General features: G+C 72.2%; 102 protein-coding genes and 2 riboswitches (1 of these 104 only partly in view). Of the genes, 41 read left to right on the plus strand and 61 right to left on the minus strand.

All coding sequences use genetic code 11. From position 1 onward, the window contains the following. On the plus strand, positions 1 to 183 hold the 3' portion of the coding sequence (locus IE274_RS18005; protein ID WP_190116799.1) for an LON peptidase substrate-binding domain-containing protein. Its footprint begins 558 nt before the window's first position; 183 of the gene's 741 nt are visible here — the last part of the coding sequence; the start codon falls outside the window, past its left edge; its stop codon occupies positions 181 to 183. A gap of 79 nt (positions 184 to 262) precedes the next feature. Continuing rightward, positions 263 to 763, plus strand: coding sequence for a Cys-tRNA(Pro) deacylase (gene ybaK / locus IE274_RS18010; RefSeq protein WP_190116800.1), 501 nt, complete (start codon positions 263 to 265; stop codon positions 761 to 763). Positions 764 to 1080: 317 nt separating this feature from the next. On the opposite strand, the gene IE274_RS18015 is transcribed toward ybaK, so the two are convergent. The 4 genes from IE274_RS18015 to IE274_RS18030 form a co-directional block, all read right to left on the minus strand. Then, on the minus strand, positions 1081 to 1785 hold the full coding sequence (locus IE274_RS18015; protein WP_190116801.1) for a DUF2567 domain-containing protein: 705 nt from the start codon (positions 1783 to 1785) through the stop codon (positions 1081 to 1083). Between the two features lie 55 nt (positions 1786 to 1840). After that, complete coding sequence (locus IE274_RS18020; protein WP_233102915.1) at positions 1841 to 2647, minus strand: ABC transporter permease; 807 nt, start codon at positions 2645 to 2647, stop codon at positions 1841 to 1843. 115 nt (positions 2648 to 2762) lie between these two features. Then, positions 2763 to 3800, minus strand: a complete 1038-nt coding sequence (locus IE274_RS18025) for an ABC transporter ATP-binding protein (RefSeq protein ID WP_372447015.1) — start codon at positions 3798 to 3800, stop codon at positions 2763 to 2765. Positions 3801 to 3918: 118 nt separating this feature from the next. Further along, entirely contained in the window at positions 3919 to 5133 is a 1215-nt protein-coding gene (locus IE274_RS18030; protein WP_190116804.1) for an NYN domain-containing protein, read from the minus strand. Between the two features lie 333 nt (positions 5134 to 5466). On the opposite strand from IE274_RS18030, the gene IE274_RS18035 reads away from it, so the two are divergent. Next, positions 5467 to 5637 carry a hypothetical protein gene (locus IE274_RS18035; RefSeq protein ID WP_190116805.1) on the plus strand — a complete coding sequence of 57 codons (171 nt, stop codon included), beginning with the start codon at positions 5467 to 5469 and terminating at the stop codon, positions 5635 to 5637. 99 nt (positions 5638 to 5736) lie between these two features. On the opposite strand, the gene dnaE is transcribed toward IE274_RS18035, so the two are convergent. Further along, positions 5737 to 9276 carry a DNA polymerase III subunit alpha gene (gene dnaE / locus IE274_RS18040; protein WP_190116806.1) on the minus strand — a complete coding sequence of 1180 codons (3540 nt, stop codon included), beginning with the start codon at positions 9274 to 9276 and terminating at the stop codon, positions 5737 to 5739. A 159-nt stretch (positions 9277 to 9435) separates the two neighbouring features. Between dnaE and IE274_RS18045 the strand changes: the two genes are divergently transcribed. From IE274_RS18045 to IE274_RS18065, 5 genes are all read left to right on the plus strand, one after another. Next, positions 9436 to 10764, plus strand: a complete 1329-nt coding sequence (locus IE274_RS18045) for a DUF2252 domain-containing protein (RefSeq protein ID WP_190116807.1) — start codon at positions 9436 to 9438, stop codon at positions 10762 to 10764. A gap of 116 nt (positions 10765 to 10880) precedes the next feature. Next, the gene (locus tag IE274_RS18050) at positions 10881 to 11567 is read left to right on the plus strand and encodes a hypothetical protein (RefSeq protein WP_190116808.1); all 687 of its coding nucleotides are present in this window, start codon (positions 10881 to 10883) and stop codon (positions 11565 to 11567) included. A gap of 42 nt (positions 11568 to 11609) precedes the next feature. Beyond that, complete coding sequence (locus IE274_RS18055; RefSeq protein ID WP_190116809.1) at positions 11610 to 12428, plus strand: thioredoxin domain-containing protein; 819 nt, start codon at positions 11610 to 11612, stop codon at positions 12426 to 12428. Between the two features lie 105 nt (positions 12429 to 12533). Then, a complete protein-coding gene (locus IE274_RS18060; RefSeq protein WP_190116810.1) occupies positions 12534 to 14228 on the plus strand; it encodes an alkaline phosphatase D family protein in 1695 nt (564 codons plus the stop codon). 150 nt (positions 14229 to 14378) lie between these two features. Next, positions 14379 to 16025: a serine/threonine-protein kinase gene (locus IE274_RS18065; protein ID WP_190116811.1), complete on the plus strand. Its 1647-nt coding sequence runs from the start codon at positions 14379 to 14381 to the stop codon at positions 16023 to 16025. Positions 16026 to 16121: 96 nt separating this feature from the next. Here IE274_RS18065 and IE274_RS18070 read toward each other — a convergent pair whose 3' ends face one another. Beyond that, positions 16122 to 16691 (minus strand): dienelactone hydrolase family protein, encoded by a 570-nt coding sequence (locus IE274_RS18070; RefSeq protein WP_190116812.1) that lies wholly within the window; start codon positions 16689 to 16691, stop codon positions 16122 to 16124. A gap of 30 nt (positions 16692 to 16721) precedes the next feature. Here IE274_RS18070 and IE274_RS18075 point away from each other — a divergent pair, with 30 nt between their 5' ends. Further along, positions 16722 to 17813, plus strand: a complete 1092-nt coding sequence (locus IE274_RS18075) for a mechanosensitive ion channel family protein (RefSeq protein WP_190116813.1) — start codon at positions 16722 to 16724, stop codon at positions 17811 to 17813. A gap of 48 nt (positions 17814 to 17861) precedes the next feature. On the opposite strand, the gene IE274_RS18080 is transcribed toward IE274_RS18075, so the two are convergent. The 5 genes from IE274_RS18080 to IE274_RS18100 all read right to left on the minus strand — a co-directional run bounded on the left by IE274_RS18080 (position 17862) and on the right by IE274_RS18100 (position 23008). Further along, positions 17862 to 19448: a Na+/H+ antiporter gene (locus IE274_RS18080; protein ID WP_190116814.1), complete on the minus strand. Its 1587-nt coding sequence runs from the start codon at positions 19446 to 19448 to the stop codon at positions 17862 to 17864. Positions 19449 to 19717: 269 nt separating this feature from the next. Then, positions 19718 to 20191 carry a GNAT family N-acetyltransferase gene (locus IE274_RS18085; RefSeq protein ID WP_190116815.1) on the minus strand — a complete coding sequence of 158 codons (474 nt, stop codon included), beginning with the start codon at positions 20189 to 20191 and terminating at the stop codon, positions 19718 to 19720. Continuing rightward, positions 20188 to 21129: an RluA family pseudouridine synthase gene (locus IE274_RS18090; RefSeq protein WP_190116816.1), complete on the minus strand. Its 942-nt coding sequence runs from the start codon at positions 21127 to 21129 to the stop codon at positions 20188 to 20190. Before IE274_RS18090 ends, IE274_RS18085 begins: the two co-directional genes overlap by 4 nt. A gap of 61 nt (positions 21130 to 21190) precedes the next feature. Further along, a complete protein-coding gene (lspA, locus tag IE274_RS18095; protein WP_190116817.1) occupies positions 21191 to 21925 on the minus strand; it encodes a signal peptidase II in 735 nt (244 codons plus the stop codon). Positions 21926 to 22003: 78 nt separating this feature from the next. Further along, the gene (locus tag IE274_RS18100; protein ID WP_190116818.1) at positions 22004 to 23008 is read right to left on the minus strand and encodes a TraR/DksA family transcriptional regulator; all 1005 of its coding nucleotides are present in this window, start codon (positions 23006 to 23008) and stop codon (positions 22004 to 22006) included. A 315-nt stretch (positions 23009 to 23323) separates the two neighbouring features. Here IE274_RS18100 and IE274_RS18105 point away from each other — a divergent pair, with 315 nt between their 5' ends. After that, a complete protein-coding gene (locus tag IE274_RS18105; protein WP_190116819.1) occupies positions 23324 to 23515 on the plus strand; it encodes a DUF1059 domain-containing protein in 192 nt (63 codons plus the stop codon). Between the two features lie 395 nt (positions 23516 to 23910). Continuing rightward, on the plus strand, positions 23911 to 27054 hold the full coding sequence (gene ileS / locus IE274_RS18110) for an isoleucine--tRNA ligase (RefSeq protein ID WP_190116820.1): 3144 nt from the start codon (positions 23911 to 23913) through the stop codon (positions 27052 to 27054). Between the two features lie 368 nt (positions 27055 to 27422). Here ileS and IE274_RS18115 read toward each other — a convergent pair whose 3' ends face one another. The 16 genes from IE274_RS18115 to rsmH all read right to left on the minus strand — a co-directional run bounded on the left by IE274_RS18115 (position 27423) and on the right by rsmH (position 45461). Next, positions 27423 to 28583 carry a DivIVA domain-containing protein gene (locus IE274_RS18115; protein WP_190116821.1) on the minus strand — a complete coding sequence of 387 codons (1161 nt, stop codon included), beginning with the start codon at positions 28581 to 28583 and terminating at the stop codon, positions 27423 to 27425. A 55-nt stretch (positions 28584 to 28638) separates the two neighbouring features. Next, the gene (locus tag IE274_RS18120; protein WP_030361669.1) at positions 28639 to 28923 is read right to left on the minus strand and encodes a YggT family protein; all 285 of its coding nucleotides are present in this window, start codon (positions 28921 to 28923) and stop codon (positions 28639 to 28641) included. 80 nt (positions 28924 to 29003) lie between these two features. Next, entirely contained in the window at positions 29004 to 29651 is a 648-nt protein-coding gene (locus IE274_RS18125) for a cell division protein SepF (RefSeq protein ID WP_030361670.1), read from the minus strand. A gap of 128 nt (positions 29652 to 29779) precedes the next feature. Continuing rightward, the gene (locus IE274_RS18130; RefSeq protein ID WP_190116822.1) at positions 29780 to 30499 is read right to left on the minus strand and encodes a YggS family pyridoxal phosphate-dependent enzyme; all 720 of its coding nucleotides are present in this window, start codon (positions 30497 to 30499) and stop codon (positions 29780 to 29782) included. A gap of 6 nt (positions 30500 to 30505) precedes the next feature. After that, positions 30506 to 31216: a peptidoglycan editing factor PgeF gene (gene pgeF, locus IE274_RS18135; protein ID WP_190116823.1), complete on the minus strand. Its 711-nt coding sequence runs from the start codon at positions 31214 to 31216 to the stop codon at positions 30506 to 30508. A gap of 26 nt (positions 31217 to 31242) precedes the next feature. After that, positions 31243 to 32466 carry a cell division protein FtsZ gene (gene ftsZ, locus IE274_RS18140; RefSeq protein ID WP_190116824.1) on the minus strand — a complete coding sequence of 408 codons (1224 nt, stop codon included), beginning with the start codon at positions 32464 to 32466 and terminating at the stop codon, positions 31243 to 31245. Positions 32467 to 32741: 275 nt separating this feature from the next. Further along, the gene (locus IE274_RS18145; protein WP_190116825.1) at positions 32742 to 33560 is read right to left on the minus strand and encodes a cell division protein FtsQ/DivIB; all 819 of its coding nucleotides are present in this window, start codon (positions 33558 to 33560) and stop codon (positions 32742 to 32744) included. A 16-nt stretch (positions 33561 to 33576) separates the two neighbouring features. Continuing rightward, positions 33577 to 34671, minus strand: a complete 1095-nt coding sequence (gene murG, locus IE274_RS18150; protein WP_190116826.1) for an undecaprenyldiphospho-muramoylpentapeptide beta-N-acetylglucosaminyltransferase — start codon at positions 34669 to 34671, stop codon at positions 33577 to 33579. Positions 34672 to 34677: 6 nt separating this feature from the next. After that, on the minus strand, positions 34678 to 35991 hold the full coding sequence (gene ftsW / locus IE274_RS18155; protein WP_190116827.1) for a putative lipid II flippase FtsW: 1314 nt from the start codon (positions 35989 to 35991) through the stop codon (positions 34678 to 34680). Between the two features lie 141 nt (positions 35992 to 36132). Beyond that, complete coding sequence (gene murD, locus IE274_RS18160; protein ID WP_190116828.1) at positions 36133 to 37545, minus strand: UDP-N-acetylmuramoyl-L-alanine--D-glutamate ligase; 1413 nt, start codon at positions 37543 to 37545, stop codon at positions 36133 to 36135. Beyond that, the gene (mraY, locus tag IE274_RS18165) at positions 37542 to 38612 is read right to left on the minus strand and encodes a phospho-N-acetylmuramoyl-pentapeptide-transferase (RefSeq protein ID WP_190116829.1); all 1071 of its coding nucleotides are present in this window, start codon (positions 38610 to 38612) and stop codon (positions 37542 to 37544) included. Before mraY ends, murD begins: the two co-directional genes overlap by 4 nt. Next, a complete protein-coding gene (locus IE274_RS18170) occupies positions 38609 to 40030 on the minus strand; it encodes a UDP-N-acetylmuramoyl-tripeptide--D-alanyl-D-alanine ligase (protein ID WP_190116830.1) in 1422 nt (473 codons plus the stop codon). Before IE274_RS18170 ends, mraY begins: the two co-directional genes overlap by 4 nt. Positions 40031 to 40034: 4 nt before the next feature. Beyond that, positions 40035 to 41747 carry a UDP-N-acetylmuramoyl-L-alanyl-D-glutamate--2,6-diaminopimelate ligase gene (locus IE274_RS18175; protein WP_372447013.1) on the minus strand — a complete coding sequence of 571 codons (1713 nt, stop codon included), beginning with the start codon at positions 41745 to 41747 and terminating at the stop codon, positions 40035 to 40037. 26 nt (positions 41748 to 41773) lie between these two features. Continuing rightward, positions 41774 to 43792 (minus strand): peptidoglycan D,D-transpeptidase FtsI family protein, encoded by a 2019-nt coding sequence (locus tag IE274_RS18180; RefSeq protein WP_190116832.1) that lies wholly within the window; start codon positions 43790 to 43792, stop codon positions 41774 to 41776. A gap of 5 nt (positions 43793 to 43797) precedes the next feature. Next, positions 43798 to 44430 (minus strand): cell division protein FtsL, encoded by a 633-nt coding sequence (ftsL, locus tag IE274_RS18185; RefSeq protein ID WP_190116833.1) that lies wholly within the window; start codon positions 44428 to 44430, stop codon positions 43798 to 43800. A 74-nt stretch (positions 44431 to 44504) separates the two neighbouring features. Continuing rightward, positions 44505 to 45461, minus strand: a complete 957-nt coding sequence (rsmH, locus tag IE274_RS18190; RefSeq protein ID WP_190116834.1) for a 16S rRNA (cytosine(1402)-N(4))-methyltransferase RsmH — start codon at positions 45459 to 45461, stop codon at positions 44505 to 44507. Between the two features lie 425 nt (positions 45462 to 45886). On the opposite strand from rsmH, the gene IE274_RS18195 reads away from it, so the two are divergent. The 4 genes from IE274_RS18195 (at position 45887) to IE274_RS18210 (ending at position 51659) form a co-directional block, all read left to right on the plus strand. Then, on the plus strand, positions 45887 to 46513 hold the full coding sequence (locus IE274_RS18195) for a beta-class carbonic anhydrase (RefSeq protein WP_190116835.1): 627 nt from the start codon (positions 45887 to 45889) through the stop codon (positions 46511 to 46513). Between the two features lie 253 nt (positions 46514 to 46766). Further along, positions 46767 to 47783: an AAA family ATPase gene (locus tag IE274_RS18200; protein WP_190116836.1), complete on the plus strand. Its 1017-nt coding sequence runs from the start codon at positions 46767 to 46769 to the stop codon at positions 47781 to 47783. After that, positions 47783 to 49141: a DUF58 domain-containing protein gene (locus IE274_RS18205; RefSeq protein WP_190116837.1), complete on the plus strand. Its 1359-nt coding sequence runs from the start codon at positions 47783 to 47785 to the stop codon at positions 49139 to 49141. Before IE274_RS18200 ends, IE274_RS18205 begins: the two co-directional genes overlap by 1 nt. A 103-nt stretch (positions 49142 to 49244) precedes the next feature. Then, positions 49245 to 51659: a transglutaminase TgpA family protein gene (locus tag IE274_RS18210; RefSeq protein ID WP_190116838.1), complete on the plus strand. Its 2415-nt coding sequence runs from the start codon at positions 49245 to 49247 to the stop codon at positions 51657 to 51659. A 308-nt stretch (positions 51660 to 51967) separates the two neighbouring features. Here the strand turns inward: IE274_RS18210 and IE274_RS18215 are convergent, their stop codons facing one another. The 3 genes from IE274_RS18215 to IE274_RS18225 form a co-directional block, all read right to left on the minus strand. Continuing rightward, positions 51968 to 52393, minus strand: coding sequence for an SCO2097 family morphological protein (locus tag IE274_RS18215; protein WP_190116839.1), 426 nt, complete (start codon positions 52391 to 52393; stop codon positions 51968 to 51970). A gap of 301 nt (positions 52394 to 52694) precedes the next feature. Beyond that, the gene (locus IE274_RS18220) at positions 52695 to 53555 is read right to left on the minus strand and encodes a methyltransferase (protein ID WP_190116840.1); all 861 of its coding nucleotides are present in this window, start codon (positions 53553 to 53555) and stop codon (positions 52695 to 52697) included. Positions 53556 to 53736: 181 nt separating this feature from the next. Then, complete coding sequence (locus IE274_RS18225) at positions 53737 to 54264, minus strand: SAV_6107 family HEPN domain-containing protein (protein WP_190116841.1); 528 nt, start codon at positions 54262 to 54264, stop codon at positions 53737 to 53739. Between the two features lie 186 nt (positions 54265 to 54450). Between IE274_RS18225 and IE274_RS18230 the strand changes: the two genes are divergently transcribed. The 5 genes from IE274_RS18230 (at position 54451) to IE274_RS18250 (ending at position 60791) form a co-directional block, all read left to right on the plus strand. Beyond that, positions 54451 to 55302, plus strand: coding sequence for an ATP-binding cassette domain-containing protein (locus IE274_RS18230; RefSeq protein ID WP_190116842.1), 852 nt, complete (start codon positions 54451 to 54453; stop codon positions 55300 to 55302). Continuing rightward, positions 55274 to 57358: a YhgE/Pip family protein gene (locus tag IE274_RS18235; RefSeq protein WP_190116843.1), complete on the plus strand. Its 2085-nt coding sequence runs from the start codon at positions 55274 to 55276 to the stop codon at positions 57356 to 57358. The genes IE274_RS18230 and IE274_RS18235 overlap by 29 nt, the downstream gene beginning before the upstream one ends. 29 nt (positions 57359 to 57387) lie before the next feature. After that, entirely contained in the window at positions 57388 to 58005 is a 618-nt protein-coding gene (locus IE274_RS18240; protein WP_190116844.1) for a TetR/AcrR family transcriptional regulator, read from the plus strand. A 422-nt stretch (positions 58006 to 58427) separates the two neighbouring features. Further along, positions 58428 to 59036, plus strand: a complete 609-nt coding sequence (locus tag IE274_RS18245; RefSeq protein ID WP_190116845.1) for a DUF4126 domain-containing protein — start codon at positions 58428 to 58430, stop codon at positions 59034 to 59036. A gap of 201 nt (positions 59037 to 59237) precedes the next feature. Next, positions 59238 to 60791, plus strand: coding sequence for a phytoene desaturase family protein (locus IE274_RS18250; RefSeq protein WP_190116846.1), 1554 nt, complete (start codon positions 59238 to 59240; stop codon positions 60789 to 60791). Positions 60792 to 61038: 247 nt separating this feature from the next. Here IE274_RS18250 and IE274_RS18255 read toward each other — a convergent pair whose 3' ends face one another. The 5 genes from IE274_RS18255 to IE274_RS18275 all read right to left on the minus strand — a co-directional run bounded on the left by IE274_RS18255 (position 61039) and on the right by IE274_RS18275 (position 65483). Then, on the minus strand, positions 61039 to 61950 hold the full coding sequence (locus IE274_RS18255) for a hypothetical protein (protein ID WP_190116847.1): 912 nt from the start codon (positions 61948 to 61950) through the stop codon (positions 61039 to 61041). 45 nt (positions 61951 to 61995) lie between these two features. Next, positions 61996 to 62916: a methylenetetrahydrofolate reductase [NAD(P)H] gene (gene metF / locus IE274_RS18260; RefSeq protein ID WP_190116848.1), complete on the minus strand. Its 921-nt coding sequence runs from the start codon at positions 62914 to 62916 to the stop codon at positions 61996 to 61998. 159 nt (positions 62917 to 63075) lie between these two features. Then, the gene (gene thiE, locus IE274_RS18265) at positions 63076 to 63747 is read right to left on the minus strand and encodes a thiamine phosphate synthase (protein WP_190116849.1); all 672 of its coding nucleotides are present in this window, start codon (positions 63745 to 63747) and stop codon (positions 63076 to 63078) included. Positions 63748 to 63829: 82 nt separating this feature from the next. After that, positions 63830 to 64195 (minus strand): Rv2175c family DNA-binding protein, encoded by a 366-nt coding sequence (locus tag IE274_RS18270; protein ID WP_030363015.1) that lies wholly within the window; start codon positions 64193 to 64195, stop codon positions 63830 to 63832. A gap of 121 nt (positions 64196 to 64316) precedes the next feature. Beyond that, entirely contained in the window at positions 64317 to 65483 is a 1167-nt protein-coding gene (locus tag IE274_RS18275; protein ID WP_229909648.1) for an NAD(P)/FAD-dependent oxidoreductase, read from the minus strand. A gap of 142 nt (positions 65484 to 65625) precedes the next feature. Continuing rightward, positions 65626 to 65739, plus strand: a riboswitch (TPP riboswitch). Here IE274_RS18275 and thiO point away from each other — a divergent pair. The 6 genes from thiO to IE274_RS18305 all read left to right on the plus strand — a co-directional run bounded on the left by thiO (position 65737) and on the right by IE274_RS18305 (position 71874). Continuing rightward, positions 65737 to 67011: a glycine oxidase ThiO gene (thiO, locus tag IE274_RS18280; RefSeq protein ID WP_190116851.1), complete on the plus strand. Its 1275-nt coding sequence runs from the start codon at positions 65737 to 65739 to the stop codon at positions 67009 to 67011. Its footprint overlaps the riboswitch before it by 3 nt. Next, positions 67008 to 67229, plus strand: coding sequence for a sulfur carrier protein ThiS (gene thiS / locus IE274_RS18285; protein ID WP_190116852.1), 222 nt, complete (start codon positions 67008 to 67010; stop codon positions 67227 to 67229). Before thiO ends, thiS begins: the two co-directional genes overlap by 4 nt. A 5-nt stretch (positions 67230 to 67234) precedes the next feature. Further along, a complete protein-coding gene (locus tag IE274_RS18290; RefSeq protein WP_190116853.1) occupies positions 67235 to 68029 on the plus strand; it encodes a thiazole synthase in 795 nt (264 codons plus the stop codon). A gap of 112 nt (positions 68030 to 68141) precedes the next feature. Then, complete coding sequence (pknB, locus tag IE274_RS18295) at positions 68142 to 70172, plus strand: Stk1 family PASTA domain-containing Ser/Thr kinase (RefSeq protein ID WP_190116854.1); 2031 nt, start codon at positions 68142 to 68144, stop codon at positions 70170 to 70172. A gap of 191 nt (positions 70173 to 70363) precedes the next feature. Continuing rightward, positions 70364 to 71272 (plus strand): deoxyribonuclease IV, encoded by a 909-nt coding sequence (locus IE274_RS18300; protein ID WP_229909625.1) that lies wholly within the window; start codon positions 70364 to 70366, stop codon positions 71270 to 71272. Between the two features lie 83 nt (positions 71273 to 71355). After that, positions 71356 to 71874, plus strand: coding sequence for a DUF4396 domain-containing protein (locus IE274_RS18305; protein WP_190116855.1), 519 nt, complete (start codon positions 71356 to 71358; stop codon positions 71872 to 71874). 27 nt (positions 71875 to 71901) lie between these two features. On the opposite strand, the gene IE274_RS18310 is transcribed toward IE274_RS18305, so the two are convergent. Continuing rightward, positions 71902 to 72534, minus strand: a complete 633-nt coding sequence (locus IE274_RS18310; protein ID WP_190116856.1) for a sulfite oxidase-like oxidoreductase — start codon at positions 72532 to 72534, stop codon at positions 71902 to 71904. A gap of 153 nt (positions 72535 to 72687) precedes the next feature. Here IE274_RS18310 and bfr point away from each other — a divergent pair, with 153 nt between their 5' ends. After that, on the plus strand, positions 72688 to 73167 hold the full coding sequence (gene bfr, locus IE274_RS18315; protein WP_190116857.1) for a bacterioferritin: 480 nt from the start codon (positions 72688 to 72690) through the stop codon (positions 73165 to 73167). On the opposite strand, the gene IE274_RS18320 is transcribed toward bfr, so the two are convergent. The 3 genes from IE274_RS18320 to IE274_RS18330 form a co-directional block, all read right to left on the minus strand. Then, complete coding sequence (locus IE274_RS18320) at positions 73164 to 73478, minus strand: (2Fe-2S)-binding protein (protein WP_229909626.1); 315 nt, start codon at positions 73476 to 73478, stop codon at positions 73164 to 73166. The two genes, bfr and IE274_RS18320, sit on opposite strands and share 4 nt — an antisense overlap. Positions 73479 to 73649: 171 nt before the next feature. Further along, positions 73650 to 75005, minus strand: a complete 1356-nt coding sequence (locus IE274_RS18325) for a class II 3-deoxy-7-phosphoheptulonate synthase (protein WP_190116858.1) — start codon at positions 75003 to 75005, stop codon at positions 73650 to 73652. Between the two features lie 205 nt (positions 75006 to 75210). Then, positions 75211 to 76107 (minus strand): SRPBCC family protein, encoded by an 897-nt coding sequence (locus IE274_RS18330; RefSeq protein ID WP_190116859.1) that lies wholly within the window; start codon positions 76105 to 76107, stop codon positions 75211 to 75213. A gap of 45 nt (positions 76108 to 76152) precedes the next feature. Here IE274_RS18330 and IE274_RS18335 point away from each other — a divergent pair, with 45 nt between their 5' ends. The 3 genes from IE274_RS18335 to IE274_RS18345 all read left to right on the plus strand — a co-directional run bounded on the left by IE274_RS18335 (position 76153) and on the right by IE274_RS18345 (position 79017). After that, positions 76153 to 76779, plus strand: coding sequence for a TetR/AcrR family transcriptional regulator (locus IE274_RS18335; protein WP_372447012.1), 627 nt, complete (start codon positions 76153 to 76155; stop codon positions 76777 to 76779). Positions 76780 to 76837: 58 nt separating this feature from the next. Further along, the gene (locus tag IE274_RS40390; RefSeq protein ID WP_190117052.1) at positions 76838 to 76894 is read left to right on the plus strand and encodes a trp operon leader peptide; all 57 of its coding nucleotides are present in this window, start codon (positions 76838 to 76840) and stop codon (positions 76892 to 76894) included. A 113-nt stretch (positions 76895 to 77007) separates the two neighbouring features. Beyond that, entirely contained in the window at positions 77008 to 79017 is a 2010-nt protein-coding gene (locus IE274_RS18345) for an anthranilate synthase family protein (protein ID WP_229909627.1), read from the plus strand. Here IE274_RS18345 and IE274_RS18350 read toward each other — a convergent pair. The 5 genes from IE274_RS18350 to IE274_RS18370 all read right to left on the minus strand — a co-directional run bounded on the left by IE274_RS18350 (position 78963) and on the right by IE274_RS18370 (position 84174). Then, positions 78963 to 79967 (minus strand): 2-hydroxyacid dehydrogenase, encoded by a 1005-nt coding sequence (locus IE274_RS18350; RefSeq protein WP_190116861.1) that lies wholly within the window; start codon positions 79965 to 79967, stop codon positions 78963 to 78965. The two genes, IE274_RS18345 and IE274_RS18350, sit on opposite strands and share 55 nt — an antisense overlap. A gap of 94 nt (positions 79968 to 80061) precedes the next feature. After that, positions 80062 to 81090 carry a 6-phosphofructokinase gene (locus tag IE274_RS18355; protein WP_190116862.1) on the minus strand — a complete coding sequence of 343 codons (1029 nt, stop codon included), beginning with the start codon at positions 81088 to 81090 and terminating at the stop codon, positions 80062 to 80064. 156 nt (positions 81091 to 81246) lie between these two features. Then, positions 81247 to 81966: a response regulator gene (locus IE274_RS18360; protein WP_190116863.1), complete on the minus strand. Its 720-nt coding sequence runs from the start codon at positions 81964 to 81966 to the stop codon at positions 81247 to 81249. Next, the gene (gene macS / locus IE274_RS18365; protein ID WP_190116864.1) at positions 81963 to 83228 is read right to left on the minus strand and encodes a MacS family sensor histidine kinase; all 1266 of its coding nucleotides are present in this window, start codon (positions 83226 to 83228) and stop codon (positions 81963 to 81965) included. Before macS ends, IE274_RS18360 begins: the two co-directional genes overlap by 4 nt. Before the next feature lie 148 nt (positions 83229 to 83376). After that, positions 83377 to 84174 (minus strand): lysophospholipid acyltransferase family protein, encoded by a 798-nt coding sequence (locus IE274_RS18370; RefSeq protein WP_190117054.1) that lies wholly within the window; start codon positions 84172 to 84174, stop codon positions 83377 to 83379. Positions 84175 to 84378: 204 nt separating this feature from the next. Between IE274_RS18370 and IE274_RS18375 the strand changes: the two genes are divergently transcribed. Further along, a complete protein-coding gene (locus IE274_RS18375) occupies positions 84379 to 85158 on the plus strand; it encodes an alpha/beta hydrolase (protein WP_190116865.1) in 780 nt (259 codons plus the stop codon). Continuing rightward, positions 85151 to 85792 carry a hypothetical protein gene (locus IE274_RS18380; protein WP_190116866.1) on the plus strand — a complete coding sequence of 214 codons (642 nt, stop codon included), beginning with the start codon at positions 85151 to 85153 and terminating at the stop codon, positions 85790 to 85792. The genes IE274_RS18375 and IE274_RS18380 overlap by 8 nt, the downstream gene beginning before the upstream one ends. 182 nt (positions 85793 to 85974) lie before the next feature. Here IE274_RS18380 and IE274_RS18385 read toward each other — a convergent pair whose 3' ends face one another. From IE274_RS18385 to IE274_RS18410, 6 genes are all read right to left on the minus strand, one after another. Beyond that, positions 85975 to 86745 (minus strand): endonuclease/exonuclease/phosphatase family protein, encoded by a 771-nt coding sequence (locus IE274_RS18385; protein ID WP_190116867.1) that lies wholly within the window; start codon positions 86743 to 86745, stop codon positions 85975 to 85977. Positions 86746 to 86897: 152 nt separating this feature from the next. Further along, on the minus strand, positions 86898 to 87851 hold the full coding sequence (locus IE274_RS18390) for an ROK family glucokinase (protein WP_190116868.1): 954 nt from the start codon (positions 87849 to 87851) through the stop codon (positions 86898 to 86900). 52 nt (positions 87852 to 87903) lie between these two features. Further along, entirely contained in the window at positions 87904 to 88392 is a 489-nt protein-coding gene (locus IE274_RS18395; RefSeq protein ID WP_229909628.1) for a DUF5304 domain-containing protein, read from the minus strand. Positions 88393 to 88461: 69 nt separating this feature from the next. Beyond that, on the minus strand, positions 88462 to 89634 hold the full coding sequence (locus IE274_RS18400) for an ArsA family ATPase (RefSeq protein ID WP_190116869.1): 1173 nt from the start codon (positions 89632 to 89634) through the stop codon (positions 88462 to 88464). Positions 89635 to 89758: 124 nt separating this feature from the next. Further along, positions 89759 to 90202, minus strand: a complete 444-nt coding sequence (locus tag IE274_RS18405; protein ID WP_190116870.1) for an SRPBCC family protein — start codon at positions 90200 to 90202, stop codon at positions 89759 to 89761. 82 nt (positions 90203 to 90284) lie between these two features. Next, positions 90285 to 91061: a metallophosphoesterase family protein gene (locus IE274_RS18410; protein WP_190116871.1), complete on the minus strand. Its 777-nt coding sequence runs from the start codon at positions 91059 to 91061 to the stop codon at positions 90285 to 90287. Positions 91062 to 91388: 327 nt separating this feature from the next. Here IE274_RS18410 and IE274_RS18415 point away from each other — a divergent pair, with 327 nt between their 5' ends. Next, entirely contained in the window at positions 91389 to 93185 is a 1797-nt protein-coding gene (locus tag IE274_RS18415; protein ID WP_190116872.1) for an AMP-dependent synthetase/ligase, read from the plus strand. 200 nt (positions 93186 to 93385) lie between these two features. Here the strand turns inward: IE274_RS18415 and IE274_RS18420 are convergent, their stop codons facing one another. Then, positions 93386 to 94528 (minus strand): glycosyltransferase family 4 protein, encoded by a 1143-nt coding sequence (locus tag IE274_RS18420; protein WP_190116873.1) that lies wholly within the window; start codon positions 94526 to 94528, stop codon positions 93386 to 93388. A 129-nt stretch (positions 94529 to 94657) separates the two neighbouring features. Here IE274_RS18420 and IE274_RS18425 point away from each other — a divergent pair, with 129 nt between their 5' ends. Beyond that, positions 94658 to 96076, plus strand: coding sequence for a glycosyltransferase 87 family protein (locus IE274_RS18425; RefSeq protein ID WP_229909629.1), 1419 nt, complete (start codon positions 94658 to 94660; stop codon positions 96074 to 96076). Between the two features lie 163 nt (positions 96077 to 96239). Here the strand turns inward: IE274_RS18425 and IE274_RS18430 are convergent, their stop codons facing one another. The 5 genes from IE274_RS18430 to IE274_RS18450 form a co-directional block, all read right to left on the minus strand. Then, on the minus strand, positions 96240 to 97397 hold the full coding sequence (locus tag IE274_RS18430; RefSeq protein ID WP_190117057.1) for a hypothetical protein: 1158 nt from the start codon (positions 97395 to 97397) through the stop codon (positions 96240 to 96242). A gap of 178 nt (positions 97398 to 97575) precedes the next feature. After that, complete coding sequence (locus IE274_RS18435) at positions 97576 to 98613, minus strand: C40 family peptidase (RefSeq protein ID WP_190116874.1); 1038 nt, start codon at positions 98611 to 98613, stop codon at positions 97576 to 97578. Positions 98614 to 98863: 250 nt separating this feature from the next. Continuing rightward, positions 98864 to 99916 carry a C40 family peptidase gene (locus tag IE274_RS18440; RefSeq protein WP_190116875.1) on the minus strand — a complete coding sequence of 351 codons (1053 nt, stop codon included), beginning with the start codon at positions 99914 to 99916 and terminating at the stop codon, positions 98864 to 98866. A 314-nt stretch (positions 99917 to 100230) separates the two neighbouring features. Continuing rightward, a complete protein-coding gene (locus tag IE274_RS18445) occupies positions 100231 to 101580 on the minus strand; it encodes an NYN domain-containing protein (RefSeq protein WP_190116876.1) in 1350 nt (449 codons plus the stop codon). 37 nt (positions 101581 to 101617) lie between these two features. Next, positions 101618 to 101857: a hypothetical protein gene (locus IE274_RS18450; protein ID WP_190116877.1), complete on the minus strand. Its 240-nt coding sequence runs from the start codon at positions 101855 to 101857 to the stop codon at positions 101618 to 101620. A 134-nt stretch (positions 101858 to 101991) separates the two neighbouring features. Between IE274_RS18450 and IE274_RS18455 the strand changes: the two genes are divergently transcribed. The 7 genes from IE274_RS18455 to IE274_RS18485 all read left to right on the plus strand — a co-directional run bounded on the left by IE274_RS18455 (position 101992) and on the right by IE274_RS18485 (position 108388). Further along, positions 101992 to 102723 carry a rhomboid family intramembrane serine protease gene (locus tag IE274_RS18455; RefSeq protein WP_190116878.1) on the plus strand — a complete coding sequence of 244 codons (732 nt, stop codon included), beginning with the start codon at positions 101992 to 101994 and terminating at the stop codon, positions 102721 to 102723. Next, positions 102720 to 103001, plus strand: coding sequence for an Lrp/AsnC family transcriptional regulator (locus IE274_RS18460; RefSeq protein ID WP_190116879.1), 282 nt, complete (start codon positions 102720 to 102722; stop codon positions 102999 to 103001). Before IE274_RS18455 ends, IE274_RS18460 begins: the two co-directional genes overlap by 4 nt. 109 nt (positions 103002 to 103110) lie before the next feature. Then, positions 103111 to 103461: a small secreted hydrophilic protein gene (locus IE274_RS18465; protein WP_190116880.1), complete on the plus strand. Its 351-nt coding sequence runs from the start codon at positions 103111 to 103113 to the stop codon at positions 103459 to 103461. An 82-nt stretch (positions 103462 to 103543) separates the two neighbouring features. Then, positions 103544 to 104914: a sensor histidine kinase gene (locus IE274_RS18470; RefSeq protein ID WP_190117058.1), complete on the plus strand. Its 1371-nt coding sequence runs from the start codon at positions 103544 to 103546 to the stop codon at positions 104912 to 104914. Between the two features lie 28 nt (positions 104915 to 104942). Beyond that, positions 104943 to 105605: a response regulator transcription factor gene (locus IE274_RS18475; protein WP_190116881.1), complete on the plus strand. Its 663-nt coding sequence runs from the start codon at positions 104943 to 104945 to the stop codon at positions 105603 to 105605. An 89-nt stretch (positions 105606 to 105694) separates the two neighbouring features. Further along, the gene (locus tag IE274_RS18480; protein WP_190116882.1) at positions 105695 to 107110 is read left to right on the plus strand and encodes an SLC13 family permease; all 1416 of its coding nucleotides are present in this window, start codon (positions 105695 to 105697) and stop codon (positions 107108 to 107110) included. A gap of 45 nt (positions 107111 to 107155) precedes the next feature. After that, positions 107156 to 108388: a glycerate kinase family protein gene (locus IE274_RS18485; RefSeq protein WP_190116883.1), complete on the plus strand. Its 1233-nt coding sequence runs from the start codon at positions 107156 to 107158 to the stop codon at positions 108386 to 108388. Here IE274_RS18485 and IE274_RS18490 read toward each other — a convergent pair. From IE274_RS18490 to qcrC, 5 genes are all read right to left on the minus strand, one after another. Further along, positions 108307 to 109749: an aminotransferase class V-fold PLP-dependent enzyme gene (locus tag IE274_RS18490; RefSeq protein WP_190116884.1), complete on the minus strand. Its 1443-nt coding sequence runs from the start codon at positions 109747 to 109749 to the stop codon at positions 108307 to 108309. The two genes, IE274_RS18485 and IE274_RS18490, sit on opposite strands and share 82 nt — an antisense overlap. Before the next feature lie 162 nt (positions 109750 to 109911). Continuing rightward, positions 109912 to 110029: riboswitch (SAM riboswitch) on the minus strand. A 207-nt stretch (positions 110030 to 110236) separates the two neighbouring features. Continuing rightward, positions 110237 to 111301 (minus strand): anthranilate phosphoribosyltransferase, encoded by a 1065-nt coding sequence (gene trpD, locus IE274_RS18495; RefSeq protein WP_190116885.1) that lies wholly within the window; start codon positions 111299 to 111301, stop codon positions 110237 to 110239. Positions 111302 to 111454: 153 nt separating this feature from the next. Further along, on the minus strand, positions 111455 to 113113 hold the full coding sequence (gene qcrB, locus IE274_RS18500; protein ID WP_190116886.1) for a cytochrome bc1 complex cytochrome b subunit: 1659 nt from the start codon (positions 113111 to 113113) through the stop codon (positions 111455 to 111457). Beyond that, positions 113110 to 114171: a cytochrome bc1 complex Rieske iron-sulfur subunit gene (gene qcrA / locus IE274_RS18505; RefSeq protein WP_190116887.1), complete on the minus strand. Its 1062-nt coding sequence runs from the start codon at positions 114169 to 114171 to the stop codon at positions 113110 to 113112. The genes qcrB and qcrA overlap by 4 nt, the downstream gene beginning before the upstream one ends. Then, positions 114168 to 114977, minus strand: a complete 810-nt coding sequence (qcrC, locus tag IE274_RS18510; RefSeq protein WP_190116888.1) for a cytochrome bc1 complex diheme cytochrome c subunit — start codon at positions 114975 to 114977, stop codon at positions 114168 to 114170. The genes qcrA and qcrC overlap by 4 nt, the downstream gene beginning before the upstream one ends. Positions 114978 to 115067: the final 90 nt, after the last annotated feature.

Consider the following 115067-nt stretch of genomic DNA (forward strand, 5'->3'; position numbering starts at 1 on the left):
TACCTGGTCGCGGCGGCCGCCGTCCTCGACACCCCCACCAAGCAGGAGCTCCTCGAAGCCCCCGACACGGCCTCCCGGCTGCGCGACGAGCTGAAATTGCTGCGCGCCGAGACCGCGATCATCCGTAACCTGCCGTCGTTGCCCGCGACGGAACTGACGCGCGGCACGACCAGCCTCAACTGAGGCACGGCCGGGCGTGCGGCGCGGCCGGACCCCCCTCCCGTACGAAACGTACGCACCGCGGAAGTTGGCGAGCAGCAGCGTGGCGAAGAAGCAGAAGAAGACGCAGGCGGGCGGCACCCCGGCGACGGTCGCCCTCACCTCGGCGGGCACCGCCTTCACCGTCCACTCCTACGACCACGACCCCGCCCATCCCTCGTACGGCCAGGAGGCCGCCGAGGCCATGGGCGTCTCCCCCGACCGCGTCTTCAAGACCCTCGTCGCCGACGTCGACGGCGAGCTGACCGTCGCGGTCGTGCCGGTCGCGGGCACCCTCGACCTCAAGGCCCTGGCCACCGCCGTCGGCGGCAAGCGCGCCACCATGGCGGACCCGGCGGCCGCCGAGCGCACCACCGGCTACGTCCGCGGCGGCATCTCCCCCCTCGGCCAGCGCAAACGCCTCCGCACCGTCCTGGACTCCTCGGCCTCCGGCCACCCCACCATCTGCGTCTCGGCGGGCCGCCGCGGGCTCGAGGTCGAGCTGCCCCCCGCCGATCTCGCCGATCTCACCGCCGCCGTCCTCGCCCCGATCGGACGTGAATGACCCCTCGACGGGTCGCCGGTCCTCGACTAGGACCACACCCATGTCGAAGAAAACACGCAAGCGGAAGTGGCGCATAAGAAAAGGCAAGTCCAACCATGGCCGCCGCCCGGCGTAGGGGTGACCGGCGGTGACCTTCCCCCGGACCCCCGCTCCTCAAGCGCCGGACGGGCTGTCCATAGCCCGTCGTGGAGGTCCCCCCTGCTCCTTGAGAGCTTGGGGGAGATTGAGGACGAGGCGCGGAGCGCCGACAGCGGGGGTCCGGGGGCGCAGCCCCCGGGTTCGGGAAGGGGCGGGACTGGGGAGCCCCCCGGCAGGGCCTACCGCTCAGGCGCCCCGTACCCGTCCCGGTACGGACTCCCGTACGAGGCGAACGGCTCCGGATCCCGGGGCCCGAACAGCCCCGTGAGCACCAGCTGAAAGACCATCGCAGCAACGGGCCACGCGAGCAGCACGCCCTTCGCCTTCAACTCCATGGGCGCGTCGAACACCACCCCCGCCCCCACGGACCTGGCGTGCGCCGCCACATCCGTCTCGGGCCCGACCCACACCCCCACCTTCCAGGCGAGCACGGCCCCGAGGAGTCCGCCCGCGGCGAGCCCGACGACGAGCGGGATGCCGCCCCGCCGCCGTACGAGGAACACGACGACCGCGCTGAGGAGCCCGAACGCGAGCCCCAGCAGAGCGAACGTTCCGTCGACGCCGATGGCCTGCTCGCCCTCGGTGTCCTTGAGGTAGACCGTCGTCTTGTCGGCGATGAGCGGCACGGTGGGCGCGAGCCACAGCCACAGCAGCCCGAGCAGCACCCCGCTGGCCGCGACCGCGACCATGATCACCACGGCGTCCCGCACGTCGGCCTTCAGGTCGGTCGTCACGGGGGCTCCGCCCTCCTCGTACGCCGTCTCGGGCGCGGGGCCGGAGGGCCGCGCGGGTTCCCGCCAGGGGTCGTCGGAACCGTCGGGGCCGGCGGTTCCGTCCTCGGGCTGGTCGTGCGGCGGTTGGGAGGGTGTAAGCGGTGCGGTCACGCACACATGGTGCCAGCTCCGCCTGAGAACCGCGCCACCGGACGGCGGATCGGGGTCAGCGGACGGCGGCCCGCCGGTAGGCCCAGGTGGCGACGGCGAGGGAGGCGACGCCGACGCCCGCGCAGACCGCGAGATCGAGGGCGACGGCACCCCAGTCGGGGTCGGCGCCGAAGGTGCGGGCGAGGGCCTCCACGCCGTACGTGGAGGGCAGCAGGTCGCGGGCGTACTGCAGGAATCCGGGCATGCGCTCGGCGGGCAGGACGCCGAGGAGGAGGGCGGCGGACATGCCCATCTGGCCGAGCAGGGTGGCGAGTTCGGGGCGCGGCGCGAGCAGCCCGAGGGCGGCGCCGAGCCCGGCGAGGGCGGCGCCGGAGAGCGGGATCACGGCGGCGAGCACCCACAGGTGGGTCAGCGGGAGTCCGAAGAGCCCGCAGCCGACGACGGCGGTGACGATGGTGCCGGGGACGGTGAAGGAGGCGTACGCGGCGGCGGCGCCGAGGACGACGGCGGCGGGCGGCACGGGCAGGGTGGCGTAGTGGTCGAGGCCGCCGTCGCCGCGGAGCTGGCCGAAGTACTGGGCGAGCAGGTTGAGCGCGACGAACGCGACCACGAGGACGGAGGACCCGGCGACGACGGCGTGCGCCTCACCGCCCCCGTCCACGACGCCCCGCATCAGGATCATGATCCCGACGGACTGGAAGGTGGCGACGAAGAGCAGCGGGATCCGCGCGACGCGGGCCCGCGAGAGCTGTGCCCGGTAGACGGCGCCCAGGGCCGGCAGGAGCCGCGCCCGGGCCCCGAGCGGCGCCACGGGCTCCGGCACCTGGGCGGCGCGGTCCTCGGCACGCACGACGGCTTCCAGCGGAACGGCACTCAACGGACAACCTTCCTACCGACTGGCCTGACTACTCCGCGCCGCGCGGGCGCCCCTGCACTGTGCCGGGCGACCAGCCGCGCCCCTCCCTCGGCGGCGGGCTTCACGCCTTCACCAGCCCGTCCCCGCCGCGCCCGCCCAGGGCGAGGTACACGTCCTCCAGGCTGGGCGTGGCCAACGTGAAGTCGTCCAGCGCGGCGAAGGCGCCCCCGCCGGTGACCGCGGCGACGGCCGCCCGCGCCTCGTCCGGCGCGAGCCGCAGCGTCCACTTGCGGCCGGACTCGACGGCCGAGGACCGCAGCGCGGCGACCTCCGGTACGTCGATGGGTGCCCGCTCGCGCCAGACGAGCTCCACCCGGACCTCCCCGGCGACCTGCTCCTTGAGCCCGGCGGGGGTGTCGCAGGCGATGACCCGGCCGTGGTCGAGGACGGCGACGCGGTCGAGGACGGTCTCGGCCTCGATGACGTTGTGGGTGACGAGCAGGACCGTGGTGCCGCGCTCGGCCCGGCGCCGGTCGACGGCGCCCCAGACGGCGCGCCGCGCCACCGGGTCCATGCCGGTCGTGGGCTCGTCGAGGACGAGCAGGCGCCGCTCCCCCACCAGGGCGGTGGCGAAGCAGGCGAGCCGGCGCTGGCCGCCGGAGAGCTTCTTCAGGGGCCGGGTGGCGAGCGCGGTCAGCCCCAGCTCCGCCAGGACGGCGTCGCGCTCGGCGCGCGCGGGCCCGGCGTCGAGGCCGCGCAGCCGCGCGGTGGTCTCGACGGCGAGGGAGACGGTCAGCTCGTCCAGAGCCGTCGTCTCCTGGCCCAGATAGGCGAGGAGCCGGGCGGCCCGCTCCGGGTGGCGCACGATGTCGTGGCCGAGGACGTGGACGCTGCCGCTGTCGGGGCGCATCAGCCCGGTGAGCTGGCGTACGAGGGTGGACTTGCCGGCGCCGTTGGGTCCGAGGAGGCCGAAGATCTCGCCGCGGCCGACCTCGATGCCGAGGCCGTCGCTGGCCCGGACCTCGGGCGTCGCGGGCCTGCCGCGCCTGCCGCGGGCCGCGGGATAGACCTTGACCAGGTCACGCACGACGCAGACGGCATCGCTGCCGTGCCCCTGCCGGAGCCCCTGTCGGACTGCCTGTGCCGCGCGCGTACTCACGAAGGACGAGGGTACGGGGTCCGGTGTCCGGTATGGCGCGCGGGGCGGCTCTCGCGCCCCCTCGTCGTACCGGAATGCGTACCGCCGCGCGCCGGCGAACTCACCCGCACCAGGGACCTCACTCCCCCGCGGGCGCGTGCTCGGCGGCGGTCCGGACGTCGATCTCGCGCCAGAAGCCCGCCCGGATCGCGTACCGGTCGTGCTCGTCGATCTGGTCGTCCTTGTGGGCGAGCAGCCCGAACCGGGCGGCGTAGCGCAGCAGCTCGCCGTCGACGCGGTGCGGGATGCGCGGGTACATCGCCCCGAGCTTCTGCAGGTTGTGCTGCTCGGGCAGGCGCGCCATCCAGCGGCGGGCGAAGACCTGGCCGACCTCGTAGGGGTCGCCGCCGACGGTGGTGATGTCCTCCTCGCGGTCGGCCCAGCGCTGCTCGGCCGTGGTGAGCTGGGCGAGGGTGGGCAGCGCGGCGGCCTCCGGGGGCTCGGCGGGGGTGCCGGGGCGGTCCACCCAGCCCTTGTCGGACGACCAGCGCAGGGTCGCGTTGGCCGGTTCCTTGGGGTGCTGCACGCCGGGGGCGCGCAGGGCCGCGAGGTCCTTGGGGGTGGGCACGCCCTTTGTGGCCGGATTCCGGTCCCCGTTCTCCTGGGCGCGGGGGGCCGCGGCGGGGTGCGGGGCGGTGGGGGCCTGCTCGGCGCTCGTGGCGAGCGCGGATTCGGGCAGCGGCGCGGAGAGGATCGCGGCGATCTCGGGGCGGGGGGCGGGCGGCGGGGCGCAGACGCCGGTCAGCTCCTTGGCGCGGACGGCCTTGGTGATCCAGGCGCGATCCAGGACGCGGCGCTCGTCGGCCTCGGCGACCAGGTCCTCGGACTGGTTGTAGTCGCCGTCGGCGGCCTGCACGGCCCACAGGTGGACGGCGACGCCGTGTTCCTTGGCGGCCATCATGCCGGGCAGCAGATCGCCGTCGCCGGTGACGAGGACGACGTCGGAGCAGGCGCGGTTGCGGGCCAGCTCGGTCAGCTCGGCGTGCATGGCGGCGTCCACGCCCTTCTGCGCCCAGCGGCCGTCGCTGCGGGTCAGCGCGCCCAGGCGGACGGTGACGCGGGGCATCACGCGGAGCCTTCTGTGCTCCGGCTGGGGTACGCGGTCGGGGGCGCCGTCGAACCAGTAGATCCGCAGCAGCGGGCGCTCCGTGTCGGACTCGGCGCGCTCGCGCAGACCCTGGATGAGGGCGGTGTGATCGACGGTGATCCTGGACCGGGACGGCTCTCCCGCGAGGAGGCTCGCGGCGGCTCCCAGCAGATACCCGGCGTCCACCAGGACGATGCAGCGGTCCACGCCATCCACCCTCTTCCCTGGAAGATTCCTGAAGGTGCCCGAAGATCCCACAGATCCCGGGCGGGGGTCCGGCGATTTCGCGGATCGGAAGATCCCGCGGATCCAGGAGGTCACTTCGGGTTTCCTTCGAGTCTGCCCGACCTCGCGGAGGTTAACGGCCCGAACTCGATCTTCGGCGTGGCGTATCCGCTCGAACGCGTTGCGTGGCTCCTTTTGAGTGCCCCCGCGAGTCCCCCTATAACGCACGGTAATTATCCAAAATGCGCCTTTTGTGGACCTGTGTGAGTCTGGTCGCGTCCTGGCCCCTCGATCACCCGCAGGAGGAAGATCACCATGGCCAAGAACAAGAACCGCGATCGCAACCAGAAGGCCGCCGCCCAGGCCGAGCGCGGTCAGCAGCAGGCCCAGCAGTCCGCCATGGAGGCACAGGCCAAGTCCGCGGCCGCGGCGAACCCCGGCGACGTCGCCCGTAAGCACCGCGAGCGCCGCTTCGGCCACAACTGACGCCCGCACAGGCACACATGAGGGGCGCACCCGGTCCGGGTGCGCCCCTTGGCCATGCGGTTCCTGCCGTGCGCGCTGTGCGCGCCGCTCGCAGTGGGGTCAGCCCGCCAGGCAGGACGGGCCGAGCAGCACCTTGAGGTCGCCGAAGAGCGCCGGGTCAGGCTTCACGCGGTGCCGGTCGAGGCGGAGCACGGTGGTCTTCTGCGCGCCCTGGAGCTTGATCCGCACCTCGCTGTTGCCCCGGTGGTGGCTGAGGATCTCGCCGAGGCGGGTGACCATCGGCGGGCTCACCTTCACGGTCGGGATGGTGATGAGCACGGGCGCGTTGGTCCCGGCGTTGGACAGGTCGGGGACCTGCATCTCCATGGCGACGAGGCGGGGGACGTCCTCGCGCTTGTCGAGGCGCCCCTTGACGAACACCACCGCGTCCTCGACGAGTTGCGTGGACACCAGCTGATACGTCGCTGGGAAGAACATGCACTCGATGGAGCCCGCCAGGTCCTCCACCGTCGCGATCGCCCACGCGTTGCCCTGCTTGGTCATCTTCCGCTGCAGCCCGGAGATGATCCCGCCGATGGTGACGACCGCGCCGTCGGAGAAGTCCCCGCCGGTCAGCTGCCCGATCCCCGCGTCCGCCTTGTCCGACAGCACATGCTCCAACCCGAACAACGGGTGGTCGGAGACATACAGACCGAGCATCTCCCGCTCCTGCGCGAGCAGATACGTCTTGTCCCACTCATCGTCGGAGAACTCCACGTCCAGGCCGAACCCCGGCTCGTCGGAGTCGTCCTCCCCCATCCCCCCGAACAGGTCGAACTGCCCCTCGGCCTCCTTGCGCTTGACCGCCACCACATTGTCGATCATCGGCTCGTACTGCGCCGTCAGCCCCTTGCGGGTGTGCCCCATCGTGTCGAACGCACCCGCCTTGATCAGCGACTCCGTCGTGCGCTTGTTGCACGCCGCCGCCTCCACCTTGTCCAGGTAGTCCGGGAACGAGGCGAACTTCCCCTTCGCCTTCCGCGACCGGATGATCGACTCCACCACGTTCGTCCCGACGTTGCGCACCGCCTCCAGACCGAACAGGATCACGTCGTCACCCTGCGCCGCGAAGTTGTGCACCGACTCGTTCACGTTCGGCGGCAGCACCTTGATGCCCATACGACGGCACTCGTTCAGATACACCGCCGACTTGTCCTTGTCGTCCTTCACCGACGTCAGCAGCGCCGCCATGTACTCGGCCGGGTAATTCGCCTTCAGATACGCGGTCCAGTAGGTGACCAGGCCGTACGCGGACGAGTGCGCCTTGTTGAACGCGTAACCGGCGAAGGGCACCAGGACGTCCCACAGGGCCTGGATCGCGGCGTCCGAGTAGCCCTTCTCCTTGGCGCCCGCCTGGAAGAGGACGAAGTTCTTCTCCAGCTCCTCGGGCTTCTTCTTGCCCATCACACGGCGCAGGATGTCGGCCTCGCCGAGGGAGTACCCGGCGATGATCTGGGCGGCTTTCTGCACCTGCTCCTGGTACACGATCAGGCCGTAGGTGAGGCCCAGGGTCTCCTTCAGGGGCTCTTCGAGCTCCTTGTGGATGGGGGTGATCTCCTGGCGGCCGTTCTTGCGCTCGGCGTAGTTCGTGTGCGAGTTCATGCCCATCGGGCCCGGCCGGTACAGGGCCGAGACGGCGGAAATGTCCTCGAAGTTGTCGGGCTGCATCTGGCGGAGCAGCGAGCGCATCGGGCCGCCGTCGAACTGGAAGACGCCGAGCGTGTCACCGCGGCAGAGCAGTTCGAAGGTCTTGGGGTCATCGAGCGGGAGGCTGAGCATCTCCAGGTCGACGCCCTTGTTGGCCTTCACCATCTTGACGGCGTCGTCCATGATCGTGAGGTTGCGCAGGCCCAGGAAGTCCATCTTCAGCAGGCCGAGCGACTCGCACTGCGGATAGTCCCACTGCGTGATCGTGACGCCGTCGGTGTGCCGCACCCAGATCGGGGCGTGGTCCACGATCGGCTCGCTGGACATGATCACGCCGGCCGCGTGCACACCCATCTGCCGGACCAGGCCCTCCACACCCTTCGCGGTGTCGATGACCTTCTTCACATCCGGCTCGTTCTCGTACATCCCCCGGATCTCGCCCGCCTCGCTGTAGCGCGGGTGGGTGGGGTTGGTGATGCCGTCGAGGTCGATGCCCTTGCCGAGGACGTCGGCGGGCATGGCCTTGGTGAGCCGGTCGCCCATGGCGTAGGGGTAGCCGAGGACGCGCGCGGAGTCCTTGATGGCGTTCTTCGCCTTGATCTTGCCGTACGTACCGATCATGGCGACCTTGTCCTCGCCGTACTTCTCGGTGACGTACCTGATCACCTCCACGCGCCTGCGCTCGTCGAAGTCGATGTCGACGTCGGGCATGGAGACGCGTTCGGGGTTGAGGAACCGCTCGAAGATCAGTCCGTGCGTGATCGGGTCGAGGTCGGTGATGCCCATGGCGTACGCGACGATCGAACCGGCGGCGGAGCCTCGGCCGGGGCCGACCGCGATGCCGTTGTTCTTGGCCCACATGATGAAGTCGGCGACCACGAGGAAGTACCCCGGGAACCCCATCTGGATGATGATGTCCATCTCGTACTCGGCCTGCTTCTGGCGGTCCTCGGGGACGCCGCCCGGGTAGCGGCGGTTCATGCCGACCCGGACCTCCTCCTGGAACCAGGTGACCTCCGTGAAGCCTTCGGGGATGTCGAACTTCGGCATGAGGTCGCGCTTCTCGAACATGCCGGTCGTGTCGATCTGCTCCGCCACCAGGAGCGTGTTCGCACACCCCTCCTGCCAGGCATCCGAGGAGTCGACCGCGTACATCTCGTCCGTCGACTTCAGGTAATAACCCGTCCCGTCGAAACGGAAACGGTCCGGATCCGACAGGTTCTTGCCCGTCTGAATACACAGCAGCGCGTCATGCGCCGTCGCCTCGTGCGCATACGTGTAATGCGAGTCATTCGTCACCAGCGGCGGAATACCGAGCTTCTTGCCCACCCGCAGCAGATCCTCACGGACCCGGCGCTCGATATCGATGCCGTGGTCCATCAGCTCCAGGAAATACCGGTCCTTGCCGAAAATGTCCTGGTACTCCGAAGCCGCCTTCACCGCCTCGTCGAACTGCCCCAGACGCAACCGCGTCTGCAGCTCGCCCGAAGGACAACCCGTCGAAGCGATCAGCCCCTCCGACCACTGGGAGATCGTCTCCTTGTCCATCCGGGGCCACTTCTGCAGCCAGCCCTCGGCATACGCGTCCGAGGACAGTTTGAAGAGATTGTGCAGACCCGTCTGATTTGCCGCCCAGATCGTCTTGTGCGTATAACCACCCGAACCCGACACATCGTCGCGCTTCTGGTGCGGCTGCCCCCACTGGATCTTCCGCTTGTTGCGCCGCGACTCCGGCGCCACATACGCCTCGATCCCGATGATCGGCGTCACCCCCGCCTTCTTCGCCGTGTGGAAGAAGTCGTACGCCCCGTGCAGATTCCCGTGGTCGGACATCGCGATATGCGACATGCCCATCTCATTGCACGCGTTGAACATGTCCTTCAGCCGCGCGGCACCGTCCAGCAGCGAGTACTGGGTGTGAACGTGCAGGTGCGTGAAGGGCGGCTTCGACACGACGTTGGCCTCCGGGGGAACTCTGCGGGTGGCGTGGGTGGACAGCGTGGAAGTCTAGTCCGGCTCACTGACAGCGGGCGGGCACTCGGGAGTACGGTCGGGCGTTGAGAAGAGGGCGGACGACCGTCCCCCATGTCATGCACCAGGAGGCACCCCGCGATGTCGGTCCCGCAGCCCACCGCCGACCAGCGCGGCGAGGAGATCCTCGCCGTCTTCGACACCGCGTTCGGCGAGCTGCTCGCCGCCGACCCCGCCGCGTTCCGGGTGAAGTTCCGGAAGATGGCGGCCTCGGCCTTCGCGTTCTACCGCGGCACGGCGTGCCTCTTCTACCAGGACCTGGGCCGCGAGCAGCACGCCGGTCCGTACGTGGACGACCGCACCGGCCGGGTCTGGATCCACGGCGACCTGCACGCCGAGAACTTCGGCACGTACATGGACTCCCAGGGCCGCCTGATCTTCAACGTCAACGACTTCGACGAGGCGTACGTGGGTCCCTTCACCTGGGACCTGAAGCGCCTCGCGGCCTCGCTGGCCCTGATCGGGTACACGAAGGCGCTCAGCGACGAGCAGATCACGTCCCTGGTCCGCACGTACGCCGCGGCGTACCGCGAGCGCGTGCACGACCTGGCGACGGGCGCCAAGAGCGACGAGGTGCCGCCCTTCACCCTCGACACGGCCCAGGGCCCGCTCCTGGACGCCCTGCGCGCGGCCCGCTCCCTGACCCGCTTCGAGCTCCTGGACTCGATGACGGAGATCCGTGACTTCGAGCGCCGCTTCGCGCCGGGCGGCGGCTCCATCGAGCTGGACGCCGCCACCCGGTACAAGGTCCTGGCGGCCTTCGACGGCTATCTGGAGACGCTGCCGGAGTCCTCCCTGACCCGCCCGGACTCGTACCGGGTGAAGGACGTGGTGGGCCGCCGCGGCATCGGCATCGGCTCGGCCGGGCTGCCGTCGTACAACATCCTCCTGGAGGGCAACAGCGACGCCCTGGAGAACGACGTCGTCATCTACCTGAAGCAGGCCCAGACCCCGGCCGTCTCCCGGCACGTCACGGACACCGCGATCCGCGACTACTTCCAGCACGAGGGCCACCGCACGGTCATCTCGCAGCGGGCCCTGCAGGCGCACGCCGACCCCTGGCTCGGCTGGACCGAGCTGGACGGCGCGGGCCAGCTCGTCGCCGAGGTCTCGCCGTACGCGGTCGACCTGGACTGGTCGGACATCGACGACCTGGACGAGATCTCCGCCGTGGTGGCCGACCTGGGCCGGGCCACGGCGACGATGCACGCGGCGGCGGACGACGAGAGCGGGCACTCGGACCTGGTGCCGTTCTCCACGGAGCGCGCCATCGACGCCGCCATCGCGGCCGACGAGGGCGGCTTCGGCGACCTCCTGGTGGACTTCGCGCACAGTTACGGCGCCCGGGCGCGCGCGGACCACCAGATCTTCGTCGACCTCTTCCGCAACGGCCGGATCCCGGGCCTCTAGGAGCGGCGCCGGGCCGTGGCGGCCGTTGCGTGCGGCGGTCGCCGCTGCCGTCAGGTGGATTCATAGCGACCCTTTAGGGGTCTCTTATGACGGCTCATGGCACACTCGCTTGCGCGATGGACATATCCGGGACCCAGATCAGAGTGGTGCGTGCGGCACTGTTCACGGCACTCGTCGTGATGCTGTCCGCCGCGTCGCACATTCTGCTGTCCCGGGCCCCGCTGCCGCTCACGACCTGCCTCGCCGTCACGGCCGGCGTGTACGTCATCGCGTACGCGCTGGCGGGGCGCGAGCGCGGATTCGGCCGCATCGCCGCCCTCCTGATCCCCCTTGAGCTGGCCGCCGACACCGTCTTCACCTCGGGCCAGCACGTCTGCTACGGCCAGGCGGGCGGCCCCGTCACGGGCCCGCTGCGCTCCTTCGGCGTCGACGTGCTGTGCGGCGGCGGCAGCGTCGGCACCCCGCTGGCCCGGATGACGGGCGGCGACGGCCACGGCGCCGCCGCCCTGCTCGCCGACGGCGGCCCGGCCACGGCCTGGCTGCTGCTCGGCGCGCACGTGGGCGTGGGGCTGCTCGCGGCGGCCTGGCTCGGGCGCGTCGAGCGGGCCGTGGCGAGGCTGCTGCGGGCGGCGGCCGCGGCGACGTTCCGGCCGCTGCTGCTCGCGGTCGCCGCGGTCACCCGCCGGGTCGAGCCGGTGCGCCGACTGCCGCGCACCGCCCGCCGGACGCCGGTCGTCCGCACCCGGCTGCTCGTGCACTTCGTGGGACGGCGTGGACCGCCGTGCTGGGCCCTCTGCGCCTGAGCACAGCCGACCGTCCACCCGTCACACCCACGGAGAACCACCATGAGCAAGCGCAACAGCCAGGCCGCGAAGCAGGCCGCCCGCGAGCGGATCCGCGCCCAGCAGGAAGCCGAGCGCAAGCGCGAGAAGCGCAAGCGGTCCATCATCGTCGGCACGTCCATCGTCGGCGTCCTCGCCCTCGCGGGCGGCGTCTCGTACGCCGTCATGCAGAGCAACAAGCCCAGCTACTGGGACGACGCCAAGGACAAGAAGCTCGTCAAGCCCGCGAACACCACCGGCAAGGACGGCACGACCGTCGTCGTCGGCAAGGCCAGCGCCAAGAAGACCATGAAGGTCTACGAGGACCCGCGCTGCCCGATCTGCGCCAGCTTCGAGCAGACCGTCGGCCCGACGGTCGAGAAGGACCTCAAGGACGGCAAGTACAAGGTCCAGTTCGTCGGCGCGACGTTCCTGGACAACAACATCCCGGGCGAGGGCTCCCGCAACGCGATGAGCGCGCTCGGCGCCGCCCTGAACGTCTCCCCGGACGCCTTCCTCGCGTACAAGAAGGCGCTGTACTCGGAGGACAACCACCCGAGCGAGCAGGACGACAAGTTCAAGGACGACTCCTACCTGCTGAAGGTCGCCAACGAGGTGCCCGCGCTGAAGAAGAGCGCGGCCTTCAAGAAGGCGGTCAAGGACGGTACGTACGACCGCTGGGCCCTGGCCATGGGACAGGCGTTCCAGGACGACAAGGACGGGGTCGAGGGCACCCCCGCGTTCGTCTTGAACGGCAAGCAGCTCAAGGGCGCCGACGGCAAGAACGCGCCGATGTCGGTCGAGGACTTCAACAAGGCCGTGGACGCCGAGCTGAAGGCCTGATCCAGGAGTTATCACGCAAGCGCAGTAGGCGCGTTGCGGAAGAGCGGGCGAACTTTCGGTGGTCGCCCGCTCTTCGCCCATTACCGGTCCGTAGGGTGACCCCTCGTGACCAGACGAAGAGACAACTCCCTTACGCCTGCCGAGGGTCCCGGCAAACCGGCCGCCACCCTCACCCCGCGCCGCCGCACCGTCGTCAAGGCCGCGGCGGCCACCGCCGCCCTCGCCGCCCCGCTCGCGGCGACCCCGACGGCCCGGGCCGCCGACGGCCCCGCCTTCCTGCACGGTGTCGCCTCCGGGGACCCGCTGCCCGACGGCGTCCTGCTGTGGACGCGGATCACGCCGACGCCCGACGCGGTGCCGGGGTCCGGCAAGGGCCCGGACGTCGAGGTGCGGTGGGAGGTGGCCGAGGACAAGGGCTTCGCCAAGGTCGTGGGCCGCGGCTCGACCACCGCGAAGGCCGCGCGCGACCACACGGTCAAGGCCGATGTAAGGGGCCTGCGCCAGGCGACCACCTATTACTACCGCTTCTCCATAGGCAGCGATTCGCCGGTGAGCTCCCCCGTGGGCCGCACTCGCACCGCCCCCGCCCACGAATCCGCCGCGCCCGGCGTCCGCTTCGGCGTCGTGTCGTGCTCCAACTGGGAGGCCGGCTACTTCTCCGCGTACCGCCATCTCGCCGCCCGCACCGAGCTGGACGCGGTCCTGCACCTCGGCGACTACCTGTACGAGTACGCGTCCGGCGGCTTCGCCTCGTCCGGCGACGTGGTGCGCGAGCACCAGCCGAAGCACGAGATCCTCACCCTCGCCGACTACCGCACCCGGCACGGCGCCCACAAGACCGACGCCGACGCCCAGGCCCTGCACCGCACGCACCCGGTGATCGCGATCTGGGACGACCACGAGGTCGCCAACGACGCCTGGTCGGGCGGCGCGGAGAACCACACCCCGGAGACCGAGGGCCCCTGGGCCGCGCGCGTGGCCGCCGCCAAGCAGGCGTACTTCGAGTGGATGCCGGTGCGCCCGGCCACCGAGGGCACCGTCTACCGCCGCCTGCGCTTCGGCAAGCTCGCCGACCTGCACCTGCTCGACCTGCGTTCGTTCCGCTCGCAGCAGGCGAAGGTCGGCAGCGGCGACGTCGACTCCTCAGCCCGTACGATCACGGGCCGCGCCCAGCTCGACTGGCTGAAGGCCGGGCTCGCCGCGTCGGACGCCGCGTGGAAGCTGGTCGGCACGTCGGTGATGATCTCGCCGGTCGCGTTCGGCTCGCTGCCCGCGTACCTCCTGAAGCCCCTCGCAGAGCTGCTCGGCCTGCCCGAGGGCGGTCTGGCCGTGAACACCGACCAGTGGGACGGCTACACCCACGACCGCAAGGAACTCATCGGGCACCTGCGGGACAAGGGCATCCGGAACACGGTGTTCCTAACCGGCGACATCCACATGGCGTGGGCCAATGACGTGCCGGTGACCGCCGCCACGTACCCGGCGTCGCCGTCCGCGGCCACGGAGTTCGTCGTCACGTCCGTGACGTCCGACAACGTCGACGACTTCCTGAACGTACCGCCGCAGACCCTGTCCCTCGTCGGCGTCGCCGCGGTCAAGGCCGCCAACCGCCATGTGAAGTGGCTGGACATGGACTCCCACGGGTACGGCGTCCTGGACGTCACGGCTGAGCGCTCACAGATGGACTACTACATAGTCTCCGACCGCAAGGACCCCAAGGCGACGTCGTCGTGGGCCCGTTCGTACCGCACGCTCACCGGCACGCAGAAGGTGGAGCGGGTGCACGCGCCGGTGCGCTGACGGGCCCGGTGAGCGGCGCGCGGGTCGACCCGGTGGCCAGTACGCCGGACGACCCGGTGGCCGGTGCGTCGGACGACCCACTGGCCGGTGCGCCGAACTGCCCGGTCGAGCACGCCGACACGTGCCCGTCGACCCCCTACGCTGTCGCCCATGAGTGGCCAGGGGGACGTGCTTGACGGGCGCTTCGAGCTGCTGGAGCGGCTCGGCAGCGGAGGCATGGGCACGGTGTGGCGGGCCCGCGACACCGTGCTGCACCGCGAGGTGGCGCTGAAGGAGGTCCGGCCGCCGGGGCCGGAGCCGACCGGCGACACCTCGCGGCTGCTGCGGGAGCGGGTGCTGCGCGAGGCGCGGGCGCTCGCCCGGCTCAACCACCCGCACGTCGTGACGATCCATCACATCGTCGACGTCGAGCCGCACCCGTGGCTGGTGATGGAGCTGCTTTCCGGCCGCACCCTCCAGGACTTCCTGGAAGCGCGCACGCTGCCGCCGAGGGAGGCGGCCCGGATGGGCCGGGAGGTCCTGACGGCGCTGCGGTCCGCGCACGCGGCGGGCATCCTGCACCGCGACATCAAGCCCGCCAACATCCTGCTGCGCGAGCCGTCCCCCGACCGCCCCGACGGCGTGCCGCCCGTCGTCCTCACCGACTTCGGCATCGCCGCGCTCCAGGGTTCCACGCAGCTCACCGTCACCGGCGAGCTGATCGGCTCGCCCGAGTACATCGCGCCGGAGCGCGTCCGGGGCACCGGCGAGGGCCCCGCCGCCGACCTGTGGTCGCTGGGTCTCGTCCTGTACGTGGCCGTGGAGGGCGTGAGTCCGCTGCGCCGTCTCTCCACCCTGGCCACGCTGGCCGCGGTGCTCGACGAGCCGGTGCCGCCGCCGGTGCGCTCCGGTCCGCTGGCCCCGGTCCTGGCGGCGCTGCTCGTGCGGGACCCGGCGCTGCGGCCCGACGCGGAGCGCCTGGACGCGATGCTCGCGGCGGTCGCGGACGGGGGTGCGTGGCAGCCCACGGAGACGGTGCCGGGCCCGGCCGTACCGCCCACGGAGACCGCGCCCCGCCCGGCCTTCCCGCCCGCCGCGCCGCCCCCGCCACCCGGGCCCCCGGGCCGGACCCACCGGCAGCCCCCGCCCGACACGCACCCGGACGGCACGCCCCGGGCCGACCGCCACGGCCCGGCCCGGCGCCGCACCCCCGTGATCGCTGCCGCGACGGTGGCCGTCGTCCTGGTGGCGGGCGTGGCTCTGGCGTTCGCGCTGCGCGACGGCGGGGGCGGCGGCACGGAGGGCAAGGGCGGCGGCCGGACCGGCGGGGCGGAGACCGAGTCGGCGTCGGCGTCGACGCGTACGAAGGGTCCGGCCGAGCGGCCCACCGGCGGCACGAGCGCCGAGCCGAGCGACACCCCGCGGCGGAGCACTCCCCCCGCGTCCCCCGCCTCCTCGGCGCCGACCACGTCCGCCGCGCCGCCCGCCTCCGGCCGCTGGATCGCCCAACTGCACTCCGAGCCCGGTACGTCGTCCGCCGCGACCCGCGACCGCAGGCTCGCCGCCGTCCGCAGGACCGTCCCGGAGGCGCGGTACCTGCGCAGCGACGACTACGCCTCGCTGCGCCCCGGGTTCTGGGTGTTCTACGCGCCGGGCCCGTTCGCCGACGGGAGTGCGGCGCTGCGGTTCTGCGCGGAGCGCGGCCGGACCTCGGCCCACACGTGTGTGGGGCGCTACCTCAGCGAGAGCGCCGGGGACCTCGGGCTCCAGTGCAAGCCGCCCGCGAGCAGCCCGGCGGGCCGCTGCGTGCGGTCCTGAGGAGCCCGGCGGGCCGCTGCGCGGGTCCTGAACCGATCCCCGAGGCGAGCTCTCAGAACCGGTTCCTGAAGCAGGGAGCCGGTTCCTGAGCCGGGACTACAGGCTCTCCAGGAACCCCAGCGCCGTCCGCCACGTCGCCTCCGCCGCCTCGGCGTCGTAGTCGTCCAGGTCGGGGTCGGTGTACAGGTGCCCGGCGCCCGCGTACCGGTAGACCTCCACGTCGGCGCCCGCCCGGCCCATCTGGAGGTACCAGGCGCTGAGCCAGTCGTCCGTCTCGAACGCGTCGGGCTCGGCGACGTGGAGCTGTACGGGGAGTTCGTCCACGGACGCGTTCGCCGCGATGTCGGACGTGCCGTGCAGGAGCAGCAGGCCGCGGGCCTTGGCGTCGCCGAGGGCGAGGGTCTGCGCGGTGGCGGCGCCGAGCGAGAAGCCCGCGTAGACGAGGCCCCGGTCGGAGTAGGGCGCGGCGGCCAGGACCGCGCGCTTGAGCAGCTCGTCGTTGCCGAGCTCGTCCTTGAAGGCCAGCCCTTCCTCGACGGACTCGAAGGTGCGGCCGTCGAAGAGGTCCGGGGTCCACACCTCGTGCCCGGCCGCGCGCAGCCGGTCGGCCGCCGCCCGCACCGCGGGCCGCAGCCCGTACGTCGAATGGAAAAGCATGATGTTCATGGGGCCATCGTGCCACCTACCCTCTGAGGCATGGAGAACGTGCTGCGTCCGTTGATCGTGGTCGGCGGCTCGGTCGTGCTCACGCTCGCCGTCGGCTGGGTGGCCGACTGGGCGCTGCGCCGGGCCGCCGACCGACGGCCCGAGCAGCCGCTGTGGGAGCTGCTGCGCCGCTGCCGGCTGCCGTTGCAGCTGGTGCTGTGCGCGGCCATGCTGCGCGGGTCGTACGCCCAGGCGGAGATCGCCGAGGGGCATTCGGTGGGCATCGGCAGAGCGCTCACGCTGGTCCTCATCGCCTCGGTCGCCTGGCTGGCGGTGCGGATCTCGGCGGCCGTGGTGGAGTCCTCGTACGCGCGCTACGCCTCCGCGCACCGCGACCCGGCGCGGGTCCGGCGGGTGCGGACGCAGGTCACGCTGATCCAGCGGGTGGTCGCGGCGGTCGTGGGCGTGGTGGCGGTGGCCGCGATGCTGCTCACGTTCCCGGCCATGCAGGCGGCCGGGGCCTCGCTGCTCGCGTCGGCGGGCGTCCTCGGCATCGTCGCGGGCGTGGCCGCGCAGTCCACGCTCGCCAACCTCTTCGCGGGGCTGCAGATCGCCTTCGGCGACATGGTGCGGATCGGGGACACGGTGGTGGTGGACGGCGAGTGGGGTGTCGTCGACGAGATCACGCTGACGTTCCTGACGGTGCGGACCTGGGACGAGCGCCGGATCACGATGCCGGTGTCGTACTTCACGTCGAAGCCGTTCGAGAACTGGTCCCGCGGCGGCGCCCAGATGACCGGCACCGTCTTCCTCCAGCTCGACCACACGGCCCCCATGGCGGCGATGCGCGAGAAGCTGCACGAGATCCTGCGCGAGTGCGCCGCCTGGGACGGCCGCGACTGGGGCCTCGCGGTCACCGACACGACGCCGAACACCATGCAGGTGCGCGCCCTGGTGACCGCCAAGGACGCCGACGACATCTGGACGGTGCGGGTCACGGTCCGCGAGCAGCTCGTGGCCTGGCTGGCCGAGAAGCATCCGTACGCGCTGCCCCGGGTCAACACGGCCTGGGCGGTGGAGCCGCCGGACGGCGACCATCCGCATCCGGTGACGCCGCACGTGCCGCGGACGGGGCGGGGCTGAGCGGCCCGGCCCCGGGACCCGGACCCTCGCGGCGCCCCGGCCCCGCCCTCAGCGCAGGCTGCGTACGTCCAGGTGGTGCAGCACCCGGTCCACGATCTCCGGGTCGTAGCCGGGTTCGCTGCGGGCGGCGAGGACCTCGTGGCGGGCGGCCGACATCATCTCGCGCTGGATGCGCTGGACGGCCTTGAACCGGTCGACGCGCTTGGCGTACCGCTCGCGCCGCTCGTCGTCCAGGATGTCGGGGCTGATCCGCGCGCCGATGTCGAAGGCGCCGCGCAGCAGCCGCTCGGCGACCTCCTCGGGCAGCTCCTCGACCTCCTCGATCTCCTTCAGGCGCGCCTTGGCGGCCTTGGCGGCGCGCACGGCGAGCTCGCGCTCCAGGGCCCGCTCGGCGTCGGTGTCGGCGCGCACGCCGAGCTTCCTGACCAGCCACGGCAGGGTCAGGCCCTGGGCGATCAGGGTCGCGATGATCACGCAGAAGGCGATGAAGACGATCTCGTCACGGGCGGGGAACGGAGCCCCGTCGTCCGTCTTCAGCGGAATGGCGAGGGCCAGCGCGACCGACGCCACGCCGCGCATCCCGGACCACCACATGACGACGGTCTCGCGCCAGGTCGTCGGGATCTCCTCGTCGTAGTCGCGGCGCTTGTGCAGCCGCTTGGCGAGCCAGGTGGCGGGCAGCAGCCACAGCAGTCGTACGCCGACGACGACGGCCACGATGGCGGCGCCCCAGCCGACCATCTCCCACTCGCGCCCGTCGGCCGTGCCGAACACGTTGTGCAGTTCGAGTCCGATGAGCCCGAACGCGACGCCGGTGACGAGGGTGTCGACGATCTCCCAGAAGGACTGCCCGGTGATCCGGCCGAGCACGTCGTCGGCGTCGGTGGCGTTCTCGGCGAGGTAGAGGGCCGTCGTCAGGACCGCGAGGACGCCGGAGCCGAGCAGTTCCTCGGCGAGTACGTAGGCGACGAACGGCACGAGCAGCGTCAGGCCGGTCTGCAGGGTCGCGTCGCCCAGCAGGCCCATGAGCTTGTTGGACAGCCAGCCGAGCGCGAGGCCGACGGCGACGGCGACGACGGCGGACAGCACGAGCTGGCCGACGGCCGAGGGCCAGGAGAAGGTGCCGCTGACGGCGGCGGCGATCGCCACGTGGTACAGCACGATCGCGGTGACGTCGTTGAAGAGCCCCTCGCCCTCCAGGATCGACACCAGGCGGCGCGGCAGGCCGAGCGACCCCGCGACGGCGGTCGCGGCCACCGGGTCCGGCGGGGCGACCAGCGCGCCAAGCGCGACGGCCGCGGCGAGCGGGAGCCCCGGCACGACGGAGTTCGCCACGGCCGCGACGGCCGCCGTGGTCACGAACACCAGCGCCACGGCCAGCAGCATGATCGGCCGGATGTTGGCCGCGAACTGCCGCCAGGACGTGCGCTGCACGGACGCGTAGAGCAGCGGTGGCAGCACCAGCGGGAGGATCAGCTCAGGCGCGATCTCGACGTTCGGCACGAACGAGAGGAAGGCGAGGACGCCCCCGAACAACGTCATGAGCACCGGCGCGGGCAACCCGATCCGATCCCCCAACGGCACGGTGACCAGGGCTCCCAACAACAGCAGGAGCAGCAACGCCAGTTGATCCACGGGATGCCCTCCGGCCATAGGAGCCCAAAACGATCAGCCCCTCAACCTTGCCACGCAACCCCACCAAACCAGCCAAAAACCACATCCGGCTGTCGACTTGGCTGCGGGCAATCGTCCCGCAGGGCGATAGGGGTCTCCCCTGCTCGAGCGAAGCCGAGGGCTTGGGGAAGGGTGGGCACAGCCCCCGGTGCCGGGCAACCGCACAGCCCCCCGTGCCGGGCACCCCTGCGTTCCAGGTCCACCGCGCCCGGCGGCGGCACCCCTACCGGCTAGCGCAGCGCCTTGCGCATGGCCCGATGCGGAATCCCCGCATCAAGGAACTCCGCCCCGTACGCCACGTACCCCAACCGCTCATAGAATCCCAGCGCGTGGGTCTGCGCATGAAGATCAACAGCATGCAGCCCCCGCTCCCGAGCAGCCCCCTCGATCGCGGCGACCAGCGCGGCCCCCACCCCGAGCCCCCGCGCGGACCGCAGCACGGCAAGCCGCCCCAGAGCACCCACACCGACGTCGGGGTCACCGTTCTTCACGACAGCGGCGTCGCCGGTCAGCAACCGCCCCGTCCCCAGGGCGCCCCCGCCCTCAGCACGCACCGCGAGAACATGCACGGCCCCGCCGTCGTACTCGTCGTACTCGATGTCCTCAGGCACGCCCTGTTCGGCGACGAAGACCTCCTTGCGCACCCCGAAGCACGCGTCCAGGTCCTCAGGACCCACCGCGACCCGGCAGGTCACCCCGCTCACGCGCTCTCCGCCCGCACCCGGTCGAGGGCCAGCTGAAGATCCTCGGGGTAGCCGCTCTCGAACTCGACCCACTGCCCGTCCCCGGGGTGCTCGAAGCCGAGCCGCATGGCGTGCAGCCACTGGCGGGTGAGCCCGAGCCGCTTGGCGAGCGTGGGATCGGCGCCGTACGTCAGGTCACCCACGCAGGGATGCCGGTGCGCCGACATGTGGACGCGGATCTGGTGGGTCCGGCCGGTCTCCAGCTTGATGTCGAGCAGGGAGGCCGCGCGGAAGGCCTCGATGAGGTCGTAGTGGGTGACGGAGGGCTTGCCCTCGGCGGTGACCGCCCACTTGTAGTCGTGGTGGGGGTGGCGCCCGATGGGCGCGTCGATGGTGCCGCTCATCGGGTCGGGATGGCCCTGCACCAGCGCGTGGTACCGCTTGTCGACCGTGCGCTCCTTGAACTGGCGCTTCAGCGACGTGTACGCCCGCTCGGACTTGGCGACGGCCATCAGGCCGGACGTGCCGACGTCGAGGCGGTGCACGATGCCCTGGCGCTCGGCGGCGCCGGACGTCGAGATGCGATACCCGGCGGCGGCGAGGCCGCCGATCACGGTGGTGCCGGTCCAGCCGGGGCTGGGGTGCGCGGCGACGCCGACCGGCTTGACGATGACGACGATGTCCTCGTCGTCGTGCACGATCTCCATGCCCTCGACGGGCTCGGCGACGATCTGCACCGGAGCGGGCGCCTGCGGCATCTCCACTTCCAGCCAGGCGCCGCCGTGCACCCGCTCGGACTTGCCGACCACCGAGCCGTCGACCGCGACCTTCCCCGCCGCGGCGAGCTCGGCGGCCTTCGTGCGGGAGAAGCCGAACATGCGCGAGATGGCGGCGTCGACGCGCTCGCCCTCCAGGCCGTCCGGTACGGGCAGGGTACGGATCTCGGGAATCGTGCTCACCCCACGAGTATGCAGGAGGGCTACGACACCGCCGTACCGAACGCCGTACGCGAGCGGCCGCTCAGTCCTTGTGGACGGTGCCGTCCGGGTCGAGGCCGCGGAAGGAGAGCAGCACGATCAGGATGCCGCCGCAGACGATCGCGGAGTCCGCGAGGTTGAACACCGCGAAGCCCTTCGGCGCGATGAAGTCGACCACCGCGCCCTTGAAGACGCCGGGCGAGCGGAAGATCCGGTCGGTGAGGTTGCCGAGCGCGCCGCCGAGCAGCAGGCCGAGCGCGATCGCCCAGGGCAGGCTGTACAGCTTGCGCGCGAGGCGGGCGATCACCACGATCACGGCGGCGGCGATCACCGTGAAGATGATGGTGTAGGCCTCGCCCATGCCGAAAGCGGCGCCCGCGTTCCGGATCGCGTTGAAACGCAGCAGGTCACCGACCACGTCGATGGGCTCGTGGTGCTCCAGCTCGGCGACCACGATCATCTTGCTGATGAGGTCCAGGGCGTACGCGAACAGGGCCACCCCGAACAGCACGGCGATCTTGCGCCGTCCCTTGGGCTTCGGCGCGGCCTCGGGCTCCGACGCGGCCGCCGGCTCGGCCTTGGCCGCCGACTCCGGGTCCAGGTCCGGCGTCCGCTCCGACTCCGGCTTCGGCTCGCCCGCGGAACGCTGCTCGTCCTCGGAACGCTGCTCGTCCCCGGAGCGCTGCTCGTCCTTGGGGCCGGAATCGGACTGCTCCGGCCCGGCCCCCTCCGCCTCAGGGATGTCCGGCGTACCGATGATGCGCTCCGCCTCTGCCACGTGAGTCCCTCAACCTAGGTGCCTGACTGGGGACGAGGGTACGACACCCACGTGCGGGCCAAGGCGCCCAGGCCACGCTCAGTAGCGCCGTTCCTGCTTCTGCTTGCACTCGACGCACAGCGTGGCCCGCGGGAACGCCTGCATGCGCGCCTTGCCGATGGGGTTGCCGCAGTTCTCGCAGAGGCCGTACGTCCCCGCGTCCAGGCGTTCCAGGGCGCGCTCCGTCTGCTCCAGCATCTCCCGGGCGTTCGCGGCGAGCGCCATCTCGTGCTCCCGCGTGATGTTCTTCGTGCCGGTGTCCGCCTGGTCGTCGCCCGCGCCGTCCCCGGAGTCCCGCATCAGGCCGGCGAGCGAGGTCTCGGACGCCTCGATCTCGGACCGCAGCCGCATGGTCTCGGACATCAGCTCGGTCCGCGCCTCGGCGACCTCCGCCGGGGTCCACGGGTCCTCGCCCGGCCGCACCGCGAGCTCGCCGGGCGTCGCCGCGGCCCGCGCCTTGGGCACAGAGCCCGACTTCGCCGCCGCCGTCGCCGTGCCCGGAGTCTTCTTCGCAACCACCGTCGTGGCTCCCGTCGTCTCCGCGGCCTGAGCCGCACTCTCGGCCGCGGACGCGGCCGTCTTCTTGGCCGTACGTTTCCTGGCTCCCGGACCCTTCGCGGCACCCGTCGCCTTCTTGGACGCACCCACCCCGCCCTCCGCCTCCGTCTTGGCGGTGGACTTCTTGGCAGCGGCCTTCTTGGCGGCCCCCGCACCCGCGACGGCCTTCTTCGGAGCCGACTCCCCCGATACCGCCCTCTCCGGAGCCGTCTTCTTGGCAACGGTCTTCTTCGCGGCCGCGTTCCTGGAGGTGCCCGCCGTCTCCTTGGCGGCAGCCTTCTTCGCCGGGGCCGCGGTGGACGTCTTCTTGGCCGTCGCCTTGGCGGGAGCCTTCGCGGCCGCCTTGGTCGCGGTCTTCTTCGGCGCCGCCGCACCCGCACGCACGGTCTTGACGGTGCGGGCCGCCTTGCCGCCTGCCGCCCCGGCCCCCGCGGCTGTGGATCTGCTGGACGCCGACTGCTGTACGGCGGTCTTCTTCGCCACCATGGCCGCGGCCCCTTCACATATTGTGATCTTGCACGCGAATCGTGCTGGGACGATAAATCGACTCCAGGCCCGCGGCAACGGGGCACGCCGCCCGATTGGCCCGCCGCCGGGGGTCGCGCGGTGAGCCTGCCTGCGTTGTGCCCAGCTCTCCGGCGGGTAATCCGCCGGACTCCCGAGGTCCGGATCCGGACGCTCCGCATATCGCCATTCGGGGCAGTCCCGTGGTCTCACCCCACAGCGGCCGGGCACCCCGCACGCCCCCTCCCCGGGCGTCCGTACGGGCATAGACTTGGTGACGACCGAAGAAGGTGCGCCATGCGCAAAATCACCGACTGCCGCGAATTCCCGAGCGAGACCCACTGCACCCTCGCCATCTCCGGCGAAGAGGATGAGGTGGTCCGCGCCGCCAGCGAGCACGCCGTGTCCGTCCACGGCCACACGGACGGCCCCGAGCTGCGGAAGATGATCCGCGACTCCCTCAAGGACGACATCCCCCAGCACGCTTGATCCACCGGGGCGTCCGCGGGGGGCCGCTCGCCGCCTTCCCCGCGCCTCCCGGAATTCCGGTCGGCCGCGCCCGCCCCGGCGCCGTACACTGGCCGGAGCGAGAAGCGTGGATGGGGACGAGTAGCGGCGTACGCAGCCAGGAGCGACCCGGGGACGGTGTGAGCCCGGGGGCGAGCGCGACGTGAAGATCACCCCGGAGCCGCCGGAGGAAAGCCGCAGACCAGCCCCTGTGCGGGGCGGGCCTGGTGAGTAGACCCGGCATCGCGACCCCAATGAGGGGGCCCTGTGGCGCCACGCGCGCCGGAGGGCCAAGGAGGGTGGTACCGCGGGAGCGCAGTGATGCGGCCTCTCGTCCCTCCGACGGAAGGGAAGAACGTCCGCCGGAGGAAAAGCGAATGACGCCGCCGCAGTACCGCCAGGTGCCCGCCCAGGTCGACCTGCCCGCCCTCGAGCACGCCGTGCTCGACTTCTGGGAGCAGCAGAAGATCTTCGCCAAGAGCCTGGAGCAGTCCGAGGGCCGCCCCGAGTGGGTGTTCTACGAGGGCCCGCCCACCGCCAACGGCATGCCCGGCGCGCACCACATCGAGGCCCGCGTCTTCAAGGACGTCTTCCCGCGCTTCCGCACCATGCGCGGCTACCACGTCGCCCGCAAGGCCGGCTGGGACTGCCACGGCCTGCCCGTGGAGCTCGCGGTCGAGAAGGAACTCGGCTTCAACGGCAAGAAGGACATCGAGGCGTACGGCATCGCCGAGTTCAACGCCAAGTGCCGCGAGTCGGTGACCCGCCACACGGACGCCTTCGCCGACCTGACGACCCGCATGGGCTACTGGACGGACCTCGACGGCGCCTACCGGACGATGAACCCGGAGTACATCGAGTCCGTCTGGTGGTCCCTGAAGGAGATCTTCAACAAGGGCCTCCTCGTCCAGGACCACCGCGTCGCCCCCTGGTGCCCCCGCTGCGGCACGGGCCTGTCCGACCACGAGCTGGCGCAGGGCTACGAGACCGTCGTCGACCCGTCGGTCTACGTCCGCTTCCCGCTGACCGGCGGCCCCCTCGCGGGCGAGGCCGCCCTCCTGGTGTGGACGACCACCCCGTGGACGCTGGTGTCCAACACGGCGGTCGCCGCGCACCCGGACGTCACCTACGTAGTGGCGACCGACGGCAAGGAGAAGCTGGTCGTCGCCCAGCCGCTCCTGGAGAAGGCGCTCGGCGAGGGCTGGGAGGCCACCGGCCAGACCTTCACCGGCGCCGAGATGGAACGCTGGACGTACCAGCGCCCCTTCGAGCTGGTCGAGTTCCCCGCCCCCGCGCACTACGTGGTCAACGCCGACTACGTGACCACGGAGGACGGAACCGGCCTCGTCCACCAGTCGCCCGCCTTCGGTGAGGACGACCTCAAGGTCTGCCGGTCGTACGGCCTGCCGGTCGTGAACCCGGTCCGCCCCGACGGCACCTTCGAGGAGGACGTCCCCCTCGTGGGCGGTGTCTTCTTCAAGAAGGCCGACGAGACCCTCACCCAGGACCTGAACGACCGAGGTCTGCTCTTCCGGCACATCGCGTACGAGCACAGCTACCCGCACTGCTGGCGCTGCCACACCGCGCTGCTCTACTACGCGCAGCCGTCCTGGTACATCCGCACCACGGCCGTCAAGGACCGTCTCCTCGAAGAGAACGAGAAGACCAACTGGTTCCCGGACTCGGTCAAGCACGGCCGCTTCGGCGACTGGCTGACCAACAACGTCGACTGGGCGCTGTCCCGCAACCGCTACTGGGGCACCCCGCTGCCCATCTGGCGCTGCGAGGAGAACCACCTCACCTGCGTCGGCTCCCGCGCCGAACTGAGCGAGCTCACGGGCACCGACCAGTCGGACCTCGACCCGCACCGCCCGTTCATCGACGACGTCACGTTCACCTGCACCCACGAGGGCTGCGCCCTCGAAGCGGTGCGCGTGCCGGAGGTCATCGACGCCTGGTACGACTCGGGTTCGATGCCGTTCGCGCAGTGGGGCTACCCGCACCAGAACAAGGAGCTCTTCGAGAGCCGCTACCCGGCGCAGTTCATCTCGGAGGCCATCGACCAGACCCGCGGCTGGTTCTACACGCTGATGGCCGTCGGCACCCTCGTCTTCGACAAGTCGAGTTACGAGAACGTCGTCTGCCTCGGCCACATCCTCGCCGAGGACGGCCGCAAGATGTCCAAGCACCTGGGCAACACCCTGGACCCGATCCCGCTGATGGACCGGCACGGAGCCGACGCCGTGCGCTGGTTCATGGCCGCGGGCGGCTCCCCGTGGGCGGCCCGCCGCGTCGGCCACGGCACCATCCAGGAGGTCGTCCGCAAGACCCTCCTGACGTACTGGAACACGGTCGCCTTCCAGGCGCTCTACGCCCGCACGTCGAAGTGGGCCCCCTCGGACACCGACCCGGCGCCCGCCGACCGCCCGCTGCTCGACCGCTGGCTGCTCAGCGAACTGCACGCGCTCACCGACCAGGTGACGCAGGCCCTCGACGCCTACGACACCCAGCGCGCCGGCAAGCTCCTGTCCGCCTTCGTGGACAACCTCTCCAACTGGTACGTACGCCGGTCGCGACGCCGCTTCTGGCAGGGCGACGCGGCCGCGCTGCGCACCCTGCACGAGGTCGTCGAGACGATCACGCGGCTGCTCGCCCCGCTGACGCCGTTCATCGCGGAGCGCGTCTGGCAGGACCTGGTCGTGCCGGTCACGCCGGACGCCCCGGAGTCGGTGCACCTGGCGACCTGGCCGGAGGCGGACCTTTCGGCGGTCGACCCCGAGCTGTCGAAGCAGATGGCCCTGGTGCGCCGCCTCGTCGAGCTGGGCCGGGCCACGCGCGCGGAGTCGGGCGTCAAGACCCGCCAGCCGCTGTCCCGCGCGCTCGTCGCCGTCGCCGGATTCGACACGCTCAGCCCCGAACTGCACACGCAGATCACGGAGGAGCTGAACGTGTCCTCCCTCGCCTCTCTGTCGGAGGTGGGCGGTTCCCTGGTCGACACCACCGCCAAGGCCAACTTCCGCGCTCTCGGCAAGCGGTTCGGCAAGGGCGTGCAGGCGGTGGCCAAGGCCGTCGCCGAGGCCGACGCGGCCACGCTGTCCCTCGCCCTGCGCGAGGGCACGGCCTCCGTGGAGGTCGACGGGGAGACGGTGACGCTCGCCCCGGACGAGGTCATCATCACCGAGACCCCGCGCGAGGGCTGGTCGGTGGCGTCCGACTCCGGCGCCACGGTCGCCCTCGACCTGGAGCTCACGGACGAGCTGCGCCGCGCGGGCCTGGCCCGGGACGCGATCCGCCTGATCCAGGAGGCCCGCAAGAACAGCGGCCTGGACGTCGCGGACCGCATCGCCCTGCGCTGGACGTCCTCGGACCCGGCGGTCGGCACGGCCCTGACCGACCACTCCGCCCTCATCGCGGACGAGGTCCTGGCCACGGACTTCGCCGAGGGCGAGGCCGACGACACCTACGGCGAGACCTTCAAGGACGACTCCCTCTCCCTGACGTTCCGCCTCCGCAAGGCGTAGCCCGCACCGGGGCACCCCGCCCGCGGCAACCCGAAGGCCCGGGGCCACCAAAGATCTTGGTGGCCCCGGGCCTTCGGCGTTGCGTGCCCGCGCACAGATGAACGTTTCTGCCGACGCGGGAGGGACGGATCCGCCAGCGGCGTGGGACGGACGTGATCCGCCAGCGGCGGCGGACGGGCGGGATCCGCCAGTGACGCCGGACGGACGGAAGCATGCAGCCCGTCCGGCGTTCGAGGACGAGGCCGAAGGCCGATCCACGGCCACCGACGCCCACGGCAACCCTGCGGGCACAGCAAAGGGCGAGGCCCCCGGGGATCCGGGGGCCTCGCCCTGTACAACTGCCGACGCCTACGGCGTGGTAAAGCCCGTCAGTTGTCGTCCTCATCGATGAGGAAACCGCGCATCGGGGACGGAGCCTGCTGCATGGGCTGCTGCCCCTGCGGCCGCACCGGCGCCATCGGCTGCGTCATCGCGGGCGACATCTGCTGCTGGCCGCCGTAGGACGGCGCGCCCGCGGGCTGGTTGCCGCCCATCGACTGGTTGCCGCCGTAGGACGGGGCACCCGCGCCGGCCGAGGCCATGGAAGGCGCCGGGGACGGCGGCAGGGAGGCGGTCGCCGGGGTCCGCGGCGGGGCCAGCGAGTCGTCGGCCTGGGTCTCCAGCTGACGCAGCTGCGACTCCAGGTAGGACTTCAGCCGCGTGCGGTACTCGCGCTCGAAGCCGCGCAGGTCCTCGACCTTGCGCTCAAGCGTGGCGCGGGCGGACTCCAGGGAGCCCATCGCGACGCGGTGCTTCTCCTGCGCGTCCCGCTCCAGGGCGTCGGCCTTGGCACGGGCGTCCCGCTCCAGGCCCTCGGCGCGCGAACGGGCCTCGCCCACGATCTTGTTGGCCTCGGAACGGGCCTCCGCGATCGCCTGGTCGGCGGTCTGCTGCGCGAGCGAGAGCACGCGGGCGGCGCTGTCGCCACCGGGGCCCTGGCCGGGCTGCGGAAGCTGCGGGCCGTGACCGCCCATCGGGCCGCCCATGGGGCCACCCATCTGACCCTGGCCCATCGGGCCGGGACCCTGGCCCATCTGCCCCTGACCCATGGGGCCGGGACCCTGACCCATCGGGCCGGGACCCTGCGGTCCGCCCTGCGGGCCGTGGCCACCGGGGCCCGGGGGAAGCTGCGGAGCGCCGCCCGGCAGCTGGGGCGGGCCGCCCATCGGGTGCTGCTGCTGCGGCGGCACCGGCTGCGGGCCAGATATTGCGGCGGGCACGGGGGCGCCGGGACCTCGCTGGTCCTGCGGCCCGTCGGGGCCACCGGGACCGCCGGGGCCCTTGCGCATGCCGCCCTGCTGCTGGTTCTGCGCGGCCGCGCGCGTGGCGGCGGCCAGCTTGGCTCGCAGATCCTCGTTCTCACGGAGCAAGCGGGTCAGTTCGGCTTCGACCTCATCGAGGAAGGCATCGACCTCGTCCTCGTCATAGCCTTCTCGGAGGCGAACGGTCGTGAACTGCTTGTTCCGCACGTCCTCGGGGGTCAGCGGCATCTCTTCACCTCAACGTAGTCGTCGGCATTCGGCAAGAACGTAGTTGACATCGCGCTCACAGCCGGCTCACGACGGAGATCAGGATGTAGACGATGATCATCAGCACGAAGAAGGACAGGTCGAGCGCCACGCCCCCGAGACGCAGCGGCGGAATGAACCGCCGCAGAAGCTTGAGCGGTGGATCGGTGACAGTGTAGGTGGCCTCCAGAACGACCACCATCGCCTTGCCGGGTTGCCATGAGCGGGCGAACTGGAAGACGTAGTCCATGACCAGCCGGAAGATCAGCACGATCAGGAAACACATCAGAGCGATGTAGATCACTTGCAAGACCACGCCCATGTTCGCGTTTCCCTCTCCCCTGTCCTCAGTCGAGTCCGTGCTGTGTCGATCCGATAACTGCCGTCTACTGCACTTGCGTCTCAGCTCTGGTTGAAGAACCCGCCCTCTGCGATGCGGGCCTTGTCCTCCGCCGTGACATCGACGTTAGCAGGCGACAACAGGAACACCTTCTGCGTCACTCGCTCGATACTGCCATGCAGGCCGAAGACGAGACCGGCGGCAAAGTCGACAAGTCGCTTCGCATCCGTGTCGTCCATCTCCGTCAAGTTCATGATCACCGGGGTGCCTTCGCGGAAGTGTTCCCCGATGGTACGGGCTTCGTTGTAGGTCCGGGGGTGAAGTGTGGTGATGCGGTAGGGCTCACGCTCGGACACGACCTTGGGCATGATCACCGGTGCGTTCTTCTCCAGGCTCTGGCGTTCAGGTGTGATGGATGCCACGGGGGCGATTCGCGCCGGTCGTCCCGATTCAGCGGGAAGCGAAGCGGCGCGCGGCGCCGGTTCGCGGGGCGCGGGCGGCTGCACCACTCGTACCGATTCGTCCCGGTCCAAGTCCCGGTCCGCGAGGTGGGACTGGTGGGACTGGTGCGACGGCTCGTGCCGTCGGCGGTCGCGCTCCGGCTCCGGCTCGGGCTCGAAATCGTCGTCGGGGTCGAACCCCCGACCGTCGTAACCGTCGTCCTCCACGAGGCCGAGGTAGACCGCCATCTTGCGCATCGCGCCGGCCATGCTCTGAGTCCTCCGCTCTGTGGTGGATCGAGAGGTCCGTCGTCATCAACTGCCCGCGATCCACGAGGTCTCCCGCCGAACTGCGGGAATGACCATATTTTCTGCTGTGGTCCGACTTCCTGGCGACGTTACCCGAGCCCGCGTCGGACTCCGAGTACCGCCGTACCGACGCGCACATGTGTCGCCCCGGCCGCCACGGCCTGTTCGAGGTCCGCACTCATCCCTGCCGACACCATGTTCGCAGCCGGATGGGCCACGCGCAGGGCAGTCGACAAATCCATCAGCCGCTCGAACGCCGCCTGTTGCCGTCCCGCGTATTCCCCGGTGAGCGGCGCGACGGTCATCAGACCGTCGAGTCGCAGTCCGGGGGCGTCGGCCACGGATGCGGCCAACTCCTCGATCCCGCCGAGGCCCACGCCGCCGCGGTCCCCCCGCCCGTCGGCCTCCGCGTCCAGTGCGACCTGGAGCAGACAGCCGACCTCGCGCCCCGCGCGCACGGCGGCCGTGGACAGGGCCGTGACCAGCTTGGGCCGGTCGACCGACTGCACCACGTCCGCGTAACCGACCACGGAGCGCACCTTGTTGGTCTGCAACTGACCCACGAAGTGCCAGCTCAGCGGGAGGTCCGCACATTCCGCGGCCTTCGGCGCCGCGTCCTGGTCGCGGTTCTCGGCGACGTGCCGCACGCCGAGTTCCGAGAGAAACCGCACATCGCTCGCGGGGTAGGTCTTGGTGACCACGATCAGGGTCAGTTCCTCGCGCTTGCGGCCCGCCGCCGCGCAGGCCGCCGCGATGCGGTCTTCCACTTTCGCCAGATTTCCGGCGAGTTCCGCCTTACGGTCCGTCATGCCCCATCAGTCCAACCACACATAGCCAGCCAGCCGACCGGTCGTGCGGTCGCGGCGGTACGAGAAGTGATCGCCCGACTCCCGCGTGCACACCGGCGACTGCTCCCGGTCGCGCACGCCGAGCCGGTCGAGCTGCGCGTGCACTCCGGCGGTCACGTCGACCGCGGGTGTGCCCCAGCTCGTCTCGGCGTACGCCGCGGGTTCCACGGCGGCGACGTCGGCGCGCATGTCCGCGGGTACTTCGTAACAACGGCCGCAGACGGCGGGCCCGGTGCGGGCCACGATCCGGTCCGGGCGGGCGCCGAGGGCGACCATGGCCTCGACGGCCGCGGGCACCACCCCGGCGATCATTCCGGGGCGGCCCGCGTGCGCGGCCGCGGCGACTGCCGCGACCGGATCGGCGAGCAGCACCGGGGTGCAGTCGGCGGTGAGGACGGCGAGGGCGACGCCCCGCCGGGCGGTGACGACCGCGTCGACGGCCGGGATCTCCCGGCTCTCGGCCCAGGGGCCGTCGACCACGGCGACGTCCCGGCCGTGCACTTGGTTCATCCAGACCACGCGCGCGGGGTCGATGCCGAGGTTCCCGGCGACGGCCGCGCGGTTGTGGCGTACGGCTTCGGGGTCGTCGCCGACCGCTCCGCCGAGGTTGAGCTCCTCGTACGGAACGGCGCTCACCCCGCCCCACCGGTCGGTGAAGGCGAAGTGGGCGCCGCTCACGGTGCTCGTTTCGGAGCGCTTGTCTATCACTTCAGGAAGTCCGGCACGTCCAGCTCTTCGGCCTGGCTGTCCTGGTGCAGACGGGTCGAGGGAACCTGCGGCGGGGTCGCCGAGGCGGCCGGGGGCTCGCTCGCCTGGACCGGCTCGGGCTCGGCGGGGGGTGCGTCGTCGCGCGGGGTGACGCTGCCGAGGCCGCCGAACGCCGGGGCCGGGCGGGACGATTCGGGCTGCCGCGCGGCGGGCGCCGGTTCCTCGCGCTTGGCGGACGCCGAGCCGAGGACGTTGTCCCGCTTGGACGGGGGCTGGCCGCCGTCGAAGCCGGCCGCGATGACGGTGACCCGGACCTCGTCGCCGAGCGCGTCGTCGATGACCGCGCCGAAGATGATGTTGGCCTCGGGGTGCGCGGCCTCGCTGACCAGTTGGGCCGCTTCGTTGATCTCGAAGAGGCCGAGGTCGGAGCCGCCGGAGATGGAGAGCAGGACGCCCCGGGCGCCGTCGATGGACGCCTCCAGGAGCGGCGAGGAGATCGCCATCTCGGCGGCGGCCACCGCGCGGTCGTCGCCGCGGGCCGAGCCGATGCCCATGAGCGCCGAACCCGCCTCGGACATGACCGACTTGACGTCGGCGAAGTCGAGGTTGATCAGGCCGGGCGTGGTGATGAGGTCGGTGATGCCCTGCACACCGGAGAGGAGCACCTGGTCGGCCGACTTGAAGGCGTCGAGCACGCTGACCTGGCGGTCCGAGATGGAAAGGAGCCGGTCGTTGGGGATGACGATGAGGGTGTCGACCTCTTCGCGGAGTTCCGCGATGCCGTCCTCCGCCTGGTTCGCGCGCCGGCGACCCTCGAAGGTGAACGGCCGGGTGACCACACCGATCGTCAGGGCGCCGAGGGAGCGCGCGATGTTGGCGACCACGGGCGCGCCGCCCGTGCCGGTGCCGCCGCCCTCACCGGCCGTCACGAAGACCATGTCGGCCCCCTTGAGGACCTCCTCGATCTCCTCGCGGTGGTCCTCGGCGGCCTTGCGGCCGACGGCCGGGTTGGCTCCGGCGCCGAGTCCGCGGGTGAGTTCCCGGCCGACGTCGAGCTTGACGTCGGCGTCGCTCATCAACAGGGCTTGCGCGTCGGTGTTGATGGCGATGAACTCGACGCCCTTGAGACCGACCTCGATCATCCGGTTGATGGCATTGACACCACCGCCGCCGACACCGATGACTTTGATGACTGCGAGGTAGTTCTGCGGTGCTGCCACGTCGAAGGCCTCTCGCCTCGAGTTACGTGTCGCCGTCTCGCTCTGCCGCGATACGACGACTGATGCCGAATGGGACGGTCCGAACGCCGACCCGAACCCTAACGCTGAAGTTTAGGGTTACCAGTGTGTCTGTTCCTTGGACTCTTCCGAACAGGACACTAAGTCGACAAGTGGCGCACGTTCAACGAACACGCCGAACCTCCCGTTTTTCTTTTCACCCTATGTGATCAGGCTTAAGCCTGCCCATCCAGGGTGCTGGCCTGCGCTGATGTACGTCAACTCGCTGATGACGCAGGGGCGGTGGGGACGCTCACATCGAAGTGCCGTGCCTTCGGAACGGCTTTCATGAGGCCGGCCAGCGCCTCGGCCTTTGCGCGACCCTTCTCGCCACTCCCCCACATGACCGTACGGCCGTCGCGCAACCGCAGCGAGATGGAGTCGTACGAACGGACCTTGACGGTCCGGGTGTCCGCGGCCACCGCCCCAGGCAGGGCGACGACCACGCGTGCGGCCTCGCGGCGCAGCCTGGTGCCGTCGAAGCGGCGCAGGCTCGCGGCGGCGCTGCCGGAGGGATCCGTGGCCATTTCCAGGAAGGGGGTGCCCTTCGGTGCCTTCTCGACCGTGGCGAAACGAACCCCCTTCGCGTCCACTTCGATGAACTTTCCGCCCTTTTCGATGAGCAGTGCGGGAGTGCGCTCCGTCACTTTCAGGGCGATTCCATGGGGCCAGGAGCGGACAACATCAACCGAGTCAATTCGGGGCAATTCTCTCCGCAGCCGTTCCTCGATGGCTCCGGAATCGACCGAAATCAGCGGTTCCCCGATCGGTACGCCCGCACTCTCGCGCACCTGGTGCGATGTGAGGACCATCGTCCCGGACGTCGTCACCCGCTCCACCCGCAGCCACGGCGAGCCGTAGAACACCCAGGCGCCGCCCCCGGCGAGCACCGCGAGCGCGACCACCAGGACGATCAGGACGCGCACCCGCCGCGCCCGAAGAGCCCGCGGCAGCCGCGGACGGCGTGGGCGCGGGCGGGACGGGCCAGACGCGGCCCCCCGCCGTTCGGCGGTCGTCGGTCCGGCCCGTCCGGCCACAGTCCCCTGCCTTCTCTCACGCGTTGCGGCGTGACGCAATCGCCTCGTAGACCATGCCGACGAGGAGGTCGTCGGCGTCCCTGCGGCCGAACTCCGAGGCGGCACGGGACATCTCGTACAGCCGGTGCGGGTCGGCGAGCACGGGCAGGACGTTGCCCTGGACCCACTCGGGCGTCAGCTCCGCGTCGTCGACCAGCAGCCCGCCGCCCGCCTTGACCACCGGCTGGGCGTTCAGCCGCTGTTCGCCGTTGCCGATGGGCAGCGGGACGTAGGCGGCCGGCAGCCCGACGGCGGACAGCTCGGCGACGGTCATCGCGCCCGCGCGGCAGAGCATCATGTCGGCCGCGGCGTACGCGAGGTCCATCCGGTCCACGTACGGTACCGGGATATAGGGGGGCATACCGGGCATGTTCTCCACGTACGGCATTTCGTTCTTCGGGCCGACCGCGTGCAGGATCTGGATGCCCGCGCGCTGCAGGACCGGGGCGACCTGCTGGACGACCTCGTTCAGCCGCCGGGCGCCCTGGGAGCCGCCGGAGACGAGCAGCGTGGGCAGATTCGGGTCGAGGTTGAAGGCCGCGCGGGCCTCCGGGCGGACCCGGGCCCGGTCGAGCAGCGCGATGGTGCGGCGCAGCGGGATGCCGATGTAGCGCGAGCCGCGCAGCTTGCTGTCGGGCGTGGAGACCGCGACCCCGGAGGCGTACCGCGAGCCGATCTTGTTGGCGAGCCCGGGGCGCGCGTTGGCCTCGTGCACCACGATCGGCACACCCGCGCGCTTGGCCGCCAGGTAGCCGGGCAGCGCCACGTAGCCGCCGAAGCCCACGACGCAGTCGGCCTTGGTGCGCTCCAGGATCTGCTCGGCCGCCTTGATGGTGCCGCGCAGCCGCCCGGGCACGGTGATCAGCTCGGGCGTGGGCTTGCGCGGCAGGGGTACGGCGGGGATCAGGGCGAGTTCATAGCCCCGCTCGGGTACGAGTCGGGTCTCGAGGCCGCGCTCCGTGCCCAGGGCCGTGATCCCCACGGTCGGGTCCTGCCTGCGCAGGGCGTCCGCGAGGGCGAGCGCAGGCTCGATGTGGCCGGCGGTCCCCCCACCGGCGAGTACGACATGCACCGAAATTCACCGCTCTCCGGACGAACGCGCCTTGACGCGCCGTCGCATCGTGTTCCATCTCACCCGAGGCTGCCGCATGGCCAGGGCCGCCTTCGCCGCGGGGTCCTCCCGCGCGAAGGCGATGAGGAGTCCCACGGCGAACATGGTCGGCAGCAAGGCTGAGCCCCCGTAGGAGAACAGCGGGAGCGGGACACCGGCGATCGGCAGCAGACCGAGCACCGCACCGACGTTGATCACGGCCTGCGCCGTGATCCAGGTGGTCACGCCTCCCGCTGCGTACCTCACGAAGGGGTCCTCCGTGCGTCCGGCCACGCGGATACCCGCATAGCCTAGAGCCGCGAACAGGGCGAGCACCGACAGCGTCCCCGCCAGACCGAGTTCCTCCCCGGTGATGGCGAAGATGAAGTCGGTGTGCGGTTCAGGCAGTTGACCCCATTTTTCCACACTCGCGCCGAGGCCGGAACCGAAGAATCCGCCCGAGGCCAGGGCATAGATGCCGTGCACGGCCTGCCAGCACTGGTCGCCGGGCCCGGGATCGGTCGCGCCGATGCAGCCGAGCCGTGCCATCCGGTTCGGGCTGGTTTTGATGAGGATCACACCGAGGACGACCGCGATGCTCAGGACACCCGCGAACAGCCGCGTCGGGGCGCCCGCCAGCCACAGCAGGCCGAAGAGGATCGCGGTGAGGATGATGGCCGTGCCCATGTCGCCGCCCAGCATGATCAGGCCGAGCAGCATGAAAGTGACCGGAACGAGCGGCACCAGCATGTGCTTCCACTGGGTGAGCAGCCGCTTGTCCTGTTTGCGGGCCAGCAGGTCCGCGCCCCAGAGCACCAGCGCGAGCTTTCCGAACTCACTGGGCTGGAGCTGGAAAGGGCCCCCCAAATAGATCCAGTTCTGATTGCCGTTGACGCTGCGCCCTATCCCGGGAATCTGGACGAGCACCATCAGGAAGACGGAAGCGGCGAGCATCGGGTACGACAGCGCCCGGTGCAGCTTGGCCGGCATCCGCATCGCGATGAGCAGCAGCGCGGACCCGAGGACCGCGGCGACGAACTGCTTGCGGAAGAAGTAGGAGGCGGGCAGGTTCAGCTGCAACGCCTGGATCATCGACGCCGAATAGACCATCACGAGGCCCAGCGCCGTGATCAGCAGGCTGCTGCCGAAGATCAGGTAGTACGCGGTCAGCGGCCGGTCCCAGGCCTTGCGGGCCCGGTCGTAGAGCCGCCGCAGCGCATTCTCACGCACCACGGGAGTGGCCCGCGGCCGCGCCGGTCGCTTCGGGGTGCGCGGCGTGCGCACGGAGGCGCGCCCGGCCATCAGCGGCACCCCGCGCCCGCGCGCACGCGTCCCGTACCGGCGCGCGGCCGTCCACGAAGCCCCCGCCACGACGGCGTTCCCACGGCTGCCACGTGCCCTCCTTCGGGTGCCGGGCGCCCCCGGACCACGCTGGGCCCGCCGTCAGGCGCTCGCGCCGAGTTCGCGGACCGCTGCCGCGAACGCGTCACCACGCTTGTTGTAGTTGGTGAACATGTCCATCGACGCACAGGCCGGCGCCATCAGGACGGTGTCCCCCGGCCGCGCGAGCCGCGCGGCCTGCCGTACGGCCTCGGACATCGCCCCAGTGTCCGTCCGGTCGAGGTCCACGACGGGTACCTCGGGCGCGTGTCGCGCGAGCGCTTCGCGGATCAGCGCGCGGTCGGCGCCGATCAGGACGACGGCCTTGAGGCACCCTGCCGACTTGTCGACAAGCTCGTCGAAGGTGGCGCCCTTGGCGAGGCCGCCCGCGATCCACACCACCGACTCGTACGCGGCCAACGACGCCTCGGCGGCGTGGGTGTTGGTCGCCTTGGAGTCGTCGATGTACGCGACGCCGTCGACGTCCGCGACATGCTCCATGCGGTGCGCGTCGGGGCGGAAGGCCCGCAGCCCGTCCCGCACGGCCGTCGGCGCCACCCCGAAGGCGCGCGCGAGACCCGCCGCGGCCAGGGCGTTGGCGATGTTGTGCGGCGCGGGCGGCTTGACGTCGGAGACCTCGGCGAGCTCCTGGGCCTGCTTCTGGCGGTCCGGCACGAAGGCACGGTCGACCAGGATGCCGTCCACGATGCCCAGTTGCGAGGGGGCGGGCGCGGTCAGCGTGAAACCGACGGCGCGGCAGCCCTCTTCGACGTCGGCCTCGCGGACCAGGTCCTCCGTCGCCTTGTCGGCGACGTTGTAGACGCACGCGACCTGGTTGCCCTCGTAGACGCGGCCCTTGTCGGCGGCGTACGCCTCCATGGAGCCGTGCCAGTCGAGGTGGTCCGGCGCCAGGTTCAGGACGGCGGCCGAGTGGGCACGCAGCGAGGGCGCCCAGTGCAGCTGGTACGAGGACAGCTCGACGGCGAGGACGTCGTACGCGTCGTCGCCTTCGAGGACCACGTCCACGATCGGGGTGCCGATGTTGCCGACGGCCGCCGTGCGCAGTCCGGCCGCGGCCAGGATCGACGCGAGCATCCGCGTGGTGGTGGTCTTGCCGTTGGTGCCGGTGATCGCGAGCCAGGGCGCGGCGTCGGGGCCGCGCAGGCGCCAGGCGATCTCGACGTCGCCGACGACGTCGACGCCCGCCGCGGCGGCGGCCGCGAACAGCGGTGAGGCGGGCTTCCAGCCGGGCGAGGTGACGACGAGGTCGGTGCCCTCGGGGAGCGTCTCGGCGTCCCCGAGGCGGACGGCGATCCCGGTGGCCGCGAGCTCGGCGGCCCGCGCCCGGTGGGTCTCGCCGTCGCCGCCGTCCACGACGGTCACCGCCGCGCCGAGGCCCGCGAGGGCGCGGGCGGCGCTGAGGCCGCTCACGCCGAGCCCGGCGACGGTGACGTTCCTGCCCTGCCAGCTGGTCACTTGGTGGCCGCCCACCCTGCGTAGAAGAGGCCGAGTCCGACGATCACGCACATGCCCTGGATGATCCAGAAGCGGACCACGACAAGGACTTCGGACCACCCCTTTAGTTCGAAGTGGTGCTGGAGTGGCGCCATGCGGAAGACGCGTTTGCCGGTGAGGCGGAAGGAGCCGACCTGGATGACCACGGACATGGTGATCAGGACGAAGAGGCCGCCGAGGAGCGCGAGCAGCAGCTCCGTGCGGGAGCAGATCGCGAGACCGGCGAGCGCGCCGCCGAGGGCCAGCGAGCCGGTGTCGCCCATGAAGATCTTCGCGGGCGAGGTGTTCCACCACAGGAAGCCGAAGCAGGCGCCCATCAGCGCGGAGGCCACGACCGCCAGGTCGAGTGGGTCTCTGACCTCGAAACACGCCTCCGGGTTGGTCAGCGTGTTCGCGTTGGCGCAGGACTCCTGGTACTGCCAGACACCGATGAAGGTGTAGGCGCCGAAGACCATCACGGAGGCGCCGGTGGCGAGGCCGTCGAGGCCGTCGGTGAGGTTCACGCCGTTCGACATCGCGAGGATCATGAACAGCGCCCAGACCACGAACAGGACCGGGCCGATCGACCAGCCGAAGTCCGTGACGAACGACAGCTTGGTGGACGCCGGGGTCTGGTTGCGGTTGTCCGGCCAGTTCAGCGCGAGCACGGCGAAGCCGATGCCGACGATGAGCTGGCCGGCCATCTTCGCCTTGGCGCGCAGACCCAGCGAGCGCTGCTTGACGATCTTGATGTAGTCGTCGAGGAAGCCGACCAGGCCCATGCCCGCCATCAGGAAGAGCACCAGCAGGCCGGAGAGCGTGAACTCGCCGCCGGTGATGAACTTCGTGAGGAAGTACGCGATGAGCGTGGCCATGATGAAGGCGATGCCGCCCATGGTCGGCGTACCGCGCTTGCTGTGGTGCTCGCGCGGGCCGTCGTCCCGGATGAACTGGCCGTAGCCCTTGCGGGCCAGGAGCTTGATCAGCAGGGGCGTACCGACCAGGGTCAGGAAGAGCCCGATCACACCCGCGAAGAGGATCTGCCTCATCGGCCGGCGACCTCGCCCTCACTGGTGTTCTCGAGCAGGGCCAGCGCGACCCGCTCGAGACCGACCGATCTGGACGCCTTCACAAGGACGACGTCTCCCGGGCGCAGCTCGCTGCGCAACAGGTCGACCGCCGCCTGTGCGTCGGACACGTGCACCGACTCCTCACCCCACGAACCCTCGTTGTATGCGCCCAGTTGGAGCCAGGACGCTTCCCTGCCCCCGACTGCCACGAGCTTGTTCACGTTCAGCCGGACGGCAAGGCGTCCGACCGCGTCGTGCTCGGCGAGCCCGTCGTCACCGAGCTCGGCCATGTGACCGAGCACCGCCCACGTGCGCCCGCCCTCGGCCTGTGCGGCTCTGCCCATGGCCGCGAGCGCGCGCAGGGCGGCTCGCATGGACTCGGGGTTCGCGTTGTAGGCGTCGTTGACGACCGTCACGCCGTCCGGGCGCTCGGTGACCTCCATCCGCCAGCGGGACAGCGTGCCCGCCTCGGAGAGCGCGAGGGCGATCTCCTCCACGGACATGCCCAGCTCATGGGCGACGGCGGCCGCGGCGAGCGCGTTCGACACGTGGTGCTCACCGTACAGGCGCAGCCGCACGTCGCTGCACCCGGTGGGTGTGGTGAGCGTGAAGGACGGCTGTCCGTTCTCCGTGAGCCGGACATTCTCGGCGCGTACGTCGGCGTCGGCGGCCTCTCCGAAGAGCAGCACCCGGGCCTTCGTACGGGAGGCCATCGCGCGTACGAGGGGGTCGTCGGCGTTGAGGATCGCGGCGCCGTCGGCCGGCAGGGCCTCGACCAGCTCGCCCTTTGCTTGCGCGATCTGCTCGCGGCCGCCGAACTCGCCGATGTGGGCGGTGCCGACGTTCAGGACCAGGCCGATCCTCGGCGGCGTCAGCTCGGTCAGGTACCGGATGTGGCCGATGCCCCGGGCGCCCATCTCCAGGACGAGAAACTTCGTCTCGTCGGTGGCGCTCAGCGCGGTCAGCGGCAGGCCGATCTCGTTGTTCAGCGAGCCCGGCGTCCACACGGTGGGCGCCTTGCGGCCGATGACCTGGGCGACCAGGTCCTTGGTGCTGGTCTTGCCCGCGGAGCCGGTGAGGGCGACGAGGGTCGCGCCGAGCCGGGCGACGACGTGCCGGGCGAGGGCGCCGAGCGCCCTCGGCACATCGTCGACGACGATCGCGGGCACCCCGCACGGCCGCGTGCCGAGCACGGCGACCGCGCCCGCCCCGACGACCTGGGCGGCGTAGTCGTGCCCGTCGACGCGCTCGCCCACGAAGGCGGCGAACAGGCCGCCGGGCTCCACCTCACGGGAGTCCCTGACGACCGGCGCGGTCACCTGGACCTGCGGATCCGGTATGTCGTACGTCTGCCCGCCGACGACGGTGGCGATCTCGGCGAGGGAGAGGGCGATCACAACTTCATCCCTGGGTTTGCTCGATAGCTTCGCGAAGCACCAGGCGGTCGTCGAAGGGACGGACCACCCCGGCGATGTCCTGGCCCTGTTCGTGTCCCTTGCCCGCGACCAGGACGGTGTCCCCGGGCTCGGCGCGGGCGACGGCCGCGCGGATGGCTGCTGCCCGGTCCTCGAAGACGGCGACGTCGCCGCGCTCGTGGGCGGGTACCTCGGCGGCGCCCGCGAGCATCGTCGCGAGGATGGCGAGGGGGTCCTCGCCGCGGGGGTTGTCGGAGGTGAGTACGGCGGTGTCGGCGAGCCGGGCCGCGGCCGCGCCCATCGGCCTGCGCTTGGTCTGGTCGCGGTCGCCGCCGCAGCCGAGCACGATGACGAGGCGGCCCTCGGTGACCTTGCGCAGCGCGCGCAGGACCGACTCGACGGCGTCCGTCTTGTGGGCGTAGTCCACGACGGCGAGGTAGTCCTGTCCGGCGTCGACGCGCTCCAGGCGGCCGGGGACACCCGGCACGGCCGCGACGCCGTCGGCGGCCTGCTGCGGGTCGATCCCGGCGACGGCCAGCGACACGATCGCGGCGAGGGTGTTGGCGACGTTGAAGGGTCCGGCGAGCGGCGAGCGGGCGGCGATCCGCTCGCCCTTGGGGCCGACGGCGGTGAACGTGGAGTCCAGCGGCCCGACTTCGACGTCCTCCGCGCGCCAGTCGGCGTCCGGGTGGCCCTCGGCGGAGAAGCTGGTGACGGGGACCTCGGACTCGGTGACGAGGCGGCGCCCGTACTCGTCGTCGAGGTTGACCACGCCGAGCCGGGCGCGCCGTTGGGTGAACAGCTGCGCCTTGGCCCGGAAGTAGTCCTCCATGTCGGAGTGGAACTCCATGTGCTCCGGGCTGAGGTTGTTGAAGACGGCGACGTCGAAGACGCAGCCGTCGACCCGGCCGAGCACGAGCGCGTGGCTGGAGACCTCCATCGCGACCGCCTCGACGCCGCGCTCGCGCATCACCGCGAACAGCGCCTGCAGATCGGTCGCTTCGGGCGTGGTGCGCTCCGACTTGATGCGCTCCTCGCCGATGCGCGTCTCGACGGTGCCGATGAGCCCGGTGGCGCGGACGGCCTTCAGACCGCCCTCGATGAGGTACGCCGTCGTGGTCTTGCCCGACGTGCCGGTGATGCCGATCTGCAGCAGGTCGCGGCCCGGACGGCCGTACACCGTCGCGGCCAGCTCGCCCATGCTGCCGCGCGGGTCGGCGACGACGAACACCGGCAGGCCGGTGGCGGCGGCGCGGTCGGCGCCGGTCGGGTCGGTGAGGATCGCGGCGGCACCGAGGTCGGCGGCCTGGGCCACGAAGTCGGCGCCGTGCATGCGGGCGCCGGGCAGGGCCGCGTAGATGTCGCCGGGGCGCACCGCGCGCGAGTCGTGGGTGATCCCGGTGATGGCGGCGTCCGTGCCCGGGGCCGCGGCCCCCAGCTGATCGGCGAGCTCCGCGAGGGGGGTGGCGGAGACCTGGGTCGGCCTCGGCGGTCCCGGGTAGGTCACGGGAGCGTCCTTCTGGGTGGTTTGGGACTGATCAGCGTGTGGCACGGCGGTGAGCGTACCGGGCGCACCCCCGTTGGGGCCAAAAGGCAGGGGGCCACGCGCGGTGGGGTCGGGCGGGGGCACCGGCGGCCGAGGAGTGGCGGCACGGTGTGTCGCGGGCCGGTTCCCCGGGTCCGGGGTGATGGTCGTCACGGGCTGTTCCTGTCCGGGTCCGTGCCCTAGCCGCCGTTCGCGGGTCGGCCGGGGGTTTCCGGCTTGCCGGGGTCGAACGTCACCGGGAGCGGGGCGGGGGCCTTGCCGGTGGGCGGGGCCTGGAGGGTCTTGAGGGCGAACTGCATGACCTTCTTGTAGATGGGGCCGCAGATCTGGCCGCCGAAGTAGCTGCCCTTCGTGGCGTTCTGGATGACGCAGTAGACGGTGACGCGCGGCTTGTCGGCGGGCGCGAAGCCGGCGAAGGACGAGGTGTAGCCGCGGTAGCGGCCGGTCTGGGGGTCGACCCGGTTGGCCGTGCCGGTCTTGCCCGCGACGCGGTAGCCGGGGATGCGGGCCTTGGTGCCGGTGCCTTCCTCGTCGTCGACGACGGACTCCAGCATCCGCGCGACGGTCCGCGCGGTCTCGGCGCTGACCACGCGGGTCTTCTTCGGCGCGGGCGCGGGCGTGAAGCGGCCGTCGGGCCCCTTGGTGCCGCGCACCAGCGTCGGCTCGACGCGGACGCCGCCGTTGGCGATGGTCGAGTACACGGACGCCGCCTGCATGGCGTTGATGGAGACGCCCTGGCCGAAGGGGATCGTGAACTGCTGCGAGGTGGACCACTTGTCGGGCGGCGCGAGGATGCCGGAGGTCTCGCCGGGGAAGCCGAGCCCGGTCTCCTTGCCGATGCCGAACTTCCGCAGGTACGCGTAGAGGCTTCGGTTGACCTCCCGCTGCGTCTTGCCGAGTTCGCCGGTGGCGAGGATGGTGCCGATGTTGCTGGACTTGGCGAGCACGCCGTTGAGCGTGAGGTACCAGGTCGGGTGGTCGATGTCGTCCTGGAAGAGGCGGTCGCCGCGGTGCAGGCGGTTGGGCACGGTCACCCGGGTGCCCGGCGTTGCCGCGTTCTCCTCCAGGACGGCGGCCATCGACATCACCTTGGCGGTGGAGCCGGGTTCGTAGGCGTCCTGGAGGGCCGCGTTGCCGAGGCTGGCGCTGCGGGCCTGGGCGAGGTTGTTGGGGTCGAAGCCGGGCGCGTTGGCCATGGCGAGGACCTCACCGGTGCGGGTGTCCTGCACCAGTACGTAGCCGCGGTCCGCCTTGGACTTCCTGACCTGCTCGGTGATGGCGTCCTGCGCGGCCCACTGGATGTCGCGGTCTATGGTCAGCTCGACGTCCGAGCCGGGCACCGCGGGCTTCTCGGTGCTGCCCGCAGTGGGCACCTGGCGGCCGCCGGACTGGGCGTAGCGGATCTCGCCCTGCTTGCCCGCGAGTTGCTTGTCGAGCTGCTGCTCGATGCCGCCGCCGCCCTTGCCGTCGGCGTTGACCCAGCCCAGTATCCCGGCGGCCAGGCCGTCGTTGGGGTACACGCGCTTGCTGGTGGGCACGGCGAAGACGCCCGAGAGGACGTTGACCGCCTTGGGGTCGGCGCTCGCCTTGTCCGCGAGCGCGGCACGCAGGTCCTTGATCTGCTTCCAGACCTGCGGTGCCTGGCGGCGGGCCAGCAGCGTGAAGCGCGTCTTGGGCGTCCGGAGCTTCTTGGCGAGCTGGTCGACGTCCTCGTCGAGGATCGGCGCGAGCAGCCCGGCGGCCTGCTCGGGCGCGTCGCCGGTCTTCGTCTCCTTGGGCGTGAAGAGGGTGGGGTCGGCGGTGATGTCGTACGCGTCCACGCTGGTGGCGAGTTCGACGCCGCTCCGGTCGGTGATGGCCCCGCGCTCGGCGGCCAGCTTGTGGCTGGAGTACCGGTTCTTCTCGGCCTTGGCGGCGTAGGTGTCGGCGTCCACGGCCTGCACCTGGAACAGCCGCACCACGAACGCCAGCATCACCAGGGTCAGGCCGAGGCTGACCATGCGCAGCCGTGGCCGCGGGCTGCCCAGGCGGATGGTCTTGGCCTGGGGCGCCTTCGGCGGCCTGGATCCGGCCGGGCGGGGGCCGCGCGAGGCGGGCGGGCGCGCTCCGGGACCCGGCCCGCTCCGGCCGCCGGGGCGGGCGGGCCGCGCCGGGCCGGGGACCCGGCGCCGTGGGGGTGGCGGTTGGCGGTCCGTCACTTACGTCACCTGCCGGGGGTCGTGGGGGCGGGCCTCGCGGGAGCGGCCGGGGGTGGGGGCGGTGCGGGGGACTGCCGGGTGTCCGGGGGCGCGGCGGGGGCCTGGGGGGTCGCCGGGGGCCGCGGGCCGGGGGGCGTGCCGGGGCCGGTGGGGGCGCTCGGGGAGGCCGCCGCGGTGGGCTCCGGCACGGGGGCGGCCGGGGGCTGGGTGGCCGGGGGCGGCGCGGAGACGGGGACGGGGCGGCGGGCCGCGGACTCGCGGACGGCGGAGGAGCCGGGGGCGACGCCGGGCTTGCCGCGGACGGTGCCGTCGGGGTTCAGGAAGGCGGGGTCGCCGCCGGGGACCAGGCCCAGCTCGCGGGCGCGGCGCTGCAGGGCGTCCGGGGCGGCGTACTCGTCGACGTCCTTCTGGAGCTCCTGCTCCTCGTCGGTGAGCTCCTGCGTCTCCTTCTTCAGCTTGGTGAGCTGGAACGAGCCCTCGTTCAGCGAGGAGTTGAGGATGAGGAGCGTGATGAGGCCGCCGCCGAGGAGCAGCACCACCAGGAGCACGAAGGGCGTGCGCGCGGCCTGGCTCGGCCCGCCGGGCAGCAGCCGGGCGAGCCGCGCGGCCCTCCCCCGCAGCTCGGGCTTCTTGCTCATGCGGCCTCCTCGCTGACGCGGCTCACGGGGCCTCTTCGGCGAGGCCGCTCACGGGGCTTGTCTCCTGCGGTCGCTCACAGGGCTTCCTCGCGGATGCGCTGCGCACCCCGCAGCCGTGCCGGGGCGGCCCGGCGGTTCTCGGCGATCTCTTCCTCGGTGGGCAGTTCGGCGCCGCGGGTGAGGAGCTTGAGCCGCGGCTGGTACTGCTCGGGCACGATCGGCAGGCCAGGCGGCGCGGTGTTCGCGGCGCCCGCCGCGAACACCTGCTTGACCAGGCGGTCCTCCAGCGAGTGGTACGAGAGGACGGCGATGCGGCCGCCGACGGCGAGCGCCTTGACGGCGTCCGGGATGGCCCGCTCCAGGACGCTCAACTCGCCGTTGACCTCGATGCGCAGGGCCTGGAACGTGCGCTTGGCCGGGTTGCCGCCGGTGCGCTTGGCGGCCTGCGGCAGGGAGTCGCGGATCAGCTCGACGAGCCGGGCACTGTTGCTGAACGGCTCCTTCTCGCGCTCGCGCACGACGGCGGAGACGATCCGCTTGGCCTGCTTCTCCTCGCCGTACGCCCGCAGGATCCGCACGAGTTCACCGGGCGGGTAGGTGTTGAGGACCTCGGCGGCGCTGACGCCGGTCGTCTGGTCCATGCGCATGTCGAGGGGGGCGTCCTGGGCGTAGGCGAAGCCCCGGTCGGCCTCGTCGAGCTGCATGGAGGAGACGCCGAGGTCGAACAGGACGCCCTGGACGCGCGGGATGCCGAGCCGCTCGAGCACGTCGGGCAGCTCGTCGTAGACCGCGTGCACCAGGGTGGCGCGGTCGCCGTAGGGGGCGAGCCGCTCGCCGGACAGGCGCAACGCCTCCTTGTCGCGGTCGAGGGCGACGAGGCGGGCCGAGGGGAACGCGGCGAGCAGTGCCTCGCTGTGGCCGCCGAGGCCGAGGGTGCAGTCGACGACCACCGCTCCCGGCTCCGCGAGCGCCGGGGCCAACAGGTCCAGGCACCGCTGGAGCATCACCGGGACATGGCGGGCAGAACTCAATGCACCCTCTCAGGGTCCGGCGCGGGTGTCGTACGCACAGCCGGGTCCCCGCCCGCTCATGAAGGGGAATCCGGCCCGCCGGCGCCGGGGAAGTGGCGTCGGCCGACCGGGAGCGGGAGGAGGCCGAGCCGTACGTACGCGCCGCGCACGTGGGGACTCAAGAAATCTCCGGAACGGTCCGGTTGCGAAGCTCCGGGCCGGTCCAGCGGGAAGCGGACTCCACTCCCGCTTCGCGTCACTTTAGTCCACCCTGTCTCGCGGTCAATCAACCGGCCTGCGCGGCGCGGCCCGGCCCTTCGGGAGGCCGTCGTCCGCGCGGCGTCACCGGTTCGGCCGCGCTCCGTGTCACCGGTTCGGCCGCGCTCCGTGTCACCGGTTCGGCCGCACCTGGCGCGACCTTGTGGGTTACCTCACAACAACGCCCTATGGCGTTCTTTGTCCGCTCTCACAGCAGGCCCACACAGCGCGTGACCACTACCGTCATAGTCATGACGACTTCCGCATCACTCCCCGCAGATCCCGAAGGCGCCATACGCACGAGCGGCGTATCCGAAGGCGGCACGGTCACCGACCGTCTCGTCGAGGCCAACGAGCGCTACGCCGCCGACTTCACCGACCCGGGCATGGACGCGCGCCCCGTGCTGCGCGTCGCTGTAGTCGCCTGTATGGACGCCCGGCTCGACCTGCACGACGCCCTCGGCCTCGAACTGGGCGACTGCCACACGATCCGCAACGCGGGCGGTGTGGTCACCGATGACGTGATCCGTTCCCTGACCATCAGCCAGCGGGCGCTCGGCACCCGCAGCGTGGTCCTCATCCACCACACCGGCTGCGGCCTGGAGTCCCTCACCGAGGAGTTCCGGCACGACCTGGAGATGGAGGTCGGCCAGCGGCCCGCGTGGGCGGTGGAGTCGTTCCGCGACGTCGACCAGGACGTGCGCCAGTCCATGCAGCGCGTGCGGACCTCGCCGTTCCTCGTGCACAGCGACGACGTCCGCGGTTTCGTCTTCGACGTGAAGACGGGACTCCTCCGCGAGATCGACCCTGCGTGACCGTCTCCTGTTGGGTACCGGACAATCTCCGGTACCCAAAAGGCGACAAGCCCCGACATATCGCCGCCAGTTGTCCACAGGCGAGTGACACGAACCGGTAAGCCCAACAAGAATGCCTGTGTGGCGTCGCGCTGAACCATTCACGCGTGGCGTCCGTGTTTCGGGGTGGGCCGGTCCGCACGCGAGCGTCGGCCCGGGAAAAGAAGGAACCTGTGCTCCTTGCCGAGCGTGGGGAAGGGCCGAGGAGGGCCGGGTGACGACCTATGACGATCGAGCGAGCCTCACAGATCTGACCACGACCGCGGAGCGTGTCCGCAGGTCGATCGAGGGTGTGATCGAGGGCAAGCCGGAGGTCGTACGGCTTTCGCTGACCGTGCTCCTGGCGGAGGGGCACCTGCTCATCGAGGATGTACCGGGCGTGGGCAAGACCATGCTCGCCAAGGCGCTGGCGCGGTCCATCGACTGCTCGGTGCGGCGTATCCAGTTCACGCCGGACCTGCTGCCGTCGGACATCACGGGCGTGTCCATCTGGGACCAGCAGCGCCGTGACTTCGAGTTCAAACCGGGTGCGATCTTCGCGCAGATCGTCATCGGCGACGAGATCAACCGCGCGTCTCCGAAGACGCAGTCGGCGCTCCTGGAGTCCATGGAGGAGCGCCAGGTCACCATCGACGGGCAGACGTACGAACTGCCCAGCCCGTTCATGGTGGTGGCCACGCAGAACCCGGTCGAGATGGAGGGCACCTATCCGCTGCCCGAGGCGCAGCGCGACCGCTTCATGGCGCGCGTCTCGATCGGCTATCCGGCCCCGGAGGCCGAGCTGCAGATGCTGGACGTGCACGGCGGCGTCTCGCCGCTCGACGACCTCCAGCCGGTGGCGCACGCGCACGACATGGTCAAGCTCATCGACGCGGTCCGCACGGTCCACGTCGCCGACTCCGTGCGCAGATACGCCGTCGACCTGGTCTCGGCCACCCGCAGCCACCCGGACCTGAGACTGGGCGCCTCCCCGCGCGCGACGCTGCACCTGCTGCGCGCGGCCAAGGCCTCCGCCGCCCTCAGCGGCCGCGAGTTCGCCCTGCCGGACGACGTGCAGGCCCTCGCCGTCGCGGTCCTCGCCCACCGCCTGCTGCCCACGGCCCAGGCACAGCTCAACCGGCGCACGGCCGAGGCCGTGGTCCTGGAGATCCTCCAGCGCACTCCCGTCCCGGCGACGCAACAGCCCGGCCAGGGCTTCTTCGGCCAGCCGCCCGGCTCGCGGAGGCTGTGATGGCCGCCGGGGGGCCGGGCGCGGGCGCCGAGGACGACCGGGGCGGCCTGCGCACGGCGCTCGCCGGCCTGACCACCCGCGGCCGGTCCTTCTTCGCCGCGGGCATCGCCGCCGCGGTGTGCGCCTACGTCCTCGGCCAGAGCGACCTGCTGCGGGTCGGCCTGCTCCTCGCGGTGCTCCCGCTGGTGTGCGCGGCCGTGCTCTACCGCACGCGCTACCGCGTCGCGGGCAGCCGCCGCCTCTCCCCCGCGCGCGTGCCCGCCGGTTCGGAGGCGCGCGTGCACCTGCGGATGGACAACGTCTCGCGGCTGCCCACGGGCCTGCTGATGCTCCAGGACCGGGTGCCCTACGTCCTCGGGCCGCGCCCCCGCTTCGTCCTCGACCGGGTCGAGGCGGGGGGCCGCCGCGAGGTGTCCTACCGGGTGCGCTCGGACCTGCGCGGCCGGTATCCGCTGGGACCGCTCCAGCTGCGCCTGACCGACCCGTTCGGCATGTGCGAGCTGACCCGCTCCTTCTCCACGTACGACACCCTGACGGTCGTCCCGCGCGTGGAGCCGCTGCCTCCGGTGCGGCTCACGGGCGAGGCCAAGGGGTACGGCGACGGACGGCACCGCTCGCTGGCGCTTGCCGGCGAGGACGACGTCATCCCGCGCGGGTACCGCTACGGCGACGACCTGCGCCGCGTCCACTGGCGCTCCACCGCGCGCTACGGCGAGCTGATGGTGCGCCGCGAGGAGCAGCCGCAGCGCTCGCGCTGCACGGTGCTCCTGGACACCCGGGACGTGGCCTACCAGGGCGCGGGCCCGGACTCGGCCTTCGAGTGGGCGGTGGCGGGCACCGCGTCCGCCCTGGTGCACATGCTCGAACGCGGCTTCTCGGTACGGCTCCTGACGGACACCGGCAACTCACTGCCCGGCGAGGGCGCGGACGGCTTCGCGGGCGCGAGCCAGGAGTCGGCGGACGCGGCCGGGCTCATGATGGACACGCTCGCCGTGATCGACCACTCGGACGGCGCGGGCCTCTCGCGCGCGTACGACGTGCTGCGCGGCGGGAACGAGGGCCTCCTGGTGGCCTTCCTCGGCGACCTGGACGACGAGCAGGCCGCGGTGATCGCCAAGATGCGCCAGCGCAGCGGCGCGGCGGTCGCCTTCGTCCTGGACAGTGCGGCCTGGACCCAGGGGCTGCCCCCGTCGGCGGCGGCGCACCACTCGGTGCGGCTCCTCAACGAGGCGGGCTGGACGGCGGTCGCGGTGCCTCCGGGAGTGGCCCTGGTCGACCTGTGGCGGCAGGCGGACCGCCTGCGCACCAGCACGGGTCCGGCACCGACGGCGGGGACGACGGCCGGGGGCTGGTCATGAGCGGGCGTGCCGGAGGCTCCGCGGGGGACGGCTCCGGAGGCGTACGGCCTCGGGACCGCCGGTACGACTACGAGGGGCTCTCGGTGAGCCCGGGGGGTGCTTCATGAGTGGGCGTACGCGGCTTGCGCTGTGTGCCACCGCCGCCACGCTGATGGCGTCGGGCGCGCTGCTGCCGCTCGTCGACACATCGGGCTGGCTGGTGCAGGTGGCGATCCTGCTGGCGCTGCAGAGCGGCGTCGGCGGGCTCGCCCGGCGGGTCCCGCTCGCGCGGCCGGTCACGGTGGCCGTGCAGGCCCTGGTGACACTGCTGCTCCTGACGCTGGTGTTCGCGCGGGAGCAGGCGATCGCCGGGGTGATCCCGGGGCCTGAGGTCTTCCAGCACTTCAGCACGCTGCTCGAGGCGGGCGGCGACGACGTCGGGCGGTACGCGATCCCGGCGCCGCTCACCGACGGCATCCGCCTGATGGTGGTCGGCGGTGTGCTCGTGGTCGGCCTGGTGGTGGACGCGCTCGCGGTGACGTTCCGCACGGCGGCCCCGGCCGGTCTGCCGCTGCTCGCCCTGTACTCGGTCGCGGCCGGGCTCTCCGGGGACGGCGCCGGGTGGCTGTGGTTCCTGCTCGCGGCGGCCGGGTACCTGCTGCTGCTCCTCGCCGAGGGCCGGGACCGGCTCTCGCAGTGGGGGCGGGTCTTCGGCGGCTCGGGGCACGCTCCCGGGCGGGTCACCGCCGGTCTGGACAACGAGGGCGGCGCCATCGCCCCGGTCCGCACCGGCCGCCGCATCGGCGCCGTCGCCCTGGGCATCGCCCTGGTCGTGCCGCTGGCGCTGCCCGCCCTCGACGGGGGTCTGCTCGACGGCTCGGGCGGGCCCGGGGGCGGCGACGGGGACGGCGGCGGCACGATCTCCGCGGTGAACCCGCTGGTCGCGCTCCAGGACAGCCTGAACCAGCCGGAGGACCGCGAGGTCATCTCGTACCGCACGAACGCCAAGAACACCCAGGACCTGTATCTGCGGATCGTCTCGCTCGACAAGTTCGACGGCACGACGTGGCGGACCACCGTCCGGGACATCTCGGATGTGCCGTCGCGCCTGCCGGACCCGCCGGGCCTGTCCCCCGACGTCCGGCGGACGGAGATCCAGACGAACATCTCCGCCGACGACCGCTACGCCCAGAACTGGCTGCCGATGCCGTACCCGGCCAGCCAGGTCCGCATCGACGGCCGCTGGCGGTACGAGCCGGTGGGCCGTGCCCTCGTCGGGGACCGCGGCCAGACCACGCGCGGCGCGCAGTACAGCGTCAACAGCCTGGTGGTGGAGCCGACGGCCGAGCAGCTGGCGTCGGCGCCCGCGCCGAGGTCGGACCTGGCCCGGGAGTTCACCAAGGTGCCGGGCTCGCTGCCGTCGGTGGTGGCGTCCACCGCGCGGGAGGTCACCGAGGGGTCGGCGAACGACTACGAGCGGGCGGTGAAGCTGCAGGACTGGTTCTCCTCGGAGGGCGGCTTCACGTACAACACGCAGGTCCGCGCGGGCAGCGGCCCGTCCGCGATCGCCCGCTTCCTGGACCAGAAGGAAGGCTTCTGCGTCCACTTCTCCTTCGCCATGGCCTCGATGGCCCGCACGCTCGGTATCCCGGCGCGCGTCGCGGTGGGCTTCACGCCGGGTTCCGCGCAGGCGAACGGCACGATGTCGGTCGGTCTGCGGGACGCCCACGCGTGGCCCGAGCTGTACTTCGAGGGCGTGGGCTGGACCCGCTTCGAGCCGACGCCGAACCGCGGCTCGGTACCCGAGTACACCCGCCAGGACACCCCGTCCGAGGACTCCGACGCGTCGGCCGTGCCCCAGCCGTCCACGTCGACGGCGCCGTCGCCGACGCCCTCGCAGTCCCAGGACTGCCCGCGCGACGTGCAGCAGCAGGGCGGCTGCACCAGCGCGATGCCGCAGCTCGCGGGCGGTTCCAGCGACGACGGTCCGCCGCTCGGCTGGATCATCGGCGGGGCACTCCTCGCGCTGATCGTCCTGGTCGTGCCCGCGCTGCCCATGCTGTGGCGGACCCGGGTGCGCGCGGTGCGGCTCGGCAGCGGCGGGCGCACGGAGGCGGACGCGGCCGCACGCACGCTCGCGGCCTGGCAGGAGGTCACCGACACCGCCTGGGACCACGGCATCACGCCGGACGAGTCCCAGACACCGCGGAAGGCGGCCGCCCGGATCGTCCGCGTCGGCGGGCTCGGCACGGGTCCCGCGGAGTCGGTCCACCGGGTGGCGGCCGCGGTGGAGCAGGTCCTGTACGCGCCACGGCCACAGCACGCGCCGGGCCTCGGGGACGATGTGCGCCGCCTGCGGGACGGGCTGCGCGCCTCCGCGACCCGGACGGCGCGGCTGCGGGCGACCGTCGCCCCGCGTTCGGCCGCCCGGGTGGTGTGGGCGGCGTCGGACCGCTGGGCGGCGCTGAGCACTCGCTGGTCAGGGTGGGTGGCCAGGCGCTGGGAGGCGCTGCGGAGGCCTGCTCGGCAAGGGGGCTGAGGGCTTCCGGCGGGGGCTGGGTCATCGGGGCTGGCCCCGGCTCCGGCCTCTCCGGCTTCGGCTTCAGCGGCTTCGGCTTCGGTCCCGTCCGGCCAGGTGTGGGGACAGCTGAGCGGCGCCCGGTCCATGGCCGGGCGCCGCTTCGTGGGGTCGCGTGGGCGCCGGGTGGGCGTGGACATGCGTGTGGGGGGTGACCGATGGAATTCGGTCACCCCCCACACGTATGTCGAGGAGGTCGGCGCGTGGACACGTTCGACGAGGCGCTGTGCGTCCGCGCGGGTGACGCCTGCGGGGCGCGGCCGGACGGGCTACTGGCCGCCCTGCTGTTCGTCCCTGCGGCGCTGCCAGCGCTGTTCGATGCGGTCCATCATGGAGCGGCGCTGCCTGGCCTGCTGTCGGCGGCCGGGTGGCGCGCCGCCGGGGCCCGTGGCCGCCGGGGCTCCGGGGGCCTGCTCACCGGGCTTGGGCGCCTTGCGCCAACCAGTGACGGCGAGCACCGCACACCCCAGCATGACGAGGAAGCCCACTACGCTCACCCAGATCAACTGGGCGACCATTCCGGCCATGAGAAGGGCAATGCCCACCAGGAAGCCCGCGACCGCTTGGTAGACCCGCTTCCGGGTGTACGTACGCAGCCCGCTTCCCTCAAGCGCTGTCGCGAACTTGGGATCTTCGGCGTACAGCGCTCGCTCCATCTGCTCGAGCATGCGCTGCTCGTGCTCCGAGAGCGGCACGGAGTCCTCCTCATCGTGCAGTCGCCGGGGCGACCGGGGGGTCCCCTTCAGGATAGGCAGGGAATCGCCCCCGTGAAACCCGCCCCTCTGCGCCAACTTCGCCAAACCGGACCGCCAGGTCGCTCCGGCTCGCTGAAGCCTGCATTCCCCAGCGGCCGGTCCGTCATGCCGGACGGTGTCCCTCGATCATACGGCGCCGGTAGCCCGTTCGGGGGGCCTGTGGCGTACTCCATGTGCGGCTGCGTCGCTGATCAGCGAGCCGTTCCCGGCCGCCCCAGGGGCCCCACAGGGCCGTCGGCGCTCAGGCCTCGCCGGTCGCGGTGCCCTCCGCCGCCCCGGGCGTCTCACCGAGCACATGCAGCTGGGTGGCCACGGAGTGGAACGCGGACAGCTCGGCGGCGGCGGCCTCCAGCTTGAGCAGGGCCTCCAGGGCGCCGGGCTCGGTGTCCACGAGCACGCCGGGGACCAGGTCGGCGAAGACGCGCACGCCGTGCACGGCACCGACGCGCAGGCCCGCGCCCGCGACCAGCTCGGCGAGCTGGTCGGCGGTGAAGCGGCGCGGCACCGGGTCGCCCTCGCCCCAGCGTCCGGCCGGGTCGTCGAGCGCGCGGCGGGCCTCGCTGAAGTGGCCGGCGAGGGCGCGGGCGAGCACGGCGCCGCCGAGGCCCGCGGCGAGCAGGCTCAGCACGCCGCCGGGGCGCAGGGCGCCGACCACGTTCCGCACGCCGTCGGCCGGGTCGTCCACGTATTCCAGGACGCCGTGGCAGAGCACGGCGTCGTACCCGCCGCGCTCGACCACGTCGAAGAGGCCGTGCACATCGCCCTGCACACCGCGCACGCGGTCGGCGACACCGGCCTCGGCGGCGCGGCGCTCCAGCGCGAACAGGGCGTTCGGGCTGGGGTCGACGACCGTGACGCGGTGGCCGAGGCGGGCGACGGGCACCGCGAAGTTGCCGCTGCCGCCGCCGGTGTCGAGCACGTCGAGGGCGGCCGCGCCGTCCGGCTCCTGCCCCGTGGCCTTGACCCGGCGGTCCAGGGCGTCCTTGAGGACGTCCCAGACCACGGCCGTACGGAGCGAAGCGCGCGGACGCGGGGGGTCGGAGCGCAGCGACGCCGTTTCGGGCTTGCGGGGGGAGACGGGCGGGCGCATCGGGTCCGACACGGCAGTTGACTCCTCGGCGCGGCTCCGCCTGATCTACGGCGGGCTGTTCGGTTGCGGGCGACCCCAGCCTATTGCCTTGGCGGCCGTGCCCCGTCATCCGTCCCACCGGGTCGGCCCGCACGCGTCCGTGCGGGTCAGCCCGCCTTCGGCCGTGGGTCGCGCCCGCGGATCCGCCCCCGGGTCAGCCGACGTCCGGCGGCTCCTTTCTCGGCTGGGGCAGCACGGGTTGAAGGACGAGCATGCGCTCGACCAGGCGCAGGAACATCGCCACGTCCCGCAGCAGGTCGTCGGCGTCGCGGACGGTGGCGGCGCCCTCGATGCCCGCCTCGGCGCGGGCCCTGCGGGCGGCGCCGGAGGCGAACAGAGCGCTCCACTCGGTCAGTTCGGGTGCTATCTCGGGGAGCACTTCCCAGGCGCTCCGGATGCGCTGCCTGCGGCGCGGGCTGAGCTCTGGGCGGCCGCGGGCGGCGAGAACCGCGGCGGCGGTGCGCAGGGCGGCGAGGTGGGCGGTGGCGTAGCGCTCGTTCGATGTGTCCAGGCGTGCCGCCTCGTCGAGCCCGGCGCGGGCCTGGGCGAGGAGTTCGAGGGCGGCGGGCGGGGCCGAGGCCCGGCGCAGCACCGGGTGGACGTCGCTGGCGGGACCGGTCAGTGAGGGGGCAGGGCCGAGGGCGCGGCGCCGGTGTGCGGCTGCGGCGTGAGAACTGGCCATGACGAACCTCCTGTCGTCTGTGTGACGGCGCAGTGGCCGTATGTGCCCATCGTGGAGTACGCCACTGACAATCCGCCCTGACCTGCTCTTTTGCCTCGTTCGAAGGTTCGCGATAGTTTTTGAACTGACCAGTCAGTTCAAAAACTCGGGCCCGCCGGGCTTCGAGGACTCGGACGAGGGGGGACCGTGGACGGTCCGCACGGCGCCGCCGTCAGCGCGGCGGGTTTCGGGCTCAAGGGACCGCGGGGCTGGGCGTTCCGCGGCATCGGGATCAAGGCCGAGCCCGGGGCGCTCATCGCGGTCGAGGGGCCGTCCGGCTCCGGCCGGACCTGTCTGCTGCTCGCCCTCACGGGGCGGATGCGGGCCACCGAGGGCACGGCGACCGTCGGCCGGTACCGGCTGCCCAAGCAGTTGGCCGCCGTGCGCCGGATCAGCGGGCTCGGGCCCGTCCCCGGCGTCACCGACCTCGACCCCGCCCTGACCGTGGCCGAGCACCTGCGCGAACGGGCCTTCCTGGAGCGGCGGTTCGAGGGCGCGCTGCGCGGGCTGCTGCGGCCGCGCAAGGAGCGGGCGACCGAGTCCCGGCTGCGGATCGACACGGCTCTGCGGGCCGCCGGGCTCGACGTCGAGGCGCTGCCCAAGGGCTCCCGGACCGCCGTACGCGATCTGGAACGGCTGGAGGCGCTGCGGCTCTCCGTGGCGCTCGCCCTGATCGCGCGGCCCCGGCTGCTCGGCGTCGACGACACCGACCTGAAGCTGTCGGACGCCGAACGGGATGCCGCCTGGGACCTGTTGAGGTCCATCGCCGCGAACGGCACGACCGTCGTGGCCGTGTGCAGTGCGGCTCCGGAGGACGCGGTCGTCGTATCGACCGCCCCGCGCGCGGACGCCGGCGTACGCCACGCGGGCAGCCCGGACGCCCTGGACACCCCGGACGCTCCGGACGCCCCAGGCACCCCGGACACCGGCAACGACGGACACCACACCGACGACGACAAGGAGACGGCCGATGCGGTCGCCGAAGCTCGCCGCGCTTGAGCTCAAGCGCTTCGGCAGGGGTCGGCTGCCCCGCGCGGCCCTCGTGGCGCTCCTGCTGCTGCCCCTGCTGTACGGGGCGCTGTACCTGTGGTCCTTCTGGGACCCGTACGGCCGCCTGGACAAGATCCCCGTGGCCCTCGTGAACGACGACAAGGGCGCCACCGTCGACGGCAAGAAGCTCACGGCGGGCGACGGCATCACCGAGCGGCTGCGCGACAGCAAGACCTTCGACTGGCACGAGGTGAGCGCCGCGGAGGCCCGCGACGGCGTCGAGGACGGCACGTACTACCTGTCGCTGACGATGCCGTCGGACTTCAGCAAGCGGGTGGGGTCCAGTTCGGGTGACGCGCCGGAGACGGGCGCCCTGCAGGTCCGCACGAACGACGCCAACAACTACATCGTCGGGCAGATCTCGCGGACGGTCTTCTCCGAGGTGCGCACGGCCGCCTCCACGAAGGCGTCGCGGAACATGCTCGACAAGATCTTCATCTCGTTCTCCGACATCCACGGCAAGACGCGGGAGGCCGCCAAGGGCGCCGACAAGCTCGAAGGCGGCATCGGGAAGGCCAAGAAGGGCTCCAAGGACCTCGTCGACGGCCTGAAGAACGCCAAGGACGGCAGCGGGGACCTCGCCTCGGGCGTACGGAAGCTGCACACCGGAGCGGGCGACCTGGAGGACGGCTCACGCCGCGTCGCGGACGGCACCCAGAAGCTGGCCGACCGCGTCAACGGCGACGCCGCCAAGGTGCGGCCGTACCTGAAGGACAACGGCAAGGTGCTCGGCGACAGCGCCCAGCTCGTCGCCGACTCCTCCCGCGCGGTGCGGCACAACCTGAGCACCCTCGTCGAGCGGGCTCCGAAGGCGGCGACCGAGGCCAAGGAGGCGTCGGCCGCCCTGAACGGCGTCTACGAAGAGCAGTGCCAAGGTACCGCCGATGCCCCCGCCTGGTGCCCGAAGCTGAAGAAGGCCAAGGAGGTCGCGGCCGACGTCTCGACCGTCTCGGCGGACGTGAACACGCTCGTCGCGGACCAGAACGGCGACCTGAAGAGCCTCGACACGAACCTCGCCACCCTCCAGAAGAAGGCCCAGGGCCTCGCCGACCGCGCCCCGCACCTGGACGAGAACCTGGAGAAGACCGTCCGGGACGTCAACGCGCTCAACACGGGCGCCGGAGACGTCGCCAAGGGCGCCAAGAAGCTGCACACGGGCCTCGGTACGGCCAAGACCGGCGCCACGGACCTGGACACGGGCGTCGGCAAGCTGAAGACCGGCGCGACCGACCTCGACGGCGGCATGTTCAAGCTGGCCGACGGCTCCCAGGAGCTCGCGGGCGGGCTGCACGACGGCGTCAAGAAGATCCCCGACTACGACAAGCAGGACCGCGACCGGCGCACCGACGTCATGGCCGACCCCGTGCAGCTCGCCTCGCAGTCGCTGCACAAGGCGCCCAACTACGGCACGGGCTTCGCCCCGTACTTCATCCCGCTGTCCCTGTGGGTCGGCGCGATGGTGGCGTACATGCTGATCCAGCCGCTCAACCGGCGCGCGCTCGCAGCGGGCGCCCCCGCCTGGCGCATCGCGCTCGCGGGCTGGCTCCCGGTGGCCGCCCTCGGCACGCTGCAAGTGGCGGCGCTGATGTCGGTCCTGCACTGGCGGCTCGGCCTGCAGATGGAGCGGGCGGCCGGGACGATCGGCTTCCTGATCCTGGTGACGGGCTGCTTCGCGGCGATCGTGCAGTGGCTGAACGCGCGCTTCGGAGCGGCCGGACGCATCCTCGTCCTCGCCTTCCTGATGCTCCAGTTGACCTCCGCGGGCGGCACCTATCCGGTGCAGACGAGCCCGACGTTCTTCGGCGCGATCCACCCGTACCTGCCGATGACGCACGTCGTGGACGCCCTGCGGCGGCTCATCACGGGCGGCGGTCTCGGCCCGGTGTGGACGGCGTGCGCGGTCCTGGCGGCGTTCACCGTGGGCGCCCTCGCGCTCACCGCCGTCTCCGCGCGCCGCAAGCAGGTGTGGACCCTGGACCGGCTGCATCCGGAGCTGAGCCTGTGAACGCCGCGGAACCTGTGAAAATCAAGCTCATGGAAAGCAGTGCGAGCAGCTCGCGGCGCGAGGCCACGCGGCAGAAGCTCTACGAAGCCGCCGTCACCCTCATCGCGGAACAGGGTTTCTCCGCCACGACAGTTGACGAGATCGCCGAGCGGGCGGGCGTCGCGAAAGGCACGGTCTACTACAACTTCGCCAGCAAATCGGTCCTCTTCGAAGAGCTGCTGCGGCACGGCGTCGGCCTGCTCACGGCATCCCTGAAGCAGGCCGCCGACGAGGCCACCCTGGAGGGCGGCCGCAACGTCGACGCCCTGGACGCGATGATCCGCGCGGGCCTCGTCTTCATCGACCGCTACCCGGCCTTCACCCAGCTCTACGTAGCCGAGCTGTGGCGCACCAACCGCGCCTGGCAGTCCACGCTCATGGTCGTGCGCCAGCAGGCCGTGGCCGTCGTCGAGGACGTGCTCCGCGCGGGCGTCGAGAACGGCGAGCTGAGCGAGGAGATCGACATCCCGCTGACGGCGGCCGCCCTCGTCGGCATGGTCCTGGTGGCGGCCCTGGACTGGCAGTCGTTCCAGCCGGAGCGCTCACTCGACGACGTGCACGCGGCGCTGTCGCGGCTGCTGCAGGGGCGGGTGAGCGGCGGGAGGTGACGGGGGCGCTCCTGGGCGCTGAGGGCTCGTACAGGGGGCACAGGGCCCGTCGGACACCGCGGGCTCGTTCACCCGTTCGCAGGCGTCACGCGGCGCCGATCCGGTGGGGCCTGGATGTCCCAGGCCCCACCGGACCGGCGCTTGTCGCATTCCCCCGCGCGACCCCCGTGGTCGTCCCCCGGTCGCCCCCGTGTCTCGCTCCCACCACGGGCGAGGCGGGAGGAGCGGCCAAGGGCGCCGCCCGGTTCCGCCGCCCCGTGTCGGCGGTGCCGGTGCCGCGCCCTTCTCCGTGCCCTCACTCTCCCGTCCCCGCAGGTCGGGTCCCATCCGTGCGCGTACTCATCTCCGTGCCTAGGTACGGATACTCAGACGTGGGTGTCCGTGCCCAGGCCGAATCGCGCCACGCTGGTTACGATCACGCCGTGTCCGTACTCCCCCTGGTGTTCACCAGTGGCTGGGCCAGCGGGATCAACGCCTACGCGGTGATCCTGCTCCTCGGTGTCTTCGGGGCCACGGGCCTGTCCGACGAGGTCCCGGAGTCGCTGCAGAGCCCCGGCGTCCTCATCACCGCGGGCGTGCTCTTCGCCTGCGAGGCCGTCGCCGACAAGATCCCGTACGTGGACTCGGTGTGGGACGCCGTCCACACGGTGATCCGGCCGACGTCCGGGGCGGTGGTGGGCGCGCTGCTGGCCGGGCAGAGCGGTTCGCTGTCGGACCTGGCGGCGGGCGCGGTGGGCGGGTCGACGGCCCTCGCGAGCCATGCCGTCAAGGCCGGGACGCGGATGGCGGTCAACACCTCCCCCGAGCCGTTCAGCAACCTCGTCCTGAGCACCGCCGAGGACCTCGGGGTCGGCGGGATCGTCAGCTTCGCGATGTTCCACCCCGAGGCCGCGGCGATCATCGCGGCCGTGCTGCTCGTCACCGGGCTCGTGCTGCTGCTCTTCCTCGCACACCGGATCCGGCGGTTCCTGCGGCGCCGGGCGCAGCGGCGGGAGGAGCGGAGGCTGGCGGCGGGGCGACCACCGGGCTGAGCGGGACGCGGCGTTGAGCGGGCCGCTGGGCTGAGCAGGCCGCTGGGCTGAGCGGGCCTCAGGGCTGAGCGGGCCTCAGGGCTGAGCGGGCCTCGGGATCGAGTGAGCCGCGGGGCCCGGCGGGCCGCGGGCCGGGTCCGGAATCCGGGCCGGTGGCGGGCGCCGACGGCGTTGTCAGTGGGGGCCGATAAAGTCCCTCGCATGGCACGGATTGTGGTGATCGGCGCCGGGATGGGCGCCATGACGGCCGCCGCCCGGCTGGCCGTCGCGGGCCACCGGGTGGTGGTGCACGAGCGCGCGGGGACGTACGGGGGCGCGCTCGGCCGCGTGGAGCGCGACGGCTTCGGCTTCGACACGGGCCCGGCGCTGCTGCACCTGCCCGCGGTCTACCGCGACCTGTTCGTGAAGACGGGCAAGCAGCCCCTGGAGGACTGCGTCGAGCTGTCCCAGGTCGAGCCCGCCGTCCGCCACGTCTTCGCCGACGGCACGACCGCGGACCTGCCGAACGCCTCCCGCGCGGGCGTCGGCGAGGCCCTGGACGGCGCGCTCGGCGCGGGCGCGGGCGCGCGCTGGGCGGCGTTCATGAACCGCGCGCGGGAGGCCTGGGACCGCACCCGCCGCCCGCTCCTGGAAGAGCCCCTGTGGCCGAACTGGGAGGTGCTCGCCGACCGCGAGCCCTACCCCTCGGTCGCCCAGAAGCGCCTGCTGCGCCGTGAGCGGCGCGCGGCCACGCTCGCCCAGGTCGCCGAGTTCGAGCTGGGCGGCGAGCCCCGGCTGACCGCGCTCCTGGAGCACTTCGCGCTGGGACACGGCCTGGATCCGCGCACCGTCCCGGCGAGCGCGGCCGTCCTGCCGTATCTGGAGCAGACCTTCGGCACCTGGTCCGCGCGCGGCGGCATGCGGGCCCTCGCGACCGCCGTGTACGAGCGCTGCCGCGCGCGCAGGGTGGAGTTCGCGTTCGGGTCGGCCGTCGTGCGGATCGTGGAGAAGGACGGGCGCGCGGCGGGCGTCGAGCTGGCGGACGGGACCGTCGTGGACGCGGACTTCGTGGTGGCCGGGGTGGCGCCCGGCGCGCTGGCCGGGATGCTGTCCGGCACGCCCGCCCGCGCCCCCCAGGACGTGCCCGCGCAGTCCGGTCTCCCCAGCCGCCTCACCGTGCTGCTCGCCCTGCGTGGCGCCCGCACCGAGGACACCCCGCACCGGACGGTGCTGCACACCGGCGACCGCGCGGACGAACTGGACCGCGTCTTCGGGCCCCCCGAGGCGTCCGGCAACGGCGACGGCCCCGGGACCACCCACGGCAACGGCCCTCGGCCCGGCCTCCCCAGCACCCCGACCCTCACCGTCCTGCGCCCGGACGACCCCATGGCCACGCCGGACGCGGAGCACGAAGCCGTGACGCTGACCGCCGTGGTCCCGGCGGGCGCCGAGGTCACCGACGCGGCCGTACAGCGGCTGATCGCCCGCGCGGCCGCGGTGGTCCCCGGCCTGGACGACCGTCTGCTGTGGCACGAGGTCCGCACGCCCGCGCACGTGGCCGAGGCCACCGGCGCCGACGGCGGCGCGGTCCCGGCCCCCGTTCTCGCCGCCGCGGGCGGACGGTATCTGCATCCGGCGAACAGCACCGCCGTGGCGGGGCTCTACGCGGTCGGGGGCTGGTCGCACCCCGGCGGCGGACTGCCGCACGCGGGCATGTCGGGCACGCTGGCCGCCGGACTCATCGTGGAGGGACCCGAGTTCCGCGGCTCGCAGTGAGGGAGCCGCCGTGCGTGCGGCGGACCTTCGTGTGCTGAGCGAGCCGCCGCGCCCTCGGCGGACCCGCGCGCGTGCGGGCGGCACCGAGCGTGCCGCCCGGGGCCGCGCCCGGCTTGTCGTGCACCTTCGCGTGTGTGGGCGGCACTGCCGTCCCACTTCCAGGACACTGACTGGATCACGCGTGTCTTCGCGTATGCGGGCGGCACCGGCTCGGTGCCGTCACCCCGACCCAGTACCACTGCCCCGCTCAGTACCGGTACTGCTGCTCCCCATTGACCCCCGGCTCATAGCCGAACTGGCCCGGCTCCTGCGGCAGCCCCTCCCCCTGGAACGGCGGGTAGCCGGGCTGCTCGGGCGGGAGTTCCGCGCCGTAGGGCGGGGCGGGCTCGCTGGTGCGCTGGTGGGGGACCCAGACGCCGCCGGGCGGGGTGTCCTGGTAGCCGCCGCCGTAGGTGTCGCCGCCGTAGGGCGCGTACGACTGCGGGTCGGCGTAGGTGTCGTAGCCGGGCTGGGCGCCGTAGGTCTGCGGGCCGATGTAGGGGTCGGAGTAGGCGGCGTACCGCTGCTCGCCGGTCTCTCCGTAGGCGAAGTGCAGCGAGTCCTGCTGCTCCTGCTGTGCCGGGGCGCCCTGCGGGTCGTACGGGGGGTAGCCGTCGAAGCCGTAGCCGTCACCGGCGGCGGCCTGTGCGTACGCCGCGTCGCTGTAGACGCCGTACTGCCCGGTGTCGTCGGGCATGGGCTCGGGCTCGTACACACCGGACCCGGAGGGCTGCTGCTCCAGGAGGTCGGAGGCGGGCGCGCCGGGCCCGGCGGCGGCCTCGTACTCGAGGTCGGAGACCTGGAGCGTCGGCTCCGCGTCGGCGGCCCGGGAGCCGGAACCCCTGCGCCGCCTGCTCGCGCCGGGCTGCCCGCCGAGCGCCCAGCCCGTGGAGAAGCCGCGGCGGAACGAGAGCGTCACGTATGTCTGCCCCGTGGCGAACGCGATCGCGCCGATGGCGATGACCACGACCGACGGCATCAGGACGCCGATGACGACACCGAGGAAGCCGACGAACGCGAGCAGCCGCCAGCGCAGCCGCGCCTTGTACTGCAGCAGTACCTCGCCGAGCAGCCACAGCGCGACTCCGCCGAACGCGATGTAGAGGACCGTCCAGCCCATGTACGCCCCTCTCCCCTGCGGCCGCGGCCCCAGGGGTACGACCGGTCAGGCCTGCTGGTGGTGCAGGCCCAGGTTTTCGTAGATCTCCAGCGTCGCCGTGGAGTTGTTCAAGGTGATGAAGTGCAGCCCCGGCACGCCCTCGGCCAGCAGCCGCGCGCAGAACTCCGTCGCGAACTCGATGCCAATGGAGCGTACAGCGGCGGGATCGTCTTGGGACCTGAGGATGCGCTCTTTCAGTTCGGGCGGGAAGTCCGCGTTGCTGAGCTGCGGCAATCGCTCCAGTTGGCGCACGTTCGTCACCGGCATGATCTCCGGGATGATCGGCGTCCCGCAGCCGGCCGCCTCGACGCGGTCGCGCAGGCGCAGGTATTCCTCCGGGTGGAAGAACATCTGGGTGATCGCGTAGTCGGCGCCCGCGCGGCACTTGTCGACGAAGTGCGCGACGTCCGTCTCCCAGCTCTCGGAGCGGGGGTGCATCGCCGGGAAGGCGGCGACGCCGACACAGAAGTCGCCCGACTCCTTGATGAGCCGCACCAGTTCGGCGGCGTAGGTCAGCCCCTCGGGGTGCTTGACCCAGTCGCCCATCGGGTCGCCGGGCGGGTCGCCGCGCAGCGCGAGCATGTTGCGGATCCCGGCGTCCGCGTACTGCCCGATGATGTTGCGCAGTTCGGCGACGGAGTGGTCGACGGCGGTGAGGTGGGCGACGGGCGTCAGTGTCGAGTCGGCGACGATCTGCTGGGTCTCGCGCACCGTGCCCGCGCGCGTGGAGCCGCCGGCACCGTACGTCACGGAGACGAAGCTGGGTGCGACGGCCTCGACGCGGCGCAGCGAGTTCCACAGGATCCGCTCGCCCTTGGGGGTCTTCGGCGCCGAGAACTCGAACGAGTACGTGGTTTTGCCGGTCGCGAGCATGTCACGCACGGTGCGTGCGCGGTCAGTCCTGGTGGAAGCAGTGCCTAGGGCCATACCGGCAGGTTAGCCAGGCTGGGGCGGTCCCCCAACCGCACGTTGGTCATTTGTCCCGTTAGTCGGTTTGTTGTCCACGCATCGGACACCATGGGGGGGTTGCTCAAACAGGCGTACGGATACCGGGTGGGGCGCACAGAAGTGCGGGCACGGTGGCCGTCAGGCCGTACGCAGGCGCTTCGCGAAGTCCGCGGCGGCGGCGCCGGGGTCGTCCGCCTCCGTGAGGGCGCGGACGACCACCACCCGGCGCGCGCCCGCCTCGATGACCTCGTCCAGATTGCCCGCGTCGATGCCGCCGATGGCGAACCACGGGCGGTCGGTGCCGAGCGCGGCCGTGTACCGGACCAGGTCGAGGCCCGGGGCGTGGCGGCCCGGCTTCGTGGGCGTCGGCCAGCACGGGCCGGTACAGAAGTAGTCCACGCCGTCCTGGACGGCGGCCGCGGCGGCCTCGTGCTCGGCGTGCGTGGAGCGGCCGACGAGGACGTCGTCGCTGGTGGCGCCGAGGATGGCGCGGGCCGCGGGCACGGGCAGGTCGCCCTGGCCCAGGTGCAGCACGTCGGCGCCGACGGCGTGGGCGACGTCCGCGCGGTCGTTCACCGCGAGAAGCTTGCCGTGGCGGCGGCAGGCGTCCGCGAAGACCTGGAGGTGGTCCAGCTCCTCCGCGGCCTCCATGCCCTTGTCGCGCAGCTGCACGATGTCGACGCCGCCCGCGAGGACGGCGTCCAGGAACTCGGGGAGGTCCCCCTGGCGCTTGCGCGCGTCGACGCACAGGTAGAGCAGGGCGTCGGCGAGCCGGGCGCGCGCGGAGGCGCCCGCCGTGTCGGTGGCCATGAAGAGGTCCCCCCGTGTCGGTGGCGTACGGGCCGGGGCCGGAGCTCCGGCCCCGGCCCGTACGCCGGACGGTTGTTTCAGGTCAGACGGCGAGCGCCTGCGCGCGGCGCTTCACCTCCGTCCCGCGATTCTCGCTCAGGGCCTGCGCGGGGGTGCCGGGCAGGGTCGGGTCGGGGGTGAAGAGCCACTCCAGCGCCTCTTCGTCGGTGAAGCCGTCGTCCCGCAGGAGCGTCAAGGTGCCTACCAGGCCCTTGACCACCTTGTCGCCGTCGATGAAGGCGGCGGGTACCTGGAGCGCGCGGTTCTCACCGCGGCGCACGGCGATCAGCTGGCCCTCCTTGACCAGCTGGCGCACGCGCGTCACCTCGACGTCGAGCATCTCTGCGATGTCGGGGAGGTGCAGCCAGGCGGGTACGAGAGCATCGGTCTTTGCGTCAATCTCGGTCACGGATCAAGCGTGCCATTTCTGGCCGGGGGCCGGTAGCGGGGATGGGGTGCGGGTGCGCCCTCCTGTGCCCCCTGGGGGTACGTGGGGCCCGTGGTCCTCGGGGTGACCGGCGGCGGGGCGGTCAGGACGTGACGGCGCGCTTCAGGGGCACAGCCGGGTCCGCGGCCAAGGCCGGATCCAGGCGGGTCGCGGACTCGATCAGCTTGCGGCCCTGGGCGAGGTCCCGGGGGCGGCCCACCGCGAGGAGGGCTGACAGCGCGCCGTCCCGGAGCCAGCAGACCGACCAGGCGGGGGTCGTGGGGTCGCCGCGCCAGATCAGGTCGTCGCCGGGGGCGTGGTGGCCCGCGTACTGGACGAAGCGGCCGAACTGCTCGGACCAGAAGTACGGGACCGGGTCGTAGGCCGCCGGGCTCTCGCCGATGATGTCGGCGGCGACCGTGCGCGGGCCCTGGACGGCGTTGTCCCAGTGGTGCACGAGCAGGCGCTCCCCGTACCGCCCCGAAGGGAAGGACGCGCAGTCGCCGACCGCGTACACATCGGGCGCGGACGTGCGCAGATGGTCGTCGGCCAGGACCTCGCGGTGGGCTCCGAGCGCGATGCCGGAGCCCGCGAGCCACGCCGTCGCGGGCCGCGCGCCGATGCCGACGACGACGGCACCCGCCGCCAGCCGCGTGCCGTCGTCGAGGAACACCGCGCCCGGCTCGACGCGCTCCACGCGCGCGTGGGTGCGCAGTTCGGCCCCGGCGTCCGCGTACCAAGCCGTCATCGGCGCCGCGACCTCGGCGGGCAGCACCCCCGCGAGCGGGCGGTCGGCGGCCTCCACCACGGTCACCGGGCAGCCCGCGTCCCGGGCCGCCGTGGCGAACTCGGCGCCGATCCAGCCCGCGCCGACGACCACGACGTCCTGCCCTTCGGCGAGGACCGGCCGCAGCCGCTCGGCGTCGTCGAGGGTGCGCAGCAGGTGCACGCCGGGGACGCCCTCGGAGCCGGGCAGGCGAATCGGTTCGGCACCGGTCGCCAGGACCAGGGTGTCGTACGCGACCGGGCCCGCCTCGGTGTCCAGTTCGTGGTCGGCGGGGCGGACGCCGGTGACGTCGACGCCGAGCCGCAGTTCGATGCCGAGGGCCTCGAAGTCGATGTCGAAGGCCGAGCCCTCCGCCTTGCCGAGCAGCACCGCCTTCGACAACGGCGGCCGGTCGTACGGCTGATGGGGCTCCGCGCCGATCAGCGTGACCGTGCCCGTGAACCCCTGCTCGCGCAGCGCCACCGCCGACCGCACCCCGGCCATCCCGGCGCCGACGATCACGACGCGCCGCCCCGATTCCACCTGCTTCTGCTCATCGCTCACCCGATCAACTGTAGGACGGCACCCCCGCCCGTGGACACGACGGGCTTAACTGCCCGCGGGACGACGGGCTACGCTGACCGTGCAGAGCACTCGCGGGAGCCCGGACGCACCGGGCTGAGAGGGAGGCTGGGACGGCCTCCGACCGTACGAACCTGATCCGGGTCATGCCGGCGAAGGGAGGGGCTGGACGCCCATGCGTTCCCGTACGAGTCCAGATACGAGTACGAGTCCAGATACGAGGACGAATTCAACGACGAGTCCGCGTACCCGTGCGACGACGAGCACCGACGTCCTCGTCATCGGTGGTGGTGTCATCGGGCTCGTCACCGCCTGGCGGGCCGCGCAGCGCGGTCTCGCCGTCACCGTCGTCGACCCCGAGCCGGGCGGCGGCGCGGCGCAGGTCGCGGCGGGCATGCTGGCCGCCGTCACCGAGCTCCACCACGGCGAGCAGACCCTGCTCGGCCTCAACCTGGCCTCCGCGCGCCGCTATCCGGACTTCGTGGCCGAGCTGACGGAAGCGACCGGGCACGACGTCGGCTACCGCGCGTGCGGCACACTCGCCGTCGCCCTCGACTCCGACGACCGCGCCCACCTGCGCGAACTGCACGCCCTCCAGCAGCGGTCGGGGCTCACCCCGGAGTGGCTGAACGGCCGCGAGTGCCGACGGCTCGAACCGATGCTCGCTCCGGGGGTGCGGGGCGGGCTGCGCGTCGACGACGACCATCAGGTCGACCCGCGCAGGCTCGCGGCCGCGCTCGTCGTGGCCTGCGAACAGGCCGGGGTGAGGTTCACGCGCGCGTGGGCGCGGGAGCTCTCGCTGGTACGGGACCGGGCCACCGGTGTCGTGCTCGCCGACGGCACCGCGCTGGCCGCCGGGCAGACGGTGCTCGCCGGGGGCAGCCTCAGCGGGCGGCTCGCGGGGGTGCCCGCCGCCGTACTGCCGCCGGTGCGGCCCGTGAAGGGGCAGGTGCTGCGGCTGACGGTGCCGGGGCGGTACGCGCCGTTCCTGAGCCGCACGGTGCGCGCCGTCGTCCGCGGCAGCCACGTCTACCTGGTGCCGCGGGTCAGCGGTGAGCTGGTCGTCGGCGCGACCAGCGAGGAGCTGGGCTGGGACACGACGGTCACGGCGGGGGGCGTGTACGAGTTGCTGCGCGACGCCCACGAACTCGTACCCGGCATCACGGAGCTGCCGCTCACGGAGACGCGCGCCGGACTGCGGCCCGCCTCCCCCGACAACGCGCCGTTCCTCGGCCCCACCGCGCTGCCCGGTCTGCACCTGGCCACCGGCCACTACCGCAACGGCGTCCTCCTGACGCCCGTCACCGGGGACGTCCTGGCGCACGCCCTGACCACGGGTGAACTGCCGGACGAGGCGCGGGCGTTCACGCCGGAGCGGTTCGCCTCCGGTCCGCAGCCGCTCACCACGACCACTCCCTCCCCCGAGCACCTCACGGAGCTGTCCGCATGACCACGCCGTTCGCCGCACTGGCCGTCTCCGTCAACGGAGAAGTACGAGACGTGGCCGCCGGGACCACGCTCGACACCGTCGTCGCCCAACTGTCCACCGCGCACTCCGGTGTCGCCGCCGCCCTCAACGAAACCGTCGTCCCGCGCGCGGAGTGGGCCGCCACCGCGCTCAGCGACGGCGACCGGGTCGAAGTCCTCACCGCCGTCCAGGGAGGCTGACGCACATGGCTGACGACCCCTTCGTCATCGGCGGCCTCACCCTGTCGTCGCGGCTGATCATGGGTACGGGCGGTGCGCCCAGCCTCGACGTCCTGGAACGGTCCCTCAGCGCCTCCGGGACGGAGCTGACCACGGTCGCGATGCGGCGGCTCGACCCCGGCGTCCAGGGCTCCGTGCTGTCCGTCCTCGACCGGCTCGGCATCCGCGTGCTGCCGAACACGGCCGGGTGCTTCACCGCGGGCGAGGCCGTGCTGACGGCGCGGCTCGCCCGCGAAGCCCTGGGCACCGACCTGATCAAGCTGGAGGTGATCGCGGACGAGCGCACCCTGCTGCCCGACCCGGTGGAACTCCTCGACGCCGCCGAGGCCCTCGTCGACGACGGCTTCACCGTCCTGCCGTACACCAACGACGACCCCGTGCTCGCCCGCAAGCTGGAGGACGTGGGCTGCGCCGCCGTCATGCCGCTCGGCTCCCCCATCGGCTCCGGGCTCGGCATCCGCAACCCGCACAACTTCCAGCTCATCGTGGAGCAGGCGAGCGTGCCGGTGATCCTGGACGCCGGGGCCGGTACGGCGTCGGACGCGGCGCTCGCCATGGAGCTGGGCTGCGCCGGCGTGATGCTCGCGTCGGCCGTGACGCGGGCGCGGGAGCCCGTCCTCATGGCCGAGGCGATGCGCCACGGCGTCCTGGCGGGCCGCCTCGCGCACCTGGGCGGCCGCATCCCGCGCCGCCACTTCGCCGAGGCCTCCTCACCTACGGAGGGCCGGGCGGCCCTCGACCCGGAACGCCCCGCGTTCTGAACCTCCGGCGCCCGCACGGGGGCGTTCGGCGTCGGTCACAGGTGCGCTGCAGTCTCGCTGGTCCGGAGCCCGCGGGGGCCGGACCCGATGCGGCGCCTCGTAGACTCCCCCCGTGGACACGACCCTCAAGGACCCGCTCGTCGGGCAGGTGCTCGACGGCCGCTATCGCGTCGACGGACGGATCGCGGTCGGCGGGATGGCCACGGTCTACCGGGCCGTGGACACCCGCCTCGACCGCGTGCTCGCCCTGAAGGTGATGCACCCGACGCTGGCGGCCGACGCCACCTTCGTCGACCGCTTCATCCGCGAGGCGAAGTCGGTGGCCCGCCTCGCGCACCCGAACGTGGTCGGGGTCTTCGACCAGGGCACCGACGGCGCGTACGTGTATCTGGCGATGGAGTACATCGCCGGGTGCACGCTCCGCGACGTACTGCGCGAGCGCGGCGCCCTGCGCCCCCGCGCCGCCCTGGACATCCTGGAGCCCGTGCTCGCCGCCCTCGGCGCCGCGCACCGCGCCGGGTTCGTGCACCGCGACATGAAGCCGGAGAACGTCCTCATAGGGGACGACGGCCGGGTGAAGGTCGCCGACTTCGGCCTCGTACGGGCCGTGGACTCCGTCACGAACACCACGGGCACGGTCCTCGGCACGGTCTCGTACCTCGCTCCGGAGCAGATCGAGCACGGCACGGCCGACACCCGGGTCGACGTGTACGCCTCCGGGGTCGTCCTCTACGAAATGCTCACCGGCGCCAAGCCGCACCAGGGCGACTCCCCCGCCCAGGTCCTCTACCAGCACCTCAACGAGGACGTACCGCCGCCCTCCGCCGCCGTACCGGGCCTCGCCTTCGAGCTCGACGAGCTGGTCGCGTCGGCGACCGCGCGCAACCCCGACCTGCGCCCCCACGACGCGGTGGCCCTCCTCGGGCAGCTCCGCGAGGCGCGGTTCGCGCTCACCGAGGCGCAGTTGGACGCGATACCCCCGCAGGCGCGCGGCACCGAGGCCGAGAGCGGCAACGGGCACGGCGGCTCCGAGGACCGTACGAGCGTCATCCCGCGCGCCGCACGCTCCGTACAGCTGCCCCTGCCCATCGGACAGGAGCCGCGGACCCCCGCGGATCCGCGCGCCGCCCTGCGGCAGGAGCCCGACCCCCGGCAGGACGGGCTCCACCACACCAGCGTGCTGCGGACCCCGCCGCCCGGACCGCCCCCGGCGTCCCCGGCGTCCCCCGCGGCGCGGCTCCGGCAGCGCCTGAACACCCGTCGCGGGATGACCGCCGCGATAGCCGCCGTCCTGCTGGTCCTCGGGCTCGGCGCGGGCGTCTGGTACATCAACTCGGGCCAGTTCACGACGGTCCCCGCCCTCCTCGCGAAGACCGAGGCCGACGCCCGCAAGCGGCTCGACGACGCCGGTCTCGACGTGCGCAAGGTCAAGCGCGCGTACAGCGACACCGACAAGCGCGGCACGGTCATCGCGACCGACCCCGATGTCGGCGAACGCATCCGGCACAACGGCAAGGTGACGCTGACCGTGTCCCTCGGCCCGGAGACCGTCAAGGTGCCGGACCTCGAAGGCACGCCCCTGGACAAGGCGAAGGACCAGCTCGACGACGCGGGCCTCGGGGCCGGCATGGTCACGAAGTCCTTCAGCGAGGACGTCGAGAAGGGCTCCGTGATCAGCACGGACCCGGGCGCCGGGAAGGTCCGCAAGGCCGGCTCGGCCGTCGCGATCGTCGTCAGCAAGGGCCGCGCCGTCCAGCCGCCCGACGTCACCGGCGAGTCCGAGAGCGATGCCCGCGACGCGCTGGAGGAGGCCGGTCTGAAGGTGCGGATCGCCCCGGAGCGGGTCACCTCCGAGGAGGAGGACAAGGGCGATGTCCTGGAGCAGTCGCCGAACCCGAGCAAGAAGCTCTCCGAGGGCGACACGGTCACGCTGACCATCTCCAAGGGCCCGCCGCTGGTCGAGGTCCCGGACGTCGAGGGCATGAGCGTCGACGACGCCAAGGACAAGCTGGAAGAGGCCGGTTTCGACGTCGACGAGGACCGCGGCCTGCTCGACATCTTCGCGGACAAGGTGAAGGACCAGTCGGTGGACGGCGGCGACAAGGCTCCCAAGGGGTCGACGATCACCATCAAGATCGGCTGAGCCAGGGCCTGAGGATCGTGGCCGGGTTCCGCTGAGCACGTGCTCAGCGGAACCCGGCCACGATCGGTGCGGCACCCGCCCGGCGGAACCCGGCCACGATCCGTGCGGCACCCGCCCGGCGGGATTCGGCCACGATCCACGGAGCGGCCCCGCGCCCGGCGCCGCCTTCGCCCCGTGCCACCCTGGACCGCGTGAGCACCGAGAAGTCCCCCGACTCCCCCCGCACCCCCCTGACCGCCCCAGCCCGCCGCAACCCCGTCGGCAGCCACGTCCCCGTCGCGGGCGGCCTCGCCTCCGTGGGCCTCGCCTACGCGCGCGACCTCGCCGCCGAGACCGTGCAGGTCTTCGTGGCCAACCCGCGCGGCTGGGCGACCCCGCCCGGCAACCCCCGGCAGGACGAGGAGTTCCGCGCCGCCTGCGCGGCCGAGGGCATCCCCGCCTACGTACACGCGCCCTACCTGATCAACTTCGGCTCGCACACCGAGGCGACGGTGGAGAAGTCCGTGGAGTCGATGCGGCACTCGCTGCGCCGTGGCCGCGAGATCGGCGCGCTCGGGGTCGTCGTGCACACCGGTTCGGCGACGGGCGGCCGGGAGCGGAAGGTGGCGCTGCGCCAGGTGCGTGAGCGGGTGCTGCCGCTCCTGGACGAGCTGACGCACGACGACGACCCGTTCCTGCTCCTGGAGTCGACCGCCGGGCAGGGCGCCTCGCTGTGCTCCCGCACCTGGGACTTCGGGCCGTACTTCGAGGCCCTGGACGCCCATCCCAAGCTCGGCGTCTGCCTGGACACCTGCCACATCTTCGCGGCCGGGCACGATCTGGCCGGGCCCGGCGGCATGAAGCAGACCCTCGACCTGCTCGTGGACACGGTCGGCCCGGGCCGCCTGAAGCTGGTGCACGCCAACGACTCCAAGGACGTCGTCGCCGCCCACAAGGACCGGCACGAGAACATCGGCTCCGGCCACATCGGCGCCGACCCGTTCCGCGAGCTGATGACTCATCCGGCGACCGACGGCGTACCCCTGGTCATCGAGACGCCGGGCGGCAAGGAGGGGCACGCGGCCGATGTGGCCCGCCTGAAGGAGCTGCGGGACGCATGACCCTTCCTTCTTGAGGAATACCCCCCTGGGGTATACGGTTCCTGTCAGTGCCGGAGCCGCTCTTCGACGTTGGGGGATTTCTCATGCAGCACGACACGCACACCGGCCACGAGGGCCACGGCGGGCATGAGGGGCACAGCCACAGCGGGCACCACGGCATGGGCAAGGTGAGCTGGTCCATGGCCGCCCAGGCCACCCTGCACTGCCTCACCGGCTGCGCCATCGGCGAGGTCCTCGGCATGGTGATCGGCACCGCGCTCGGCTGGGGCAACGTGCCGACGATGATCCTCGCGATCGCCCTCGCGTTCTTCTTCGGCTACGCGCTGACGCTGCGCGGCATCCTGAAGTCGGGCGTCGATTTCCGGACAGCCGTCAAGGTCGCGCTCGCGGCCGACACCCTCTCCATCGCCGTGATGGAACTGATCGACAACGGCGTGATCGCCCTGTGGCCCGGCGCCATGGACGCCCACCTCGCGGACGCGATGTTCTGGACCGTCCTGGCCATCGCCCTGGCCGCCGCCTTCGTGATCACCACCCCGGTCAACAAGTGGATGATCGGCCGCGGCAAGGGCCACGCGGTGGTCCACCAGTACCACCACTGACCCCACCCGGGCACCGGCCCGGAGCGGCTACAGCTCCGGGCCGTCCCCCGGCTCCTCCTGGTACGAGTACCGCTGCTCCCGCCAGGGGTCGCCGAGGTTGTGGTACCCCCGCTCCTCCCAGAAGCCGCGGCGGTCGGCCGTCATGTACTCGACGCCGCGGACCCACTTCGGGCCCTTCCAGGCGTAGAGCTGGGGCACCACCAGCCGGAGCGGGAAACCGTGCTCCGCGGTGAGGAGTTCGCCGCCCTTGTGGGTGGCGAAAATCGTGCGTTCGGAGGCGAAGTCGGCCATGCGCAGGTTGGAGCTGAAGCCGTACTCGGCCCAGACCATGACATGGGTGGCGTTGGGCGCGGGCGGCGCGAGCGCGAGCAGGTCGCGGGCGAGCACCCCGCCCCATTCGGCGCCGAGCATGCTGAACTTCGTGACGCAGTGCAGATCCCCGACCACCGTGCTGTGCGGCAGGGCCGAGAACTCCTCATGGGTCCAGCAGCGCTTCTCACCGTCGGCGGTGGCGCCGAAGACCCTGAACTCCCAGCGCTCGGGGCGGAACTTGGGCACCGGACCGTAGTGCGTGACCGGCCAGCCGCGCTGCAGTCGCTGCCCCGGCGGAAGCTCCGGTTCCGCCACGTCTCGAGATGTGCGACCCACCGGCTGACCCATGGCTCCATCCTGACAGACGGCGAGCGGTGGACGTGACCAGGTATACGTGGATTCGGGCAACTCCTACTAAGCATGCACTTACTGGACGGCCCCGGATGCCGGTGCAAAGATGCGCGGACCTGCCCAGTCACCCGCTTGGAAGGAGCCTCTGCGATGCAGGGCGACCCCGAGGTCATCGAATTTCTCAACGAGCAGCTGACCGCCGAGCTGACCGCGATCAACCAGTACTTCCTGCACGCCAAGATGCAGGACAACTTCGGCTGGACGAAGCTCGCCAAATACACCCGGTCCGAGTCGATCGACGAGATGAAGCACGCGGAGGTGCTGACCGACCGGATCCTGTTCCTCGACGGTCTGCCCAACTACCAGCGGCTGTTCCATGTGCGCGTGGGCCAGACCGTCACGGAGATGTTCAAGGCGGACCGCCAGGTCGAGGTGGAGGCGATCGACCGCCTCAAGCGCGGCATCGAGGTGATGCGCGCCAAGGGCGACATCACATCCGCGAACATCTTCGAGTCGATCCTCGCCGACGAGGAACACCACATCGACTATCTCGACACCCAGCTCGAACTGGTCGAGAAGCTCGGCGAGCCGCTGTACATCGCGCAGCTCATCGAGCAGCCGGAGAGCTAGGCCGCCTCCGGGAGCTCCCGACCCGGCACCGGCGCGGCCGGAATCCCCGGAATCTTCGGCAGCTCCGCCTCCGGGACCAGCGCCACCGCGGGCTCGCCCTGGTCCACCAGCTCCCGCCGCGGGCACGCGCCCCGGCCGAGCAGGGCCTGGATGCGGCGTACGCACGAACCACAGTCCGTGCCCGCCTTGCAGGCCGACGCGATCTGCCGGGGAGTACAGGCGCCGCCCTCCGCGTGCTTCTTCACCTGTTCTTCGGTCACCCCGAAGCAGTTGCAGACGTACACGCGGTTCACCTCCCGTGCGGGATCCATGGGCCATGCCGTCCCGATTGATCGGTGAGGCTAACCTAACCTTACCCGCGCCTTCGGCTGCGCAAAAGCCCGGGATACGCACGTGGGGCGCGGATCACATGGATCCGCGCCCCACGCCCGTGGCACCGGGAATATCCGGGCCACCAGGCATTACTGGTCGTTCATCGACGACTACTGGTCCCGGTACATCTCCGCCACCAGGAACGCCAGGTCCAGCGACTGGCTGCGGTTGAGCCGGGGGTCGCACGCCGTCTCGTAGCGCTGGTGCAGGTCGTCGACGAAGATCTCGTCGCCGCCGCCCACGCACTCGGTGACGTCGTCGCCGGTGAGCTCCACGTGGATGCCGCCCGGGTGCGTACCGAGCGCCTTGTGGACCTCGAAGAAGCCCTTGACCTCGTCGAGCACGTCGTCGAAGCGGCGGGTCTTGTGGCCGGAGGCCGCCTCGTAGGTGTTGCCGTGCATCGGGTCGGTGATCCAGGCCACCGTGGTGCCGGACGCGGTGACCTTCTCGACCAGCTCGGGGAGCTTGTCGCGGATCTTGTCCGCGCCCATCCGGACGATGAACGTCAGGCGGCCGGGCTCGCGGTCCGGGTCGAGGCGCTCGATGTAGCGCAGCGCCTCCTCGGCCGTCGTCGTCGGGCCGAGCTTGATGCCGATCGGGTTGCGGATCTTCGAGGCGAACTCGATGTGCGCGCCGTCCAGTTGACGGGTGCGCTCACCGATCCAGACCATGTGGCCCGACACGTCGTACAGGTTGCCGGTGCGCGAGTCCACGCGGGTCAGCGCCGACTCGTAGTCGAGCAGGAGCGCCTCGTGCGAGGCGAAGAACTCGACGGTCTTGAACTCCTCGGGGTCCGTGCCGCAGGCCCGCATGAAGTTGAGCGCGTTGTCGATCTCGCGCGCGAGCTGCTCGTAGCGCTGCCCGGACGGGGACGACTTCACGAAGTCCTGGTTCCAGGCGTGCACCTGGCGCAGGTCGGCGTAGCCGCCGGTGGTGAAGGCGCGCACCAGGTTGAGCGTGGACGCGGAGGCGTTGTACATCCGCTTCAGGCGCTCGGGGTCCGGGATCCGGGCCTTCTCGGTGAAGTCGAAGCCGTTGACGGAGTCGCCGCGGTACGTCGGCAGGGTGACGCCGTCGCGGGTCTCGGTCGGCTTGGAGCGCGGCTTCGAGTACTGCCCGGCGATCCGGCCGATCTTCACGACCGGCACGGAGGCGGCGTACGTGAGGACGGCGCCCATCTGGAGCAGGGTCTTGAGCTTGGCCCGGATGTGCTCGGCGCTCACGGCGTCGAAGGACTCGGCGCAGTCGCCACCCTGGAGGAGGAACGCCTCGCCCTTGGCGACGGCTCCCAAACGGGCACGCAGCTGGTCACACTCACCCGCGAAAACCAGCGGGGGATACGATTCGAGGTCCGCGATCACATCGCGCAGAGCCTCGGCATCGGGGTACTCGGGCTGCTGCGCCGCGGGCAGGTCTCGCCAGGTCGCCTTGGCGGCGACGGCTTGGGAATCAGCGTTCACGGTCACCCCGTAAACCTTACGGGGTCGCGCTCAGTGGTTTCGCCTCCGCCCGTCAGATGAGACGACCGGGGTGCGGCCCAAGAGGCCGCACCCCCGGCGACCCCGCACACACGGGGAGGACACCGCCCCCATCCGCAGCAGGGTCTTGAGCTTGGGGCCACCCCCGCGCGAGCGAGGAGAGGGCATCTCAGGAAGTGAAACGGCCGAGCCCTCACGCGGTCACGGCCCGCCTCTCCCGCTCCCCCGCGCTCGGCGCCGCCAGCGCCAGCGCGCGATGGGTGCGGCGCAGCATCAGGCGGGCCATGAAGGGGTGGGCGAGGCGGACGACGCCCCAGTAGAGGCGGCCGCGCGGGGTGTCGGGGCGGGCGTAGGTGCTGAGGGTGATGTGCGCGTCGTCGACGAGGATCGAGGCGCGTGCCGTCACGCCCGCGACGTCGACCCGGAGCAGCAGTTCCCCGTCGGCGCACCCGAGGACGGGGAAGTCCTCGCGCAGCATGTGCGACCAGGCGCGCGGGTCGCGGGGCAGGCCGGGCAGCATCGGCATGCGGTACGCGTCCTGGTAGGCGGGCCGGTCGAGGGCGCCGCGCAGCAGCCGGGCGCCCGCGGGCACGGCGACCGTCCCGGGCCGGTGCCAGTCGAGGGCGTGCAGCAGCCGCACCCACCGCGACCGGCGGACGGGGTGCGCGCACCGGCCCGTCGCCACCCGCTCGGCGTTGTCGAGGACCTCCTCGACCATCGTGTCGTGCACGGGCCGGATCACTGTCGGCCACAGGATCCGCTCGCGGCCGCGCGGCTCGGTCTCCAGGACGTGCCGCAGGCGGCAGCGCCGCTCCCCCAGCGGCGCCACGGAGATCTCGTGGAAGCCGTTCTCCGGCTCGGTGAAGCCGAAGCGGACGCGGCGCCCCGGTTCGTACGCGGTGACCCGGTACCGCACCGGTCCGTGGCCGCCGACCGCGCCCACGCCGAGCGGCCGGTCGAAGGTCATCGCGGGCCAGGCCGGGGTCGGGAAGATCGGGTCGTCCGCGGCGGAGAGCCGGTCGAACAGCGCCCCCACGGCCGCCGCCGGAGCCTCGATCACGCGCTCGTGCTCATTGCGTACGACACCCATGCCGCACCTCCATACGCTGGCGTATGGTCAACCGTACGGTACCGTATGGTCATGGCGCAACGGCAGCGGAGGACGACGGCCCCGGACGCGCGGAAGGCCCCGGCGAAGCCCCGGCTGTCCGCCCAGGACTGGGCCGACGCCGCGCTCACGGCCATCGGTGAGGGCGGGCTCGCCGCCGTCGCCGTGGAGCCCCTCGCGGTCCGGCTCGGCACCACCAAGGGCAGCTTCTACTGGCACTTCGCGAACCGTGACGCCCTCATCGAGGCCGCACTCGACCGCTGGGCGGAGATCAACACCGAGGGGATCATCAGCGAGGTCGAGGCCGAGCCGGACATCCGCGTCCGCGTCCGGCTGCTGTTCGCCGAGGCCATCAGCTCGGCAGCCGCCGACCCGCTGGAGGTCTCGCTGCTCGCGACCGCCTCGCACCCCAAGGTCGCCGCGGCCCTGCGACGGGTCACCGAGCGCCGGGTGGCGTACGTCGCCGAGCTCTTCGCCGCCCTCGGCTTCCCGGCGGCCGAGGCGCGCCGCCGCGGGCTGCTCGCGTACTCGGTCTATCTGGGCCACGCCCAGCTCGGGCACGCGGCGCCGTCGGTGCTGCCCGGTGAGGACGAGTTCGGCGCTTATCTGGACGAGGCCCTGGACGTGCTGACGGCACGGCCTGAGACGGACTGACGACGCGCTCCTGAGACGCGCCGCCGGCCGACGCCCGACGTGCGCTAGGGTGCGGGGCATGTTCGCGCACTCGACCCAGAACTGGTGGTGGCCCGCTCTTCCGGCGGCCCACTGACTGCGCGTACCCACGACTCGCGAAGGCCGCCCGAGGGGCGGCCTTCGGTGCTTTCCGGGAAGCTTCCGGGCCGGCCGTTCCTCTCGTACCGCTCACGGAGAAGGAACAGCCCCATGGACCTGCGGAACCCGCTGACCGACGACCGTCCTTTTGCCCGCCCGTCACCCACCACCACCCTCAACCGACTGCTCCACGAGCAGACCCCCTTTGCCCGCCCGTCACCCACCACCACCTTCAACCGACTGCTCCACGAGCAGACCCCTTTCGCTCTGCTGCGCCGCCGCACCCCCGGTCGTGCCCACGACACGGTGGAGGTGCTGCTCGGGCCGGTGGCGACGTACGAACACCTCGCCGACATCCCCGAAGGCCTCGCCCTGATCCCCTTCCGGCAGATCAGGGAGCGCGGCTTCGACGTGACGGACGACGGCACGCCGCTCACGGTGCTCATGCCCGAGGAGACCTACGAAGTGCCGCTCGCCGAGGCCCTGTCGGCGCTGCCCGACCACGCGGTGCGGGTGACGGACGGCGCCTTCGACGTGAGCGACGAGGCGTACGCGCGGACCGTCGGCCGGGTGCTGCGCGAGGAGATCGGCGGCGGCGAGGGCGCGAACTTCGTGATCCGGCGCACGTACCGGGGCGAGATCCCCGGGTTCGGGCGGGCCGACGCGCTGGCCCTGTTCCGCAGGCTTCTCGTGGGCGAGCGCGGGGCGTACTGGACGTTCGTCGTGCACACCGGCGGGCAGGGCGGGCGCACGCTGGTCGGGGCGAGCCCGGAGGCGCATGTGCGGATGTCCGGCGGGACGGTCGTGATGAACCCGATCAGCGGGACGTACCGCTATCCGCCCGAGGGCCCCACGCCCGACGACCTGCTCCGCTTCCTCGCCGACGGCAAGGAGACCGAGGAACTGTCGATGGTCGTCGACGAGGAGCTGAAGATGATGTGCACCGTCGGCGACCGCGGCGGGGTCGTCGTCGGGCCCCGGCTGAAGGAGATGGCCCACCTCGCGCACACCGAGTACGAGCTGCGGGGCCGCTCCTCGCTGGACGTGCGAGAGGTGCTGCGGGAGACGATGTTCGCGGCGACCGTCACCGGCTCGCCCGTGCAGAACGCGTGCCGGGTGATCCGGCGGCACGAGGCCGGTGGGCGCGGCTACTACGCGGGGGCGCTCGCACTGATCGGCCGGGACGCGGGCGGTGCGCAGACGTTGGACTCGCCGATCCTGATCCGCACCGCCGACATCGACGCGCGCGGCGGGCTCCGGGTGCCGGTCGGCGCGACGCTGGTGCGCGGCTCGGATCCGGCCGGGGAGGTCGCCGAGACGCACGCGAAGGCGGCCGGGGTGCTCGCCGCGCTCGGGGTGCGCCCCGCGCGGCCCCGGCACGAGAGCGCGCGGCCCGCGCTCGCCGACGACCCGCGGGTGCGGGCGGCCCTGGACGGGCGGCGGGCCGGGCTCGCCCCGTTCTGGCTGCGGATGCAGGAGCCGTCGGCGGAGCTGTCCGGGCACGCGCTCGTCGTCGACGGCGAGGACACGTTCACGGCGATGCTCGCGCATGTGCTGCGCTCGTCGGGCCTGGAGGTGTCGGTACGCCGCTACGACGAGCCGGGCCTCGCGGACGCGGCGCTGACGCACGCCGGGCCCGTCGTCCTCGGCCCCGGTCCGGGCGATCCGGCCGACTCCGGCGACCCGAAGATGCAGTTCCTGCGGGCGCTGGCCGCGGAGCTGATCCGCGGCCACCGGCACCCGGTGCTCGGCGTGTGCCTGGGCCATGAGCTGATCGCGGCCGAGCTGGGCCTGGAGATCGTCCGCAAGGAGGTGCCGTACCAGGGGGCGCAGACGACGATCGACCTGTTCGGGCGGGCGGAGACCGTCGGCTTCTACAACAGCTTCGTGGCGCGCTGCGACGAGGAGGCGGCGCTCGAACTGTCGGCGCACGGGATCGAGGTGAGCCGGGACCGGGCGAGCGGGGAGGTGCACGCGCTGCGCGGGCCCGGGGTCGCCGGGGTGCAGTTCCACCCGGAGTCGGTGCTGTCGCTGCGCGGGGCGGAGGTGGTGCGGGAGCTCCTCGGTCAGCTGCGGGGCGCGGCGGGCACCAGGACGTTCTCGGAGCGACGGCCCGCCTGATAGTCGAGGACGTTCCGGACCGTGGCGTCGACGATCTGGTTGACGGCGTCCACCGTGTAATACGCCTGGTGGGAGGTCACCACGACGTTCGGGAAGGTGACGAGGCGGGCCAGGGTGTCGTCCTCGACGGCCTCCAGGGACTTGTCGAGGAAGAAGAGCCCGGCCTCGGCCTCGTACACGTCGAGGCCGACACCGGTGAAGCGGCCCGCCCGCAGTTCGCTCACCAGGGCGTCGGTGTCGATGAGGCCGCCGCGGCTGGAGTTCACCAGGATCGCGTCGTCCTTCATCGCGCGCAGGGCGCTCGCGTCGATGAGGTGGTGGGTCGCGGAGAGCAGCGGTACGTGCAGGCTGATCAGGTCGGACTCGGCGAAGAGCTGCTCCTTGCCGACGTACTTCATGCCGAGCGCGACGCACTCGGGGTTCTCGGCGACGTCCCAGCCGAGGAGATTCATCCCGAAGCCGTGCGCGATCCGGGTGAAGGCCTCGCCGATCTTGCCGGTGCCGAGCACTCCGGCGGTGCGGCCGCGCAGGTCCCGGCCCATCAGGCCGTCGAGGCGGAAGTCGAAGTCGCGGGTGCGGTTGCTGGCGCGGACGATGCGGCGGTTGACGGCGGTCGCCAGGGTCCAGGCGAACTCCGCGACGGAGTACGGCGAGTAGTACGAGACGCGGGCGACCGTCAGGCCCAGGCGCTCGGCGACCTGGAGGTCGATGTTGTTGAAGCCGGTGGAGCGCTGGGCGATCATCTGGGTGCCGCCGGCGGCGAGGGTCTGCAGGACGCGGTTGTTCAGGCTGGCGTTCACGCTCGTCGAGATGATCTCGTACCCGGCGGCGATGGGGGCGGTGTCCTCGTTCAGGAAGACGTCCAGGCACCGGACGTCGTGGTGCGCCGCGAACGCCTTCTCGATGAGCGGCCGCTCATCCGCCTGAACCCCAAAAGCAAGGATCTCCACGCCGACTCCCGCTCTCGCGTACGTTGCCCCCGCCGCCGCCGAATATACGGTCCCCTCGGCCCGCCCGCCGCCCGACGGGCGGTCGGCGGCGGGGTCAGCCGAAGAAGACGCTTACTTCCTTGTAGAGGGTGGGGTCCACCGTCTTGAGTTTGGCGGTCGCGTCGGCGATGGGGACGCGGACGATGTCCGTGCCCTGGAGGGCGACCATCTTGCCGAAGTCGCCGTCGCGGACCGCGTCGATGGCGTGCAGGCCGAAGCGGGTGGCGAGCCAGCGGTCGAAGGCGCTCGGCGTCCCGCCGCGCTGGACGTGCCCGAGGACCGTGGTGCGGGCCTCCTTGCCGGTGCGCTTCTCGATCTCCTTGGACAGCCACTCGCCCACGCCGGAGAGCCGCACGTGCCCGAACGAGTCGAGGGTGCCGTCCTTGAGGACCATCTCGCCGTCCTGGGGCATGGCGCCCTCGGCGACGACGACGATCGGCGCGTACGAGGCCTTGAAGCGCGAGGTCACCCAGGCGCACACCTGGTCGACGTCGAAGCGCTGCTCGGGGATGAGGATGACGTTGGCGCCGCCCGCGAGCCCGGAGTGCAGCGCGATCCACCCGGCGTGGCGGCCCATGACCTCGACGACGAGGACGCGCATGTGCGACTCGGCGGTGGTGTGGAGGCGGTCGATGGCCTCCGTGGCGATGCCGACGGCCGTGTCGAAGCCGAAGGTGTAGTCCGTGGCGGACAGGTCGTTGTCGATGGTCTTCGGTACGCCGACGACGTTGATGCCGTACTCGTCGGTGAGGCGGGCCGCGACCCCGAGGGTGTCCTCGCCGCCGATCGCGATCAGCGCCTCGACCTCGTACTTGGCGAGGTTCTCCTTGATGCGCCGGATGCCGTTCTCGGCCTTGAGGGGGTTGGTCCGCGAGGAGCCGAGGATGGTGCCGCCGCGCGGCAGGATGCCGCGGACGGCCGGGATGTCGAGCTGGACGGTGTCGCCTTCGAGCGGTCCGCGCCAGCCGTCGCGGAAGCCGATGAAGTCGTACGCGTACTCCTGCACGCCCTTGCGGACGATGCCCCGGATGACGGCATTGAGTCCGGGGCAGTCGCCGCCTCCGGTCAGAACTCCGACCCGCATGGAAATGTCCCTTCGCCGCGATTGCGCTGACGCGGGCCACGCTAATGGTGATCCGCGTCACTTCGGCATGGGGCGAACCGTGAATTCCGGGGCGTGCTGCGGGAGTTGCGGTGTAGAGGGGGGCTCCGGTTCACCCGAAGGAGGTCACCCGGCGGGTCAGGTCCCGGTGGACTCGTCGGTGTCGAGGCCGCGTTCGATCGCGTACCGCACCAGCTCCACCCTGTTGTGCAGTTGGAGCTTGCCGAGGGTGTTCTGGACGTGGTTCTGCACCGTGCGGTGCGAGATGACCAGGCGTTCGGCGATCTGCTTGTAGCTGAGGCCTTTGGCGACCAGGCGCAGGACCTCGGTCTCGCGGTCGGTGAGGCGCGGCGCCCCCGGCTCGTCGGGGGTGGCGGGCGCGGGCTCGGAGGCAAGGCGCCGGAACTCGCCGAGGACCAGGCCCGCGAGGCCGGGCGTGAACACGGCGTCGCCGACGGCGGTGCGGCCCACGGCGTCGATCAGCTCGGCGGTGGACGCGGACTTCAGGAGATACCCGGTGGCGCCGGACTTGACCGCCTCCAGGACGTCGGCGTGCTCGCCGCTGGCCGACAGGACGAGGACGCGCAGTGCGGGGTTGGCGCCGACGAGTTCCTTGCAGACCTGCACGCCGGGCTTCAGCGGCAGGTTCAGGTCGAGGACGAGGACGTCGGGTGCGGCGGCCTGGGCGCGGCGCACGGCCTGTTCGCCGTCGCCCGCGGTCGCCACCACGTCGAAGCCGGACTCGGCCAGGTCCCGCGCGACGGCGTCGCGCCACATCGGGTGGTCGTCGACGACCATGACCTTGACCGGCGCCGCACCCGCCCCGGGCTCCACGTGCTGCTCCTGCTGACCGCTCATCGCTCCGACTCCGCCTTCCCCCGTACGTCCCGCGCGGCGCGCGGCACTCTCAGTTCCACTTCCGTGCCCTGGCCCGGCACCGAGATCAGCTCGGCCGTGCCCCCGATGTCCCGCAGCCGCCCCCGGATGGACAGCGCGACACCGAGCCGCCCCTCCCCCTCGGCCTGGGCGAGCCGCCCCTCCGGGATGCCGGGGCCGTCGTCGCGCACCGTCACGATGACGGCGTCGGGCTCGTCCTCGACCAGGATCCAGGCGCGGGCGTCCGCGCCGACGTGCTTGCGGACATTGTCCAGGGCGGCGCCGACCGCGGCGGTCAGTTCCCGGGCCGCGTGCGGCGGGAGCGGCACCGCGGCGCCGGGCTCCGACAGGGTCACCTTCGACCCGGCGAAGGGCGCGAGGAGCAGGCGCAGGTCGCGGGGCGTCCCGTCGGTTGCCCCGGCACCGTCCGCGCCGGGTTCCGCGGCTTCGTCTGGTTCCTCGACGAGCCGGACGACGGCGCCCTGGGAGGCGTCCTCCGAGGCGTACGAGATGGGGATCAGGCCGCCGGCGACCAGGGTGCGCAGGGCGACCTCCTGTTCGCCCGCCATCCGGCCGAGCTCGGCCGCCTCGCCGCCGATGGCGGTGCCGCGGCGCTGCACCATGGCCAGGACCTGGAGCACGCTGTCGTGGATGTCGCGGGCGAGCCGCTCGCGCTCGCGGGTCGCGGCCTCGATCTCCAGGGCGCGGGCGAGGGTGCGCTCCGAGGCGCGGGCGACCTCCACGACGTAGCCGATGGCGATGGAGGCGATGCAGACGAGCAGGACGTTGTGGAGGGTGTCGCGGCTGAACGCGCCGCGCTGCACGACGTTCGCGACGCCCACGAGCATCGAGGCGAAGGCCGCCCACCGCCAGCCGCCCTTGATCGCGAAGGCGAGCACGGAACCGGCCGTCCATATGGACGGCAGCGTCGGCCCGCCGTCGACGACCCGCCAGTGCTCGACCGCGACGGGCGTGAGCAGGATGCCGGTGAGCGCGACCGCGAGGTCGACGGCGAGGAAGCGCTTGGTGCAGCTCGCGGCGCCGGAGACCTTGGGGACGGTGGCTAGGGTCCAGGCGGCGAGCACGGCGTAGTAGCCGATGGCGAGCCAGGGGCGGGAGAACGTCTCGTACGCGGCGACGAAGAGGCCGATGGCGTACAGCATGGTCAGCACGCGGTAGGCGGTCAGAGCACGCCACAGCGGCTGCTCGACCGACATCCTCATGACCTTTTCGCGCCGTGCCAATGCCCCCCCTTTGCGCCTGGACCGGCGCCGCTCTCGCGGAGCCGGTTGCTCGCCGTCGGGGTCCCTCAATCGATGGTCGCGGTGTTCATCGCATTGAAGACGGCCCCCTGGGACGCCTGCCACGTCCCCCCTCTTGCACCGGACGCAGTCAGCGGCCGGACCGTTCCCCGCCGGTCCGGGCGACGTCCTTGGCCGGGGCGCCCTTGGCGGTCCCCTTGGCCGCGTCCTTCGCCGCCTCCTTGGCGGCTTCCTTCGCGGCTTCCTTCTCCGCCTTCGCCGCCTCGCTGAGCTGACGCTTCGCGGCGGTCGCGTAGATGTCGACGTACTCCTGGCCGGAGAGCTTCATGATCTCGTACATGACCTCGTCGGTCACGGCCCGCAGGACGAAACGATCGTGCTCCATGCCCTGGTAGCGGCTGAAGTCCAGGGGCTTGCCGATGCGGATGCCGGGCCGCATCAGCTTCGGCATCACCTTGCCCGGCGGCTGGATCTTCTCGGTGTCGATCATCGCGACGGGGATCACGGGCGCGCCGGTGGCCAGGGCCACCCGGGCGAGGCCGCCGGGCTTGCCTCGGTAGAGGCGGCCGTCGGGCGAGCGGGTGCCCTCCGGGTAGATGCCGAAGAGTTCGCCGCTCTCCAAGACGTCGATGCCGCTCTTGATGGCCGCCTCGCCCGCGCCGCGCGCGCCGGAGCGGTCCACCGGGAGCTGGCCGACGCCCTTGAAGAAGGCGGCCGTCATCCGGCCCTTGATCCCGGGCGTCGTGAAGTACTCGGCCTTGGCGATGAAGGTGACCTTGCGGTCGAGGACCGCGGGCAGGAAGAAGGAGTCCGAGAAGGACAGGTGGTTGCTTGCCAGGATGGCGGGGCCCTCGGCGGGAATGTTCTCGAGGCCTTCCACCCAGGGCCTGAAGGCGAGCTTCAGGGGCCCTCCGATGGACAGCTTCATTGCGCCGTAGATCAAACCGAGTGCCTCCTGTGTCTGTGGATCAGACCATAACCCGAGTGGGGCCCGCGCTCCTTCCGGAGCGGGGCCGACCGCCCCGGCCGGAGTCGGTGCCGACGGCGTCCGGTATGGGCGAAGGACCTGGTCGGTGTCAGTCCGGTCGCGTACGGTGAAGTACCCCCCGCTCTCTCGAGAAGGAGACCGAAGGTGCCGGTCCTCCCCGGAGCCGAGCCGTACCGCCACGAGGGCGGCGAGGTCGGCGTCCTGCTGTGTCACGGCTTCACCGGATCCCCGCAGTCGCTGCGCCCCTGGGCGGAGTACCTGGCGGCGCGCGGCCTGACGGTCTCGCTGCCGCTGCTGCCCGGCCACGGCACACGGTGGCAGGACATGCAGGTCACGGGCTGGCAGGACTGGTACGCGGAAGTGGACCGCGAGCTGCGCACGCTGACGGAGCGGTGCGCGGAGGTGTTCGTGTTCGGCCTGTCCATGGGCGGCGCGCTCGCGCTGCGGCTCGCGGCGCGGCACGGCGACGCGGTGCGCGGCGTGGTCGTCGTCAACCCGGGGAACAAGGTGCACGGCCTGGCCGCGCACGCCCTGCCGGTGGTCCGCTTCCTGGTGCCGACGACCAAGGGCATCGCGAGCGACATCGCCAAGCCGGGTGCGGAGGAGATCGGGTACGACCGGGTGCCGCTGCACGCCGCGCACTCGCTGCGCCAGTTCTTCCGTCAGGTCGACGCGGAGCTGCCGCAGGTCACCCAGCCGTTGCTGCTGCTGCACAGCCCGCAGGACCACGTCGTGCCGCCCGCCGACTCCGCCCGGGTGCTCAGCCGGGTGTCGTCCACGGACGTCACGGAGATCCTGCTGGAACAGAGCTACCACGTCGCGACGTTGGACCACGACGCGGACCGGATCTTCGAGGAGAGCTTCACGTTCATCGGCCGGCTCGCCCCCAGCGCAGGCAAGGAAGGGACGGCCACCGGTGGCTGAGCAGCATGACGCGGAGGAGAGCCGCGAGGACGACAGCCGCGAGCCGCAGGAGCAGGCGGTTCCCCTGGACGAGGATGCCGCCTGGCGCGACATCGTCGCCGGGTACGGCGAGGAGCCCGCGGACCCGCCCGGCGCCAAGCCCTTCAAGTCGGTGGAGGATCTGGCGCTCCTGGAGCCGGAGACCAACGGGCCCGCGGGCGGCGTCGACACGGACGGTGCGGACGGTGCCGGGAGCGGCGGCAAGGACGGCGGCTCCGACAAGGGTGCCGACGGGCCGGGCAAGGCGCTCGGCAGCTCCGTCTCCTTCGCGCCCGGAGTGGGCGGCGGGGGCCCGCGGGACTACAGCGCCGCCGAGGCGTCCGAGGACGACTTCGACGCGGACGACGAGGGCCACTTCGTGCCGCCCGAGCCGCCGCCGCTGCCGGACGCTGAGGTCACCGCCAAGTTCGCCTGGCTCGCCGTCATCGGCGGCCCGCTGCTGCTGTTGCTCGCGGTGCTGCTCGGGTGGCAGATGACGTGGTGGCTGACGACGATCGGCATCGGCGGGTTCCTGGGCGGGTTCGCCACGTTGGTGATGCGGATGAAGTCCGACGACGACGAGGACGAGGATCCTGGCCGGGGGGCCGTGGTCTAGGTGTTGGTGGCCCGGGGCGTCGTGTTGCCCTGGGCCGGGGGCGCCGTCGATCGCGCCGCGCGCTCGTCCTCAAGCGCCGGACAGGCTGACATGTGGCCCCCGTAGCACCGCCAGGACCGGCCGGTGGTCCGTCAATCGCGCTGCGCGCTCGTCCTCAAGCTCTCAAGGAGCAGGGGGGACCCTCACGACGGGCTGACGGGTGGCACCCGTAGTGCCGCCAGGACCGGCAAGTGGTCCGTGGCCGTGCGGAGGTCGTCGTCCGTTACGCCCGCGTGGCCCAGCGGGACTCCGCAGCCCAGGATCTCGATGCCCTCCGTGGCGAAGATGCCGTCGATGCGTTGGTGCGGGTCGGTCGGGGTCGAGGTCTGTTCGCCGCCCCAGGGTGCGGTGGCCCAGCAGTCGCGGAGGCCGTCGGCGAGTCTGCGGAAGGAGCGGCCGTCGGGGCGGTCGTTGAGGTCGCCGCCCGCGACGGCGTGCGGCACGCCCATGCCGGCGAGCTGGTCGAGCAGCATCCCGCTCTGCTCGTACCGCTCCTGGCTCTGCAGGCTCAAGTGGCAGCTCAGCACGCCGAGGCGGGCGCCGCCGAAGCGCACGACCGCGGTCGCGAAGCCGCGCCGGTGCAGGCCGGGCGTCAGCGGGAGCAACACGTCCTCGGTGCGCTCGACGGTGGCCCGCAGCGAGCACAGCAGCGCGGGCCCGGCGGCACTCCCGCCGCCGGACAGCATCACCAGGTCGGTGGCGCGGGCGAGCCGCGCCAGCTTCTTGCGCCACCGGAAGAACCGGGGCGCCTCCTGGATCAGGACGAGGTCGGGCGCGCACGCGCTGATGACGCGGGCGAGCGCGTCGACGTCGTCGCGCATCGAGCGGATGTTGTAGCTGAGCACCCGGACGACGGCCGAACCGTCCGGTTCGGTACGGGAGTTGGGCAGCGCGGGTGTCGGGCTGGTCGACATGGCGATCAAGATACGCGAATGCCGGGCGAACTGGAGCCTTCCAGCTCGCCCGGCGACGATTCGGCCCGTTGTGGGGGTCCTCCTGCTCGTTGAGAGCTTGAGGGAGATCGCCGACGCGCGCGGAACGCGCTCGGCGGCACCCCCACCGGGGCTCACATAATGGGGTCAGGTTCCCGAGCCAGGTCGGCCGCGCCGACCATCCCGGCCGAATTGCCCAGCCGCGCGGCGATGACTTCCGCCTGCGGACGCCACTGCGCCCCGACGAGCCACCGCTTGAAGGACTTGCGGATCGGGTCGAGCACCAGCTCGCCCTCGTCCGAGAGACCGCCGCCGACGATGAAGGCCGACGGGTCGAACAGCGAGGCCAGGTCGGCGAGTCCGGCGCCGACCCAGCGGGCCAGCTCGCGGTAGGAGTCGACGGCGACCAGGTCGCCCTGACGGGCGGCCATGGAGATGTGCTTGCCCTCGATGCCGTCGGGGGTGCCGTCGCCCAGCGAGAGCAGGTACTCGGCGTTCTCCGGGGTGGCGTTGGCGCGCTGCTTGGCGTACCGCACGAGGGCGCGCCCCGACGCGTACTGCTCCCAGCAGCCCTGGCTGCCGCAGCCGCACAGCAGGCCGTCCGGGACCATCCGGATGTGGCCGAACTCGGCGGCCACGCCGAAGTGGCCGCGGCGCAGCTTGTTGCCGATGATGATGCCGCCGCCGAGGCCGGTGCCGAGGGTGATGCAGATGGCGTTGCGGTGGCCCTTGCCGCCGCCGAACTTGTACTCCCCCCAGGCCGCCGCGTTCGCGTCGTTCTCGACGACGACCGGCAGGCCGACGCGCCGCTCGACCTCGTCCTTCAGCGGTTCCTGGCGCCAGTCGATGTTCGGTGCGAAGTAGACCGTGGAGCGCTGCCGGTTGACGTATCCGGCGGCGCCGATGCCGACCCCGACGATCTCGTGCCCGGCCCGGGCGCCCTCGACGGCGGAGGCGATCGCGTCGACGATGGCCTCGGAGGTGCCGGGGGTGGGCACCTTGAACGTCGACAGGATGTGACCGTCCTCGTCGACCACTCCGGCCGCGATCTTCGTGCCGCCGATGTCGACGCCGATGGTGAGTCCCATGAATCCCTCAGTTCGATCGAGCCCCGCTACGGCCCACCGTACCCGAGGGGGGTCAGTCCAGATCGATGTGTTCCCCAGGTCCGGGGCCCTCGTCGCGGCGATCCGAACCGTCCGGGGCGCCGGTGGCGGTGTCATCGCGCGTCCAGCGGGCCTCCTGACCGGTGACCGCGCTGCGGTAGGCGGCGAGCAGCTCGGCGCCGGCCGCCGCGAGGTGGTCGAAGACGTCGGGGTTGCGCTCGATGACCGGCTCCACGGCGGCCTTCGCCTGCCGGACGACCTGCTGCACCGTCTCCTGCACGGCGCCCTGGGCGACCGCGCCGAGCAGCGGCGACTGCAGCCCCGAGAGCTTGTCGGAGACGGCGTCGACGAGCTTGCGCAGCTCCTCGGCGGCGGAGCCGGGCGGCGGCCCGTACTGGGCGCGGCGGCGGGCCTTCTCCGCCGCGAGGTCCTCGGCGCAGGCCGTGGACCACGCGTCGGCGTCGGCGGGGGCGGGCTCGGGGCGCTCCGGCTCGGACGCGTCGCGCTCGATGGCATCGCTCATGACGGGCTGACTCCTGCGCAGGGCCGACGAATTCGTACTCTCGACGTTACCCGAATGGCGGCAGGCCGTTCACCGGGTCCGGGGCCACAGGTCCGGGTCCGGCGCGAAGCGGATCCGCAGGGTGGCGGCGCGCAGGGCGGCGCCGGTGACGGTGCAGCGGCGCAGCGCGGAGGGCAGCGGAACGATCCGCCGGAACGGTCCCACGGTGACGACGAGTTCGTCGCCGCGCCGGACCAGGTCCAGGTCCTCGCGTACGGCGCCGGGCAGCGGGATGGACCAGAGCAGCAGTTCGTCCGTGGCGAGCGCGTCGGTGACGGGCCAGTCGACGGGGTCCGGGGCCGGGCCGGGGGCGGGTGCGCCGAGGGCGGAGAGGTCGTCGGTGCCGCGGGGGTCCTGGCCGAGGTGGGGGATCTCGTGGGTGCGGTACGTGTGCGTCCACTCGCCGAGCGTCTTGTGCTGCTGGGCGTGGAGGGCGGCGAGCCAGGAGGCCGCGCCGGGGTCCTGGGGTGCGGGCAGGACGCGGTTGGCGAGGAGGGCGTCGAGGGTCAGGCCGTGCAGGGCGAGGCCGGTGGCGGTGCGGGCCACGGCGTCGGCGCCGGCCGGGCCCGGCTCGGCGACCAGGCGGACGCTGGTCCCCGGGGCCTCGATCACCGCCTGCGCGGCGGCCAGCGTCCCGTCCCAGCGGTCCGCCGCCTCGTAGAGCGATCCGGCGGGCAGCGGGACGCCCGCGAGGCGGCCGAGCATCGGGCGCAGGGCGCGGGCCGCGCGGCGCTCCGGGGGCAGCAACCGGCGGAGGTAGCGGCGCAGTTGGGCGGGCAGGGCGAGGAGCGCGAGGGCGCGCGGGGCGGCGGGGAGGTCGACGACGACCGTGTCGTACGACTCCGGGGCCGCGCGCAGGGCGCCCAGGAGGGCGAGGTCCTCCGCGCCCGGGAGCGGGGTCAGCTCCTCGTCGTCGAGGCGGTCGGCGCCGAGGAGGTCCAGGGCGGCGCCCGCGTGCTCCTGGAGGGCGAGGAGGCCCGCGCGGAAGCCGGGGTCCGGGTTCGGGCGCACGGCCGTCAGGCCCGGGGCGACCTCCTTCGGGCGGGGGCCCGTGGGGGTGCCGAGGGCTGCGCCCAGGGTGTCTGCGCGGTCGGCCGACAGGAGCAGGGTGCGGGCGCCCTCGCGGGCGGCGGTGAGGGCTGTGGCGGCCGCGAGGGTGGTGCGGCCGGCTCCGCCGGGGCCGGTGAGGAGGAGGGTGCGCATACGGTCGCACTTTACGGTGACCGTCGGACCGGGGCTGTGCCCACCCTTCCCCAGGCTCTCGACTCGTTCGAGCAGGGGGTGCCCCTTCCGCCCGCCGGGCGGCCCGGCCGTGCGCAGCGGGAAACTACTGCTGCGGCTTGGTCTCCACGCGCTTCTTCAAGCCCGCCAGGGCGCGGTCGATGATGACCTTCTCCGCCTTGCGCTTGATCATGCCGAGCATGGGGATCTTGACGTCGACGGTCAGTTGGTAGGTGACCTCGGTGCCGGTGCCCGTGGACTTCAGGAGGTAGGAGCCGTCCAGGGAGCGCAGCATCTGGGACTTGACGAGGGTCCAGGAGACCTCGTGCTCACCGCCCCAGGTGTACGCGAGGGTCTGGTCGTCCTTGATCGCCCCGGCGTCCATGACGAGCCGGACCTGCTCGGCGCGGCCGGCGTCGTCGGTCTGAAGGACCTGCGCCTCCTTGACCTCGCCGGTCCACTCCGGATAGCGGGCGAAGTCGGCGATCACGTCCATGACGTCGGCCGGTGCCGCCTCGATCGTGATGCTCGAGCTGGTGTATTCCGCCATCGCGGTGGCTCCTCCAGATGCGGTCCGGTGCGGGCGCTTGTGCCTGCCCGCTGAAGGCTACCGCGCACGCGACCTGCGACGGTCACCCAGTCCACTCCATCGCCCAGGGCCGCCCGGACCCCGCGAAGTGCCCGACGTTCACGCACTCCGTCGACCCGACCCGCATCCGGCTGACGAGCGGCTGGTGCACATGGCCGAAGAGCGCGTACCTCGGCCGGGTGCGCCGGATCGCGTCGAGCAGCGCGCGGCTGCCGCGCTCGAAGCGGCGCGCCACCGTGTCGTACACGAGGTCGGGCACCTCCGGCGGGATGTGGGTGCACAGCACGTCGACCTCGCCGACGGCCTCGATCTTGGCGGCGTACTCCTCGTCGCTGATCTCGTAGGGCGTGCGCATCGGGGTCTTGAGGCCGCCGCCGACGAAGCCGAAGACGCGGCCGCCGATCTCCACGCGCTCGCCGTCGAGGACGGTCGTGCCGGGACCGGCGTATTCGCGCCAGAGCTGCGGCATGTCGACATTGCCGTAGGTGGCGTACGTAGGGGTGGGGAAGGCGGCGAACAGCTCGGCGTACTGCTTGCGGACCGCCTGCTCCACGGCCGGGCCGCGGTCGAGGCCCGCCCACAGCGAGGCGCCGAAGGCGCGGGCCTCCTCGAAGCGGCGGGCGGTGCGCAGCTCCACGAGGCGGGTGGCGTTCTCGGCGCCGAACAGATCGGGGAAGATGCCGCGCGCGTGGTTCGCGTAGTCGAGGAAGAGGACCAGGTCACCCAGGCAGATCAAGGCGTCGGCGCCGTCGCCCGCGCGGGCCAGGTCTTCGGCGTTGCCGTGCACGTCACTGACCACATGGACCCGGAAACCTCGCATGCCGGTCACCTTAGGACGGCGGGGGCGCGGCGGACCAGGGCGGGGTGCCCGGGCGGCGGACCTGCGGTTACTTCCGAGTCAAGAAGAGCGTGGCGTACTGTGCGGTTCAGACCATAACGTCGTGTGACGCACGGAACATCTGGCCCGGCCCCCCTACCGAACCAGCCATACCGGTGGGTAACGTCCGGGCAGTCCAGTAGTGCTCAGCCCCTCAACGAAACACCGAGGACCCCCCGAACCCCCCGACTGAGCACCTGCCCGACCTTGGACCGCACCGTCGCATCGCACAACGTCGTGGCGTCGGCGCCCTATGTAGGAGCAGCAGTCTTGCGCGAGTTCAGCCTTCCGGCCCTGTACGAGGTCCCCGCGGACGGCAATCTGACCGACATCGTCCGCAGAAACGCCGCGCAGCACCCGGATGTGGCGGTCATCGGCCGCAAGGTGAACGGCAGTTGGCAGGACGTCACGGCCACGGCGTTCCTGGCCGAGGTGCGGGCCGCCGCGAAGGGCCTGATCGCGGCGGGCGTGCGACCCGGCGACCGGGTCGGCCTGATGTCCCGTACGCGCTACGAGTGGACGCTGTTCGACTTCGCGATCTGGAGCGCGGGCGCGGTCTCGGTACCGGTGTACGAGACCAGCTCGGCCGAGCAGATCCAGTGGATCCTCGGCGACTCCGGCGCGGTGGCCTGCGTCGTGGAGACCGACGGTCACGCCGAGGCCGTCGAGTCCGTGCGCGACCGGCTGCCGGCGCTGGCCCACATCTGGCAGATCGACCGGGGCGGCGTCGAGGAGCTGAACCGGGCGGGCGCCGAGGTCCCCGACGAGACCGTCGAGGAGCGCGGCGCCGTCGCGGGCGCCGACGACCCGGCGACCATCGTCTACACCTCGGGCACGACGGGCCGCCCCAAGGGCTGCGTCCTCACCCACCGCAGCTTCTTCGCCGAGTGCGGCAACGTGGTGGAGCGCCTGAAACCGCTGTTCCGCACCGGCGAGTGCTCGGTGCTCCTCTTCCTGCCCGTCGCGCACGTCTTCGGCCGCCTGGTGGAGGTGGCCGCGCTCATGGCCCCCATCAAGCTCGGCCACGCGCCCGACATCAAGCACCTCACCGACGAACTCGCCGCGTTCCGGCCCACGTTGATCCTCGGCGTGCCGCGCGTCTTCGAGAAGGTCTACAACGCGGCGCGCGCCAAGGCGCAGGCCGACGGCAAGGGCAAGATCTTCGACAAGGCCGCCGACACGGCGATCGCCTACAGCCGCGCCCTCGACTCCGTCGGCGGGCCCTCGATCGGCCTGCGCGTCAAGCACAAGGTCTTCGACAAGCTGGTCTTCAGCAAGCTGCGCGCCGTCCTCGGCGGGCGCGGCGAGTACGCCATCTCCGGCGGCGCCCCGCTCGGCGAGCGCCTCGGCCACTTCTTCCGCGGCATCGGCTTCACCGTCCTGGAGGGCTACGGCCTCACCGAGTCCTGCGCCGCCACCGCCTTCAACCCCTGGGACCGGCAGAAGATCGGCACCGTCGGGCAGCCGCTGCCCGGCTCCGTCGTCCGCATCGCCGACGACGGCGAGGTCCTGCTCCACGGCGAGCACCTGTTCTCCCACTACTGGAACAACGAGGCCGCCACCGAGGAAGCCCTCGCCGACGGGTGGTTCCACACCGGGGACATCGGCACCCTCGACGAGGACGGGTACCTGCGGATCACCGGCCGCAAGAAGGAGATCATCGTGACGGCCGGCGGCAAGAACGTCGCCCCCGCCGTCATCGAGGACCGCATCCGGGCGCACGCGCTCGTCGCCGAGTGCATGGTCGTCGGGGACGGGCGGCCGTTCGTCGGCGCGCTCGTCACCATCGACGAGGAGTTCCTCGGGCGGTGGGCGGCCGAGCACGGCAAGCCCGCCGGGGTCACCGCCGCCTCCCTGCGGGAGGACGCCGACCTCATCGCCGCGGTGCAGCAGGCCGTCGACGACGGCAACGCGGCGGTCTCCAAGGCCGAGTCCGTCCGCAAGTTCCGTGTCCTGCCCGCCCAGTTCACCGAGGAGTCGGGGCATCTCACGCCGTCGCTGAAGCTGAAGCGGAACGTGGTCGCGAAGGATTACGCGGACGAGATCGAGGCGCTTTACCGGGGCTGAGGTCGGGGGCCCTGCGGGGCTTTCCCCCGTCCCGCCCCTTCCCGAAACCGGGGGCTGCGCCCCCAGGACCCCGCTGTCGGCGCTTCGCGCCTCGCCCTCAAACTCCCCCAAGCTCTCAAGGAGCAGGGGGGACCCCCACAACGGGCTGAGAAGGTGCGGGCAAGTGTCAGCCCCTCCGGCGTGGGGCGCCCCGCGAAGGGCTACAGCAGCTCCCGCAGCCTCTCCGCCAGCAGGTCCCAGCGCCACCGCTCCTCGACCCACCGCCGCCCCCGCTCCCCCATCCGCTCCCGCAACTCCGCATCACCGAGCAGCGCGAGGATCCGGTCAGCGGAATCCTCGGGGGAACCGCCCCGCACGACCCACCCGGTCTCCCCGTCGAGGACGGCGTCCGGCGCCCCGCCGGAGTCCCCGGCGACGACGGGCAACCCGGTGGCGGAGGCCTCCAGGTAGACAATGCCGAGGCCCTCGACGTCGAGCCCCCCGCGCCGCGTACGGCAGGGCATGGCGAAGACGTCCCCGGCGCCGTAGTGGGCGGGGAGCTCGGCCCACGGCACGGCCCCGGTGAAGACGACGGAGTCCGCGACCCGCGTCTCGGCGGCGAGCCGCCGCAACTCCTTCTCGTAGGGCCCGCCCCCCACGATCAACAGCACCGCGTCCGGCTCCCGAGCCAGAATCCGCGGCATGGCGAGGATCAAGGTGTCCTGCCCCTTGCGCGGCACGAGCCGCGAGACGCACACGACGACCGGCCGGTCGGTGAGCCCGAGCCGCGCCCGCACCGCGTCGCCCCCGGAGCCGCGGTGGAAGGTCTTCTCGTCGACCCCGGGCGGCAGTTGGACCATGCGCCCGGCCGCGGCGGGGCTGAGCGCGGCGGCGATCCGGGAGCGGGTGTACTCACCGAGATAGGTGACCGTGTCCGTCGACTCCCCGATCCGGCGCAGGAGTTGCCGGGAGGCGGGCAACTGCGCCCACCCGGCCTCGTGCCCGTGCGTGGTCGCGACAAGCCGCCGCGCCCCGGCCCGCCGCAGCGCGGGCCCCATCAGGCCGAGCGGTGCGGCCGCCCCGAACCACACGGACGTACAGCCGTGTTCCCGGAGCAGCGAGACCGCCCGGCGGGTGACGCGGGGCGTGGGGAGCAACATCGTCGTGGGGTCGCGGACGACCTGGAAGGGCTGTTCGGCGTCGAAGGCCGCGGTGGCCTCGGCGCCCTCACGGCCGCGCTTCCAGGTGGAGGCGTAGACGACGATCTGTGCGGGGTCCAGGCGCAGCGCCATGTTGTGCAGGAACGCCTGGATGCCACCGGGCCGGGGCGGGAAGTCGTTCGTGACGATCAGGGTCTTGTGCATCGCCGCCGACAGTACCGGCCGCGCGCCCGCCCGCGCCGCACGGCCCCGCCTCGCCCGCCCGTGCCGCACCACCCGGCATCATGACTTCCCGAAACCCACTTAAACGTCTCAAAAGCGGGCGAGGTAGACATGACGGGCACGGGACAGACGGGGACCACGCGGGCCCTCTCGCCAGCGGCCGAGCCCGGGACCACCGGACTCGGGACCACCGGACTCGGGGCCACCTCCGCCGGGACGGCCGAGCCCGAGGCCACCCAGGCCAGGCCCGATCCCAAGGCCGCCGGACTGCTCGACGGACTCACCGGGGCCGACAGGGCTGAGCGGGCCGAGAAGGCCACCGCCGCCGAACTGCTGCGCCTCCTCGCCCTCTGGGCCCCCACCCGCGCCCTGCTTCTCCTCTGCGTCTTCCACGTCATCGTCATCCCCGGCCCCGACGTCACCAACGACGTCGCGTTCATCTACCAGGGCTGGTACGAGGTGCTGCGCACCGGCACGTTCCCGCTCGACGACGTCACCTGGCAGTACCCGCCCGCCGCCGCCCTCGCGATCCTCGGCCCGGGCATGCTGCCGTTCCTCGGCTACCCCGCCGCCTTCTTCCTGCTGGCCTTCGTGGCCGACGCGGTGGTGACGGGGCTGCTCGTGTACGCGGCCGGGCGGCCCGGCAGGACACTGCGGGGGGCCTGGGTGTGGACGGCGGGGGTCGCCCTGCTCGGGCCCACCGCGTACGCCCGCTACGACCTGATGGTGACCGCCGTCGCCGTCGCCGCGCTGCTCGCCGGGGCGCGCAGGGCGCACACGGCGGGGGTGCTCGCCGGGTTCGGGGCGGTGGTGAAGGTGTGGCCGGTGCTGCTGCTCGTCGGAGCGCCGCGGGGGCGGGCGGCCCGGCGTTCGTGGGGTGCCGCGGTCCTCACGGCGGGTGCCGTCACGTCGGCGTTCGTGGTCGCGATGCCGGGGGCGCTGGCGTTCCTGACGTTCCAGCGCGACCGGGGTACGGAGGTCGAGTCGCTCGGCGCCCTCGTCTTCCATGTGGCGCGCCACTTCGGCTGGTCGGGGGCGGTGCGGCTCAACTACGGCTCCGTGGAGTTCCTCGGGCCGTACGTCCCGCTGGTGAGCGGGGTGGCGCAGGCGCTGTCGGTGGCCGCTCTGGGGTGGCTGGTGCTGTGGCGGGTCCGGGCGCGGGTGTGGTCGGCCGCCACGCCTGCGGATGCGGCGTTCGCGGCGGTGCTGCTGTTCACCACGACCAGCCGGGTGATCAGTCCGCAGTACCTGGTCTGGCTGGTCGGGGTGGCCGCCGTGTGCCTGTCCTCGCGCGGCAGCCGGATGGTGCGGCCTGCCGTGCTCGTCCTCACGGCCGCCTTCGTGACGTTCCTGGAGTTTCCCGTGTGGTTCGGGCATGTGGTGGCGAGCGATGCGGTGGGCCTGGCGCTTCTTGTCGTACGCAACGGGTTGCTGGTCGCGGCGACGGTGCTGGCGTGCCGGGGGGTGTGGCGGGGGGCGGTGCCTCGCGGGGGCGCCCCGGTCCCGCCCCTCAAACGCCGGAGGGGCTGAAGTACAACAGCAGCACATATCCAGCCCGTCGTGGGGGTCCCCCTGCTCCTTAAGAGCTTGGGGGAGATTGAGGACGAGACGCGAAGCGCCGACAGCGGGGGTCCAGGGGGCGGCAGCCCCCGGTTTCGGAGAAGGGGCGGGACTTGGGCGCCCCCGCGAGGGCTCAGCCCAGCTGCTCCCGCACGTAGTCCCGCCACCGCCCCGTGAAGTCCTCCTCCGTCGTGCCGAGCACATCCCGCAGGGCCCCCTCGACCGCCCCGGCCCGCTGCCCCCGCGCACCCACGGCCGTGTAGAAGGCCCGCAGCTTCCCCTCCCCCCACTCCTCCGCGATCATCCGGCAGGCCAGCCACGCCCCCTCGTAGGCCCGTGCCAGTCCACCCGCGTCGCCGCTGAAGCCGAAGGCGTCGTCCTCGGGGAGGGCGGCGGGGAGGCGGCCGTCGACGACGGCGCGGCGGAGTTCGGGGGCGGCCTGGCGGGGGGTGCGGTCGGTGCCCCGGTAGCCGACCCAGTCGGCGAAGCCTTCGGAGAGCCAGAGGGGGGTGGCCCGGGAGGTCTGGGCGCGGGTGGCGACGTGGGTGGTCTCGTGGGTGAGGACGACTTGCTTGCCCAGGTCGCCGAGGACCCCGTACGCCTCGGGGTTGACGACGATCCGGTCGGCGGGCGTCCGGCCGGATCCGCCGGCCTCGCCGGTGGTGACGGCGGCGATCCCCTGGTAGCCGGAGGCGGGCGCGCCCAGGAGGTCCGCCATGCCGTCCAGGGACTTCGGTACGAGGACGACGACCTTGCCGGGCCAGTCCCCGCGCCAGGCGTCCCGCACGGCGGGCACGGCACGGTCGGCGAGTTCGGCGTACCGCCGCAACTCGGCGCGCTCGCGGCCGACGCCGAGGATGAGGCTGTGGGTGCCGCGCACGGCGTCGACGCGGCCCTGGTCCCAGAGTTGCTGGGCGGCATTCCGGGCGGGGCGTTCGGCGGTGACGTACCAGCGTCCGTCGCGCCGCTGGAGGGACAGGGTCCGCTCGGCGGTGAGGGGGGCGCGGTCGTAGCCCGCGACGCGGTAGCCGAGGTCGGCGGTGGCGGTGGCGCGGGTGCCGTCGCGCTCGAAGTCCTTGAGGTGGTACGTCCAGGATCTGAGGGGGACGTCGCGCAGCCGGTCGTAGGCGGCGGTGGGGCCGCCGGTGGCCCGGTAGGCGCGGGGGTCGCGCTCCAGGACGGCCTCGGCGCGCCGGTCGAGCAGCCGCCGTACGTCGGCGGGCGCGGCGTCCGCCGTGTCGTCGCGCCCGCAGCCCGCCAGCACGGCGGGGGCGAGCACCGCGAGACACATCCCCGTACCCGCCGCCCGCGCGCGCCGCCCACGCCCCTGCCCTCGACCAGCCACGTTCCCGATCGTACGGGGACACGGCGCCGCCGCCCGGCCCCGTGCGGGCGCCGGCACCGATCAGAGCCGCACCCCGGGCCCCGTACCGGCGATCAGACCCGCGCCCCCGCCCCCGTACCGCCCGTCAAACGCGCGTCACCGAGGACACCGGCATCATCCCCACCGGGTCGTACCGCACCGCCGCCCCGGGGTAGGGCGCGTGCACCACCTGGCCGTTGCCGACGTACATGCCGATGTGGCTGGCGTCGTCGCGGTAGGCGACGAGGTCGCCGGGTTGGGCCTGGCCGAGCGGGACCTGCCGGCCCGCGCCCGCCTGGGCCTGTGAGGTGCGGGGCAGGCCGACGCCGGCCTGGGCGTAGGACCACTGGGTCAGGCCCGAACAGTCGAACCCGGAGGGGCCGTTGGCGCCCCAGATGTACGGCTTGCCGACCGCCGAGCGGGCCGCGGCGATCGCGGCGGCCGCGCGGGCGGAGGCCGGGGCCCCGGCGCCCGCGAGGTCGGGCATGTCGGCCCGCCCGGAGCGCGAGGTCCTGCCGTCCCGCTCGCGTTCTTCCGCGGGCAGGGAGTTGAGGAGCTGGCGGGCCTTGGCGAGCTTGGTCTCGACGGTCCGCTTGTGGTGGGCGACGGTCTTGCGGCTCTCTTCGAGGTCGACCAGCTTGCGGGTGGCCTCGGAGCGTTCCTGGGCGAGTTCGCGCTGGGCCCGCTGGAGTTTGGTGAGTTCGCCGCTCTGCCGGGCACTGACGCGGCTCAGCGCCGAGGCCCGGTCCAGGTAGGCGTCCGGGTCGGAGGAGAGCATCAGGGCGAGCGCGGGGTCGATGCCGCCCGAGCGGTACTGGGCACCGGCGAGCGAACCGAGGGCGCCGCGCATGGCGTTGATGCGCTCCTGGCCGCGGGCGACCTTGTCCTTGGCCCGTTCGACCTGGTCGCGCAGTGTGTCCGCGCGCTCGTCCGCCTTGTTGTACGCCTCCGTTGCCTTCTCGGCCTGCTCGTAGAGGCGGTCCACCTTGGCCAAGGCGTCGGACCGCGGGTCCTGCGGGGCGGCGCCCGCGGGTGCCGCGGCCAGGGCCGCCGCGGCGGCCGCGGCGGACAGGACGGTGATGGTGGCGGTGCGTACGCACCGGTCGGGACCGGTGGGTGCTGCGGGACGGCGATGGGATCCCACGGGAAGCCGCTCTCCCTTCCGCTGGAACGGACCCCCGCGTGGCGGGGGACTGTCGGGTCTCCCCCGCACGGGGCGGGGGCCGCTCCCCGGTGTCGGGGAACGCGCGCGACAGTAGCGGCGCGATCACGTCGCGGCCAAAGACCCTGAGCGCCTACGCACAGTGACGCCCCGCCTCAGACGCAGGTCATCAGCGGGGCGCGGGGTCAGCGGAAGTTACCGGAATTCGCCCGATCGGACGGTGCGTCGGACGTCAGATGCGGACGCCGAACTGGAACGGCATGTTGTTGATCGACTCGTAGCGGACCACGGTGCCGGTGCGCGGCGCGTGCAGGACCTGGCCGTTGCCCGCGTAGAAGCCGACGTGGTGCAGGTCGCCGTAGAAGATCACGAGGTCGCCGACGCGCAGGTCGCTCTGCGAGGCGATGCGCGTGCCGTAGTTGGCCTGGGCCTGCGAGGTGCGCGGAATGTCCATGCCGGCCTGGGCGTAGGCCCAGGAGGTGAGGCCGGAGCAGTCGAAGGAGGAGGGGCCGGTCGCGCCGTAGACGTACGGCGAGCCGATCTTGCTCTGGGCGGCGGCGTACGCGGACGAGGCGCGGCCGGAACCCTTCGCGGGGGCGCCGCCCTTCGAGTCGGGCTTGTCGATGGCCTGGCGCTCGGAGTCGCGCGAGGCGCGGTCCTCCTTGGCCTTCAGGGCGGCCCGCTCGGCGGCGGACAGGGAGTTCAGGAGGCGCTGCGCCTCACCGAGCTTGCCCTGGACTTCCTTCTTCTTCTTGCCGAGTTCGGAGCGCGTGGTGGCGAGGTCGCCGAGCTTGTCCGCGGCTTCCTTGCGCTGCTGCGCGAGGGTGCGCTGCTTGGCCTGGATCTTCTTCAGGGCCTCGGCCTGCTTGCTGCTGAGCTGGTCGAGCGCGGAGGCCTTGTCGAGGAAGTTGTCCGGGTCGGAGGAGAGGAAGAGCTGCAGGGAGGGGTCGATGCCGCCGGAGCGGTACTGGGCGCTGGCGAGCGAACCGACGCCGCTGCGCAGGTCGTTGAGGTCGTCCTGACCGCGGGCGACCTTGTCCTGCAGGGTGTCGACCTGCTTCTCCAGCTTCTCCTGCTTCTCCTTGGCGCCGTTGAACTTCTCGGTCGCCTTCTCGGCCTCTTCGTAGAGCTTGTCGACCTTGGACTTGACCTCGTCCTTGCTCGGCTTCTCGTTCGGCGCGGCGTTCGCGGCCTGCGAGGTGAGTGCGACGGCGGCTGCGGCGGTCGCGGTGAGCACGGTCACACGGGCGCGGCCCGGCTGCTTCGGTCGACGGTGGGACGCCACGAAGGCGGCTCCTTCTTCCTCCAGCCGCCTGCCGGACCGGCGGGCGGGACCGCACGCTGCCACCCCTGGTGGGTGATCAACAGAGCGAGGGTACGAGGCGAGACCCTAGTGACCCTCCTGTGATCAGATCAAATCCTCATCGGAAAAAAGACGGTCGTCGAGCGTTTTCTTTACTGAGAATCGACGGGCGGTAGCGGTCACTTGACACAACGTCGCGCACGGCGAGCGCCCAATCCGGGCATAGGGAACAGGAGTTACGAGGACGTACGCAGCCACGCGAATGGGCGTTCCCGACTCCCCGGGAAAGGACCTGCTCAGCCCCGCGAGAGCCGCTTCAGCAGCACCACGGACGCGACCGGCCGCGCCCCCGCCTTGGCGATCCCGTCGGCCACCTCGCGGTCGGTGGACACGACGATGACGGGCCGCCCGGGCGGTTCGGCGCGGACGAGCTGACGGATCAGCTCGTCCGCCGTCACCCCGGCCTTCGAGAACAGCACGCGCACGCCGCGCGGCGGCGCGAGCAGCACCGGCGCGGCCAGCTCGGCCCCGTCGAAGACGCAGGTCACCTCAGCCCCGGTCTGCAGCGCGAGCTGAGAGAGGGAGCCTAGGAGGCGCAGCCGCTGCTTCTCCAGAGGCATCGTGGGATAGCCGGTCTTGGTCACGTTGTAGCCGTCCACGACCAGATGCGCCTGCGGCAGGGCGAGGAGTTGGTCGAGAATGGCCGGATCGTTCTCGGACAGGGCGCGGGCGGCGATGTCCTTCGGTGTCATCCGGCCGGGCTCGACGGCGTCGACGGTCTCGGCGGGCCGCACGGACACCGGCGGCAGGGCGAGTTCGCGGCGCAGCCCCTGGGTCGCTTCGAGCACGGTGTCGAGCAGGAGCCGTACCCGCATGTCCTCGACGCTGCGGCCCTCGCGCGCGGCCCTGCGGGTGGCCTCCAGGGCCGCCTCGGCCTCACCGAGGCGGGCCTTGAGGCGCCGCGCCTCGCTCTCGGCGGCGGACACCTGGGCCTGGCCCTCGGCGCGCGCGACGTCGGCCTCGGCGGCGGCCTTGCGCAGGGCGGCCTCGCCGCGCTTGATGTCGCTGAGCGCGCCGCGCAGCTTGCGGTGCGCGGCGTCGGCCTCGCGCCTCGCCGCGTCCAGCTCGGTGCGCAGGCGTTCGGTCTCGGCCTTGGTGTGGGTGCGGGCGGCGGCCAGTTCGGCGCGCAGCCGCTCCAGTTCGGCCCGGGTCTCCTCGTCGGCCCGTTCGGCGTCGGCGCGCTGGGCCTCCTCGCCCGCGGCGGTGACCAGCTTCACCCAGCCGAGCGGGCGCAGCACGTACGCGGCCGCCGCCACGTCCAACGGGTCGGCGGCGGGCGGCGGGGTGCCGGCGTCGAGGGCCTCGGCCAGCTCGGGCTGGGCCTCGCGCAGGCGTTCGCCGATGCGCTGGCGGAACAGGGGGTCGCCCTCCAGGGCCGCGGCCATGGCGTTGGCCGCGAACTTCACCCGCCTGCTCGGGGTGAAGCGCGCGTACTGGCGCAGCTGGGGTGGCAGTTCGGCCACCGTGAGGCCGCCGAAACCGTCCGACACGATCTGCACGACCGCCCGCCGCACGCCGTCGGGCAGCGGACGGTCGAGCACCTCAGCGGCGCCGTCCTCCGGCGTTCCGCCCGCGCTCTCCACCATCGGTCACCCCACTAGCTGTGCGGGGCCCGCTCCCGTTTCAGGAGCCGGCCCCGGGCCTGTCCACGAGTTCCACCTGGTCCACCGCGTTGCACCAGCGGCAGCGGACCGACTCGATGGTCTCACTGACCACCTCGCGTTCCTCGACCTTCGGCTCTCCGGCCAGGTCGAGGTGCACATATTCGACGACCTTCGAGGACCGGGTCACGTCGAAGCGGGTGAGGTTGCCGCAGAGGGCGCAGCGCCATCGGGTGGCGTCGGTCGGCAGGGGAACCGTCATCGTGACGTTCGCTTTCCTTCGGGAACCGTGGTGCGTATTGCCCGTAACCCTAAGGCCTGCGTAAGGGGCTCCGTACGCACATGGGTGGGCGAGGCGATCTGTGGAGATCACCGCCGTTACGTCATGCTCTGTCCATGATCACTGCGTGGGTCCCGGCCGCCGGCCGGATGGTGAGGCGGCAGGCGGCTCCAGTGACGTACGCGCTGATCGCCGCGTGCTGTCTGATCTTCCTGATGTCCCCGGGATCCGGCCTCAACCCCGGCTACGGCACCGGCGACGAGCTGATCGCCGCGCAGCGGGCCTATTTCGAACGCTGGGGCGTCGTACCCGTCGAACTCCTCAGCGGGAAACCGCGGGCCGCCCTCACCTCCGTGACGGCCCTGTTCGTGCACGGCAGCTGGCTGCATCTGCTCGGCAACATGCTCTTTCTGTACGTGTTCGGGGTGATGGTCGAGGAACGCATGGGGCACCTCCAGTACGCGCTCTTCTACCTCGGCTGCGGCGCCCTCGCCCTGCTCGCCTACGCGATCGCGCACGCGGACTCCGGCCAGACCCTGGTCGGCGCCTCGGGGGCGATCTCCGCCGCGCTCGGCGCCTTTCTGTATCTCTTCCCGAAGGCGCGGGTCACCAGCCTCTTCCCGTTCCTGTTCTTCCTGCCGCTGCGGTTTCCGGCGTGGGTGGTGCTGCCGTTCTGGGTGGCGCTGCAGTGGGCGGCGGCGGGGCAGGAGAGGCAGGGACCGGGGGTGGCGTATCTGGCGCACCTGGTGGGCTTTTCGTTGGGGTTTGTCTACGCCTGGGGGCGGCGTCGGGGGCCAAGTAGAGTGAAAGCCTCTGGAACGGCCACCGAGGGAGACAGCCAGCCGTGATCACCGCGATCGTGCTCATCAAGACCAGCGTGGACCGGATCCCCGAGATCGCCGAGTCGATCGCCGCCCTCGACTGCGTCAGCGAGGTCTTCTCCGTCACCGGCGGCTACGACCTGATCGCCATGGTCCGGGTGGCCCGCCACGACGACCTGGCGGACGTCATCCCGGGCAGGATCAGCAAGATCCCCGGCGTGGAGGGCACGGACACGCACGTGGCGTTCCGGACGTACTCGCAGCACGACCTGGAAGCCGCGTTCGCGATCGGCCTGGATTCGTAGCGGATCCGGGAGCGCGGCCGGAGCACTCGCGCCCCCGCCGCCCCCGGATGAAGGATTCTTCATCTGCGGCTCATGCTGACGACGCGGTACGCCACGCACCATCGCCGCCATGGTCTTCTCCCATCGCATCGCGGCCCTGGCTGCCGTCGTGGCGATTCCGCTGGGCATCGCCGTGACGAGCTACGCCCTCACCGACAACCCGTCGTCGCCCAAGGTGCCGCCCAAGGTCGAACTGGACAGCGGCTCCCCGTCCACCGCGCCGACGAAACCGCAGCCCACCCCCAGCGACCAGGTGGTCTCGCCGCCCCCGGTCGGCGAGAACTCCACGGACGGCGCGGACGAGCGGGGCGACTCGGGTGACGATGACGACGACAACACCGGATCCCACACCCCCGGATCGACCGGCAAGCCCGGCTCCTCCGGGGACGACGACGCGGACGACGGACCCGGCGACGACTGATCCGGCGCCGACGGCCGAGCCGACCGGGGCCGCGCGCCGCCTCTCCGCACGCGTCCGCATCCTGCTGTGGCTGCTCCTGGTGATGGCGGTCGCGCTCGCCGCGGTCGCCGCCACCACCCGCTCGATCCTGCTGCGCGACGTCGACCACCGCGTCGACCGGCTGCTCACCCAGGAGGCCGGCGAGTTCACCAACTTCGTGGACCAGGGCGTCGATCCGGCCACCGGCGAGCGCTTCACCGACCCGCGCCGCCTGCTCGAGGTCTTCCTTGAGCGGCAGTACGCGGACCCCGACGAGGAGCTGATCGGGCTCGTCCGCCGCGAGGGCCAGGGCCCGGCCCAGCTCACCCAGCCCCGGGAGCTCTCGGTGCGCCACCCGCTGCACCGCGACCCGGCCGCCCGGCGCGCCATCTTCGCGGCGAGCGGCTCCACGGGCACCCTGGACCGCCGCTCCGGCGAACTGCGCTGGGCCAAGGTCGAGGTGGCCCGGCACGGCGACGAGCCGGAGGCGGCGTTCGTCGTCGCCTTCCACCCGAGGGCCGAACAGGCCAAGGCGAACGACGTGTTCCGCATCCTCCTGGCCATCTCCGGGGTCGCGCTGGTCCTGACGACGGGCATCGCGTGGGCGGTCGCCGGGCGCATCCTGAAACCCGTACGCCTCGTGCGCACCGCCGCCGCCCAGCTCACCGAGCAGGACCTGACCCGGCGCATCCCCGTGCACGGCAAGGACGACATCGCCGCGCTCGCCGACACGTTCAACGGCATGCTGGACCGCCTGGAGCGGGCGTTCGCGGCGCAGCGCGAGTTCGTCGACGACGCCGGGCACGAGCTGCGCACCCCCATCACCATCGTCCGCGGCCACCTGGAGCTGATGGGTGGTGCCACAGAGAGCGCAGCCGAGCGCGAGGAGACCGTCCGCCTGGTCACCGACGAGCTGGACCGCATGAGCCGCATCGTCGAGGACCTGCTGCTCCTCGCCAAGGCCGAGCGCCCGGACTTCATCAGGCCGGAGCCGGTGCAGCTCGCCGAGCTGACCGCCGACGTGTTCGTGAAGGCCCGCGCCCTCGGCGAGCGCCGCTGGGAGCTGGCCGAGGTCGCCGACAGCGAGGCCCGGCTCGACCCGCAGCGCATCACCCAGGCGATGGTCCAGCTCGCCCAGAACGCCGTGCAGCACACCGTGCCCGGCGGGCGCGTCCGCGTCGGCTCGCGCCTCACCGACGGCCGGATCGAGCTGTACGTCGCCGACAGCGGCCCCGGCGTCCAGGCACAGGACGCCGAGGTCATCTTCGAACGCTTCCGGCGCGGCACGTCCCGGCGCGGGGCCCGGACCAGCGGCGCGGGGCTCGGGCTGTCGATCGTCCGCGCGATCGCCCGCGGCCACCGCGGCGAGGTCCTGCTGCGCCCCACCGACGGCGGCGGCGCCACATTCGTACTCGTACTGGAGGGCCAGACATGAGCCGTGCGGCGAGCACCGGAGGCCGGGCATGAACCGGGTCCTGATCGTGGAGGACGAGGAGCGCATCGCCTCCTTCGTCGACAAGGGACTGCGTGCCAACGGCTTCACGACGACGATCGTGGGCGACGGCGACGCGGCCTGCGACTACGCCCTCACCGGCGGCTTCGACCTGATCCTCCTGGACATCGGGCTGCCGGGCCGGGACGGCTTCACCGTGCTCCGGGAGCTGCGCGAGGCGCGGGTGTCGGCGCCGGTGATCGTGCTGACGGCGCGGGACTCCGTGCGGGACACCGTGGCGGGGCTCGAAGGCGGCGCCGACGACTGGATGACGAAGCCGTTCCGGTTCGAGGAGCTGCTCGCGCGGGTGCGCCTGCGGCTGCGCACGGCGGCCCGGGCGCCCGAGGTGACCGTGTTGCGCAGCGGCGAGGTGACGCTCGACCTGCGGACGCGCCGGGCCCGTTCGGGCGAGCGGACGGTGGACCTGACGGCGCGTGAGTTCGTGCTCCTGGAGCTGTTCCTGCGCCATCCCGGGCAGGTGCTGTCACGGGAGCAGATCCTGTCCCACGTGTGGGGGTACGACTTCGACCCGGGGTCGAACATCGTGGACGTGTACGTGCGGGCGCTGCGCAAGAAGCTGGGGGCGGAGCGGGTGGAGACGGTGCGGGGCATGGGGTACCGGCTGCCCGGGTGACCACGGGAGCCGGTCGGCGGGGGCGCCGGTGAAGTTCCTTTCATCTTCGGCTCATTGGAGGCTCACGGCGCGCCGGAACGCTGAGTGCCGTGACCCTGACCCTGCGGCAAACGATCCTGCTCTGCCTGGCGCTGAGCCTGTGCGCGCTCCTCGTCGTCCCCGGCAACTTCCCCGGCCTGAGCGGTGACGCCCGCCTCACCCTCGCCGTCTTCGCCCTGGCCACCTGCGCCTGGATCGGCACGCCGATCGACGACACGTACATCGCGCTCGGCGCCGGGCTCGCCCTCACCGCCACCGGCGTGATCAGCAGCGACACCCTCTTCGGGACCCTCGGCGACGAGACGGTGTGGCTGCTGATCTGCGCGTTCGTGCTCGCCGCCGCCGTGGCGCGCAGCGGGCTCGCGGGCCGGGCGGCGGCGTTCCTGGTCAGCGGGGCACGCAGCGTGCGCCAGCTGACGCACCTGACGACCGCCGCCCTCGTGGTCACGGCGTTCGCGGTGCCCGCCACCTCCGGCCGGGCCGCGCTCGCCCTGCCCGTCTTCCTCGCGCTCGCCAAGGTCCTGGCCGACCGCAAGCGGCTTGTCGTGATGCTGGCGCTGCTGTTCCCGACCGTGATCCTGCTGTCCGCCGTCGCGACCCTGATCGGCGCGGGCGCGCATCTGATCACGGTGTCGGTGCTGTGGGAGTCCACCGGCGAACGCATCGGCTTCACCCAGTGGTTGCTGCTCGGCCTGCCGCTGGCCATAGCGTCCTCGCACCTGGCGGCCGAGGCCGTGCTGTGGACGACGACCCGCCGCGCCGACCGCGAGGGCCCGGTCCACATCACCGCCGAGCAGATCCAGGAGCACAGCGACCACCCCGTCACCGGCCCCTGGGAGCCCGCCGAGACGCGCTGCGCCCTGCTCCTGGCCACCGTCGTCGCCCTGTGGTGCAGCGAGCCCCTGCACCAGGTGCCGCCCGCCGTGGTCGCGTTGATCGGCGCGGTCGTCGCGTCCTCGCCCGCGCTCGGCACCGTACGCCTGAAGGACGCGCTGAAGACCGTGCCGTGGTCGCTGCTGCTCTTCATGGCGGCGACGATGGCGATGGGCGTGGCGCTCGCCGACTCGGGCGCGGCGAAGTGGCTGGTGTCGGGGCTTCCCGTCGACCTGCCGCCCGGCCTGTTCCTGGCCGCCGTCATCGCGATCAGCACGGCGGCGCACCTGGTGCTCCAGTCCCGCTCGGCCCGCTCGTCCGTGCTGGTGCCGCTGGTGGTCGCGGCGGCCGTGGGCGCGGGCGTGAATCCGGTCGCGGCGGCGCTCGCGTCCACGGCGGCCGCCGGTTTCTGCCACACGCTGCCCGCGTCCGCGAAGCCGGTGACGCTCTTCGCCGAGATACCCGGCACGCCCACCTACACCCCGCGCGACCTGCTGCGCCTGTCCGCCGTCCTGGCTCCCCTGACGGCCGCCCTGGTCCTGCTGTTCGCGCTCGCGGTGTGGCCGCTGCTCGGCGTGCCCGTCGTCCGCTGAGCCCCACCTTCCTGCCACTCGCCCGCCACTTCAAGGAGTACGTCCATGCCCCTCACCCGTTTCGCCGTCGCGCCCAGCGGCTTCAAGGAGTCCCTGTCCGCCCAGTCCGTGGCGGAGGCCATCGCCGACGGGGTGCGGCGCGTCGTACCGGACGCGGAGGTCGACCTGATCCCGCTGGTCGACGGCGGCGAGGGCACCGCACAGGCGCTGGCCGCCGCTTCCGGGGGCCGCCTGGTGGCGCTGCCCGCGACGGGCCCCGTGGGCGAGCGCATCGGCACCCACTTCGCGCTCCTCGGCTCCGGCACCGCCGTCGTGGAGATGGCCGCGGCGGCGGGCCTCAGCCTGGTCCCGCGGGACCTGCGCGACCCGGGCGCCACCACCACGTACGGCGTGGGCGAGCTGATCCGCGCCGCCCTCGACACCGGCGCCCGCCGCATCCTGGTGGGCTGCGGCGACTCGGGCACCTCGGACGGGGGCGCCGGGGCGCTGCAGGCCCTGGGCGCCCGGCTCCTGGACGAGGACGGCTGGGAACTGCCGCACGGCGGCCGGGAGCTGATGCGGCTGCACCACATCGACACGACCGGCCTCGACCCGCGCCTCGCGCACACCGAGCTGCTCGTCGCCTGCAACCCGCACAACGTCCTGTGCGGCGAGCGCGGCGTGGCCCGCGTCTTCGGCCCGCAGAAGGGCGCGACACCCACACAGGTCGAGCAGTTGGCGGCGGGCCTGGAGCACTGGGCGTACGTCCTGACCCGCGACCTGAACGTCGGCACCGACCTCTACGGCGGCATCGGCACCGGCGCCTCCGGCGGCCTCGGCGCCGGGCTCGCCGCCATCGGCGCCCAGCTCCTGCCCCGCTTCGACGTGCTCCTCGACCACCTGGACCTGGACGCCCGGCTGGCCCGCGCCGACCTGGTCGTCACCGCCGAGGGCGCCCTGGACCACCAGACGCCGCGCGGCAAGGTCCCGGCCGAGGTGGCCCGGCGGGCCAAGCGGTTCGGGCGGCCGGTCCTGGTCCTCGCGGGCACCATCGGGGACGGGGCGCACGCGGTGCGGGAGCTGGGCGTGGACGCCTACAGCGCGATCCTGCCCGCCCCGGTGTCGCTCCCGGAGGCGCTGAGCCGGGGCGGCGAGTTCCTGACGGACGCGACGGAACGCGCCCTGCGCATGATCGTCCTGGGGTCCCGGCTGCGGCGTCAGGCCGCGGTGGCGCCCGCGGCGGCGGTGTCGGTGCCGGTGCCGGTGTCCGGCACGCAACGCCCGTCCTCGGTGCGGTAGTTCCAGCGGGCGCCGTCGGTCACCAGCTCGCGGACGGCGCGCACGAAGCGCTCCACGTGCTCGTCGGGGGTGCCCGCGCCGAAGCTCACCCGGATCGCGTTCAGGGACCGCTCGCCGGGCGCGGCCTCCGGGGCGCCGCACTCGCCGGGCTCGTCGGGGGCGCCGCCGAGCAGGGTGCGCACGAGCGGGTGGGCGCAGAAGAGGCCGTCGCGGACCCCGATGCCGTACTCGGCGGACAGGGCGGCCGCGAAGTGCGAGCTGTTCCAGCCGTCCACGACGAACGAGATGACGCCCACGCGCGGCGCGTCGTCCCCGAACAGGGACAGCACCCGCACCTCCGGCACCGCCGCGAGCCCCGCGCGGACCGTGTCGATCAGGTGCCGCTCCCGCTCCACGAGCGCGTCGAACCCGGCCTCGGTCAGGGCCTTGCAGGCGGAGGCGATGGAGTACGCGCCGATGACGTTGGGCGAACCGGCCTCGTGCCGGGCGGCGGTGTCGTGCCACTCGACGTCCACTCCCCCGTCGGCGCGCCGCGCGACCTTCCGCGAGGCGCCGCCACCGGCGAGGTACGGCTCGGCGCCCTGCAGCCAGTCGGCCCGCCCGGCGAGCACGCCGCAGCCGAAGGGCGCGTACAGCTTGTGCCCGGAGAAGGCGATCCAGTCGACGTCCAACTCCCGTACGTCGACGGGGTGGTGGGGCGCGAGCTGGGCGGCGTCGAGGACGATGCGGGCGCCGTGCGCGTGCGCGGCGGCGGCCAGCTCGCGCACCGGCCACAGCTCACCGGTGACGTTCGAGGCGCCGGTGACGCACACCAGGGCGGGGCCGTAGGGGTCGCGGTCGGCGAGGGCGCGCTCCAGGGTGTGGACGGCCTGCTGGGGGGTGCGCGGGGCGTCGAGGTAGGTGACGCGGGCGTCGCGCCAGGGCAGCAGGGACGCGTGGTGCTCGGTCTCGAACACGAACACCTGGCAGTCGGCGGGGAGCGCGGCGGCGAGCAGGTTCAGCGAGTCGGTGGTCGACCGCGTGAACACCACCTGGTCGCCTTCCCGGCAGCCCAGGAACTCGGCGACGGTCTTCCGCGCGTTCTCGAACAGGTCGGTCGACAGCTGCGACAGGTACCCGGCGCCGCGGTGCACGCTCCCGTAGTACGGCGCGTACGCGGCCACGTCGTCCCACACCCGCTGCAGGGCCGGGGCGCTGGCGGCGTAGTCGAGCGCGGCGTAGGTCACCTCGCCGCCGGTGACGAGGGGGACGGTGACGTCACGGCCGAGGACGGGGAGGGGGGCGGCACAGCAGGGGTCGGCGGAGTCGGTGGGCTCGGCGGACCGGGCGGCGGACGCGGTGGCAGCAGGGGTGGCAGACATGGCGAACTCCCGTAAGAGGCAGGCGAGATCACTGGGCCGGACGTCGGTCGACGGCTCAGGAAAGGTGAAATGGGTACGCGGAAAAGGGGCGTTGACGCCCTATCGCATTCGCTTGCTCACGAGACTGCTCCCTTGAGGACCAGGACCCCAGGGTTCAGAAGGGGTCCGCGCTTGCGGCGAACCTTGCTGTCCACCGCCTGGTCTTCACCCGGGGCACCCCGCCACGGACGGAGGGTTGCCGGACAGCGGGCCGGGGCCGTAGTCGCTGTCACTCATGACCTGCGCAGCATCCTGCCACACGATCTTGGGTGCGCAACACCGCAGTCCAGAATCCGGACTGCGACGTACACCACACGCCCCGTAAGGGGCGCGGGGAGCTGCGCGACCGGCCACGAAAACGCCGCAGACGCGTCTGCTCAGTACTCGGCAGACGCGTCTGCGGCCGTTCGCGCGCCATGCGCGCGGTGCCCCGCGCCCCGTACGGGGCTCAGCTGTTGCTGGCCGCCACCCAGCGCGCCAGCGCGGCCTTCGCCGCGCCCGAGTCGATCGCCTCGGCCGCCTTCGCCATGCCCGCCCGGATCCGGTCCGCGAGGGGGCCCTCGCCCGGCTCCAGGGCGACCAGGGCCGCGGCCGCGTTGAGGAGCACCGCCTCCCGCACGGGCCCGCTCTCGCCGTCGAGGAGCCGCCGTGCGACCTCCGCGTTGTACGAGGCGTCGGCGCCCCGCAGCGCCTCGACCGGGACGAGGTCGACGCCGACGTCCCGCGGGTCGAAGGCCTCCTCGCGGACGCCCCCGTCCCGTACCACCCAGACCCGCGACGTGGCCGTCGTGGTCAGCTCGTCGAGCCCGTCGTCGCCGCGGAAGACGAGCGCCGAGGAGCCGCGCTCGGCGAGGACACCGGCGAGGATCGGCGCCATCCGGGCGTCGGCGACACCGGTGGCCTGCGCCCGCACCTTCGCGGGGTTGGTCAGCGGACCGAGGAAGTTGAAGGTGGTCCGGATGCCGAGCTCGCGCCGCGCGGGCGCCACGTGCCGCAGCGCGGGGTGGAACTTCACCGCGAAGCAGAAGGTGATCCCGGCCTCCTCGGCGACCTCCCGCACCCGTCTCGGGGTGAGCTCCAGGTTGACGCCGAGCTTCTCCAGGACGTCGGAGGCGCCGCTCGCGGAGGACGCGGCGCGGTTGCCGTGCTTGACGACCTTCGCGCCGGTCCCGGCGACGACGATCGCCGACATGGTGGAGATGTTCACGGTCTTGGCGCCGTCGCCGCCGGTGCCGACGATGTCGACGCTCGGCCCGGGCACGTCGATGACGTGGGCGTGCTCGTACATCGTGCGGACCAGGCCGGAGATCTCCTCGACGGTCTCGCCCTTGGCGCGCAGCGCCACCGCGAAACCCGCGATCTGCGCGTCCGTGGCCTCGCCGCGCATGATGCGGTCCATGGCCCAGGCGGTGTCGTCGGCGCTCTGGTCGCGCCCGTCGAGCAGCCCGTTCAGTACGTCGGGCCAGGAACGGGCCGCCGCGGTGTCGCCTCCTGCGGGGGTCACAGCGCTCATGGCCGCTCCTGGGTTCGTAGACGATGGCACCCCGGCACAGGGGGTGACCACCACCCTATCCAGCCCCGGGGACGGCAAAGAGCCCCGTCCATGCTCTGGACGGGGCTCCTGCCGTGGCGACCCTCGGGTCAGCGCCTCGAAGCGCTCAGGTGATCAGTGGTGGCCGTGGCCGCTGGTGATCTCCTTGTACTCGTCGGCGGTGGGCTTCGGGATCTGGCTCTCCTCGCCGTACATGCCCTTGGAGAGCTTCGCCCGCAGCTTCTGCGAGCCCGTCACCTTGCGCTCGACGCCGTTCTCGTCGACCGTCGGGCCGATCTCGAGCGGCGCGTACTGCTCGTGCGCGGTGAGGGTGTGCAGCTGCTCCTTGTCGAGCGGCTGGTGCACCTCGATGAACTCACCGTGCGGCAGGCGCTTGATGATGCCGGACTCGCGTCCGTGCAGCACCTTGTCCTTGTCGCGCCGCTGCAGGCCCAGGCAGATCCGCTTGGTGACGATGAAGGCGATGACCGGTCCGACGAAGAAGAAGATCCGGACGAACCAGGTGATCGCGTTCAGCGACAGGTGGAAGTGCGTGGCCCACAGGTCGTTGCCACCACCGACCAGCATGATCATGTAGGCGGTGATCCAGGCGACGCCGAAGCCCGTGCGGGTCGGGGCGTTGCGCGGGCGGTCCAGGATGTGGTGCTCGCGCTTGTCCCCGGTGATCCAGGACTCGATGAACGGGTAGACCGCGAGCGCCACCAGGACCAGCGGGAAGATCGCCAGCGGGATCATCACGCCCAGGACCAGCGTGTGGCCCCAGATGTTGATCTCCCAGCCGGGCATCACTCGGATCAGACCCTCGGCGAAGCCCATGTACCAGTCGGGCTGGGCGCCGGTGGACACCTGGTCCGGCCGGTAGGGGCCGAGCGCCCAGATCGGGTTGATCGAGGCGATCGCCGCGATGGCCGCGATGACACCGAAGACCAGGAAGAAGAAGCCTCCGGCCTTGGCCATGTAGACCGGGAGCAGCGGCATGCCGACGACGTTCTTGTTGGTCTTGCCGGGGCCCGCGAACTGCGTGTGCTTGTGGTAGAAGACCAGGATCAGGTGCGCCACCACGAGGCCGAGCATGATGCCCGGCAGCAGCAGGATGTGGACCGAGTAGAACCGGGCCACGAAGTCGCCGCCGGGGAACTCGCCGCCGAACAGGAACATCGACAGGTACGTGCCGACGATCGGCACCGACAGGATGGCGCCCTGCATGAAGCGCACACCGGTACCCGACAACAGGTCGTCCGGGAGCGAGTAACCGGTGAAGCCGGTGAACATGCCGAGGACGAACAGCAGGAAGCCGAACAGCCAGTTGACCTCACGCGGCTTGCGGAACGCACCCGTGAAGAACACGCGCATCATGTGCACGAACATGCCGGCGAGGAAGATCAGCGCCGCCCAGTGGTGGATCTGCCGGATCAGCAGACCACCGCGCACATCGAAGGAGATGTGCATGGTCGAGTTGAACGCCTCGGACATCAGCTGGCCCTGCAGGGGCACGTAGCTGCCGTGGTACTCCACCTCGTTCATCGACGGGTGGAAGAACAGCGTCAGATACACACCCGTGAGGATGATGATGATGAAGCTGTAGAGGCAGATCTCACCGAGCATGAAGGACCAGTGGTCCGGGAAGATCTTGCGCATGTTGGCCTTGGCCAGGGAGTAGATCCCGAGGCGGCCGTCGGCCCAGTCGGCGACCCGCTCACCGGCGGGCGCTTTCTTGCGGCTGTCGGTCGGCGCGGCCGCGGTGGCCTCCGCCGTGGTGTTCTCGGTGCTCATCCGCGCTCCCAGAAGGCAGGGCCGACGGGCTCTTCGAAGTCGCCGTGCGCCTCGAGGTAGCCCTCCTCGTTCACGCCGATCTTCAGCTGCGGAAGGGCGTGGCCGGCGGGGCCGAAGATGACTCGGGCGCCGTCGGAGAGGTCGAAGGTGGACTGGTGGCACGGGCAGAGGACGTGGTGCGTCTGCTGCTCGTACAGGGAGATCGGGCAGCCCACGTGGGTGCAGATCTTGGAGTACGCGACGACGCCCTCGTGCGACCACTCCAGCTCGCGCTTGTCCTTGATGTTGTCCGGCTGGATCCGGACGATCATCAGGGCGGCCTTGGCGATCTGGGTCTGGAAGTCGTGGTCGTGCTCCTCCAGGCCCTCGGGCTTGGCGAAGGTGAGCGAGCCGACCTGGACGTCCGAGGGGCGCAGCGGCTCGTTCGTGTTCATGTTCACGAGCAGCTTGCCCTTGGACCACAGGGTGTGCCGCAGCTTGTCCTCCGGCAGCGGACCGAGGTCACGCAGCAGGACGACGCCGGAGAGCGGGACCAGGGTCAGCGCGCCGAACATCGTGTTGCGGATCAGCTTGCGCCGGCCGAGCTGCGACTCCTTGGCGCCCTGCGCGAAGTCGGCCAGGACCTTGGCCTTGACCTCGGGCTCGGCCTGGATCGCGTGCCGCTCGTCGGCGACCTCCACGTCGGACATCAGGGTGCGGGCCCAGTGGACCGCGCCCGCGCCGATGCAGAAGAGGGCGAGACCGAGGGTCATGCCCAGGGCGAAGTTGAGCGCGCTGATGTGGCCGATGGGCCAGATGTAGACGCTCTTGTCGACCGGGAAGGCCACGAACGAGGCGATGAAGCCCACCGTCGACAGCATCGAGATGGTGAACAGCATCGCGACCGTGCGCTCGGAGCGCCGGGCGGCCTGCTCGTCGATGTCCTGGACGCGGTGCTCGTGGGGCGGGAGCCCCGGGTCCGCGAACGGGTCGGCGTCGTCGGCCACGGCTACCGCGCCATGGGCGGCGGATTCCTGCTCGCTGGGCAGGTTCTCTTCTGGATTCTCTTGGCTACTCATGACTTCTTGGCCTTTGCGGTCCGGGCGGCGACCCACACGGCGACCGCGATCAGCGCGCCGAGGCCGAAGATCCAGGCGAACAGGCCTTCACTGACCGGTCCGAGACCGCCCAGCTTGAGACCGCCGGGGCTCTCGGTCTTCTCACCGTTGACCGCGTCGAGGTACGCGATGATGTCCTTCTTGTTCTTCTCCGGCATCGTCGTGTCGGGGAAGGACGGCATGTTCTGCGGGCCCGTCTGCATGGCCTCGTAGACATGCTTGGGGCTGACGCCCTCCAGGCTCGGGGCGTACTTTCCGTGCGTCAACGCGCCACCTTCACCGGTGAAGTTGTGGCACTGGGCGCAGTTGGTGCGGAACAGTTCGCCGCCCTTGGCGATGTCGGCGCCTTCGGGGCTGACCTGCTTCTCGGTGGGGATGTTGGGTCCCGCGCCGAGCGAGGCGATGTACGCCGCCATCTGGTCGATCTGAGCCTGGCTGTAGATGACCTTCTTCTTGGGCGCCTGGGCGCCCTGCTGCTGGAGCGGCATCCGGCCGGTGCCGACCTGGAAGTCGACAGCGGCGGCGCCCACGCCCACCAGGCTCGGGCCGTCGGAACTGCCCTGACCGCCGGTTCCGTGGCAGCTGGAGCAGCCCACGGCATAGAGCTTCTTGCCCTCGTCGATGGCGAGGGACTGAGCGGTTTCGTCGGCCTGCGCCTTGTCCGCCGGAGCGAACGCGGCGTACAGCCCCCCGGTGGCCGCCAGCGCGAGGAGTAGGACGACGACCGCCGCCAGCGGATGGCGTCGTCGTGCGGAGAGCTTTTTCACGGATTACCCCGGTGTCAGGATCTTCTGCGTCGATGCTTCTGGAATGTGTCGGTACGTCGGGTGCGTCGGGGCGGCCGAAGCGCAGCCGCG

It is taken from the genome of Streptomyces flavofungini (assembly GCF_014650815.1).
Lineage (GTDB): Bacteria > Actinomycetota > Actinomycetes > Streptomycetales > Streptomycetaceae > Streptomyces > Streptomyces flavofungini.

Bases quoted from the DNA above. Each gene is read 5' to 3' on its own strand.
- IE274_RS18335 (WP_372447012.1), top strand. From the start codon at position 76,153: ATGGTCATGGCGCAACGGCAGCGGAGGACGACGGCCCCGGACGCGCGG.
- IE274_RS18395 (WP_229909628.1), bottom strand. From the start codon at position 88,392: ATGAGCGATGCCATCGAGCGCGACGCGTCCGAGCCGGAGCGCCCCGAG.
- IE274_RS18390 (WP_190116868.1), bottom strand. From the start codon at position 87,851: ATGGGACTCACCATCGGCGTCGACATCGGCGGCACGAAGATCGCGGCC.
- IE274_RS18035 (WP_190116805.1), top strand. From the start codon at position 5,467: ATGGCCAAGAACAAGAACCGCGATCGCAACCAGAAGGCCGCCGCCCAG.
- IE274_RS18485 (WP_190116883.1), top strand. From the start codon at position 107,156: ATGCCCCTCACCCGTTTCGCCGTCGCGCCCAGCGGCTTCAAGGAGTCC.
- IE274_RS18130 (WP_190116822.1), bottom strand. From the start codon at position 30,499: ATGACGGACCGTAAGGCGGAACTCGCCGGAAATCTGGCGAAAGTGGAA.
- IE274_RS18125 (WP_030361670.1), bottom strand. From the start codon at position 29,651: ATGGCCGGCGCGATGCGCAAGATGGCGGTCTACCTCGGCCTCGTGGAG.
- IE274_RS18490 (WP_190116884.1), bottom strand. From the start codon at position 109,749: ATGTCTGCCACCCCTGCTGCCACCGCGTCCGCCGCCCGGTCCGCCGAG.
- IE274_RS18205 (WP_190116837.1), top strand. From the start codon at position 47,783: ATGGCCGCCGGGGGGCCGGGCGCGGGCGCCGAGGACGACCGGGGCGGC.
- mraY (WP_190116829.1), bottom strand. From the start codon at position 38,612: ATGAGGCAGATCCTCTTCGCGGGTGTGATCGGGCTCTTCCTGACCCTG.
- IE274_RS18420 (WP_190116873.1), bottom strand. From the start codon at position 94,528: ATGCACAAGACCCTGATCGTCACGAACGACTTCCCGCCCCGGCCCGGT.
- IE274_RS18410 (WP_190116871.1), bottom strand. From the start codon at position 91,061: ATGCGAGGTTTCCGGGTCCATGTGGTCAGTGACGTGCACGGCAACGCC.
- IE274_RS18235 (WP_190116843.1), top strand. From the start codon at position 55,274: ATGCGGTCGCCGAAGCTCGCCGCGCTTGAGCTCAAGCGCTTCGGCAGG.
- IE274_RS18445 (WP_190116876.1), bottom strand. From the start codon at position 101,580: ATGGTGGAGAGCGCGGGCGGAACGCCGGAGGACGGCGCCGCTGAGGTG.
- IE274_RS18360 (WP_190116863.1), bottom strand. From the start codon at position 81,966: ATGAGCGGTCAGCAGGAGCAGCACGTGGAGCCCGGGGCGGGTGCGGCG.
- ileS (WP_190116820.1), top strand. From the start codon at position 23,911: ATGACGCCGCCGCAGTACCGCCAGGTGCCCGCCCAGGTCGACCTGCCC.
- IE274_RS18330 (WP_190116859.1), bottom strand. From the start codon at position 76,107: ATGGGTGTCGTACGCAATGAGCACGAGCGCGTGATCGAGGCTCCGGCG.
- IE274_RS18370 (WP_190117054.1), bottom strand. From the start codon at position 84,174: ATGAAGCTGTCCATCGGAGGGCCCCTGAAGCTCGCCTTCAGGCCCTGG.
- IE274_RS18225 (WP_190116841.1), bottom strand. From the start codon at position 54,264: ATGGCCAGTTCTCACGCCGCAGCCGCACACCGGCGCCGCGCCCTCGGC.
- IE274_RS18055 (WP_190116809.1), top strand. From the start codon at position 11,610: ATGAGCAAGCGCAACAGCCAGGCCGCGAAGCAGGCCGCCCGCGAGCGG.
- IE274_RS18255 (WP_190116847.1), bottom strand. From the start codon at position 61,950: ATGGGCTGGACGGTCCTCTACATCGCGTTCGGCGGAGTCGCGCTGTGG.
- IE274_RS18450 (WP_190116877.1), bottom strand. From the start codon at position 101,857: ATGACGGTTCCCCTGCCGACCGACGCCACCCGATGGCGCTGCGCCCTC.
- IE274_RS18465 (WP_190116880.1), top strand. From the start codon at position 103,111: ATGGTCTTCTCCCATCGCATCGCGGCCCTGGCTGCCGTCGTGGCGATT.
- IE274_RS18455 (WP_190116878.1), top strand. From the start codon at position 101,992: ATGATCACTGCGTGGGTCCCGGCCGCCGGCCGGATGGTGAGGCGGCAG.
- IE274_RS18075 (WP_190116813.1), top strand. From the start codon at position 16,722: ATGGAGAACGTGCTGCGTCCGTTGATCGTGGTCGGCGGCTCGGTCGTG.
- IE274_RS18320 (WP_229909626.1), bottom strand. From the start codon at position 73,478: ATGGATCCCGCACGGGAGGTGAACCGCGTGTACGTCTGCAACTGCTTC.
- IE274_RS18400 (WP_190116869.1), bottom strand. From the start codon at position 89,634: ATGCGCACCCTCCTCCTCACCGGCCCCGGCGGAGCCGGCCGCACCACC.
- IE274_RS18290 (WP_190116853.1), top strand. From the start codon at position 67,235: ATGGCTGACGACCCCTTCGTCATCGGCGGCCTCACCCTGTCGTCGCGG.
- ftsW (WP_190116827.1), bottom strand. From the start codon at position 35,991: ATGGCCGGGCGCGCCTCCGTGCGCACGCCGCGCACCCCGAAGCGACCG.
- IE274_RS18100 (WP_190116818.1), bottom strand. From the start codon at position 23,008: ATGGTGGCGAAGAAGACCGCCGTACAGCAGTCGGCGTCCAGCAGATCC.
- IE274_RS18070 (WP_190116812.1), bottom strand. From the start codon at position 16,691: ATGAACATCATGCTTTTCCATTCGACGTACGGGCTGCGGCCCGCGGTG.
- IE274_RS18425 (WP_229909629.1), top strand. From the start codon at position 94,658: ATGACGGGCACGGGACAGACGGGGACCACGCGGGCCCTCTCGCCAGCG.
- IE274_RS18475 (WP_190116881.1), top strand. From the start codon at position 104,943: ATGAACCGGGTCCTGATCGTGGAGGACGAGGAGCGCATCGCCTCCTTC.
- qcrA (WP_190116887.1), bottom strand. From the start codon at position 114,171: ATGAGTAGCCAAGAGAATCCAGAAGAGAACCTGCCCAGCGAGCAGGAA.
- IE274_RS18275 (WP_229909648.1), bottom strand. From the start codon at position 65,483: ATGGCCGGGGTGCGGTCGGCGGTGGCGCTGCGCGAGCAGGGGTTCACG.
- thiO (WP_190116851.1), top strand. From the start codon at position 65,737: ATGCGTTCCCGTACGAGTCCAGATACGAGTACGAGTCCAGATACGAGG.
- IE274_RS18305 (WP_190116855.1), top strand. From the start codon at position 71,356: ATGCAGCACGACACGCACACCGGCCACGAGGGCCACGGCGGGCATGAG.
- metF (WP_190116848.1), bottom strand. From the start codon at position 62,916: ATGGCCCTAGGCACTGCTTCCACCAGGACTGACCGCGCACGCACCGTG.
- IE274_RS18045 (WP_190116807.1), top strand. From the start codon at position 9,436: ATGTCGGTCCCGCAGCCCACCGCCGACCAGCGCGGCGAGGAGATCCTC.
- IE274_RS18310 (WP_190116856.1), bottom strand. From the start codon at position 72,534: ATGGGTCAGCCGGTGGGTCGCACATCTCGAGACGTGGCGGAACCGGAG.
- IE274_RS18105 (WP_190116819.1), top strand. From the start codon at position 23,324: ATGCGCAAAATCACCGACTGCCGCGAATTCCCGAGCGAGACCCACTGC.
- qcrB (WP_190116886.1), bottom strand. From the start codon at position 113,113: ATGAGCACCGAGAACACCACGGCGGAGGCCACCGCGGCCGCGCCGACC.
- thiE (WP_190116849.1), bottom strand. From the start codon at position 63,747: ATGGCCACCGACACGGCGGGCGCCTCCGCGCGCGCCCGGCTCGCCGAC.
- IE274_RS18115 (WP_190116821.1), bottom strand. From the start codon at position 28,583: ATGCCGCTGACCCCCGAGGACGTGCGGAACAAGCAGTTCACGACCGTT.
- thiS (WP_190116852.1), top strand. From the start codon at position 67,008: ATGACCACGCCGTTCGCCGCACTGGCCGTCTCCGTCAACGGAGAAGTA.
- IE274_RS18250 (WP_190116846.1), top strand. From the start codon at position 59,238: ATGGCACGGATTGTGGTGATCGGCGCCGGGATGGGCGCCATGACGGCC.
- IE274_RS18430 (WP_190117057.1), bottom strand. From the start codon at position 97,397: ATGTGTCTCGCGGTGCTCGCCCCCGCCGTGCTGGCGGGCTGCGGGCGC.
- trpD (WP_190116885.1), bottom strand. From the start codon at position 111,301: ATGAGCGCTGTGACCCCCGCAGGAGGCGACACCGCGGCGGCCCGTTCC.
- IE274_RS18470 (WP_190117058.1), top strand. From the start codon at position 103,544: ATGGCGGTCGCGCTCGCCGCGGTCGCCGCCACCACCCGCTCGATCCTG.
- IE274_RS18405 (WP_190116870.1), bottom strand. From the start codon at position 90,202: ATGGCGGAATACACCAGCTCGAGCATCACGATCGAGGCGGCACCGGCC.
- IE274_RS18345 (WP_229909627.1), top strand. From the start codon at position 77,008: ATGGACCTGCGGAACCCGCTGACCGACGACCGTCCTTTTGCCCGCCCG.
- IE274_RS18120 (WP_030361669.1), bottom strand. From the start codon at position 28,923: ATGGGCGTGGTCTTGCAAGTGATCTACATCGCTCTGATGTGTTTCCTG.
- IE274_RS18355 (WP_190116862.1), bottom strand. From the start codon at position 81,090: ATGCGGGTCGGAGTTCTGACCGGAGGCGGCGACTGCCCCGGACTCAAT.
- IE274_RS18210 (WP_190116838.1), top strand. From the start codon at position 49,245: ATGAGTGGGCGTACGCGGCTTGCGCTGTGTGCCACCGCCGCCACGCTG.
- IE274_RS18050 (WP_190116808.1), top strand. From the start codon at position 10,881: ATGGACATATCCGGGACCCAGATCAGAGTGGTGCGTGCGGCACTGTTC.
- IE274_RS18065 (WP_190116811.1), top strand. From the start codon at position 14,379: ATGAGTGGCCAGGGGGACGTGCTTGACGGGCGCTTCGAGCTGCTGGAG.
- ftsL (WP_190116833.1), bottom strand. From the start codon at position 44,430: ATGAGCAAGAAGCCCGAGCTGCGGGGGAGGGCCGCGCGGCTCGCCCGG.
- IE274_RS18240 (WP_190116844.1), top strand. From the start codon at position 57,388: ATGGAAAGCAGTGCGAGCAGCTCGCGGCGCGAGGCCACGCGGCAGAAG.
- bfr (WP_190116857.1), top strand. From the start codon at position 72,688: ATGCAGGGCGACCCCGAGGTCATCGAATTTCTCAACGAGCAGCTGACC.
- IE274_RS18385 (WP_190116867.1), bottom strand. From the start codon at position 86,745: ATGTCGACCAGCCCGACACCCGCGCTGCCCAACTCCCGTACCGAACCG.
- IE274_RS18195 (WP_190116835.1), top strand. From the start codon at position 45,887: ATGGCGTTCTTTGTCCGCTCTCACAGCAGGCCCACACAGCGCGTGACC.